Origin of the sequence: Bradyrhizobium sp. CW1 (genome assembly GCF_023100665.1) — a bacterium.
Taxonomy (GTDB): domain Bacteria; phylum Pseudomonadota; class Alphaproteobacteria; order Rhizobiales; family Xanthobacteraceae; genus Bradyrhizobium; species Bradyrhizobium canariense_D.
On record NZ_CP064684.1, the window covers coordinates 166411 to 280368 of the forward strand.

Annotated in this window: 102 protein-coding genes, 1 tRNA gene and 1 pseudogene (2 of these 104 cut by a window edge); 52 read left to right on the forward strand and 52 right to left on the reverse strand. The window is 64.7% G+C overall.

Going from position 1 to position 113958, the window contains the following annotated elements; translation table 11 throughout:
• On the forward strand, positions 1–168 hold the 3' end of the coding sequence (locus IVB54_RS00820) for a DUF1223 domain-containing protein (RefSeq protein WP_026233884.1). The gene continues 609 nt to the left of window position 1, outside the view; 168 of the gene's 777 nt are visible here — the last part of the coding sequence; its start codon lies off the left edge, out of view; the stop codon is at positions 166–168.
• A 592-nt stretch (positions 169–760) separates the two neighbouring features.
• Positions 761–1129 (forward strand): DUF2794 domain-containing protein, encoded by a 369-nt coding sequence (locus IVB54_RS00825; RefSeq protein WP_018459822.1) that lies wholly within the window; start codon positions 761–763, stop codon positions 1127–1129.
• A 92-nt stretch (positions 1130–1221) separates the two neighbouring features.
• Here IVB54_RS00825 and IVB54_RS00830 read toward each other — a convergent pair whose 3' ends face one another.
• From IVB54_RS00830 to IVB54_RS00845, 4 genes are all read right to left on the reverse strand, one after another.
• Positions 1222–1752 carry a GNAT family N-acetyltransferase gene (locus IVB54_RS00830; protein ID WP_018459823.1) on the reverse strand — a complete coding sequence of 177 codons (531 nt, stop codon included), beginning with the start codon at positions 1750–1752 and terminating at the stop codon, positions 1222–1224.
• A gap of 228 nt (positions 1753–1980) precedes the next feature.
• Positions 1981–2772, reverse strand: coding sequence for a Bax inhibitor-1/YccA family protein (locus IVB54_RS00835; RefSeq protein ID WP_247360630.1), 792 nt, complete (start codon positions 2770–2772; stop codon positions 1981–1983).
• A gap of 270 nt (positions 2773–3042) precedes the next feature.
• Positions 3043–5613 (reverse strand): FtsX-like permease family protein, encoded by a 2571-nt coding sequence (locus tag IVB54_RS00840; protein WP_018459824.1) that lies wholly within the window; start codon positions 5611–5613, stop codon positions 3043–3045.
• The gene (locus tag IVB54_RS00845) at positions 5610–6332 is read right to left on the reverse strand and encodes an ABC transporter ATP-binding protein (RefSeq protein WP_018459825.1); all 723 of its coding nucleotides are present in this window, start codon (positions 6330–6332) and stop codon (positions 5610–5612) included. The genes IVB54_RS00840 and IVB54_RS00845 overlap by 4 nt, the downstream gene beginning before the upstream one ends.
• A 55-nt stretch (positions 6333–6387) precedes the next feature.
• On the opposite strand from IVB54_RS00845, the gene IVB54_RS00850 reads away from it, so the two are divergent.
• The 12 genes from IVB54_RS00850 (at position 6388) to IVB54_RS00905 (ending at position 20465) form a co-directional block, all read left to right on the forward strand.
• A complete protein-coding gene (locus tag IVB54_RS00850; protein WP_026233885.1) occupies positions 6388–7023 on the forward strand; it encodes an arylesterase in 636 nt (211 codons plus the stop codon).
• A 174-nt stretch (positions 7024–7197) separates the two neighbouring features.
• Positions 7198–7734 (forward strand): RNA 2',3'-cyclic phosphodiesterase, encoded by a 537-nt coding sequence (gene thpR, locus IVB54_RS00855; protein WP_007598862.1) that lies wholly within the window; start codon positions 7198–7200, stop codon positions 7732–7734.
• Between the two features lie 217 nt (positions 7735–7951).
• Entirely contained in the window at positions 7952–9136 is a 1185-nt protein-coding gene (zapE, locus tag IVB54_RS00860) for a cell division protein ZapE (protein ID WP_085348694.1), read from the forward strand.
• Positions 9137–9319: 183 nt separating this feature from the next.
• Positions 9320–10288 carry a malate dehydrogenase gene (gene mdh, locus IVB54_RS00865; protein WP_007598869.1) on the forward strand — a complete coding sequence of 323 codons (969 nt, stop codon included), beginning with the start codon at positions 9320–9322 and terminating at the stop codon, positions 10286–10288.
• A 220-nt stretch (positions 10289–10508) separates the two neighbouring features.
• A complete protein-coding gene (gene sucC / locus IVB54_RS00870) occupies positions 10509–11705 on the forward strand; it encodes an ADP-forming succinate--CoA ligase subunit beta (RefSeq protein WP_247777027.1) in 1197 nt (398 codons plus the stop codon).
• Between the two features lie 4 nt (positions 11706–11709).
• Positions 11710–12189 (forward strand): DUF1579 family protein, encoded by a 480-nt coding sequence (locus IVB54_RS00875; protein ID WP_007604324.1) that lies wholly within the window; start codon positions 11710–11712, stop codon positions 12187–12189.
• Between the two features lie 34 nt (positions 12190–12223).
• Positions 12224–13108 (forward strand): succinate--CoA ligase subunit alpha, encoded by an 885-nt coding sequence (gene sucD / locus IVB54_RS00880; RefSeq protein WP_018459831.1) that lies wholly within the window; start codon positions 12224–12226, stop codon positions 13106–13108.
• Positions 13109–13245: 137 nt separating this feature from the next.
• Positions 13246–16215, forward strand: a complete 2970-nt coding sequence (locus IVB54_RS00885) for a 2-oxoglutarate dehydrogenase E1 component (RefSeq protein WP_018459832.1) — start codon at positions 13246–13248, stop codon at positions 16213–16215.
• A 179-nt stretch (positions 16216–16394) separates the two neighbouring features.
• On the forward strand, positions 16395–17630 hold the full coding sequence (odhB, locus tag IVB54_RS00890; protein ID WP_026233886.1) for a 2-oxoglutarate dehydrogenase complex dihydrolipoyllysine-residue succinyltransferase: 1236 nt from the start codon (positions 16395–16397) through the stop codon (positions 17628–17630).
• Between the two features lie 64 nt (positions 17631–17694).
• The gene (locus IVB54_RS00895; RefSeq protein ID WP_026233887.1) at positions 17695–18444 is read left to right on the forward strand and encodes an SDR family oxidoreductase; all 750 of its coding nucleotides are present in this window, start codon (positions 17695–17697) and stop codon (positions 18442–18444) included.
• A 56-nt stretch (positions 18445–18500) separates the two neighbouring features.
• Positions 18501–19901, forward strand: coding sequence for a dihydrolipoyl dehydrogenase (gene lpdA, locus IVB54_RS00900; RefSeq protein WP_018459835.1), 1401 nt, complete (start codon positions 18501–18503; stop codon positions 19899–19901).
• Positions 19902–19934: 33 nt separating this feature from the next.
• A complete protein-coding gene (locus IVB54_RS00905; protein WP_018459836.1) occupies positions 19935–20465 on the forward strand; it encodes a hypothetical protein in 531 nt (176 codons plus the stop codon).
• Between the two features lie 158 nt (positions 20466–20623).
• On the opposite strand, the gene IVB54_RS00910 is transcribed toward IVB54_RS00905, so the two are convergent.
• Positions 20624–21214 carry a DUF4337 domain-containing protein gene (locus IVB54_RS00910; RefSeq protein ID WP_026233888.1) on the reverse strand — a complete coding sequence of 197 codons (591 nt, stop codon included), beginning with the start codon at positions 21212–21214 and terminating at the stop codon, positions 20624–20626.
• Between the two features lie 117 nt (positions 21215–21331).
• On the opposite strand from IVB54_RS00910, the gene IVB54_RS00915 reads away from it, so the two are divergent.
• Complete coding sequence (locus tag IVB54_RS00915) at positions 21332–21904, forward strand: hypothetical protein (protein WP_018459838.1); 573 nt, start codon at positions 21332–21334, stop codon at positions 21902–21904.
• Between the two features lie 4 nt (positions 21905–21908).
• Here IVB54_RS00915 and IVB54_RS00920 read toward each other — a convergent pair whose 3' ends face one another.
• Positions 21909–22874, reverse strand: a complete 966-nt coding sequence (locus IVB54_RS00920; protein WP_018459839.1) for a tyrosine recombinase XerC — start codon at positions 22872–22874, stop codon at positions 21909–21911.
• A gap of 112 nt (positions 22875–22986) precedes the next feature.
• On the opposite strand from IVB54_RS00920, the gene IVB54_RS00925 reads away from it, so the two are divergent.
• Entirely contained in the window at positions 22987–25197 is a 2211-nt protein-coding gene (locus IVB54_RS00925) for a primosomal protein N' (protein ID WP_018459840.1), read from the forward strand.
• A 197-nt stretch (positions 25198–25394) separates the two neighbouring features.
• Here the strand turns inward: IVB54_RS00925 and IVB54_RS00930 are convergent, their stop codons facing one another.
• Positions 25395–25904: a septal ring lytic transglycosylase RlpA family protein gene (locus IVB54_RS00930; protein ID WP_026233889.1), complete on the reverse strand. Its 510-nt coding sequence runs from the start codon at positions 25902–25904 to the stop codon at positions 25395–25397.
• 647 nt (positions 25905–26551) lie between these two features.
• Between IVB54_RS00930 and IVB54_RS00935 the strand changes: the two genes are divergently transcribed.
• The 6 genes from IVB54_RS00935 (at position 26552) to IVB54_RS00960 (ending at position 33442) form a co-directional block, all read left to right on the forward strand.
• Positions 26552–27112 (forward strand): F0F1 ATP synthase subunit delta, encoded by a 561-nt coding sequence (locus IVB54_RS00935; RefSeq protein ID WP_026233890.1) that lies wholly within the window; start codon positions 26552–26554, stop codon positions 27110–27112.
• Positions 27112–28641 (forward strand): F0F1 ATP synthase subunit alpha, encoded by a 1530-nt coding sequence (atpA, locus tag IVB54_RS00940; protein WP_018459843.1) that lies wholly within the window; start codon positions 27112–27114, stop codon positions 28639–28641. The genes IVB54_RS00935 and atpA overlap by 1 nt, the downstream gene beginning before the upstream one ends.
• A 153-nt stretch (positions 28642–28794) precedes the next feature.
• A complete protein-coding gene (locus IVB54_RS00945) occupies positions 28795–29670 on the forward strand; it encodes a F0F1 ATP synthase subunit gamma (protein ID WP_026233891.1) in 876 nt (291 codons plus the stop codon).
• A 52-nt stretch (positions 29671–29722) separates the two neighbouring features.
• Positions 29723–31165: a F0F1 ATP synthase subunit beta gene (gene atpD / locus IVB54_RS00950; protein ID WP_007598896.1), complete on the forward strand. Its 1443-nt coding sequence runs from the start codon at positions 29723–29725 to the stop codon at positions 31163–31165.
• Positions 31166–31251: 86 nt separating this feature from the next.
• A complete protein-coding gene (locus IVB54_RS00955) occupies positions 31252–31659 on the forward strand; it encodes a F0F1 ATP synthase subunit epsilon (RefSeq protein ID WP_018459845.1) in 408 nt (135 codons plus the stop codon).
• Between the two features lie 151 nt (positions 31660–31810).
• Entirely contained in the window at positions 31811–33442 is a 1632-nt protein-coding gene (locus IVB54_RS00960; protein ID WP_018459846.1) for an adenylate/guanylate cyclase domain-containing protein, read from the forward strand.
• Between the two features lie 78 nt (positions 33443–33520).
• Here IVB54_RS00960 and IVB54_RS00965 read toward each other — a convergent pair whose 3' ends face one another.
• The 10 genes from IVB54_RS00965 to proB form a co-directional block, all read right to left on the reverse strand.
• Positions 33521–34021 carry an RNA pyrophosphohydrolase gene (locus tag IVB54_RS00965; protein WP_018459847.1) on the reverse strand — a complete coding sequence of 167 codons (501 nt, stop codon included), beginning with the start codon at positions 34019–34021 and terminating at the stop codon, positions 33521–33523.
• A 165-nt stretch (positions 34022–34186) separates the two neighbouring features.
• On the reverse strand, positions 34187–34690 hold the full coding sequence (locus IVB54_RS00970; protein WP_018459848.1) for an RNA pyrophosphohydrolase: 504 nt from the start codon (positions 34688–34690) through the stop codon (positions 34187–34189).
• 75 nt (positions 34691–34765) lie between these two features.
• A complete protein-coding gene (locus IVB54_RS00975; RefSeq protein WP_018459849.1) occupies positions 34766–35998 on the reverse strand; it encodes a divergent polysaccharide deacetylase family protein in 1233 nt (410 codons plus the stop codon).
• 145 nt (positions 35999–36143) lie between these two features.
• On the reverse strand, positions 36144–37499 hold the full coding sequence (locus tag IVB54_RS00980; RefSeq protein ID WP_018459850.1) for a S41 family peptidase: 1356 nt from the start codon (positions 37497–37499) through the stop codon (positions 36144–36146).
• Complete coding sequence (locus IVB54_RS00985) at positions 37496–38827, reverse strand: peptidoglycan DD-metalloendopeptidase family protein (protein WP_018459851.1); 1332 nt, start codon at positions 38825–38827, stop codon at positions 37496–37498. The genes IVB54_RS00980 and IVB54_RS00985 overlap by 4 nt, the downstream gene beginning before the upstream one ends.
• Before the next feature lie 33 nt (positions 38828–38860).
• Positions 38861–39343, reverse strand: coding sequence for a 23S rRNA (pseudouridine(1915)-N(3))-methyltransferase RlmH (gene rlmH, locus IVB54_RS00990; protein ID WP_018459852.1), 483 nt, complete (start codon positions 39341–39343; stop codon positions 38861–38863).
• Positions 39344–39439: 96 nt separating this feature from the next.
• Positions 39440–39796: a ribosome silencing factor gene (gene rsfS, locus IVB54_RS00995; RefSeq protein WP_007598906.1), complete on the reverse strand. Its 357-nt coding sequence runs from the start codon at positions 39794–39796 to the stop codon at positions 39440–39442.
• 238 nt (positions 39797–40034) lie between these two features.
• Complete coding sequence (locus tag IVB54_RS01000) at positions 40035–40679, reverse strand: nicotinate-nucleotide adenylyltransferase (protein WP_026233892.1); 645 nt, start codon at positions 40677–40679, stop codon at positions 40035–40037.
• A gap of 20 nt (positions 40680–40699) precedes the next feature.
• Positions 40700–41995, reverse strand: a complete 1296-nt coding sequence (locus IVB54_RS01005) for a glutamate-5-semialdehyde dehydrogenase (protein WP_018459855.1) — start codon at positions 41993–41995, stop codon at positions 40700–40702.
• A 187-nt stretch (positions 41996–42182) separates the two neighbouring features.
• Positions 42183–43304: a glutamate 5-kinase gene (gene proB / locus IVB54_RS01010; protein WP_018459856.1), complete on the reverse strand. Its 1122-nt coding sequence runs from the start codon at positions 43302–43304 to the stop codon at positions 42183–42185.
• 195 nt (positions 43305–43499) lie between these two features.
• Here proB and IVB54_RS01015 point away from each other — a divergent pair, with 195 nt between their 5' ends.
• Positions 43500–44465, forward strand: a complete 966-nt coding sequence (locus IVB54_RS01015) for a Bug family tripartite tricarboxylate transporter substrate binding protein (RefSeq protein WP_018459857.1) — start codon at positions 43500–43502, stop codon at positions 44463–44465.
• 137 nt (positions 44466–44602) lie between these two features.
• Here the strand turns inward: IVB54_RS01015 and IVB54_RS01020 are convergent, their stop codons facing one another.
• From IVB54_RS01020 to IVB54_RS01030, 3 genes are all read right to left on the reverse strand, one after another.
• Positions 44603–46237, reverse strand: coding sequence for an alkaline phosphatase family protein (locus IVB54_RS01020; RefSeq protein WP_018459858.1), 1635 nt, complete (start codon positions 46235–46237; stop codon positions 44603–44605).
• Positions 46238–46368: 131 nt separating this feature from the next.
• Positions 46369–47409 carry a GTPase ObgE gene (gene obgE, locus IVB54_RS01025; protein WP_018459859.1) on the reverse strand — a complete coding sequence of 347 codons (1041 nt, stop codon included), beginning with the start codon at positions 47407–47409 and terminating at the stop codon, positions 46369–46371.
• A gap of 84 nt (positions 47410–47493) precedes the next feature.
• On the reverse strand, positions 47494–47976 hold the full coding sequence (locus tag IVB54_RS01030) for a MaoC family dehydratase (protein WP_018459860.1): 483 nt from the start codon (positions 47974–47976) through the stop codon (positions 47494–47496).
• A 127-nt stretch (positions 47977–48103) separates the two neighbouring features.
• On the opposite strand from IVB54_RS01030, the gene IVB54_RS01035 reads away from it, so the two are divergent.
• Complete coding sequence (locus IVB54_RS01035) at positions 48104–49018, forward strand: DMT family transporter (RefSeq protein WP_018459861.1); 915 nt, start codon at positions 48104–48106, stop codon at positions 49016–49018.
• 67 nt (positions 49019–49085) lie between these two features.
• Here IVB54_RS01035 and IVB54_RS01040 read toward each other — a convergent pair whose 3' ends face one another.
• From IVB54_RS01040 to rplU, 3 genes are all read right to left on the reverse strand, one after another.
• Positions 49086–49679, reverse strand: coding sequence for a GNAT family N-acetyltransferase (locus IVB54_RS01040; RefSeq protein WP_018459862.1), 594 nt, complete (start codon positions 49677–49679; stop codon positions 49086–49088).
• Positions 49680–49832: 153 nt separating this feature from the next.
• Complete coding sequence (rpmA, locus tag IVB54_RS01045; RefSeq protein ID WP_018459863.1) at positions 49833–50102, reverse strand: 50S ribosomal protein L27; 270 nt, start codon at positions 50100–50102, stop codon at positions 49833–49835.
• 97 nt (positions 50103–50199) lie between these two features.
• A complete protein-coding gene (gene rplU, locus IVB54_RS01050; protein WP_007604396.1) occupies positions 50200–50592 on the reverse strand; it encodes a 50S ribosomal protein L21 in 393 nt (130 codons plus the stop codon).
• Positions 50593–50924: 332 nt separating this feature from the next.
• Between rplU and IVB54_RS01055 the strand changes: the two genes are divergently transcribed.
• Both IVB54_RS01055 and IVB54_RS01060 read left to right on the forward strand, forming a co-directional pair.
• Positions 50925–52064, forward strand: a complete 1140-nt coding sequence (locus IVB54_RS01055) for an ROK family protein (RefSeq protein WP_018459864.1) — start codon at positions 50925–50927, stop codon at positions 52062–52064.
• Between the two features lie 419 nt (positions 52065–52483).
• Positions 52484–52573, forward strand: a tRNA-Ser gene (locus IVB54_RS01060).
• Between the two features lie 45 nt (positions 52574–52618).
• Here the strand turns inward: IVB54_RS01060 and IVB54_RS01065 are convergent.
• Positions 52619–53530 carry a LysR family transcriptional regulator gene (locus IVB54_RS01065; protein ID WP_018459865.1) on the reverse strand — a complete coding sequence of 304 codons (912 nt, stop codon included), beginning with the start codon at positions 53528–53530 and terminating at the stop codon, positions 52619–52621.
• A 113-nt stretch (positions 53531–53643) separates the two neighbouring features.
• On the opposite strand from IVB54_RS01065, the gene IVB54_RS01070 reads away from it, so the two are divergent.
• From IVB54_RS01070 to IVB54_RS01080, 3 genes are all read left to right on the forward strand, one after another.
• The gene (locus IVB54_RS01070) at positions 53644–55284 is read left to right on the forward strand and encodes an FAD-dependent oxidoreductase (RefSeq protein ID WP_247777028.1); all 1641 of its coding nucleotides are present in this window, start codon (positions 53644–53646) and stop codon (positions 55282–55284) included.
• A 100-nt stretch (positions 55285–55384) separates the two neighbouring features.
• Positions 55385–56365, forward strand: coding sequence for a tripartite tricarboxylate transporter substrate binding protein (locus IVB54_RS01075; protein WP_247295759.1), 981 nt, complete (start codon positions 55385–55387; stop codon positions 56363–56365).
• A 248-nt stretch (positions 56366–56613) separates the two neighbouring features.
• Positions 56614–57474, forward strand: a complete 861-nt coding sequence (locus IVB54_RS01080) for a DMT family transporter (RefSeq protein WP_026233895.1) — start codon at positions 56614–56616, stop codon at positions 57472–57474.
• Positions 57475–57492: 18 nt separating this feature from the next.
• Here IVB54_RS01080 and IVB54_RS01085 read toward each other — a convergent pair whose 3' ends face one another.
• Complete coding sequence (locus IVB54_RS01085) at positions 57493–58428, reverse strand: LysR family transcriptional regulator (protein WP_247777029.1); 936 nt, start codon at positions 58426–58428, stop codon at positions 57493–57495.
• Positions 58429–58520: 92 nt separating this feature from the next.
• Between IVB54_RS01085 and IVB54_RS01090 the strand changes: the two genes are divergently transcribed.
• Entirely contained in the window at positions 58521–59375 is an 855-nt protein-coding gene (locus IVB54_RS01090) for an NAD(P)H-dependent oxidoreductase (RefSeq protein WP_039801040.1), read from the forward strand.
• A gap of 20 nt (positions 59376–59395) precedes the next feature.
• Here IVB54_RS01090 and IVB54_RS01095 read toward each other — a convergent pair whose 3' ends face one another.
• Entirely contained in the window at positions 59396–60604 is a 1209-nt protein-coding gene (locus IVB54_RS01095; protein WP_026233896.1) for an EAL domain-containing response regulator, read from the reverse strand.
• 545 nt (positions 60605–61149) lie between these two features.
• On the reverse strand, positions 61150–62313 hold the full coding sequence (locus tag IVB54_RS01100; RefSeq protein WP_018459873.1) for a hypothetical protein: 1164 nt from the start codon (positions 62311–62313) through the stop codon (positions 61150–61152).
• Positions 62314–62653: 340 nt separating this feature from the next.
• On the opposite strand from IVB54_RS01100, the gene IVB54_RS01105 reads away from it, so the two are divergent.
• Positions 62654–63277 (forward strand): helix-turn-helix transcriptional regulator, encoded by a 624-nt coding sequence (locus IVB54_RS01105; protein WP_018459874.1) that lies wholly within the window; start codon positions 62654–62656, stop codon positions 63275–63277.
• Between the two features lie 84 nt (positions 63278–63361).
• On the opposite strand, the gene IVB54_RS01110 is transcribed toward IVB54_RS01105, so the two are convergent.
• The 3 genes from IVB54_RS01110 to IVB54_RS01120 form a co-directional block, all read right to left on the reverse strand.
• Complete coding sequence (locus IVB54_RS01110; RefSeq protein WP_018459875.1) at positions 63362–63610, reverse strand: hypothetical protein; 249 nt, start codon at positions 63608–63610, stop codon at positions 63362–63364.
• Positions 63611–63732: 122 nt separating this feature from the next.
• Positions 63733–64110: an Hpt domain-containing protein gene (locus tag IVB54_RS01115; RefSeq protein WP_018459876.1), complete on the reverse strand. Its 378-nt coding sequence runs from the start codon at positions 64108–64110 to the stop codon at positions 63733–63735.
• 153 nt (positions 64111–64263) lie between these two features.
• Entirely contained in the window at positions 64264–64962 is a 699-nt protein-coding gene (locus IVB54_RS01120) for a Crp/Fnr family transcriptional regulator (protein ID WP_018459877.1), read from the reverse strand.
• A gap of 453 nt (positions 64963–65415) precedes the next feature.
• Between IVB54_RS01120 and IVB54_RS01125 the strand changes: the two are divergent.
• From IVB54_RS01125 to IVB54_RS01155, 7 genes and pseudogenes are all read left to right on the forward strand, one after another.
• Positions 65416–65837 (forward strand): annotated as a pseudogene (locus tag IVB54_RS01125) (response regulator).
• A 423-nt stretch (positions 65838–66260) separates the two neighbouring features.
• Entirely contained in the window at positions 66261–69053 is a 2793-nt protein-coding gene (locus IVB54_RS01130; RefSeq protein ID WP_247294112.1) for a hybrid sensor histidine kinase/response regulator, read from the forward strand.
• Positions 69054–69084: 31 nt separating this feature from the next.
• Positions 69085–69558: a chemotaxis protein CheW gene (locus tag IVB54_RS01135; RefSeq protein ID WP_007598954.1), complete on the forward strand. Its 474-nt coding sequence runs from the start codon at positions 69085–69087 to the stop codon at positions 69556–69558.
• Between the two features lie 31 nt (positions 69559–69589).
• Complete coding sequence (locus tag IVB54_RS01140; protein ID WP_018456638.1) at positions 69590–69976, forward strand: response regulator; 387 nt, start codon at positions 69590–69592, stop codon at positions 69974–69976.
• Positions 69977–70035: 59 nt separating this feature from the next.
• Entirely contained in the window at positions 70036–70917 is an 882-nt protein-coding gene (locus IVB54_RS01145) for a protein-glutamate O-methyltransferase CheR (RefSeq protein WP_018456637.1), read from the forward strand.
• Between the two features lie 2 nt (positions 70918–70919).
• Positions 70920–71234: a hypothetical protein gene (locus IVB54_RS01150; RefSeq protein ID WP_018456636.1), complete on the forward strand. Its 315-nt coding sequence runs from the start codon at positions 70920–70922 to the stop codon at positions 71232–71234.
• Positions 71235–71375: 141 nt separating this feature from the next.
• Positions 71376–71879: a response regulator gene (locus tag IVB54_RS01155; protein WP_018456635.1), complete on the forward strand. Its 504-nt coding sequence runs from the start codon at positions 71376–71378 to the stop codon at positions 71877–71879.
• Between the two features lie 56 nt (positions 71880–71935).
• On the opposite strand, the gene IVB54_RS01160 is transcribed toward IVB54_RS01155, so the two are convergent.
• The gene (locus IVB54_RS01160) at positions 71936–72190 is read right to left on the reverse strand and encodes a hypothetical protein (protein ID WP_018456634.1); all 255 of its coding nucleotides are present in this window, start codon (positions 72188–72190) and stop codon (positions 71936–71938) included.
• A 184-nt stretch (positions 72191–72374) separates the two neighbouring features.
• Between IVB54_RS01160 and IVB54_RS01165 the strand changes: the two genes are divergently transcribed.
• Positions 72375–73010 (forward strand): response regulator, encoded by a 636-nt coding sequence (locus IVB54_RS01165; protein ID WP_018456633.1) that lies wholly within the window; start codon positions 72375–72377, stop codon positions 73008–73010.
• Between the two features lie 117 nt (positions 73011–73127).
• On the opposite strand, the gene IVB54_RS01170 is transcribed toward IVB54_RS01165, so the two are convergent.
• From IVB54_RS01170 to IVB54_RS01180, 3 genes are all read right to left on the reverse strand, one after another.
• Positions 73128–76724 (reverse strand): PAS domain S-box protein, encoded by a 3597-nt coding sequence (locus tag IVB54_RS01170; RefSeq protein WP_026233214.1) that lies wholly within the window; start codon positions 76722–76724, stop codon positions 73128–73130.
• Entirely contained in the window at positions 76702–77130 is a 429-nt protein-coding gene (locus tag IVB54_RS01175; RefSeq protein WP_018456631.1) for a response regulator, read from the reverse strand. The genes IVB54_RS01170 and IVB54_RS01175 overlap by 23 nt, the downstream gene beginning before the upstream one ends.
• Positions 77131–77331: 201 nt before the next feature.
• The gene (locus IVB54_RS01180; protein ID WP_018456630.1) at positions 77332–78048 is read right to left on the reverse strand and encodes a GntR family transcriptional regulator; all 717 of its coding nucleotides are present in this window, start codon (positions 78046–78048) and stop codon (positions 77332–77334) included.
• Between the two features lie 94 nt (positions 78049–78142).
• Between IVB54_RS01180 and IVB54_RS01185 the strand changes: the two genes are divergently transcribed.
• The 6 genes from IVB54_RS01185 (at position 78143) to IVB54_RS01210 (ending at position 84432) form a co-directional block, all read left to right on the forward strand.
• Entirely contained in the window at positions 78143–79162 is a 1020-nt protein-coding gene (locus IVB54_RS01185; protein ID WP_018456629.1) for an ABC transporter substrate-binding protein, read from the forward strand.
• The gene (locus IVB54_RS01190) at positions 79162–79923 is read left to right on the forward strand and encodes an ABC transporter ATP-binding protein (protein WP_018456628.1); all 762 of its coding nucleotides are present in this window, start codon (positions 79162–79164) and stop codon (positions 79921–79923) included. The genes IVB54_RS01185 and IVB54_RS01190 overlap by 1 nt, the downstream gene beginning before the upstream one ends.
• Positions 79924–79934: 11 nt before the next feature.
• Positions 79935–80792: an ABC transporter permease gene (locus IVB54_RS01195; RefSeq protein ID WP_085348860.1), complete on the forward strand. Its 858-nt coding sequence runs from the start codon at positions 79935–79937 to the stop codon at positions 80790–80792.
• Positions 80789–82528 carry an L-arabinonate dehydratase gene (araD, locus tag IVB54_RS01200; RefSeq protein WP_018456626.1) on the forward strand — a complete coding sequence of 580 codons (1740 nt, stop codon included), beginning with the start codon at positions 80789–80791 and terminating at the stop codon, positions 82526–82528. Before IVB54_RS01195 ends, araD begins: the two co-directional genes overlap by 4 nt.
• Before the next feature lie 10 nt (positions 82529–82538).
• Positions 82539–83258, forward strand: a complete 720-nt coding sequence (locus IVB54_RS01205) for a ribonuclease activity regulator RraA (protein WP_018456625.1) — start codon at positions 82539–82541, stop codon at positions 83256–83258.
• 82 nt (positions 83259–83340) lie between these two features.
• Positions 83341–84432, forward strand: a complete 1092-nt coding sequence (locus IVB54_RS01210) for an SMP-30/gluconolactonase/LRE family protein (RefSeq protein WP_018456624.1) — start codon at positions 83341–83343, stop codon at positions 84430–84432.
• A gap of 110 nt (positions 84433–84542) precedes the next feature.
• Here the strand turns inward: IVB54_RS01210 and IVB54_RS01215 are convergent, their stop codons facing one another.
• Complete coding sequence (locus tag IVB54_RS01215) at positions 84543–86642, reverse strand: S9 family peptidase (RefSeq protein WP_026233212.1); 2100 nt, start codon at positions 86640–86642, stop codon at positions 84543–84545.
• A gap of 148 nt (positions 86643–86790) precedes the next feature.
• Between IVB54_RS01215 and IVB54_RS01220 the strand changes: the two genes are divergently transcribed.
• Positions 86791–88227, forward strand: coding sequence for an MBOAT family O-acyltransferase (locus IVB54_RS01220; protein WP_247777030.1), 1437 nt, complete (start codon positions 86791–86793; stop codon positions 88225–88227).
• On the forward strand, positions 88227–89333 hold the full coding sequence (locus IVB54_RS01225) for a hypothetical protein (protein WP_018456621.1): 1107 nt from the start codon (positions 88227–88229) through the stop codon (positions 89331–89333). The genes IVB54_RS01220 and IVB54_RS01225 overlap by 1 nt, the downstream gene beginning before the upstream one ends.
• A 160-nt stretch (positions 89334–89493) precedes the next feature.
• Here the strand turns inward: IVB54_RS01225 and IVB54_RS01230 are convergent, their stop codons facing one another.
• The 3 genes from IVB54_RS01230 to IVB54_RS01240 form a co-directional block, all read right to left on the reverse strand.
• Positions 89494–90681 (reverse strand): aminotransferase class V-fold PLP-dependent enzyme, encoded by a 1188-nt coding sequence (locus IVB54_RS01230; RefSeq protein ID WP_018456620.1) that lies wholly within the window; start codon positions 90679–90681, stop codon positions 89494–89496.
• A 107-nt stretch (positions 90682–90788) separates the two neighbouring features.
• Complete coding sequence (locus tag IVB54_RS01235; RefSeq protein WP_026233211.1) at positions 90789–91529, reverse strand: thermonuclease family protein; 741 nt, start codon at positions 91527–91529, stop codon at positions 90789–90791.
• A 214-nt stretch (positions 91530–91743) separates the two neighbouring features.
• Positions 91744–93471, reverse strand: coding sequence for a hypothetical protein (locus tag IVB54_RS01240; protein WP_247298153.1), 1728 nt, complete (start codon positions 93469–93471; stop codon positions 91744–91746).
• Between the two features lie 424 nt (positions 93472–93895).
• On the opposite strand from IVB54_RS01240, the gene IVB54_RS01245 reads away from it, so the two are divergent.
• The gene (locus IVB54_RS01245) at positions 93896–94744 is read left to right on the forward strand and encodes a caspase family protein (RefSeq protein WP_018456617.1); all 849 of its coding nucleotides are present in this window, start codon (positions 93896–93898) and stop codon (positions 94742–94744) included.
• A 165-nt stretch (positions 94745–94909) separates the two neighbouring features.
• Here IVB54_RS01245 and IVB54_RS01250 read toward each other — a convergent pair whose 3' ends face one another.
• The 3 genes from IVB54_RS01250 to IVB54_RS41405 form a co-directional block, all read right to left on the reverse strand.
• Positions 94910–95797, reverse strand: a complete 888-nt coding sequence (locus tag IVB54_RS01250) for an HlyD family efflux transporter periplasmic adaptor subunit (protein WP_026233210.1) — start codon at positions 95795–95797, stop codon at positions 94910–94912.
• A 282-nt stretch (positions 95798–96079) separates the two neighbouring features.
• Positions 96080–97204, reverse strand: coding sequence for a beta-propeller fold lactonase family protein (locus IVB54_RS01255; RefSeq protein ID WP_026233209.1), 1125 nt, complete (start codon positions 97202–97204; stop codon positions 96080–96082).
• Positions 97205–97324: 120 nt separating this feature from the next.
• The gene (locus IVB54_RS41405) at positions 97325–97456 is read right to left on the reverse strand and encodes a hypothetical protein (RefSeq protein WP_256465316.1); all 132 of its coding nucleotides are present in this window, start codon (positions 97454–97456) and stop codon (positions 97325–97327) included.
• Between the two features lie 138 nt (positions 97457–97594).
• On the opposite strand from IVB54_RS41405, the gene IVB54_RS01260 reads away from it, so the two are divergent.
• Both IVB54_RS01260 and IVB54_RS41410 read left to right on the forward strand, forming a co-directional pair.
• On the forward strand, positions 97595–97771 hold the full coding sequence (locus IVB54_RS01260) for a hypothetical protein (RefSeq protein ID WP_157642977.1): 177 nt from the start codon (positions 97595–97597) through the stop codon (positions 97769–97771).
• 95 nt (positions 97772–97866) lie between these two features.
• Positions 97867–97989, forward strand: a complete 123-nt coding sequence (locus tag IVB54_RS41410; RefSeq protein WP_018456612.1) for a hypothetical protein — start codon at positions 97867–97869, stop codon at positions 97987–97989.
• Positions 97990–98056: 67 nt separating this feature from the next.
• Here the strand turns inward: IVB54_RS41410 and IVB54_RS01265 are convergent, their stop codons facing one another.
• From IVB54_RS01265 to IVB54_RS01310, 10 genes are all read right to left on the reverse strand, one after another.
• Positions 98057–98416, reverse strand: coding sequence for a hypothetical protein (locus tag IVB54_RS01265; RefSeq protein WP_018456611.1), 360 nt, complete (start codon positions 98414–98416; stop codon positions 98057–98059).
• Between the two features lie 202 nt (positions 98417–98618).
• A complete protein-coding gene (locus IVB54_RS01270; RefSeq protein WP_018456610.1) occupies positions 98619–99536 on the reverse strand; it encodes an MBL fold metallo-hydrolase in 918 nt (305 codons plus the stop codon).
• Between the two features lie 128 nt (positions 99537–99664).
• A complete protein-coding gene (locus IVB54_RS01275; protein ID WP_018456609.1) occupies positions 99665–100447 on the reverse strand; it encodes a 3-hydroxybutyrate dehydrogenase in 783 nt (260 codons plus the stop codon).
• 34 nt (positions 100448–100481) lie between these two features.
• Entirely contained in the window at positions 100482–101654 is a 1173-nt protein-coding gene (locus tag IVB54_RS01280) for a patatin-like phospholipase family protein (RefSeq protein WP_018456608.1), read from the reverse strand.
• 32 nt (positions 101655–101686) lie between these two features.
• A complete protein-coding gene (locus IVB54_RS01285) occupies positions 101687–102484 on the reverse strand; it encodes an acetoacetate decarboxylase (protein ID WP_018456607.1) in 798 nt (265 codons plus the stop codon).
• A gap of 77 nt (positions 102485–102561) precedes the next feature.
• Positions 102562–103767 (reverse strand): NAD(P)/FAD-dependent oxidoreductase, encoded by a 1206-nt coding sequence (locus IVB54_RS01290; protein ID WP_018456606.1) that lies wholly within the window; start codon positions 103765–103767, stop codon positions 102562–102564.
• Positions 103768–103870: 103 nt separating this feature from the next.
• The gene (locus IVB54_RS01295) at positions 103871–104158 is read right to left on the reverse strand and encodes a hypothetical protein (protein WP_018456605.1); all 288 of its coding nucleotides are present in this window, start codon (positions 104156–104158) and stop codon (positions 103871–103873) included.
• 98 nt (positions 104159–104256) lie between these two features.
• Positions 104257–105216 carry an AraC family transcriptional regulator gene (locus IVB54_RS01300; protein WP_162496292.1) on the reverse strand — a complete coding sequence of 320 codons (960 nt, stop codon included), beginning with the start codon at positions 105214–105216 and terminating at the stop codon, positions 104257–104259.
• Between the two features lie 212 nt (positions 105217–105428).
• Positions 105429–108092, reverse strand: a complete 2664-nt coding sequence (locus IVB54_RS01305; protein WP_085384019.1) for an EAL domain-containing protein — start codon at positions 108090–108092, stop codon at positions 105429–105431.
• Between the two features lie 137 nt (positions 108093–108229).
• Positions 108230–108916, reverse strand: coding sequence for a hypothetical protein (locus IVB54_RS01310; RefSeq protein ID WP_026233205.1), 687 nt, complete (start codon positions 108914–108916; stop codon positions 108230–108232).
• Positions 108917–109102: 186 nt separating this feature from the next.
• On the opposite strand from IVB54_RS01310, the gene IVB54_RS01315 reads away from it, so the two are divergent.
• The gene (locus tag IVB54_RS01315; RefSeq protein WP_018456601.1) at positions 109103–110131 is read left to right on the forward strand and encodes a LysM peptidoglycan-binding domain-containing protein; all 1029 of its coding nucleotides are present in this window, start codon (positions 109103–109105) and stop codon (positions 110129–110131) included.
• A gap of 142 nt (positions 110132–110273) precedes the next feature.
• Complete coding sequence (locus IVB54_RS01320) at positions 110274–111563, forward strand: Spy/CpxP family protein refolding chaperone (protein ID WP_051113002.1); 1290 nt, start codon at positions 110274–110276, stop codon at positions 111561–111563.
• Between the two features lie 102 nt (positions 111564–111665).
• On the opposite strand, the gene IVB54_RS01325 is transcribed toward IVB54_RS01320, so the two are convergent.
• A protein-coding gene (locus IVB54_RS01325; RefSeq protein WP_018456599.1) for an adenylate/guanylate cyclase domain-containing protein crosses the window boundary here: on the reverse strand, positions 111666–113958 show its 3' portion. The gene runs 155 nt beyond the window's last position; 2293 of the gene's 2448 nt are visible here — the last part of the coding sequence; the start codon falls outside the window, past its right edge; its stop codon occupies positions 111666–111668.

The window sequence follows — 113958 nt, forward strand, 5'->3', positions numbered from 1 at the left end:
CGCAACCTGCTGAAGGTCGGCGACTGGACCGGCCGCCCGGAAAGCTGGACGGTGCCGATCGAGAACCTCACGCGTGACGGCGTCGACGGTGCCGTGGTCTATGTCCAGGACGGCAGCCGGGAGAGACCGGGCCCGATGCTGGGCGCGGCGTACACGTCGCTGCACTGACGCGCACTTCGAATCGTCCGACTCAAGCACACTCTCAATCCTCATGGTGAGGAGGCGCGTCAGCGCCGTCTCGAACCATGCAGGCCCTGCTGAGGCAGCTCGGCCTCGATCCTTCGAGACGCCGCTTCGCGGCTCCTCAGGATGAGGGGAAAGGGTTTTTGCTGAGATGCTGAGATATCCGTCGAGGCAGAAACATCCCGACCCAAACAATTCGACTCAAACAAAAAAGGACCAACTCGCGTTGGCCCTCCTTGTCGTGCGAACAGACCCGATCCTGACGGCCCCGGGGGGCTGGGGGCTGAGGAATCCGGAACCGAAAGGACCGGGTCAACGCACATAGGTCTTTTCGCAACGCAGGGCGGCAGTCGCTTGGCGGAAAAGCGGCGACACTATGATTCCTGCTAACGATCCCGTGACGGTTTGCCGCGACAGAGTTCCACCGCTGCGTGTGGGCGGATTGGCTCCGATTCCAAGGTCCTTCCAAGGGCCCTTGCGGTGGGGAACAGTTGGCGCAATCATGCAACCGTCATGATCCGCGGTCGAGGGACGGTCTTCGCGGACGCGGTCATGCTGATGCGACAGGAGGCGGCCTATGAGTCTGTCGGAGGATACCGATCCGAGCGAACAGCGTGCGGCGGCGCGCCCCGCCGCTTCGAATGCGCAACTGAGCCGCGTGACGTTCAACCGGCTCGAGCTGCACCGTATTCTCAATCTCTACGGCCGGATGGTTGCCGAAGGCGAGTGGCGCGACTATGCCATCGACTTCCTCAGGGATCGCGCTGTGTTCTCGGTCTTTCGCCGCGCCTCGGAAGTGCCGATCTATCGTATCGAGAAGGATCCGCGCCTCGCGCGCAAGCAGGGCATGTACAGCGTGATCTCGGCGACGGGCTTGATCCTGCGCCGCGGCCACGAACTGGAGCGCGTGCTCCTGGTGATCGATCGCAAATTGGCGGTGGTGTAGCAGGGATCCAGTAGCCCGGATGAGCGTAGCGACATCCGGGTCTTTGCTTGCAGCGTTCCCGGGTATCGCTTCGCTCACCCGGGCTACGGGCCTTACTTCCCCGGCACGCTCTTGGCGCCCTCGCCGAGGCTCCGCTGCATCATTACCGTGTCCAGCCAGCGGCCGAATTTCAGCCCGACGCTGGGATGCGTGCCGATCATTTTGAAGCCGGCCCTGGTGTGCACGCCGATCGAGCCGGCATTGGTGGAATCCCCAATTACCGCGATCATCTGACGGAAGCCGCGTGCCTCGCATTCGACGATCAGCCGCTCCAGCAGGAGCGCCCCGATGCCGCGGCGGTGGAAGGATGGATCGAGATAGATCGAGTTCTCGACCGTGAAGCGGTAGGCCGGGCGGGGCCGGTAGGCACCGGCATAGGCGTAGCCGGCGACGCGCCCGTCGAGGATGGCGACGAAATAGGGGTAGCCGCCGTCGATCAGCGTGCGGTAGCGGCGCGTCATCTCGGCAAGGTCGGGCGGCTCCAGCTCGAACGTCGCGGTGCCCTCGCGGACAGCCTGCCGATAGATGGCCGTGATGGCGGGGAGGTCGGCCTCGGTGGTGGGCCTGATATCGGGTGCGGACATGCCGCAAGATTAGAGCCTTCCCGGGGCGGCTGGAAGAGGCAACCGTGCTTCCTCATACTCCGTCCTTGCGAGGAGCCCTTGCGACGAAGCAATCCAGAAATGCACCAGCGGAGGGACTCTGGATTGCTTCGCTGCGCTCGCAATGACGGTGGGTGTTGAGAGGCTCGCCCCAAACAAAAACCCCGGCCTCTCGGCCGGGGGTTGCTGTCGTCCACTCTGGGCTGGCGCTTAGTCGCGCTGGCCGAGGAGCTGCAGGAGCAGCGTGAACAAGTTGATGAAGTTCAGGTACAGCGACAGCGCGCCGGTGATGGCCGCACGCTCTGCGATGTCATCGCCGGCCGAAGCGTAACCGTAGATGTAGTCGTTCTTCAGCCGCTGGGTATCCCAGGCGGTGAGGCCCGCGAACACCAGCACGCCGACCACCGACACGACGAACTGCAGCACCGAGCTCGCCAGGAACAGGTTCACCAGGCTCGCGATGACGATGCCGATCAGGCCCATGAACAGGAACGAACCCATTCCGCTCATGTCACGCTTGGTGGTGTAACCGTAGAGGCTGAGCGCGCCGAAAGTCGCCGCGGTGATGAAGAACACCCGGACGATCGAGGTGTGCGTGAACACCAGGAAGATCGAGGACAGCGAGACGCCCATCAGTGCCGCGAACACCCAGAACAGGATCTGGGCGGTCGAAGGAGCGAGCCGGTTGATGCCTGCCGAGATCACGAACACCATGGCGAGCGGCGCGAGCATGAACAGCCACTTCAGGGGGCTGACGAACATCGCGTAGCCGAACGGCGTCAGGAACAGCTTGCCGACCCGCACGGCTTCCGGGGTCGGAACGTCCGTCACGGCGGCCATGTAGACGCCGAGGGCGGCAAGGCCGGTGATGGCCAGGCCGATGCTCATGTAGTTGTAGATGCGCAGCATGTAGGCGCGCAGGCCGGCATCGACCGTCGCGGCGTCAACACGCCCGGCGGCCCTGCCGAAAGGAGAAGCGTAATTGCGGTCTAGGTCCGACATGGTCGAATTCCCGTTGGTTGGTCCGGTCCGGCATGAGGGTCGCCATGCCGCCGGTTCGTCAAATTCTATCTCGGATACCGATGTCTGCCGACTAAATTTTGGCTAACAATCGGGGCTCCGAACCCATTCGATATGTGGGAAACTAACACATTCGCTGCAACCGTCCACGCGCGGCTGAATGTCGCCCTTACCTGCAATCCAGACGAGCGGACGTGGTTAATCGCTGGAATCGTGCGATTTCGCTCCCGTGCCGCCGCCCGCTACCATTTGTCACAAATTCCGCAACACCGTGGCGGGCTTTTTGTTCAACGCCAGCAGGGTGCCGGCGAGCCCGAGGCCGACCGTGACGACCAAGGCAGCCGCGACCACGCCGGCTGCGCTGCCGCCCTGCCAGACGAAAGTGAGGGTCATCAGCCGGGTCACGATCATCCAGGCCGCGACGCTGCCGGCGAAAACGCCGAAGACCGCGGTGGCAAGCCCGATCAGGAGGTATTCGAGCGCATAGGCGCCGAGCAGCCGCAGCCGGGTCGCGCCCAGGGTCTTGAGGATCACCGCATCGTAGACCCGGTGGCGATGGCCGGCGGCGAGCGCGCCGCCGAGCACCAGGATCGCCGAGATCAGGGTCACCGCGCTGGCGCCGCGGATCGCCAGCGCCAGGTTGGTCACGACCGAGCCGACCGTCTCCATCACCTCGCGCACGCGCACGCTCGTCACCATCGGATAGGCGTCAGCGACCTCCTTGATGATCTTGCCGTCGCCGGCCGCATCGCCGCCGGCTTCCGTCAGCGTCGCGATGTGGGTGTGCGGCGCGCCCTTGAATGCGTTCGGCGAGAACACGAGGACGAAATTGATGCCGAGGCCCTGCCAGTCGATGCTGCGCAGATTGCTGATCTTCGCGGGGATGTCGCGGCCGAGGATATTGACCACGACCTCGTCGCCGACCTTGAGGCCGAGTCCGTCCGCGATCTTCTTCTCCATCGAAACCAGCGGCGGGCCGGAATAATCGGCGCTCCACCACTCGCCCTCGACCACCTTGGAGCCCTTCGGCAGCTCGGCGGTATAGGTCAGGCCGCGGTCGCTCTGCAGCACCCACTCGGAATCGGTGCTGGGCTTGAGCTCCTCGGCGCGGACACCACGGGCTCCGACGATCCGTCCGCGCAGCATCGGCACGTCGTCGACTTTCGCGCCAGGGGCGATCTGGCGCAGGTATGTGTCGAACTGCTCGGCCTGCGTGCTCGGAATGTCGATGAAGAAGAACGATGGCGCGTGCTCGGGCAGCGCCGCCAGGAACTGCCGGCGCAGATTGCCGTCGATCTGGGTGATGGTGACGAGCACGGCGAGCCCGAGCCCGAGCGACAGCACGACCGAGGGCGTCAGCGCGCCCGGCCGGTGGATGTTGGCAATCGCAAGTCGCAGCATCGGCCATCGCGTGCGCGGCAGCCGCCGTGCGATCGTCATCAGCAGGGCGGCAATGCCGCGGAGCAGCGCGAACACGACCACGGAGGAGGCCACGAACACCGCGGCGATGCGCTTGTCGAAGGACAGCCCGATCACGACCGCGATGAGCAGCGCGATCACGACGGCCATGAAGACGAGATAGCTCCAGCGTGGCCGATGCCATTCGGAGCTGATGGTGTCGCGGAACAGCGCCGCCACCGGCACGTCGTGCACTCGCCCGAGCGGCCACAGGCCGAAGGCAAGCGCCGTGAGCAGCCCGTAGACGAACGACAGCGCGAGCTCGTCGGCATGCACCGCCGGCACCACCGGCAGGGGCAGCAGCTTGCCGAATAGGCCGACGATCGCGAACGGCATGGCGGCGCCTAGTGCGAGGCCGATCACTGAGCCGATCGCGGCGAGCAGGAGAACCTGGGCGAGATAGATGCCGAACACGTCGCGCCCGGTGGCGCCGACGGCCTTGAAGGCCGCGATCACCTCGAGCTTGTGGTCGATATGGGCCTTGACGGCATTGGCAACGCCGACGCCGCCGACCAGCAGCGCGGCGAGGCCGACCAGCGTCAGGAACTGCGTGAAGCGGTTGATGTTGCGCTCGAGCTGCGGCGAGGCATTGGAGCGGCTGCGGACCTCCCAGCCGGCCTGCGGCGCGGCGTTGCGGGCGTCCGCGATGAAGGCGTCGGTGGCGCGCTCGTTGTTGGCGATCTCCGGCAGCTTCACACGATAGACCCAGCGCACCAGGCTGCCGGGTTGGACGAGCCCTGTCGCGCGCAGGCCCGCTTCGCTGATCAGGAAGCGCGGGCCGAAGCCGATGCCGCCTGCGAGCTTGTCGGGCTCGGCTTCGACGGCGCTGCGGATCTGGAACGTCGCAGCCCCGACGGTGACGCGATCGCCGGTCTTGAGCGACAGCCGCGCCAGCAGTGTCGGATCGGCGGCCGCGCCGAACGCGCCGTCGCGCTCCGCGAGCAACTCGGACATCGGCAGCGGCGGCGCCAGCGTCAGCTGGCCCAGCATCGGATAGGTGTCGTCGACCGCCTTCATCTCGACCAGGGCCAGCTTGCCCTCGGCCGAGCGCGCCATGCCGCGCAGTGTGGCGGCGCTCGAGACGGTGCCGCGCGAACGCAGGAAGGCGACTTCCTCCGGCTTCGCCTCGCGCTGAAACAGGACGAACGACACGTCGCCGCCGAGCAGCGTACGGCCTTCGCGGGCGAGGCCGTCGCTCAGGCTCGCCGAGACCGAGCCGACGCCAGCGATGGCCATCACGCCGAGCGCGATGCAGGCAATGAAGACGTAGAAGCCGCGCAGGCCGCCGCGCAATTCGCGCAGCGCGTAACGCAGCGACAGCGCGACGCCGTTGGGCTTCGCAAACGGTGCGGCAGCAGCACTCATGCCGGCGCCGACTGCGTGTCGATGCGCCCCGAACGGAGGCGGATCACGCGATCGCAGCGCTGCGCGAGCGAAGAATCGTGCGTGACCAGCACCAGCGTCATGCCGCGCTCGGCATGCTTGCTGAACAGGAGGTCGACGATCTGTTGTCCCGTGGCTTCGTCGAGATTGCCGGTCGGCTCGTCGGCGACGAGGATCGCTGGATCGGGTGCCAGTGCGCGGGCCAGCGCCACGCGCTGCTGCTCGCCGCCGGAGAGTTGGGTCGGATAATGATGCAGACGGTCGCCGAGCCCGACCGATTGCAGCTCCTGCGCCGCGCGCTTTGCGGCGTCGGGATTGCCCGCAAGCTCGAGCGGCACCGCGACATTCTCCAGCGCGGTCATGGTCGGGATCAAATGGAAGGACTGGAAGACGATGCCGACCTGGCGGCCGCGGAAGCGGGCCAGTGCGTCCTCGTCGAGGGCATTGAAAGGCGTGCCGTTGACCACCACCTCTCCGCTATCAGGACGCTCCAGCCCCGCCATCACCATCAGCAGCGTGGATTTGCCCGAACCTGACGGGCCGATCAGGCCGATCGTCTCGCTCCGGCCCACGCGCAAGCTGATATCCTTGAGGATGTGAACGCGTGCCGCGCCCGTACCCAATGACAGATTGACGTTGGAGATGGCGATGGTGTCGGCCGAACTGTCGGCGAGCGAAGAGGAAGAGATGCGAGTGTCCATGGTCCGGTCATATGGCAACTCCGCCCGCGCGGTCGAGAGGCGTTACGGATTGTTCATGCACATAGCCGTGTTGATGTTCGCTTTGATGACCGTCGCAAATCCGGCATGGGCTGAGGCGGCGAAACCGATCAAGCTGGTGGTTCTCGGCGATTCCCTGAGCGCGGGTCTTGGCCTCCCGGCCCAGGAAGCGTTCCCCACAAAGCTTCAAAAAGCTTTACAAGACAAAGGCATAGAGGTCGGCATGACCAATGCCGGGGTATCCGGCGACACCTCCTCGGGGGGCCGTGACCGGCTCGACTGGTCGGTCCCTGACGGAACCGACGGTGTGATCATCGAGCTCGGCGCCAATGATGCGTTGCGCGGCATCGATCCCGATTTGACCCGCACCGCGCTGACCGAGATCGTCCAGCGCCTCAAGGCGCGCAAGATCGCGGTGATGCTGTGCGGCATGCTGGCGCCGCCGAATTACGGCGCGGATTATGCTGCGCGCTTCAATTCGATTTATCCGGATCTGGCGAAAAAATTCGGCGTGCCGCTCTATCCGTTTTTTCTCGATGGTGTCGCGGCCGATGCCAAGCTCAACCAGGCCGACGGCATTCATCCGACCGCGGCCGGCGTCGATATCATCGTCAAGAATATCTTGCCTACGGTTGAGGCATTCCTTGGCACCATCGCTGAGCAACGGCGTTGAAAACCAGGCAGCGCTAACCGTAATTCCCAGGGTTTTACCGGAGTAAGGCGCGCGATGCTTCGCAGGGTCACACAACTGCGATAGGAATTAGGGTACCGGTGATTCGTCGCCGGCTCTAAAATTTGGATATGATCTTGCCCTGGGATCATGCCCAAGCATCGGGAGTGCGAAACGATGCCGCGTTTGTTCACTGGTCTGGAAATTCCGGCCGAGATTGGCCAGTCGCTTTCCAATTTGCGGGGCGGCCTTCCCGGCGCCCGCTGGATCGATCCCGAAAATTACCATGTCACCCTGCGCTTCATCGGCAATATCGATGGCATGTCCGCCAACGAAATCGCCTCGATGCTGTTTCGCGTCGACCGTAAGCCGTTCGAGGTGAAGGTGCAGGGTTTGCAGAGTTTCGGCGGACGCAAGCCGCGCGCGGTGGTCGCCACCATCGTGCCGAGCAAGCCGCTGATGGAATTGCAGGCCGAGCTCGAGCGCCTGATGCAGCGGATCGGCCTCGACCCGGAAGGCCGCAAGTTCATCCCGCATGTCACGCTGGCCCGGCTGCACGACGCCACCGACCGTGACGTCGCCGATTATCTCTCGCTGCGTGGCTATTTTCCCAGCAAGGCATTCACGGCCGAACGTTTTGTTTTGTTCTCGTCCCGCGCCTCAACCGGCGGCGGCCCGTATGTGGTCGAGGACGCCTACGAGCTGTGTGAGTAGCGAAGCTCTCGTGCCCCGGACGCTGCGCAGCGCGAAGCGGTGCGCTGCAGAGCCGGGGCCCATTACGCGGCGATAGACGAACGGTCCTGTACGAAACAGTCGGTCCCGGCTCTGCGCAGCGTCACTGCGTGCCGCAGCGCGTCCGGGACACGGAATGCATGGCGCCCCGCCCCAATTCACGGCTTGCAATTTCCGCTCATCTCTGGCGGTAAAGAGCATGCTCTCGACCCCCAGTTCCTCATTCCGCGAGGCCTATCAGGCCCAGATCGCGTCCGGCGCGATCGAGCCCGACGCTGCGCAGGCTGAAATCGCCGACGCCTATGCCGCGCTCGACCAGCGGCTCGCCGATTACAAGCCGCCGCGCAAGCAGGGCCTGCTCAGCCGCCTGTTCAGCAGCGACAAGGACGAGGCGCCGCACGGGCTCTACGTCCATGGCGAGGTCGGCCGCGGCAAGACCATGCTGATGGATCTGTTCTTCCAGCACTCGACAGTCGAGCACAAGAGGCGCGCCCATTTCCACGAATTCATGGCCGAGGTGCACGAGCGCATCTACGATTATCGCCAGGGCATCGCGCGCGGCGAGATTGGCGACGGCGACGTCATCGCGCTGACCGCGCATGCGATTTTCGAGGAGAGCTGGCTGCTCTGTTTCGACGAATTCCACGTCACCGACATCGCGGACGCGATGATCTTGGGCCGCCTGTTCGCAAAGCTGCTGGAGCTCGGCACCGTGGTGGTCGCGACCTCCAACGTCGCGCCTGACGACCTCTACAAGGGCGGCCTGAACCGTTCGCTGTTTCTGCCCTTCATCAGGCAGATCACCGACCACATGGACGTGCTGCGGCTCGACGCGCGCACCGACTTCCGGCTGGAAAAACTTCAGGGCGTACCGATGTGGCTGACGCCGGCAGACACCGAGGCGGACGCCGCGCTCGACCGCGCCTGGTCGAAGATGTCAGGCGGCGCCAAATGCAAGTCGCGCGATATTTCGATCAAGGGCCGCATCCTGCACGTGCCGTGCTCGGCCCACGGCGTGGCGCGCTTCACGTTCGCCGATCTCTGCGACAAGCCGCTCGGGGCATCCGACTATCTCAGGCTGGCGCACGACTATCACACCATCCTGGTCGACCATATTCCAGTGATGGATTTCTCCCAGCGCAACGCCGCCAAGCGTTTCATTACGTTGATCGACACGCTGTATGACAATGCCGTGAAGCTGATGGCCTCCGCCGATGCCAACCCGATCTCGCTCTATCTTGCCAATGAGGGCAACGAGGCCAACGAGTTCAAGCGCACCGCGTCGCGCCTGATCGAAATGAGCTCGGAATCCTATCTGGCGCTGCCTCACGGCCGCAAGGATTCCACCGCCAGCGGCTCGACCAAGGGCTTGGTCGAGACTTAAGTCCTATTTGCCAGCGCTGTCATTCCGGACTCGGCGCTTCCCCAAGCCCCGGAATGACAAGGTTGCGCTTGAATACGCGGCAAGCCCGACAATTGGGCAACCCGTGACTTGAACGGGGGAGGCGAAAGGGATAACCACCCGTCTCAGTTTTCCCCTCCTTACGTGTCTAAAGGACAGGCTCACATGGCGCGCGACAAGATTGCTTTGATTGGCTCCGGTCAGATCGGCGGAACGCTGGCTCATCTCATCGGCCTGAAAGAGCTGGGCGACGTGGTGATGTTCGACATCGCCGAGGGCGTGCCGCAGGGCAAGGCGCTCGACATCGCGCAGTCCTCGCCGGTCGACGGCTTTGACGCGCACTACACCGGCGCGAACTCCTACGAGGCGCTCGACAACGCAAAGGTCTGCATCGTCACCGCCGGCGTGCCGCGCAAGCCCGGCATGAGCCGCGACGACCTCCTCTCCATCAACCTCAAGGTCATGGAACAGGTCGGCGCCGGCATCAAGAAGTACGCTCCCGACGCCTTCGTCATCTGCATCACCAACCCGCTCGACGCGATGGTCTGGGCCCTGCAGAAGGCCAGCGGCCTGCCGCACAAGAAGGTCGTCGGCATGGCCGGCGTGCTGGATTCGTCGCGCTTCCGCTACTTCCTGGCCGACGAGTTCAACGTTTCGGTCGAAGACGTCACCGCCTTCGTGCTGGGCGGCCATGGCGACACCATGGTGCCGCTGGTAAAATACTCCACCGTCGCCGGCATCCCGTTGCCCGATCTCGTCAAGATGGGCTGGACCTCGCAGGCGCGCCTCGACGAGATCGTCGACCGCACCCGCAACGGCGGCGCCGAGATCGTCAATCTGCTCAAGACCGGCTCGGCCTTCTATGCTCCGGCGGCTTCCGCGATCGCGATGGCCGAGAGCTATCTGCGTGACAAGAAGCGCGTGCTGGCCTCGGCCGCCTACCTGAACGGCGAATACGGCGTGAAGGACATGTATGTCGGCGTGCCCGTCGTGATCGGCTCCAAGGGCGTCGAGCGCGTCGTCGAGATCGAGCTCGTCGGCAAGGACCGCGAAGCCTTCGACAAGTCGGTCGGCGCAGTGCAGGGTCTGGTTGACGCCTGCAAGAAGATCGCGCCCGATCTTCTGGGCCGCTAAACCCAACATTCCCCGCCGAAGATCGAAAAACCGGTCTTCGGCGGTTTCACTTCCGGGCCCCCGCTGCAACTCTTGTAGAGGACGGGGCGGGCTCCGGATCGGCAGTCCAGAGATCGATGTCAGAGAATCCGGGTTGCAGTTCCTGTGGTATATGGTATGCCAGCCACAAGACTGAGGTGGGCCTACGAGGTCACCGCCCGCGGGTTCAGGGAGCGACTAAATGAATATCCATGAATATCAGGCCAAAGCGCTGCTGAACGAGTTCGGTGTCGCGATCTCGAAGGGCGTTCCGGTCCTGAAGGCAACCGATGCGGACGCGGCGGCAAAGGCACTCCCGGGCCCGGTCTGGGTCGTGAAGAGCCAGATCCACGCCGGCGGCCGCGGCAAGGGCAAGTTCAAGGAAGCGTCGGCCGGCGACAAGGGCGGCGTCCGCATCGCCAAGTCGGCCGCGGAAGTTTCCGAATTCGCCAAGCAGATGCTCGGCGCAACGCTCGTCACCATCCAGACCGGACCCGCCGGCAAGCAGGTCAACCGCCTCTACATCGAGGACGGCTCAGACATCGACAAGGAATTCTACCTCTCGATCCTGGTCGACCGCGAGACCTCCCGCGTCTCCTTCGTGGTGTCGACTGAGGGCGGCGTCAACATCGAGGACGTCGCGCACAACACGCCTGAGAAGATCGTGACCTTCTCGATCGATCCCGCGACCGGCATCATGGGCCATCACGGCCGCACCGTCGCGAACGCGCTGAAACTCTCCGGCGATCTCGCCAAGCAGGCCGAGAAGCTCACCGCGCAGCTCTACGCGGCCTTCGTCGCGAAGGACATGTCGATGCTGGAGATCAACCCGCTCGTCGTGACCAAGCAGGGCCAGCTCCGCGTGCTCGACGCCAAGGTGTCGTTCGACGACAACGCCCTGTTTCGTCACCCCGAGGTGCTCGCGCTGCGCGACGAGACCGAGGAAGACGCCAAGGAAATCGAGGCGTCCAAATACGACCTCAACTACGTCACCCTCGACGGCAATATCGGCTGCATGGTCAACGGCGCCGGTCTCGCGATGGCGACGATGGACATCATCAAGCTCTACGGCATGGCGCCGGCGAACTTCCTCGACGTCGGCGGCAGCGCCAGCAAGGAAAAGGTCGCGGCCGCCTTCAAGATCATCACCGCGGATCCCAACGTGAAGGGCATCCTGGTCAACATCTTCGGTGGCATCATGAAGTGCGACGTGATCGCCGAGGGCGTCACGGCCGCCGTGCGTGAAGTCGGCCTCAGCGTGCCGCTGGTGGTTCGCCTCGAAGGCACCAATGTCGAGCTGGGCAAAAAGATCATTCGTGAATCCGGCCTGAACGTGGTGCCGGCCGACAATCTCGACGACGCCGCGCAGAAGATCGTGAAGGCCGTCAAGGGAGCCTGAGGCCATGACTCAGGACCATCTCGCTGCATCATCCCCGCTGCCGGAGCACGCGCGTCTTGCCGCGTTCGCCGGTGAATGGAATGGCGAAGAGGTGGTCTTTCCGTCGCGCTGGACGGAGGGTGGAACGGCGACTTCTCGCGTCGTGGCCCACATGGATCTCAATGGCTTCTATCTGATCCAGGACTCGGTCCAGACCCGCGACGGCAAGCAGAGCTTCGCCACCCACGGCATCTTCACCTTCGACCGCGAAGACCGGACCTACAAATTGTTCTGGTACGACTCGCTCGGCTACACGCCGCCTTCGCCCGCCTCCGGCGGGTGGGTCGGCAAGACCCTGACGCTGGTGCGCGGCTCGCTCCGCGGCAATGCGCGCCACGTCTATGAAATCATCGACGACGATTCCTATTCGTTGAAGATCCAGTTCTCGCCGGACGCAGAAGGCTGGGCCGACGTGCTCACCGGCGTCTACCGCCGCATCCACTGACCTCTCACTCGTTAGTTTCGCGAAAGCAGACCTCATGTCCATCCTGATCGACAAGAACACCAAGGTCATCTGCCAGGGCTTTACCGGCAAGAACGGCACCTTCCATTCGGAGGCCGCGATTGCCTATGGCACCAAGATGGTCGGCGGCACCTCGCCCGGCAAAGGCGGCGCGACGCATCTGGGGCTGCCGGTGTTCGACACCGTGCGCGAGGCGCGTGAGAAGACCGGTGCCGATGCATCGGTGATCTATGTGCCGCCGCCGGGCGCGGCCGATGCGATCTGCGAAGCCATCGACGCCGAGATCCCGCTGATCGTCTGCATCACGGAAGGTATCCCGGTCATCGACATGGTCAGGGTGAAGCGTTCGCTGGCCGGCTCCAAGTCGCGCCTGATCGGGCCGAACTGCCCGGGCGTCATGACCGCCGGCGAGTGCAAGATCGGCATCATGCCAGCCAACATCTTCAAGACCGGCAGCGTCGGCATCGTCTCCCGCTCCGGCACGCTGACCTACGAAGCCGTGTTCCAGACCACCCAGGAAGGCCTCGGCCAGACCACCGCGGTCGGCATCGGCGGCGACCCGGTCAAGGGAACCGAGTTTATCGACGTGCTGGAAATGCTGCTCGGCGACCCCAAGACCGAGTCGATCATCATGATCGGCGAGATCGGCGGTTCCGCCGAGGAGGACGCCGCCCAGTTCCTCAAGGACGAGGCCAAGCGCGGCCGCAAGAAGCCGATGGTCGGTTTCATCGCCGGTGTCACGGCCCCTCCCGGCCGTCGCATGGGCCACGCCGGTGCGATCATTTCGGGCGGCAAGGGCGACGCCGGTTCCAAGACCGACGCGATGAAATCGGCTGGAATTACAGTGTCGCCATCTCCCGCGCGCCTCGGCCACACGCTTGCCGAAAAATTGAAATCTTGATTCACACCTTCGTAATTTTCGGGGCGAAGTTTCGCAGCAAATAGGGTAAATGGTGCCTGTCGCGCTGGTCCTCTGCCGGGGAGCCCAGCGCCAGCGCCGTTTGTTATGCGCGAACCGAAATCGCCAGGAACTCAAGTATGTCTCGCCAAGACGCGAACGCAGCCTTTGCCCTCTCCTCCTTTTTGCAGGGCACCAACGCCACCTACATCGACGAAATCTACGCCCGCTACGAGAAGGACCCGTCCTCGGTGGATGCCGAGTGGCAGGACTTCTTCAAGAGCCTCAACGACCAGCCGGGTGACATCAGCAAGAACGCCCAAGGCCCGTCCTGGGAGCGCGCCAACTGGCCGCTGACCCCGCAGGATGATCTGACCTCCGCGCTCGACGGCAATTGGGCGGAAGTCGAGAAGACGGTCGGAGCCAAGATCGCTGCCAAGGCGCAGGCCAAGGGTGGCGATAAGAGCGGCGGCCTCTCCTCCGCCGACCTTCTCCAGGCCACCCGCGACTCGGTCCGGGCCCTGATGCTGATCCGGTCCTACCGCATGCGCGGTCACTTCCACGCCAAGCTCGATCCGCTCGGCATCGAAGCCCAGCGCAATCGCGAAGAGCTCGACCCGCGGACCTACGGCTTCAGCGAAGCCGATTTCGACCGCAAGATCTTCCTCGACCATGTGCTCGGTCTCGAATACGCCAGCTTGCGCGAAATCACCGCGATCTGCGAGCGCACCTACTGCCAGACGCTCGGCGTCGAGTTCATGCACATCACCAACGCGGCGCAGAAGGCGTGGATCCAGGAGCGGATCGAGGGGCCGGACAAGGAAATCTCGTTCACCCGCGAAGGTCGCCGTGCCATCCTGATGAAGTTGGTCGAAGCCGAAGGTTTCGAGAAATTCTGCGACACCAAGTTCACCGGCACCAAGCGCTTCGGCCTGGACGGTGCTGAATCGCTGATCCCCGCGCTCGAGCAGATCATCAAGCGCGGCGGCAATCTCGGCGTGAAGGAGGTCGTGCTGGGCATGCCGCACCGCGGCCGCCTCAACGTCCTGACCCAGGTGATGGGCAAGCCGCATCGCGCGCTGTTCCACGAGTTCAAGGGCGGTTCGGCCAATCCTGATGCGGTCGAAGGCTCGGGCGACGTCAAATATCACCTCGGCGCGTCTTCGGATCGCGAGTTCGACGGCAACCGCATCCATCTGTCGCTGACCGCCAACCCCTCGCATCTGGAGATCGTCGATCCCGTGGTGCTCGGAAAAGTCCGCGCCAAGCAGGATCAGCACGGCGATCCGCCGGATATGCGCATCTCGGTGATGCCGCTGCTGATGCACGGTGACGCCGCGTTCGCCGGCCAGGGCGTGGTCGCGGAATGTTTCGGCCTGTCGGACCTGAAGGGCTACCGCACCGGCGGCTCCGTGCACTTCATCGTCAACAACCAGATCGGCTTCACCACCTATCCGCGTTATTCCCGTTCGTCGCCTTACCCGTCCGACGTGGCGAAGATGATCGACGCGCCGATCTTCCACGTCAACGGCGACGATCCGGAAGCCGTCGTGTTCGCGGCCAAGGTTGCGACCGAGTTCCGGCAGAAATTCCACAAGCCCGTCGTCATCGACATGTTCTGCTACCGCAGGCATGGCCATAACGAGGGCGACGAGCCGGCTTTCACCCAGCCGGTGATGTACAAGAAGATCGCGGCCCATCCGTCGACGCTCGAACTCTACGCCCGCCGCCTCATCAGCGAAGGCGTGTTGACCGAGGGCGAGGTCGAGAAGGCCAAGGCCGACTGGCGCGCGCGGCTCGATGCCGAACTCGAAGCCGGCTCCGGCTACAAGCCCAACAAGGCCGATTGGCTCGACGGCAAATGGGCCGGCTTCAAGATCGCCGATCAGGAAGAAGATGCGCGGCGTGGCGTCACCGGCGTCGACATCGCCGCCCTGAAGGACATCGGTCGCAAGATCACCAAGGTGCCGGACGGTTTCCGCGTCCACCGCACGATCCAGCGCTTCCTAGAAAACCGCGCCAAGGCGATCGACGGCGGCACGGGCATCGACTGGGCGACCGGCGAAGCGCTGGCGTTCTGCACGCTGCTCAACGAGAACCACCATGTCCGCCTGTCCGGACAGGATTCGGAGCGCGGCACTTTCTCGCAGCGCCACTCGGTCCTGATCGACCAGGAAGACGAGAGCCGCTACACGCCGTTCAACCATCTCGGTCACGAGCAGGGCCATTACGAGGTCATCAACTCGCTGCTGTCGGAAGAAGCCGTGCTCGGCTTCGAATACGGCTATTCGCTCGCCGAGCCGAACACGCTCACCCTGTGGGAAGCGCAGTTCGGCGACTTCGCCAACGGCGCGCAGGTCGTGTTCGACCAGTTCATCTCCTCGGGTGAGCGCAAATGGCTGCGCATGTCCGGCCTCGTCTGCCTCCTGCCGCACGGCTATGAAGGCCAGGGACCGGAGCACTCCTCGGCGCGTCTGGAGCGCTATCTGCAGATGTGCGCGGAAGACAACATGCAGGTGGTCTATCCGACCACGCCGGCGAACTACTTCCACGTGCTGCGCCGGCAGCTTCATCGCGAGATCCGCAAGCCGCTGATCGTGATGACGCCGAAGTCCCTGCTGCGTCACAAGCGGGCGGTGTCGCGTCTCGAGGAGCTCGCGAAGGGAACGACCTTCCACCGCATCCTCTATGACGACGCCCAGATGCTGCCGAGCGAAGCGATCAAGCTCGTTCCCGACGAGAAGATCCGCCGCATCGTGCTCTGCTCGGGCAAGGTCTATTACGACCTCTACGAGGAGCGCGAGAAGCGCGGCATGGACGACATCTATCTGATGCGCGTCGAGCAGCTCTATCCGGTGCCGCTCAAGGCGCTGGTGGCCGAACTGTCGCGCTTCAAGAAGGCCGAAGTGGTGTGGTGCCAGGAAGAGCCGCGCAACATGGGTGCCTGGCACTTCATCGAGCCCTATCTGGAGTGGGTGCTGAACCAGGTGAACGGTGCGAGCCGGCGTCCGCGTTATGTCGGCCGCGCCGCCTCCGCTGCGACCGCCACGGGTCTGATGTCGAAGCATCAGGCGCAGCTGAAGGCGTTCCTGGACGAAGCATTGAGCTGAGAAGTTTTTACACCTCGTCATGCCCCGCCTTGTGCGCAATTGCGCACCGGGGCGGGGGATCCAGTATTCCGCGCCGCCCGTCTCTATCACGACTGTCACGGCGTACTGGATCGCCCGCATCCGCGGGCGCTGACATCTGCACCTATGTCCGCATTGGCGATCTCCTTAAGGAAAAGACCATGACTGAAATTCGTGTGCCGACCCTCGGCGAATCCGTCACCGAGGCCACCATCGGCCGCTGGTTCAAGAAGGCCGGCGATCCCGTCGCCGTCGACGAGCCCTTGGTGGAGCTCGAGACCGACAAGGTCACCATCGAAGTCCCGGCGCCCTCAGCCGGCACGCTGAGCGAGATCATCGCCGCCGATGGTGCCACCGTCGCCGTCGGCGCGCTGCTCGGCCAGATTACCGAAGGCGCCGCCGGCGCTGCCAAGCCGGCAGCTGCGCCCGCGAAGCCCGCGGCTGCCGCTCCTGCGGCCGCTGCTGCTCCCGCCGCGGCGAAGGCGCCACCGGCCGATGCGCCGCTCGCTCCCTCCGTGCGAAAGCTCTCGGCCGAGACCGGCGTCGATGCCTCGACCGTTCCCGGCTCCGGCAAGGACGGGCGCGTCACCAAGGGCGACATGCTCGCCGCGATCGAGCGTGCGGCCTCGGCGCCGACCCCCGTCAACCAGCCGGCCGCAGCGGTTCAGGTCCGCGCACCGTCGCCGGCCGATGACGCCGCCCGCGAAGAGCGCGTCAAGATGACCCGGCTGCGCCAGACCATCGCGCGCCGCCTCAAGGACGTGCAGAACACCGCCGCGATGCTCACGACCTTCAACGAGGTCGACATGACCAACGTCATGGCGCTGCGTGCCCACTACAAGGATGCGTTCGAGAAGAAGCATGGCTCGAAGCTCGGCTTCATGGGCTTCTTCACCAAGGCCGTCGTCCAGGGGCTGAAGGACATCCCGGCCGTCAACGCCGAGATCGACGGCACCGATCTGATCTACAAGAACTACTATCACATCGGCGTCGCCGTCGGCACCGACAAGGGCCTCGTCGTGCCCGTGGTGCGCGACTGCGACAACAAGTCGATCGCCGACATCGAGAAGGGCATCGCCGATTTCGGCCGCCGCGCCCGCGACGGCCAGCTCAAGATCGACGAGATGCAGGGCGGCACCTTCACCATCACCAATGGCGGCATCTACGGCTCGCTGATGTCGACCCCGATCCTGAACGCGCCGCAGTCCGGCATCCTCGGCATGCACAAGATCCAGGAGCGGCCGATGGTCGTCGGCGGCAAGATCGAGGTCCGCCCGATGATGTATCTGGCGCTGTCCTACGATCACCGCGTCATCGACGGCAAGGAAGCCGTGACCTTCCTTGTCCGCGTCAAGGAGAGCCTGGAAGATCCGGCGCGCCTGGTGCTCGATCTCTGATCGCTGATGCTCTGCGAGCGCCGTCGCCTTTCGCGACGGCGCGTGTCGAACTATGGAGGCGCGCGTGACGGATAAAGTCGTTGTCATCACCGGCGGCAGCCGCGGCATCGGCCGTGCGACCGCAATTGCCGCCGCGGCACGCGGCTTCCGGATCGTTGTCGGCTATGCCAGCAACAAGACGGCCGCCGATGAGGTGGTCGCCGAGATCGCGGCCAGCAACGGCAAGGCCATCGCGGTGAAATGCGACGTCGCCGAGGAAAGCGACATCCTGGCGCTGTTCAAGGCCGCGGACGCGTTCGGCACGCTCGGCGCGCTCGTCAACAATGGCGGTATTGTCGGGACCAGCGGCGTGCGCGTCGACGAGATGTCGGCCGAGCGCATCCAGCGTGTGATGGCGGTCAACGTCACCGGCTCCATCCTCTGCGCGCGCGAAGCCGTGAAGCGGATGTCGACCAGGCATGGCGGCCAGGGCGGCGTCATCGTCAATCTGTCGTCGGTTGCGGCCAAGCTCGGCGCGCCGAACACCTATGTCGACTATGCCGCGTCCAAGGGCGCGATCGATTCCTTCACCATCGGCCTCGGCTATGAGGTTGCCGGCGAGGGCATTCGCGTCGCGGGCATCCGCCCCGGCCTGATCGACACCGAAATCCACGCTGCCGGCGGTGAGCCCGACCGCGCCCATCGCTTGGCCCATATGGTGCCGATGAAGCGCGTCGGTACGGCCGATGAAGTCGCCAATGCCATCGTCTGGCTGATGTCGGACGATGCCTCCTACGTTACCTCAGCCATTCTCGATGTGTCCGGCGGACGCTGACGCGCCGCGCGGACGCTGACACATCCTTCAACGCTAAACTTACGGGACTTTCTCTCATGGCTACCTACGATCTCGTCGTCATCGGCACCGGACCGGGCGGTTATGTCTGCGCGGTGCGTGCAGCGCAGCTCGGCATGAAAGTCGCCGTGGTGGAAAAGAACGCGACGCTCGGCGGCACCTGCCTCAATGTCGGCTGCATGCCGTCGAAGGCGCTGCTGCATGCCTCCGAAATGTTCGAGGAGGCCGGGCATTCCTTCGCCAAGATGGGCGTCAGCGTCTCCGCGCCGAAGCTCGATTTGCCTGCGATGATGAACTTCAAGCAGCAGGGCATCGACGGCAACGTCAAGGGCGTCGAGTTCCTGATGAAGAAGAACAAGATCGACGTGCTCAAGGGCGCCGGCAAGATTCTCGGCACCGGCAAGGTCGAGATCTCCGCCGACGGCAAGTCGCAGGTCGTCGAAACCAAGAGCATCGTGATCGCCACCGGCTCGGACATCGCGCGGCTCAAGGGCATCGAGATCGACGAGACCCGCATCGTGTCGTCGACCGGTGCGCTGTCGCTGGACAAGGTCCCCGGCAAGTTGCTGATCGTCGGCGCCGGCGTGATCGGCCTCGAGCTCGGCTCGGTCTGGCACCGTCTCGGCGCCGAAGTGGTCGTCGTCGAATTCCTCGACCGCATCCTGCCCGGCATGGACGGCGAGATCGCCAAGCAATTCCAGCGCATCCTGGAGAAGCAGGGCTTTGCCTTCAAGCTCAGTGCCAAGGTCACGGGCGTGGACACCTCCGGCAAGACGCTGAAGGCGACGATCGAGCCCGCCGCGGGGGGCGCTGCCGAGACGCTGGAGGCCGACGTCGTTCTCGTCTGTATCGGCCGTGTGCCGTACACGGAGGGGCTCGGCCTGAAGGAAGCCGGTGTTGCACTCGACAATCGCGGCCGCGTGCAGATCGACCCGCATTTCGCCACCAGCGTGAAGGGCGTCTATGCCATCGGCGACGTCGTCGCGGGCCCGATGCTCGCGCACAAGGCCGAGGATGAAGGCGTCGCGGTTGCCGAGATCATCGCCGGGCAGGCCGGCCACGTGAACTACGATGTTATCCCAGGCGTCGTGTATACCACGCCGGAAGTATCCTCCGTCGGCAAGACCGAGGAGGAGCTGAAGCAGGCGGGCGTGGCTTATACGGTCGGAAAGTTTCCCTTTACCGCCAACGGGCGCTCCAAGGTCAACCAGACCACCGACGGCTTTGTGAAGATTCTCGCAGATGCGAAGACCGATCGCGTCCTCGGCGTGCACATTATCGGCCGCGAAGCCGGCGAAATGATCCATGAGGCAGCCGTTCTCATGGAGTTTGGCGGCAGCGCGGAGGATCTCGCGCGCACGTGCCACGCGCACCCGACGCGCTCCGAGGCCATCAAGGAAGCCGCGCTTGCAGTCGGCAAGCGGGCCATCCATATGTAGGTCGCGCCCAGCGCCGAATCGGGCGGGAAACACATGCTACGCCGCCTGCTTCAACCGGTCTGGGTCCTGCTTGCGATCATCTTCCTGATCGAAGCCTGGCTGTGGGACCATCTCGAACCGATCGTCGCGCGGGTTGTCGCAATCGTCCCGCTTGCGCGGTTCAAGCAATGGCTGTCGGACCGCGTCGATGCGCTGTCGCCAGCGATGACGCTGATCGTGTTCGCTGTACCGATCGTCCCGCTGTTTCCGCTCAAGCTGGTTGGCCTGTGGCTGCTCACGCACGAATACTGGACCAGCGCGGTCTTCACCATCGTGTTCGCAAAGCTGCTCGGGGTCGGCGTCACCGCCTTCGTGTTCGACGTGACGCGCGACAAGCTGATGGAGATGGCGTGGTTCGAGCGGCTCTATGATCTGGTGCTGAAGCTGCGTGCCAAGGCCGCCGAGCTGGTCGATCCGGTCAAGCGACGCATCAAGGAGCTGATCGCCGGCAACGGCGAAGGCTGGTCCTCCCGCACGCTCCGCCTGATCCAGCGCTTTCGCAAGAGCGTGCACGAAGCGCGGTGAAGCCTCACCGCAGACTCGCTGTCATCGCCCGGCTTGACCGGGCGATCCAGTATTCCAGAGACGGCAATGGCTACGGAGAAGCCGCGGCGTACTGGATGCCCCGGTCAAGCCGGGGCATGACAGCGCGCATGTCGCTGCGCTCATGCGGGCTACGAGCCTCAATGCAGATGCAGCAGATGCGGCGACCATGCGCCGAGCATGGTCATCCCAAGTCCGGCAAGCGACAGCAGGCCCGCGATCCAGGCGAGCGGCAGCATGCCGGTGATGATGGTGGCTGAGGCCAGCACGATGCCGATCTGGAAGGCGGCGGACGCCAGCTCGAAGTGATGATATTTCGCAGTCGCCTCGTCGCGCTCATGCTCGGCGTGCTTGGCCTTTTCGGCCAGCTGCTCGGTGCCTTCGCCGGTCTCCGGCTCGGAGCGGTAGCGCTGCGCGGTCTTCTGCCAGTCCTCGATCTGCTTCTGCACGGCCACCTTGTTGGCCTCGTCGCTCGCCGCGCCGAGGATGAGCTTGCCCTGGTCGGCCATGGTCTGCACCACGGTGCGGCGGATGCTCTTGGCCTGGAAGAACGCCCAGAGGTTGGAGGCCTCGACGTTCTTGCTGATCGATTCGGTCTGGGCGCCCTTGCCGAGCGTCTCGGAGATCGCCAGGAACAGCGCCAGAACCGCGATCAGGAGCGCGATCTTCTTGTTCGAGCCGGACGCGTGTTCGGCGTGCTCGGCATGCTCCATGCTTTCATGTGCGCTCATAAATCCCTCCTGCCTGTTTACCAACGATTGACCGAACTGCGCGACGGGCGCAAGTGGCAAGCCGCGATGGCCGTTGCAATTAAGGGTTTCGCGTCGGGGCTGATCTAGTCCTGTCCCATGACCACAGCGGAATTCATCGCAGCCTGCGTCTGGCCTTCCATCCTCGCATCCGCGCTTGCGCTGCTGAAGGCCCGCAACACCGCGGCCTTTCCGTTCGTCGGCAAGATTGTCCTCGCGCTTGGCCTGACCTACATCGGCCTGTTGCGGTTTTATGACAAGAGCTCGATCATCGCAGTCAACGACGTCCATGTCGGCCTCGTTGTTCTGGGCCTGATTATCGTCGGCTCGCAGCTGCGACAACCTCCGCTGTACGGCTCATGGCGTGACCAGGCGAAGGCGTTCGCCTCGATGATCCTGATCGTGCTGCTCGGCAGCGGTCTTGCATGGTATGCCGGACGAATGCTGTTTCTCGATCACCTGACGTCCCGCCTTGTGATCGAAGGCCGTGTCGATCGTGCGTGGAGGTCAGGTAGCCGCCGCAAAGCGGACTATCTCGTTCGCATCGCGGGCCAACCGGTGAAGGTCACGGCGCCGCTGTACGAGCGGCTGGAGACGTTCAGGCCGATGGTCCGCGTCGAGGTCGGGCGCGGCTCGAACTACGTCTACGATATCGAGTATCTCGCCAACTGAGCCGCTATCGGCGCGGATGCGCGCTGGCATAGACTTCCAGCAGCCGCTCGGCATCGATGCCGGTATAGATCTGCGTGGTCGAGAGCGAGGCATGGCCGAGCAATTCCTGGATCGCGCGCAAATCGCCGCCGCGTGACAACAGGTGCGTGGCGAAGGAATGCCGGAGCGCGTGCGGCGTGGCGCTGTCGGGCAGGCCGAGCGCGCCGCGCAGCCGCTCCATCGCGAGCTGGATGATGCGCGGGCTCAAGGGCCCGCCGCGTGCGCCGACGAAGATCGGCCCCTCCGCCGGCAGCGGATACGGGCACATGGAAACGTATTCTTGCACCAGTGCGAGCACGTTCTGGAGCACCGGCACCATGCGGGTCTTGTTGCCTTTGCCCGTCACGATCAGCACGTCGCCTTCACCGGGACGCGGGACCTCGCGGCGCGTCAGCCCCAGCGCTTCGGAGATGCGCAGGCCTGAGCCGTAGAGGAGAGCCATCACGGCGGCGTCGCGCGCAAGAATCCAGGTCTCGCGGTCCTCGCCGGCGCGCTCGTCGGCGTCCGCAAGACGTTTGGCCGACGCCATCGGCAGCGGCTTGGGCAGGCTCTTTGCGACTTTCGGCGCGCGGATCGCCGAGAGCGCCCCGACCTTGCCCTTGCCTTCGCGCTCGAGAAAGCGGCCGAACGAGCGCAGGCCCGCGAGCGCGCGCATCAGGCTGCGGCCGGCAATATCGTCGGCGCGGCGCATCGCCATGAAGGCTCTGATATCGGTGGCCTCCAGCGCGGCGAAACGCTTTAGCGTCACTCGCTCGCCCCAATGGCCGCAGAGGAAAATCAGGCACTGCCGCAAATCGCGGGCATAGGCTTCCAGCGTCTTCGGCGACAGCCGCCGCTCCGCGCCGAGATGCGACAGCCAGCGCGTCATCTCCCGCGCGATGTCAGGATCGGCGCTGGCGAGCTCGATTTGTGGGGCGGCCGCTTTGCTCATGCGCTCTGGACGTGGTGATTCCACTCAGTATATCGCATCACACTCGTTTATCGTTCGCTAAGGCCGCCTCAGGGCGCTAGCCTTGAAGCCCCCGGGTTCCGATTCCCCCTCCATGGATCACACGTCGCGCAGCAACGCCGTCTCCGCCAACGCGACCCGCATGGTCGACGTGCTGGTGCCGGTCGCGCTCGACCAGACCTATTCCTACAAGGTGCCGCGCGGAATGGAGCTGAAGGCGGGCGATATTATTGGCGTGCCGCTCGGCCCGCGCGAGGTGCTCGCCGTGGTCTGGGCCGAAAACGCCAATCCTGATCCGCGCCTGCACAACCGCCTCAAGGAGGTCAGCGAAAAGCTCGACATCCCGCCGTTGAAGCCCGAGCTGCGTGCGGTCGTGGACTGGATCGCCAATTACACGTTGAGCCCGCGCGGCATGGTGCTGCGCATGTGCCTGCGGATGGGCGAAAACCTCGGCCCCGAGCGGGTGCGCGCCGGCGTGCGCCTGGTCGGCGATCCGCCAAAACGTCTGACGCCGGCGCGGCAGCGCCTGATCGAGGTGCTGTCGGACCGGCTGCTGCACGGCAAGTCCGAGGCGGCCAGAGAGGCCGGGGTTTCGGCCGGCGTGATCGACGGCCTCGTCGACGAAGGAACGCTCTCGGTCGAGCCGATGCCCCCGCCTCCGCCGCCGCCGGCCCCAGATCCGGATTTCAGCCGGCCGGATTTTTCGCCGCTTCAGCGCGCCGGGGTCGATGCCATGCGCGCACTCGCCGCCAACGGCAGCTTTCACGTCGCGCTGCTCGACGGTGTCACCGGCTCGGGCAAGACCGAGGTTTACTTCGAAGCCGTCGCCGAGGCGATCCGCCGCGGAAAACAGTCGCTCATCCTGATGCCGGAGATCGCGCTCACCGGCCAGTTCCTCGATCGCTTCGCGCAGCGCTTTGGCGTGCGCCCTCTGGAATGGCATTCCGAGCTGACGCCGCGCACCCGCGCGCGCAATTGGGCGGCGATCTCCGAGGGCAGCGCGCCGGTTGTGGTCGGCGCGCGCTCGGCGCTCTTTCTGCCCTACGCCAATCTCGGCCTCATCGTGGTCGATGAAGAGCACGACCAAGCCTACAAGCAGGACGAGGGCGTGCATTATCACGCCCGTGACATGGCGGTGGTGCGCGCGCATATCGCAAAGGTTCCGATCGTGCTGGCGTCGGCGACGCCGTCGGTCGAATCCGAGGTCAATGCGCGCAAGAACCGCTATCAGCGCATCGCTCTGCCGTCGCGCTTCGGCGGCCAGCACATGCCACATATCGAGGCCATTGACATGCGCCGCGAGCCGCCGGCGCGCGGCCGCTTCATCTCGCCGCGGCTGGCGTCCGAGATCAGGACCGCGATCGAGCGGCGCGAGCAGGCGCTACTGTTCCTCAATCGCCGCGGTTATGCGCCGTTGACGCTGTGCCGCGCCTGCGGCCATCGCTTCGCCTGCACCATCTGCGATGCCTGGCTGGTCGATCACCGCTTCCGCCAGCGCCTCGTCTGTCACCATTGCGGCTTCTCGATGCCGCGCCCGCAAACCTGTCCGCATTGCGCGGCGGAGGAATCGCTGGTCGCGGTCGGGCCCGGCGTCGAGCGCTTGCAGGAGGAGGCGGCGGCGCTGTTCCCGGAGGCCCGCACCATGGTGCTGTCGAGCGATCTCATCACCTCGATCGAGACGATGCGCTCCGAGCTGAACGACATCGCGGAGGGCCGCGTCGACGTCATCATCGGCACCCAGCTCGTCGCCAAGGGCCACAATTTTCCGCGGCTCAATCTGGTGGGCGTGGTCGATGCGGATCTCGGCCTGTCCAATGGCGATCCGCGCGCCTCCGAGCGCACCTGGCAGTTGCTCAACCAGGTGATCGGCCGCGCCGGGCGCGAGCAGGGCCGTGGCATCGGTTATCTCCAGACCCACCAGCCCGATCATCCCGTGATGAAGGCGCTGATCGCCTGCGACCGCGAAGCGTTCTACGATAGCGAGATCGATTTGCGCGAACGCACGCTCTATCCGCCGTTCGGGCGGCTCGCGAGCCTGATCATTTCCGCCGGCGACCGGCCGAGCGCCGAAGGCTTTGGCCGCCACCTCGTTGCGCTCGCGCCGCGCGACGAACGCGTTGTGGTGCTGGGCCCGGCGGAAGCCCCGCTCGCGGTCATCAAGGGCCGCTACCGCTTCCGCATCCTGGTGAAATCGGCGCGCGGCTTCGACCTGTCGGATTATCTGCGCAACTGGCTTGCCGCATGCCCGAAGCCGAAGGGCAATCAAAAGCTCGAAGTCGACGTCGATCCGCAGAGCTTTTTGTAAGGAGCTGCAAAACTCCCCGTCATTGCGAGCGCAGCGACTTGTCCGCCGAAGCTTTAGCGAAGGCGGAAGCAATCCAGAATCCCTCCACGGAGGCAGTCTGGATTGCTTCGTCTCTCCGCTCCTCGCAATAACGGCGGAAGAACAAACAAAAAGCCCGCCGTCCCCCAAGACGGCGAGCTTGTTTCAGGCGTCGCGCTTTAGGAGACGACTTCGGCAGTGACGCGGCCGACGCCGGCGCCGGTGAGGCCGATGGCACGGGCAGCGCCCGTGGAGAGGTCGAGGACACGGCCGCGGATGAACGGGCCACGGTCGTTGATGGTGACGATGACGCTCGAGCCGCCATGGGTGACACGCAGCTTGGTGCCGAACGGCAGTGAACGGTGCGCCGCGGTCATGGCGTTCTGGTTGAAGCGCTGGCCGGAGGCGGTCCTGCTGCCGGACTCGTTCCCGTAAAAGGAAGCCATGCCGGAGAAGGAACGTCCGGTGCCCTGCGACGGCGTCATCGATGCATTGGCGTTACGCCAATCGGAGGTCGTGTTGGCATCGGTCTGGGCGTGGTGGCGGTGATGATGGTGGGAATAGCGATGGTGATGGCGGGATTTGGCGGAAGCTTCGGTGGCAGTTCCCCCGATGAGAAGAGTTGCGGCAACAAAGGCGATCGCCTTACGCGGCCGGGTCACTGAGCCCAGCGTCTTCAAACAAAGCATATATTGGTCCCTAAGCTAGTATTGCCACATATGTGGCAAGTGGAGCCCCCGTAAGTTTGCGAGCGGGATCGCGTTTCGATTCCTAATGAGGCGTGAATTGGGCAGTAAATCCGTTCTGTGTCGCTGTGTAATATCTTGTTACCGGCAGGGATATTCGGCCGACATTCCGTAATATTGGAATTTAGCAGTTTGTTAACCTCTATATTACTCGCGAATACTGTAAAACGAAGTCATCGCTTTCCGCATTTAGAATTCAGAAAGTATTCGGCGAGTGGAGCCGGGAGGGCTGGAATCACGCCTCAGCGATCCGTGTTCATGGCGGCTATGCGCTGAGGGCAGGAACCAATCGCCGGCCTCGGCTCAGGGTTGGGCTTAAGCGCTGTGGCAATTCCGCGGCATGGCAAGGTCGTCGTCGCGTCGTCGTGGAGTGCGACGAACTGGCGACAGAACGTCATGCCTTTAATTTGGCGTCATGTTGCACGTGCGCGCCTGCTATGTTAGCAAAGCCGCGATTTTAACGAGCCCGGCACTTCCGTGCGGGGTCGAAAATCGAAGTCCCGCTTGAATTCCAAGGGCTTGGATCGCTAGGCGCCGCTTCGTGGCGACGGTTTTTCCCTTGCGAGTTTGACAGCAAAAAGAGCACGTCTGTGGCTGCAGAAGATACGTCCGTTTCCGGTGTGTCGGGCCGTTATGCAACGGCCTTGTTTGAACTGGCCCGCGACCAGAAAGTGGTCGACGAGGTCAAAGCCGATCTCGAAAAATTCGAGGGCATGCTGAACGAAAGCGCCGATCTGAAGCGCCTCGTCCGCAGCCCCGTGTTCGCGGCCGATGCCCAGTCCAGAGCCCTCTCGGCCGTGCTGGACAAGGCCGGCATCGCCGGCATCTCCGCCAATTTCCTGAAAGTGCTGACCGCCAACCGCCGCCTGTTCGCGGTGGCTGACGTCATCCGCGCCTATCGCGCCCTGGTCGCCAAGTTCAAGGGCGAGGCGACGGCCGACGTCACCGTGGCGGAGGCGCTCTCGGACAAGAATCTCGACGCCCTCAAGGTTGCCCTGAAGTCGGTGACCGGCAAGGACGTCGCGCTCAACGTGAAGGTCGATCCCTCGATCATCGGTGGCCTCGTGGTCAAGCTTGGCAGCCGAATGGTCGATAGCTCGCTTCGCACCAAACTCAATTCGATCAAGCACGCGATGAAAGAGGCAGGCTGATGGACATCCGCGCCGCGGAAATTTCCGCGATCCTCAAGGACCAGATCAAGAATTTCGGCCAGGAAGCTGAAGTCTCCGAAGTCGGACAGGTGCTGTCCGTCGGCGACGGTATCGCTCGCGTTTTCGGTCTGGATAACGTCCAGGCCGGTGAAATGGTCGAATTCGAGAACGGCACCCGCGGCATGGCGCTGAACCTCGAAACCGACAACGTCGGTATCGTTATTTTCGGCGCTGACCGCGAGATCAAGGAAGGTCAGACCGTCAAGCGCACCCGCGCCATCGTGGACGCGCCGGTCGGCAAGGGCCTGCTCGGCCGCGTCGTCGACGCGCTCGGCAACCCCATCGACGGCAAGGGCCCGATCCAGGCCGACAAGCGCATGCGCGTCGACGTCAAGGCGCCCGGCATCATTCCGCGCAAGTCGGTGAACGAGCCGATGGCGACCGGCCTCAAGGCGATCGATGCCCTGATCCCGATCGGCCGCGGCCAGCGCGAGCTGATCATCGGCGACCGTCAGACCGGCAAGACCGCGATCGCGCTCGACACCATCCTCAACCAGAAGCCGCTCAACGCGCAGCCGGACGAGAACATCAAGCTGTATTGCGTCTACGTCGCGATCGGCCAGAAGCGCTCGACGGTTGCCCAGTTCGTGAAGGTGCTGGAAGAGCAGGGCGCGCTCGAATATTCGATCATCGTCGCCGCCACCGCGTCGGATCCGGCACCGATGCAGTACATCGCGCCGTTCACCGGCTGCACCATGGGCGAGTACTTCCGCGACAACGGCATGCACGCCGTCATCATCTATGACGATTTGTCCAAGCAGGCCGTCGCCTACCGCCAGATGTCGCTCCTGCTGCGCCGCCCGCCGGGCCGCGAAGCCTATCCGGGCGACGTATTCTATCTGCATTCCCGCCTGCTCGAGCGCGCGGCGAAGCTGAACAAGGACCAGGGTTCGGGCTCGCTGACGGCGCTGCCGGTCATCGAAACCCAGGCCAACGACGTGTCGGCCTACATTCCGACCAACGTCATCTCGATCACCGACGGCCAGATCTTCCTGGAAACCGACCTGTTCTTCCAGGGCATTCGCCCCGCGGTGAACGTCGGTCTGTCGGTGTCGCGCGTCGGCTCCTCGGCACAGACGAAGGCCACCAAGAAGGTCGCCGGCAAGATCAAGGGCGAGCTCGCGCAGTACCGCGAAATGGCGGCGTTCGCGCAGTTCGGCTCCGACCTCGACGCCTCGACCCAGCGCCTGCTCAATCGCGGCTCGCGTCTGACCGAGCTCCTGAAGCAGCCGCAGTTCGCGCCGCTGAAGATGGAAGAGCAGGTCTGCGTGATCTGGGCCGGCACCAACGGCTATCTCGACCCGCTGCCGGTCAACAAGGTGCGCGCGTTCGAGGACGGTCTGTTGTCGCTGCTGCGCGGCAAGAACGTCGAGATCCTCAACGCGATCCGCGACAGCCGCGATCTCTCCGACGACACCGCCGCCAAGCTGAAGTCGGTGGTCGAAGGTTTCGCCAAGAGCTTCGCATAAGAGAACGGTCGCAAGGCCGGGCTTCTTGTCCCGGCCTTCCGTGCCTCACTGCATGGAAACGAAGACGTGGATGCCCGGGACACGCCCGGGCATGACGACTGGGATAGGCTAGCGGCTTGATCCAAGGGGTCGAACCGCCGGGGTGAACGAAGAATGGCGTCACTTAAAGACATGCGCGTCCGCATCGCCTCCACCAAGGCGACGCAGAAGATCACCAAGGCCATGCAGATGGTCGCGGCGTCCCGGTTGCGCCGCGCCCAGCAAGCGGCCGAGGCGGCGCGGCCCTATGCCGACAAGATGAGCGCGGTGATCTCCAACATCGCCAGCGCTGCCGCCGGTTCGCCCGGCGCCCCGGTGCTGCTGGCCGGCACCGGCAAGGATCAGGTTCACCTACTGCTGGTCTGCACCGGCGAGCGTGGTCTGTCCGGCGCGTTCAACTCCTCGATCGTGCGCCTCGCGCGCGAGCGCGCCCAGGCGCTGTTGGCGCAGGGCAAGGAAGTCAAATTCTTCTGCGTCGGCCGCAAGGGCTACGAGCAGCTCCGCCGCCTGTACGACAAGCAGATCGTCGAGCATCTCGACCTGCGCGGCGTTCGTCAGCTCGGCTTCGTCAACGCGGACGACATCGCCAAGAAGGTGCTGGCCCGCTTCGATAACGGCGAATTCGACGTCTGCACGCTGTTCTACGCGCAGTTCAAGTCGGTGATCGCCCAGGTCCCGACCGCGCAGCAGATCATTCCGCTGACCGTGGAAGAAAAGGCGGCGACCGCGCCGTCGACGTCCTACGACTATGAGCCGGAGGAAGACGAACTCCTCTCCGGCCTGTTGCCGCGGAACATCGCGGTGCAGATTTTCCGTGCGCTGCTGGAAAACAACGCCTCGTTCTATGGCGCGCAGATGAGCTCCATGGACAACGCCACCCGCAACGCCGGCGAAATGATCCGCAAGCAAACCCAGATCTACAACCGAACCCGTCAAGCCCAGATCACCAAGGAGCTGATCGAGATCATCTCCGGCGCCGAGGCGGTCTGACGCACGAACCAAACGACGGTCGTTCAAGTAAAGAATTTCGAAGGAGAGCTTCATGGCTACAGCAGCTACCCAGGTCGGTCGCGTCACCCAGGTCATGGGCGCCGTCGTCGACGTTCAGTTCGAAGGCCATCTGCCGGCCATTCTGAATTCGTTGGAAACCAGGAACGGCAACATCCGCCTCGTGCTGGAAGTTGCACAGCATCTCGGTGAGTCCACCGTGCGCACGATCGCGATGGACGTGACCGAAGGTCTGGTCCGCGGCCAGGAAGTGACCGACACCGGTCAGCCGATCTCGGTTCCGGTGGGTGCAGGCACGCTCGGGCGCATCATGAACGTGATCGGCGAGCCGATCGACGAAGCCGGTCCGATCCAGTCCGAAGGCATGCGCGCCATCCACCAGGAAGCGCCGAGCTACACCGACCAGTCGACCGAAGCTGAAATTCTCGTCACCGGCATCAAGGTCGTCGACTTGCTCGCGCCCTACGCCAAGGGCGGCAAGATCGGCCTGTTCGGCGGCGCCGGCGTCGGCAAGACCGTGCTGATTCAGGAGCTGATCAACAACGTCGCGAAGGCGCACGGTGGTTACTCCGTGTTCGCCGGCGTCGGCGAGCGTACCCGCGAGGGCAACGACCTCTATCACGAGTTCATCGAGTCCAAGGTCAACGCCGATCCGCATAATCCGGATCCGAGCGTCAAGTCGAAGTGCGCGCTGGTGTTCGGCCAGATGAACGAGCCGCCCGGCGCTCGCGCCCGCGTCGGCCTCACCGGTCTGACCGTCGCCGAGCACTTCCGCGACCAGGGCCAGGACGTGCTGTTCTTCGTCGACAACATCTTCCGCTTCACCCAAGCCGGCTCTGAAGTGTCGGCGCTGCTCGGTCGTATCCCGAGCGCCGTGGGTTACCAGCCGACGCTCGCCACCGACATGGGCGCGCTGCAGGAGCGCATCACCACCACGCAGAAGGGTTCGATCACCTCGGTGCAGGCCATTTACGTTCCGGCCGACGACTTGACCGACCCGGCGCCCGCGACCTCGTTCGCGCATTTGGACGCCACCACGGTGTTGAACCGCGCGATCTCGGAAAAGGGCATCTATCCGGCGGTGGACCCGCTCGACTCGACCTCGCGCATGCTCTCGCCGCTCGTCGTCGGCCAGGAGCACTACGACACCGCGCGTCAGGTCCAGCAGGTGCTGCAGCGCTACAAGTCGCTGCAGGACATCATCGCCATTCTCGGCATGGACGAGCTTTCGGAAGAGGACAAGCTGACGGTGGCCCGCGCCCGCAAGATTGAGCGCTTCCTGTCGCAGCCGTTCCACGTCGCCGAAATCTTCACCGGCTCGCCCGGCAAGTTCGTCGACCTCGCGGACACCATCAAGGGCTTCCGCGGCCTCTGCGAAGGCAAGTACGACCACCTGCCGGAAGCCGCCTTCTACATGGTCGGCACCATCGAAGAGGCGATCGAGAAGGGCAAGAAGCTGGCGGCCGAGGCGGCCTAAGCTGCGAAGGGCGAGCAGGGAGTAGCGAATAGTCGCGCCGCTCCCGCTCCATTCGCAATTCGCTACTCACCATTCGCAGGTTTCCAATGGCCACCTTCCACTTCGATCTCGTCTCGCCGGAAAAGCTCGCCTTCTCGGGCGAGGTCGACCAGGTCGATATCCCCGGCGTCGAAGGTGACTTCGGCGTGCTGGCGGGACACGCGCCGGTCGTGGCCGCGATCCGGCCCGGCATTCTCACCGTGACCACCGGCGGCAAGCACGAGAAGATCATCGTGCTCGGCGGTATCGCCGAAGTCTCCGAGAAGGGCCTGACCGTACTCGCCGACGTCGCGACCTCGCTGGCCGAGCTCGACCGCGCGCAGTTCGCCGCGACCATCTCGGAGATGGAAGAGGGCTTGAAGGAGCACGAAGGCAACGAGCTCGATCAAGCCATCGCCCGGCTCGACCACTTCAAGAGCATCCAGCAGCAGCTCAGCAGCACGGCGATGCACTAAGCCCCGGTGCACTGCGCCGGGGCCCGAACTGAAAATTCCTGAATAAGTTCAGCGCTCGTCACGGGAGTGGCGGGCGCTGAAACTTTGTTGCACGGCGCCGCCGATAGCGCCATTCTGCGCCCGCGAACTTTGTTCCGGGGGCCGACCGCAGATGAAACGCAAGATCGCAGCGATTTTCGCGGCCGATATTGCCGGTTACTCGCGACTGGTTGCGGAAGACGAAGAGGAGACGCTGCGGCGTCTCGCCGCCTATCGCGAGGTCGTCGATGATTTCATTGCCAGGGCGGGCGGACGCATCTTCAACACCGCGGGCGATGCCGTGCTTGCGGAATTTCCAAGCGCAGTCGATGCGGTGCGCTGCGCGATCGACATTCAGGAATCCCTGCGAACCCGCAACATGGCCTATCCGCCGAGCCGGCAGATGTCGTTCCGCATCGGTATCACCATCGGTGACGTGGTCGAGCGCGACGGTGATCTGCTCGGTGACGGCGTCAATATCGCCGCCCGGCTCGAGGGCCTCGCCGAGGTCGGGGGCATCTGCGTCTCCCGCGCCGTGCACGAGCAGGTCGCCAACAAGCTGTCGGTGCAGTTCGCCGATATCGGCGCGCAGGAGGTCAAGAACATCCCGACGCCGGTGCACGCCTACATGGTGGCGATGCGGCGCGGGGACGGTAGCTACGCGACGCCGCAGATCAAGAAGGTGACGAAGGCTGAGGCCGCGCCGAACTGGATGTGGCCGCTGGTGGTCGGTGTCGTCTCCGTCGTCGCCATCGGCGTCGGCGGCTTCCTCTATTTCACCAAGCTCGAGACGACCAGGGCGCCGGCGGTTGCAGTGACCGCGCCAAGCCCAGCATCAAGTCCGATGCCCAACGCGGCTGCGGCAGCAGCGCCAAGCCCGTCATCCACCATGGCGGCGAAAGCGCCGATGCCCATGCCGGCACCATCGGCTTCACCGATGGCCGGCAAGTTTCCTGCCGACAGCGTCCCCTTCATCAACGAGCGCATCCGCAACTACCTGGCCGGCGACTATTCCGCTGCCGGCGACTACAAGGCGTTCGCACTCAATGTCGGCGGGTTCACCGGCGCGTCGTTGAATCAGCCGAACGAGGAAGCCGCGCGCAACGCCGCACTCGATCAGTGCCAGAAGCGCGCCGATGCCGCGCAGTCGCCGCGGCGTTGCGAGCTCTATGCAGTCGGCAACAATGTGGTCTACACGCACGGCAAACCGCCGATGCCGCCGCAACCGTTCGTCCGGCATGATGCCATGACCGAGCGCGCCTTCGCCTCGAAAGACTTTCCGATGGTGCGCGATCCCGCCAAGGTCCGGCTCGAGAACATGTTCGTGCCCGCGGCAAAATCCCGCGCGGTCGCGCTCGGCCCCGGCGGCCAATATTTCATGGTGATGGGCGCATCGTCCACCGACGATGCCGCGCGGCGTTCACTGGAATCGTGCGGTGCGATCGCCGGCGTCGCCTGCCTGGTCGTTGCGGTCGACGAGAATTTCGTCGTGCCGATCCCGACCCTGCTCCGGATCACCGGCTTCTTCCATGCGGCGTCGAACGCCTCGATCATCGCAGATGCGCGCGACGAGGTCGTGCGCAAGCTCGCCGACGGCATGGGCTGGAACGCCGTCGCGGTCGGCACCGCGGGCCGGCCGGGCCTCGGCCTCAAGGCCGCGGACGAGCAGACCGCCGTCAATTCCGCGCTCGCCGACTGCGCCAAGCGCGACAGCGACTGCCACCTCATCGCAATCGGCCCGTTCACGGTGGGACCGATCAACTAGGCTCACGCAAATTTCCGGGCAAAGTTCTCTAATGATTTCAACCCCGTTCTACTGTGCATGGGGTTGTTTTTCGCGTTTTTAGTTCGCGAACGGCGCAAACTGCTGCGCCACTGCGCTGTAGACGTGGCGGCGGAACGGCACCACGACATCGGGGACGCGGTCGAGCCGCTCCCAGCGCCAGGCGTCGAACTCGGCGGGCTGCCCGTTGCGCGGCGTCAGCGGATCGATCTCGTCATCCTTGCCGGTGAAGCGTAACGCGAACCATTTCTGGCGCTGGCCGCGGAATTTCGCCAGTCGATGTGTCTGCGGCCCGTCATATGGCGGGAATTCGTAAGTCAACCAGTCGGTCTCGCCGAGATAGGATGCGCTCTTGACGCTGGTCTCTTCCCAGAGCTCGCGCAGCGCGGCATCGCGCAAATCCTCGCCCTCATCGACGCCGCCCTGCGGCATCTGCCAGTCCAGACCCGGCAGGATGATCTCGGGTCCGTCGCCCTTGAAGCGGTGCCCGATCAGCACGCGGCCATCGGCATTGAACAGCGCGATTCCGACATTGGGACGGTAGGGTTTTTCAGTGCTCACGCGTGGATCTCTCGTCGTCATTTCAGGCTGTGCATTAGAGCGTTTTCGAGCGAAGTGGATACCGGTTCGCGTCAAGAAAACGCGTCAAAATAAAAAACTAGAGCCCCGTCCCGATTCTATCGGAACGGAACTGGCTCTAGCATCAACCTGGAATGGCGACTTGAACTAATCCTGCGCCAGCGCGGAAAATTCCTTCACCACGCGCTCGTAGACCGGGCGCTTGAACGGGACGATCAGCCCGGTCAGGTTCTTCATCGGCTCCCAGCGCCAGCTCACGAACTCGGCCTTGTGACCGCCGCCGGGCTTTTCGACGTTGATCTCGCTATCCTTGCCGGTGAAGCGGACCGCGAACCATTTCTGGCGCTGACCGCGGTAGCGGCCCTTCCAGGTGCGCCCGGCGACCGTGCGCGGAATGTCGTAAGTGAGCCAGTCCGGAACTTCGCCGAGCCGCTCAACCGAACGCACGCTGGTCTCCTCATAGAGCTCGCGCTTGGCGGCCTCCCAATTGTCCTCGCCGGGATCGACGCCGCCCTGCGGCATCTGCCAGACATGGGTGTCGTCGACATGCTCGATGCCGCCAGCGCGGCGGCCGATGAACACCAGTCCGTCCTTGTTGAGCAACATCACGCCGACGCAGGTCCGGTAGGGCAGATCCTCGTAACGCGCCATTCCGCCAGACCTCTCGCATGCTGTCGGTAAGGCTTAAGCAGGCCCCGCGGGCCTGTACCATACCAATCCGTTGATTTAGCTGGATTTTGATTTCAGCATCGCGGTTGTCAATGGCACCAAAAGGATACCTCGGTCGCCCAATGTCTTGGTCCAGGCGCCGATGCGCTCGATCGAGACCGGGAGGGCGGAGGCGGTGCCCACGGCCACGCCGCGCTCGCGCGCCGCCGCTTCGAGCTTGGTCAGGGCGCGGTCGATCTCGGCCGGGGTCGGCACCGCGTCAATCGCGATATCGCCCTTGCCGAACGGCATCGCCTGGCTGCCGGCCGCTTGCGGCGCGATGCTGCGCGGCGAGGAGCCGTCGTCGAAGAAGCCGAGCCCGCGCTTGGCCGCCTCGCGGATGATCGGCTGCATCGCCGGCTCCGTCGCGATGAAGCGGGCGCCCATGAAATTGGTGAGGCCGGCATAGCCCTGCATCCGGCTCAAATGCCAGTACAGGCGGTCCATGTTCTGGTCGGCACTCAGCGAGGTCAGCAGCGTCTGCGGTCCCGGATCGTTGTCGGGGAAGTCATAGGGCTCCATCGGGATCTGGAGGAAGATCTCGTGGCGCTGGGCGCGGGCGCGCTCGGCGAGTTTTCCTGGATCGGACCCATACGGCGTGAAGGCCAGCGTCACCGCCGCTGGCAACCGCATGATGGCATCGGTGGTCTTGGCGGCGCCGACGCCGAGGCCGCCGATCAGGATCGCGACCACCGGCATCTTGGCGGCCTTGGCGCGGTCGGCATCCGCCGCATAGACGTTGAACGGCTTCAGATCCCCGGAAACCGCGGGGATCATGCCATAGCGCGATTTCTCAAGAAGTTTTGGGTCGATCCCGGCCATGACGGGCGGCGGTGCGGAGGCCGCCGCCGTCTCGCTTTTGCCGGCGGCATCGCCGCCGATCACCACGTCGTGGCGCATGCCGGTGGAACCGTCGATCATGGTGACGGTCTTCTGCTCGCCCGCCTGCTTCGGTGCGTCCTTGGTCTCTTGCTTGCTTTCCTGCTTGCTGTCCTGGCCATGGCCGGCCGCGGCCGGCTTGTCGTCGCCAGCCTTGTCTGCGGCATTGGGTTCGCGGATCGCGAGCCGTGTCATTGGCTCGCCGCCGAGCGGATCCTTGTTGAAGATGGCGAAGCCGGCAAAGGTGACCAGGAACAGTCCGAGCAGGACCGCGAGCAGCTGCATGGCCGTGAACGGCAGCCGCAGCCGACGTTTCCGGCGCGGCTTGTCCCGTCCGAGCGGGGCGCTCAGATCATCGGCCGTTTCAGTCATGCGCGATCCCGAATCACTCAGCAATGACGATACCACGCCGGGGTCAAGCGGCGGCAGGCCGGGATAGGCCGGGGGATATCAGGAGTTCCAAGCAAAAAGGGCGGCTCCGGGAGCCGCCCTTTTCGTCAGATCGCGATGCGCCGACCTAGTTCGCCGCTTTGGGCTTGTCGGTCGTGGCCTTGTCGCCGCCCGGCGTGGGCGCCGCGGACGCGCTGTTCTTGATGCCGTGGAGCAGATCGTCGGCGAGCTTGAGCGCCTTGTCGTCCTTGGCGTCCGGCGGAACGTAGGACTGCGAGCCGGTCTTCTCGTCGCCGTCGTTCTTGAGATGGCCGCGCAGCGAAGCTTCGCCCTTGGTGTCGGTACGCGACTTCAGCTCGTCCGGCACGTCCTGCAGCACTTCGATGTCGGGCACGATGCCCTTGGCCTGGATCGACTTGCCCGACGGCGTGTAATAGCGCGCCGTGGTCAGACGCAGCGCGCCGTTGCCGGAGCCGAGCGGAATGATGGTCTGCACCGAGCCCTTGCCGAACGAGCGTGTGCCGACGATGGTCGCACGCTTGTGGTCCTGCAGCGCGCCGGCGACGATCTCCGACGCCGAAGCCGAGCCGCCGTTGACCAGCACGATGACCGGCTTGCCCTTGGTGAGGTCGCCCGTATGCGCGGTACGGCGCTGGGTCTCCTCGGCATTGCGGCCGCGGGTCGAGACGATCTCGCCCTTCTCCAGGAAGGAGTCGGAGACGGTGACCGCTTCCTCGAGCAGGCCGCCCGGGTTGTTGCGGAGGTCGATGACGTAGCCCTTCAGCTTGTCGCCGATCTGATTCGAGAGGTTGGCGACCTCGCGCTTCAGGCCTTCGGTGGTTTGCTCGTTGAAGGTGGTGATGCGGATATAGGCGATGTCGTCGGCCTCGACGCGGGCGCGCACCGAACGGACGCGGATGTTGTCGCGCACCAGCGTGACGTCGATCGGATTGTCCTGGCCCTTGCGGATGATCTTCAGCTTGATCTTGGTGTTGACCGGGCCGCGCATCTTCTCGACCGCCTGGTTCAGGGTCAGGCCCTGCACCGCCTCGTCGTCGAGATTGGTGATGATGTCGTTGGCCATGACACCGGCGCGCGAGGCCGGGGTGTCGTCGATCGGCGAGACCACCTTGATCAGGCCGTCTTCCATCGTGACTTCGATGCCGAGGCCGCCGAACTCACCGCGGGTCTGCACCTGCATGTCGCGGAAGCTCTTGGCGTCCATGTAGCTCGAATGCGGATCGAGACCGGTAAGCATGCCGCTGATCGCGGATTCGATCAGCTTGGTGTCGTCGGGCTTCTCGACATAGTCCGAGCGCACGCGCTCGAACACGTCGCCGAACAAATTGAGCTGGCGATAGGTGTCCGCAGTGGCGGCTCGCGCGCTGGAGCCCATGAAGACCGCGCGCGGTTGCGTCACGAACAGCGTCAGCGCCGCACCGGTGGCCGCGCTGAGGAGGATAACTGAAGTCTTGCGCATCATCCGCGAACCTTCTCGCCTTCATTTGCGGCCCACCATGGGCCTGGATCGATTGGAGTGCCGTCTTTGCGGAACTCGACATAGAGCACAGGTTGACTCGCGTTCGTGGCGAGAATGGAGGCGACTTGAGAGGTCGACCCCATGGTCGCGACAGGCTCCCCCGTGAGCACGAATTGTCCGATGTTGACCGAAATGCGCTCCATCCCGGCGATCAGCACATGATACCCGCCCCCGGCATTGAGGATCAAGAGTTGTCCATAGCTGCGGAACGGGCCGGCATAGACCACCCAGCCATCACACGGCGTCGTGACCTGGGAGCCGGGCCGCGTCGCCAGCGAAATGCCCTTCTGGACCCCGCCGAGCCCGTCCGAACCGCCGAAATCCCTGATCTTGTTACCGTTAACCGGCAGAGGCAGGAGGCCCTTGGCCGCGGCGAAGGCCATCGCAGGGGTGGTGCGGGAACGATCCTTGAATGTGCCGGGGCCGGTCTTGGCGCTGGCGGCCGCGTTTGCAGCCGCCTTGGCCTCGGCCTGCTTGGCGGCCTCAGCTGCTTTCTCGGCCGCCTTGGCGGCGCTTTGCAGATCCTGCTCCATCTTGGCGATCAGCCCCTGGAGATCGCCGACCTGTCTTGAGAGCGCAACGGCGCGCGCGTTCTCGGCGTCGAGGTCCTTTTCGCGCGACGCCTGCTGACGCTGCCGTTCGTCGACCAGAGCCGCGAGCCGGGTCTGGTCGTTGCGCACCTTGTCGCGGTCGGAGGCAAGCTGGTCGCGCTCGGTCGCGATGGTCTTGCGCAAGGCCACGAGCTCGCCGAGCTCGCCCGCGATCTTCTCGGCACGGCCGCGCAACTCCGGCACCACGGCACCGAGCAGCATCGCCGTGCGCAGCGATTGCAGGGCATCCTCGGGCCGTACCAGAAGTGCCGGCGGCGTCCGCCTTCCGGCGCGCTGCAAGGCCGCCAGCACCTCGACGATGTCGGCGCGGCGTGAATCGAGCGAGCTGCGCATCGCCTGTTCGCGGCCGTTCAGCGATCGCAGCCGCGCTTCGGCCTCGTCGATCTTGGTCTCGACGGTGCGCACATTGGCGGCGGTGTCGATCAACTGTTGATTGAGCTGGGTGCGGTCCTGGCCGAGCGAGGTGATCTCGGCCTTGAGCTTGGCCTGCGCTTCCTCAGCGCTCTTCTTGCTGGCGCGCGCGGCTTCGAGCTCCTGCTCGCGCTGCTTGATCGCATCGGGCGCTACGGCCGCAGTCTGCGGTGCAGGCGTCTGAGCTTGCGCGAGGCTTGCGCCGGCAACGCCGGCGATCAGCAGCAGGTTGAAAATCGGCGCTCGCATCGCTTTAAGCAAAGGTGCTCGTTGTGGCGCGGATCACGCGCGGTGATAGGGGTGGCCCGCCAGAATGGTGGCGGCCCGATAAAGCTGTTCCAGAAGCATGACGCGGACCATTTGATGCGGCCAGGTCGCAGAGCCGAACGCGATCACGAGCTTGGCCTTACGGCGCAATTCGGGCGAAAGTCCGTCCGCCCCTCCGATCATGAAGATAGTATGACCGGCACCCTCGTCGCGCCAGCGCCCGAGATGCCGTGCGAATACGGTCGAATCCAGATTCTGGCCGCGCTCGTCCAGCGCCACCAGCACCGACTTTTCGGGAATATGGGCGGAGATCGCCGCGGCCTCTTCGGCCATCCGCGTCGCCGTATCGCGCGCGCGGCTTTCGGGCAATTCGTGGATGGCGAGCTCGCGGAATCCGAGCTTGCGGCCGGCCTCGTCGAACCGCTCGAAATAGCGCTCGGCAAGCTCCCGTTCGGGGCCCTGCTTCAGCCGGCCCACCGCAATGACGGCTATGCGCATGATATGTTCAGGGTCGCGTTTTCTGGACCGCGCGCGATCTGCGCGCGCACGACGCTAGCATGCGCGTCAGCCGATTCGAAATCGGCCAGCAGCCTCTCAGATCGCCTTCGCCGCCCCTGGGCCCTGCGTGTACAATCTCTCGAGACTGTAGAACTCGCGGACCTCGGGTCTGAACACGTGCACGATCACATCGCCGGAATCGATCAGCACCCAGTCGCAATTGGGCAAGCCCTCGACGTGGATGTTCTTGATGCCGTTTTCCTTGAGGCCTTTGGCGACGTTCTCCGCGATCGCGCCGACGTGCCGGTTCACCCGGCCGGTGGTGACGATCATGTAGTCGGAGTAGGCCGATTTGCCGCGAAGGTCGATGGTCACAGTCTCTTCCGCCTTCATGTCGTCGAGGCGGGAGAGGATCAGGCTCAGCGTCTTGTCGGCGTCGGGTTGCGCCTTCAAGGCCGCAGCTTTGGTCGATGTTTTACGCGTCGGCTTGGCAACCTTGGGTAAAACAGACTTCGGTGAAGCCGTCTTGGGTGAGGCTGTCTTGGACAATACAGATGTGGTCAGGGACCATTCCTTTCACTGTATCGCGAACGCCGAATCCGGCGCCCACTGGTTACACTACATCATGTGGGGTTAAGGGTTTCAATATGCCAGAGAGCCCGAAGACCGCATGGCGTTCGCACAATCTGACTCACTTCGTACCTTTCCAGCTTCCGTCCGGGTTCCGTAAGCCGGTCGACGAGAGATTCAGCTTCATTCCGGTCAGGAACACCCAGGCTGGCGCGGGCCGGTCCGCGAGCAAGGCGGCCTCATTCTCCGGCATCCGATAGCGCCTGAGCGCCTGGGCGGCGGGAGAGGCGAGGGCGCGAAAACTCTGCGGCGGACGGTCGATGACCGCGATCGGCACCTGGTCGGCGATGCGCCGCCAGTGCTGCCAACGATGGAATTGAGCGAGGTTGTCGGCGCCCATGATCCAGACAAAGCGCAAGCCCGAGAGGCGGCGGCGCAAGGTGTTGATCGTATCGATGGTATAGCGCGTGCGAATGACGGATTCGAGACAGCTCACCTCGATCCTGGGATCGTCGGCCATTTCGCGCGCCGCCTGCATGCGCGCGCCGAGCTCATGCAGCGCGCCGTTCTCCTTCAGCGGATTGCCTGGCGTCACCAGCCACCACACGCGATCGAGCTGGAGTCGTTTCAGCGCGAACTGGCTGATCGCGCGATGGGCCTGGTGCGGCGGGTTGAACGAGCCGCCGAGCAGGCCGATGCGCATGCCCGAGGTATGGGTCGGTATGGCCTGCGCGAAGAAACGTGGCGCGACGAAATTGTTGCTCAATGCCCCGCGCCCTGCGTCGTCTACGGCCGCGTCTGCCCGGTGCCGTGAACGCGATATTTGAAGCTCGTCAGCTGCTCGGCGCCAACCGGGCCGCGGGCGTGGAATCTGCCGGTGGCAATGCCGATCTCGGCACCGAAGCCGAACTCGCCGCCGTCGGCGAACTGCGTCGAGGCGTTGTGCAGCACGATCGCGGAATCGACCTCACTCAGGAATTTTTTCGCAGCGGTCTCGTCGGCGCTCACGATCGCATCGGTATGGTGCGAACCGTGATTTTGGATATGCGCGATCGCGCCGTCGACGCCGTTCACCACCTTCGCTGCGATGATCGCATCGAGATATTCGGTGTCCCAATCGTCCGCGCTCGCGGGTTTGACGCGCGCATCGATCTTTTGCACGGCGTCGTCGCCACGCACTTCGCAGCCGGCCTCGATTAGCATCTCAACCAGCGGCTTGAGGTTTTTACCGGCTGCGGCGCGATCGACCAGCAGCGTCTCGGCGGCGCCGCAGACGCCGGTGCGGCGCATCTTGGCGTTGAGCACGATCGATTTCGCCATGGCGAGGTCGGCGCTGCCGTCGACGTAAATGTGGTTGACGCCTTCGAGATGCGCGAACACCGGCACGCGCGCTTCCTGCTCGACGCGCGCGACGAGGCTCTTGCCTCCGCGCGGCACGATCACGTCGATGGCGCCATTCAATCCCGACAGCATCTGGCCTACCGCCGCGCGGTCGCGCGTCGGCACCAGCGTGATGGCAGCCTCGGGAAGGCCCGCTTCGCGCAGGCCCTGCACCAGGCAGTCATGGATCGCGCGGCAGGAGCGGAAACTGTCGGAGCCGCCGCGGAGGATCACGGCATTGCCCGACTTCAGGCACAGCACACCGGCGTCCGCCGCAACGTTCGGCCGGCTCTCGAAGATCACGCCGACGACGCCGAGCGGCACGCGCACGCGCTCGATGGTCATGCCGTTCGGCCGTTGCCAGCTCTCGGTGACGATGCCGACGGGATCGGCAATGCCGCGCACGATGCCGATGCCCTCGGCCATGCCCTCCACCCGCGCCGGCGTCAGCGTCAGGCGGTCGATGAAGGACGAGGTGGCGTTGCCGGAGGCGCGGGCCTCGGTGACGTCCTCGGCATTGGCGGCGAGGATCGCGGCGGCATTGTTGCGGATCGCCCGCGCCATGGCCTCGAGCGCCCGGTTCTTCTGCTCCGGCGGCGCCAGCGCCAGCACGCGCGCGGCAGCGCGGGCACGGGTACCGAGATCGGTCATCAGCGCCTGAAGATCGGCATTGCCGTCGACGGCTTTGAGGGGGGCGGCCATGGGAGTTTCAACCTTCTGCTAAGGCAGTGTCCTAGCACGGAAATCCCGCTTTTGCGAAGGGTCGGCAGGGTATGGCAGGGCTTCACGTGCCGGACGGCAGCTCGATCAATGGCCCAGCTCCGGCGTCATGGCCGGGCTTGACCGGCCATCCACGCCTCGGCCGGCGCCTACTCGGATGCCCTAGCGGCTACCCGCCCACCACCAGATCATCCCGGTGGATCATCTCGGACCGCCCGCTGATGCCGAGGATGGCCATGACATCCGGGGAGGAGCGGCCCTTGATCCGCTCGGCATCGTCGGCGTCGTAGGCGATCAGGCCGCGGCCGACCTCGCTGGTGTCGGGGCCGCGCACGATCACGGCGTCGCCGCGGGCGAACTGGCCCTCGACCTTGATCACGCCGGCCGGCAGCAGGCTGGCGCCGGCGCGCAGGGCCGCGACCGCGCCGGCGTCGATCGTCAGCGTACCCTTCGGCTCAAGCGAGCCCGCGATCCAGCGTTTTCGCGAGGTGATGGGATTGGCCGGCGTCAGGAACCAGGTGCAGCGGCCGCCATCGGCGATCGCCTGCAACGGATGCTCGATCTTGCCCGAGGCGATCAGCATATGCGTGCCGCCGGTGGTCGCGATCTTGGCAGCTTCGACCTTGGTGCGCATGCCGCCGCGCGACAGCTCGGACTCGGCGTCGCCTGCCACAGCCTCGATCTCGGAGGAGATGCTGTCGACGACGGGAATGAGCCTGGCGTTCGGGTTGTTCTTCGGCGGGGCGTCGTAGAGCCCGTCGATGTCGGACAGCAGCACCAGCAGGTCGGCGCTGGCCATGGTGGCGACGCGCGCGGCGAGGCGGTCGTTGTCGCCGTAGCGGATCTCGTTGGTGGCGACCGTGTCGTTCTCGTTGATCACGGGGATCGCGCGCCACTCCAGCAGCTTGCCGATAGTGGAGCGCGCGTTGAGATAGCGGCGGCGCTCCTCGGTGTCCTGCAGCGTCACCAGGATCTGGCCGGCGCCGATGCCGTGGGCGCCAAGCACCTCCGACCAGATGCGGGCGAGCGCGATCTGACCGACGGCGGCGGCTGCCTGACTCTCCTCCAGCTTCAGCGGGCCGCGCGGCAATTTCAGGCGGCTGCGGCCGAGCGCGATCGAGCCGGAGGAGACGACGAGCACGTCACGCCCCTCGCGATGCAGCTTGGCCATGTCGTCGGCGAGCGCGGCAAGCCAGGACGCGCGCACCTCGCCCTTGTCGGAATCGACCAGCAGCGCGGAGCCGACCTTGACGACGATGCGGCGGAATTGACTGAGTTCGGGGCTGGCCATGTGTGCAAGTGCTGGCGCGTGTGACGGATTGCTCTGCATCGGACACGGCGGAGCGAGAGCGGCGCCGATGAGGCCCTGCTTTTGCAGCAGGACGATGGCCCGCGCAAGGCGCCGGCATGCTAAAGGATGAACGCCGGGTTGCCCCGGGCGGCCGTCCGGCTCTCATGCTGCCAACCATAACGGTGGAGGAAACCCATGGATCGCCGCAAATTCATGGTCCGGTGTCTGAGCCTGCCGCTGCTGGCGCAGGTGGGAGCGACGCGCGCACAGGCTGGGCTCACCAAGATCATCTTCCCGTTCGCGGCCGGCGCGGGCGGCGACACGCTGTGCCGGCTGATCGCGCAGGAGATGGCGCCGGCACTGCAGCGGACCATCGTGGTCGAGAACCGCACCGGCGGTGACGGCCTGATCGGCATCAAGGCGGTGAAGGGGGGAAGCCCCGACGGCAGCATGGTGCTGGTGACGACCGGACCCACGATGTACCTGCTGCCGATGGTCGAGACGATTCCGAGCTTCGATGCTGCAAAGGATTTCGTCCCGGTCTCGCTGCTGGCGCGCTTTGAATTTGCGCTGGTGATCAGCCCGGCGGTCGACGCTGTGGATTTCAAGTCGTTCGCGGCCTGGCTGAAGGCACATCCGGACAGGACCTCGTTCGGCGTACCCAGCAGCGGCACCATTCCGCATTTCATGGGCTCGAAGCTGGAGAAGGACCTCGGCATTCCCTTGAGCCGCGTGCCCTATCGCGGCAGCGCAGCTATCCTCAACGACCTCGTCGGCGGCCATGTTCCGTTCGGGATCACCACGCTGGCCGACGCGCTTGCGCAGCATCGCGCCAAGGGCGTGAAGATCATCGCGGTGAGCAGCGCGGAACGTTCGCCCTTTGCCTCAGAGGTGCCGACCTTGAAAGAGAGCGGCATCGATCTCGTCGCCGACGCCTGGTACGGCATGTGGCTTCCCGCCGGCAGCTCGCCGGAATTCGCAAGCAAGCTCGGCGCGGCCGCAAGCGCCGCGCTCGCCAAGCCCGAGGTGAAGGAGAAGCTCACCGCGATCGGTCTGATCCCGGTGGGCAGCAGCGCGGAAGGTCTGACCAAGGAGCTCGCCGCCAACACCGCGTTCTGGCAGCCGGTCGTGAAGGCGACGGGGTACAAGATCGAGAATTAGTTTCTGTTTGCGCTCCGCTCTCCGCCGTCATGGCCGGGCTTGTCCCGGCCATCCACGTGCACCGCCACCTAACGCAAGACGTGGATGCCCGGGTCAAGCCCGGGCATGACGAGCTGAGAGAGGCTCTTTCCGCTCACTCACAGCTTCGCGCGCTGCGCGATCCCGTCCTTGATCGACGCCAGCTCCGCTTCGTCCCAAACACCGATCAAAATCCCGCCCTTCACCTGGAGCTGGTTGTCGGCATAGGCGGCGATTTTCTCGCGCGGCGTCGTGATGTGGTCGTTGGGATGCAGCGCCCAGTCGAACAGCTCGGCCTGCAGTCGAGCGATGACGCCGGCGCACTCGGGATCGTCGCCGCGATCCAGAAACTCTTCCGGATCGGTTTCGAGGTCGTACAGCATCGGGAGGAAGCCTGAGGCGTGGATGTATTTCCAGCGGCCGTCGAACACCATGAACAGGCGACAGCGTTCGATCGGCTGATTCAGCTTCAGCCGCACGTCCTGCATGACATAGTCGTATTCGGAGAACGCCACCTTGCGCCAATCCGGCGGACTCTCGCCGCGCAGCAGCGGCAGCAGCGAGCGTCCCTCGAGGATATGGCCCGGCACCTTGCCGCCGAAATAGTCGACGAAGGTCGGCGCGAGATCGATGGCTTCGACCAGCGCATCGTTGCGCGTGCCACGCGTCGCATCCGCCTCCTTCGAGGGATCGATGATGATGAGCGGGATCTTCGCCGACTGCTCGTGGAACAGATCCTTCTCGCCCATCCAGTGATCGCCGAGATAGTCGCCGTGATCGGAGGTGAACACGATCATGGTGGTGTCCAGCAGGTCGCGCTCCTCCAGGAACTTCATCAGCACGCCCATCTGGGCGTCGATCTGGGTGATCAGGCCCATATAGGTCGGGATCACCTTCTCGCGGGCATCGTCGCGCGCCATGTTGCGGGAGTAGCGCATGTCCATATAGGCGCCGAACACCGGATGCGGGTTCTGCCGCTCGCGCTCGGAGCGGATCACCGGGATCATGTCCGATGTCGAATACATGCTGGCGTAGGGTTCGGGCGCGATGTAGGGCCAGTGCGGCTTGATGTAGGACAGATGCAGGCACCACGGCCTGCCGTCGGTCTCGGCCTCGCCGATGAAATCCATGGCGCGTCGCGTCATGTAGGGCGTCTCGGAATGCTCGTCCGGCACGCGCGCGGCCTTGTCGGCATGCACGAGCAGCCAGCCGTTCTGGAGCGAGCCGTCCTCGGCCGCGCCTGAATTGGCCCAATGCTCCCAGGGATTGGGCGCATCAAAGCCCTGCTGGCGCAGATATTCGTCGTATTTCGGACGCGGCCGCCCCGTGGGATGCAGGCCGTCGTCACGCTCATAGGGCTCAAACCCGCATTCGGCGACGTGCACGCCGATCATCGATTCCGGCGGGATGCCGAGCGCCTTCATGCCTTCGAGATCGGGCGCCATGTGGGTCTTGCCGACCAGCACGTAGCGCACGCCGAGCTTCTTGAGGTGATCGCCGAGGGTGGGCTCGCCGACCCGCAACGGCCAGCCGTTCCAGTGCGAGCCGTGCGAGCGCATGTAGCGCCCGGTGTAGAACGACATCCGCGAGGGGCCGCAGATCGGCGACTGCACATAGGCCTTGCTGAAGAGCACGCCGCGCTTCGCCATGGCGTCGATGTTCGGTGTCTTCAGCGTGGGATGGCCGGTGCAGCCGAGATAGTCATAGCGAAGCTGGTCGCACATGATCCAGAGAACGTTCTTCGCGCGCGCCATGCGTGATCCCTGCCGTTTCTTGATTGTGGGATGCTGCGCTATCGAGGGCGCGAAGACAAGCTATCAGCGATGCACGCGTCTGCGGCCGTACACTCCAGCGTCGTCCCGGCCTTCGCCGGGACGACGAAAAATCAAACCGACCACGGCTCCGCTTCGGCCGCGCTCTTCGCTTTCGCAGACACCGGGCTCTCGCCGATCACATCCGCAAGAGAGCGCAACGCTTCCTGCACGCCGTCACCGGTGACGGCGGAGAGCAGCAGCGGCGTCTTCTTGGCGGCGCGCTTCAGCCGCTCCTTCTGCTTCTTCAACTCGTCCGGCTCGATCGCGTCGATCTTGTTCAGCGCGACGATCTCGATCTTGTCGGTGAGCTGCCCGGCATAGGCGTCCAGCTCCGTTCGCACCGTCTTGTAGGCCTTGCCGGCGTGCTCGCAGGTCGCATCGATGAGATGCAGCAGCACGCGGCAGCGCTCGACATGGGCGAGGAAGCGGTCGCCGAGACCGACGCCTTCATGCGCGCCTTCGATCAGGCCGGGGATGTCCGCCAACACGAATTCGCGACCGTCGGCATTCACGACGCCGAGCTGCGGATGCAGCGTGGTGAAGGGATAGTCGGCGATCTTCGGCTTGGCCGCGCTGACCTTGGCAAGGAAGGTCGATTTGCCGGCATTGGGCAGGCCGACGAGGCCGGCATCCGCGATCAGCTTCAACCGCAGCCAGATCCAGCGCTCCTCCCCGGGCTGGCCGGGATTGGCATTGCGCGGCGCGCGATTGGTCGAGGTCTTGAAATGCGCGTTGCCGAAGCCGCCATTGCCGCCCTCGGCCAGCACGAACTTTTCGCCGACAGTGGTGAAATCGTGGATCATGGTCTCGCGATCTTCATCGAAGATCTGCGTGCCGATGGGGACCTTCAGCACGATCGACTTGCCATTGGCGCCGTGGCGGTCCGAGCCCGAGCCGTTCTCGCCCTTCTGGGCCTTGAAGTGCTGCTGGTAGCGATAGTCGATCAGCGTGTTCAGCCCGTCGGCGACCTCGATGATGACATTGCCGCCGCGGCCACCATTGCCGCCGGAGGGGCCGCCGAATTCAATGAATTTTTCGCGGCGGAACGCCACGCAGCCGTTTCCGCCGTCGCCGGAGCGGATATAGACCTTTGCTTCGTCTAGGAATTTCATGGGCCATAGGTAGGCCAGCCGGTCCCGCGCGGCAACCCGGATGGACCCGCAAATCGGCCGAAACCCGGCGATTTGTGGCCTTGCTTAACCAGCTGGCCGGCGCCGGATCAGGAATTTCTGCGTGCCCTCCAGCACCAGCTCCTTGCGCTGGTTGAACACGGTGCTTTTGAGCGTCACCACGCCGGTCGAGCGTCCCGGCACCAGCTCGGTGACCTCGAGCGCGGGATAGATTGTGTCGTCGGCGAAGACAGGTTTGAGGAACCGGCTGGATTGCTCGAGGAAGCCGACCAGGGAGTCCTCGACCATGAACGGAAACAGGCCGGCGCCGGGCGCGGTGTGGATCAGCGTCTGGAAACCGTGGGCGAGCAGATGCGGCATGCCGCGGCTGCGGCAATACTCCACGTCGTAATGCACCGGATGCGTGTCGCCGCTCGCGGTCTGGAACGCCGCGAACACCGCCGTCGTCTGCGTGCGGCTCGGCAGCACGAAGCGCTCGCCGACCACGAAATCCTCAAACCAGCGTTGCGCGGGGATCATGCGATGCCGGGCCGGGTCGAAGTCGGTCATGGCTAAGCTCTTTCCTGGCTCTCTTGTGAGACACCTGTCGCTACCGCGACGCGGAGAGTGCGACAATCCGTTCAATTCGTCCAACGCGGGCTTGTCGTGACGGCCTGCGTCATTACAACGGCGCTCGATGCCCCTGTTCAAGAATCTATCGGCCTATGACGAACGCTCGGCGCGCCTTGCCGGGATTGCGCTCATGGTGCTGTCGATCTTCATGTTCTCGTTTGGCGATGCCATGGGCAAGTTCCTGGTCGGGACTTATTCGGTGGGGCAGCTGCTGTTCCTGCGCGCCTGCGCGGCGCTGCTGCTGCTGTCGCCGTTGGTCTGGCGGCAGCGTCACCAGTTCCTGCATCTGGAGCGGCCGGGTCTCCAGCTCTTTCGCGTCGTGCTGTCGACGCTGGAAGTGGCGGCCTTCTTCCTTGCGACGGTCTACCTGCCGCTCGCCGACGTCATCACCTATTATCTCGCCGGGCCCATTTTCGTCACCGCGATGTCGGCGATCTTTCTCGGCGAGAAGGTCGGCTGGCGGCGCTGGACGGCGATCCTGATCGGCTTCTGCGGCGTCCTGATCGCGCTGCGGCCCTCGGCACAGACGGTGAGCCTGCCGGCGCTGATCGCGCTTGGCGGCAGTCTTTCTTTCGCAACGCTGATGTTGATCACGCGCAGCCTGCGCAAGACGCCCGATATCGTGATGGCGTCGTCGCAATTCGTCGGCACGTTCTTGCTGGGCGCTGTGCTGTCGGCGTTCCACTGGGTGCCGCCGACATCGGGCAGCCTCGTGATCTTCGCGCTGGCGGGATGCGTCTCGGTCACGGCGCTGTTCTGCGTCAACCGCTCGCTCAAGCTCGCGCCGGCCAGCGTCGTCGTGCCCTATCAATATTCGATGATCGTCTGGGCGGTGATCTTCGGCTTCGTCGTGTTCGGCGACGTGCCCGAAATCGCCACCATCGTCGGCGCCGCCATCATCATCGCCGCCGGGTTCTATATTTATCTGCGTGAGCGCGATCTCGGACGCAGGGACGCGGATGTGAATCCGCCAGCGTGATTACAGCGGAATAAATTCGAGCGTCGTCCTGGCTTTCACCAGGACGACAGTTTGAGCCGCCTCCGCCCTACCTCACCCTTCGCGCGCTGCTCCAGCTCTTCAGCGACGCCCACACGCCGCGCGAGAGACGGAAGCAGTCGACGGGCGTGGACGAGCCCAGCGCCAGGAAGCGATGCAGCTGGACGCCGCTCCACTGGAAGCCGCACTTCTCCAGCACGTTGCGCGAGGCCGGGTTGGTGACGCGCGCGCCTGCATAGAGATGATCGTCCTCGAACTCCTCGAAGAAGAAGTCGATCGCGCCGCGTGCGGCCTCGGTGGCAAAGCCCCGGCCCCAATGCTCGACGCCGAGCCAATAGCCGAGCTCGGCGTTGTCGGGCGTCGAGCGGTCGATGCCGACCATGCCGATGGGGCCGCTGTCATGCTCGATCAGGAACACCGTCTCGCTGCCGGGCAGGGCGCTGGCGCGGATGAAGGCGATGGCGTCGTCCTGCGAATAGGGATGCGGGAGGCGCCTTGTGTTTTCGGCGACGCGACGGTCGTTGGCGAGGAGGGCGATGGTCCTGACATCGGCGAGGGTCGGCCGCCGCAAGGTCAGCCGCTCGGTGGCGACGACGCTGGGTCTCGCCTCCCGCAAGGTCACGCTCGAAAAATCCTGCAACATGTCCGGCTCCGTCGAAGTCACTAAAGTGAAAAGTGAGCACGCAAACGAAAGGGGAGGCCGGTTTCCCGCCTCCCCTGGAGCCTTCGATCTGTGATCTCAAGGACTCCGCCGGTTCGGTCTGGGACCCGGCGGACTCCAAATTTGATCCACCGTCTATTCAGCCGCCTCTGCGAGCGGGAGCACCGAGATGAAGGTGCGGCCGTTGGCTTTGGCCTGGAACGTTACGCGGCCCTCGATCTTGGCGAACAAGGTGTGGTCCGTGCCCATGCCGACATTAAGGCCGGGATGCCAGGTGGTGCCGCGCTGACGCGCAATGATGTTGCCGGGAATCACAACTTCCCCGCCGAACGCCTTGATACCGAGGCGCTTGCCCTTGGAATCGCGACCGTTGCGCGATGAACCGCCTGCTTTTTTGTGAGCCATGGCTCGTCTCCGAAATTCTACGTATTTCTAGATCAATTCCTTGACGGAATCATTTCACAATTTCTCACGCATCACTTCGTGACGGCGCGTGATCAAATTATGCGGCGGCCTCTTCGGTCGTGGTCTCTGGCTTGGCGACCTTCTCCCGCTTCGGACGCGGCCCCTTGGTGGGCTTGGCGCCGTCCGTCAGGATCTCCGAGATGCGCAGCACGGTGATCTCGTCGCGATAGCCGCGCTTGCGGCGCGAATTCTTGCGGCGGCGCTTCTTGAAAGCGATGACCTTGGGACCGCGCTTGTGGTCGAGCACCTCGACCGCAACGGACGCGCCGGCGACCGTGGGCAGACCCAGGATCGGCGTGTCGCCGCCGACCAGGAGAACTTCATTGAGCTGCACGATCGAGCCGACTTCGCCTTCGATCTTGCCTACTTCCAGGACATCATCCGGAACGACGCGGTACTGCCGGCCGCCGGTTTTGATGACTGCGAACATCGTTGTTTTCCTTCGTGTTCATTCCCGGCCTCGCGACATATTGTCGGGGCCGGCTTTTTGTCAGTCGTTATGGGTTTATGCGAGTTTTGTGCGGGCGGGAGTTATCCCTTTGAAAACCCACGTAAAAACAAGCGGCGCGAGAAACGCCCCGCGCCGGTTGCGGGATTTATAGCCGCTGATCCCCCGGAGTCAAGGAAAAGCCGGCGAAAACGGCCGGATTTGAAGCATTTGGGCCCGATCCGGCCCGCAGGCGAATTTCGGACCGCGCCGCAACCAACAGGTTCCCCCGCCGTTGTCCCGGCGAATTCAGTCACACGGGCAAGGGGCTTACCATGGCAACAGACGAGCTGGTCAAGACGACGACGGGCATCGCTCATCACGGCGCGGAGCGGCTGCCGTCGGTGGATATCGACAGCTTCAACATCGAGATGAAGGACGAGGATGGCTTCATCGGCGACCGCGCCAGCAAGGGCGCGTTCCGCGAGATCCTCGAGCGCTGGCGCAAGCCGCTGCGCAAGTCCGGCGAGGACCCGTTCGGCAAGGAGCCGTCGGACGAGATCAGCAAGAAGACGCTGGACGCCATCCTGGTCGGCGACGACACCGAGGCCTGGGCGGTGGTGCATAGCGCCATCGAGGACTTCGCCCAGGAGCTCGCTTACGTCACCCGCCGCTTCCTCAAGTCCAAGGCCTGGGCCAAGACCGAGCGCATCGTGGTCGGCGGCGGTTTTCGCGATTCCCGGCTCGGCGAGCTCGCGATCGCGCGCACCGAGATTATCCTCATCGCCGAGGGCTTCAAGATCGACATGCTGCCGATCCGCCATCATCCCGACGAGGCCGGCCTGATCGGCGCGCTGCATTTGGCGCCGTCGTGGATCTTCGAGGCCCATGACAGCATCCTCGCCGTCGATATCGGCGGCACCAACATCCGCTGCGGCCTGGTTGAGACCAGCTGGAAAAAGGCAAAAGACCTGTCGAAAGCCAAGGTCGTGAAGTCCGAGCTGTGGCGTCATGCCGACGACGAGCCGACGCGCGAAGGCGCGGTGAAGCGGCTGACGAAGATGCTGAAGGGGCTGATCACCGAGGCCGAGAAGGAAGGCTACAAGCTGGCGCCGTTCATCGGCATCGCCTGTCCCGGCGTGATCAACGCGGACGGCTCCATCGAGAAAGGCGCACAGAACCTGCCGGGCAATTGGGAGAGCAGCAAGTTCAACCTGCCGGCGAGCCTGCTCGAGGGCATTCCGCAGATCGGCGAGCACGACACCGCGATCCTGATGCACAATGACGGCGTGGTTCAGGGCCTCTCCGAGGTGCCGTTCATGCAGGACGTCGATCGCTGGGGCGTGCTCACCATCGGCACCGGCCTCGGCAATGCCCGCTTCACCAACCGCCGCAAGGACAACGGCAAGGACAAAGACAAAGACCGCGATTCTACGGAGAACGGGAAGAAAAAGGCCAAGTCCGACAAGGAGTAACCTTGACTGGTTAGGTTAAGGACCGGATTGCGTTGCGGTGCACCGCCCGCACGCTACGGTCGAAACCGTCGCCTCACCTGGCCGGCGAAGCCGCCCTTCCCAGCCAGTATTTCAATGAGCGGCACCGGGACCGCCAGTGTTTACCGCGTCTGGCGGTCCCACCCCGCCTTTTGCGGGTACCAGTGATTCGGCACCGACGTGCCGCATCGGGCTCGCGCCGGGTCAGTGGCGAACGGCTCAGGCCCATTCCCGCGCAAACCGCCGCCGAAATCCGCGATCGCCCCCGATCATCACCGTGACATCGTGGGTCCAGCCGGAAAACCGGCCCGATTTTCGCCCTCGCAAGCCTTGTCTGGCCCGCCATCCTCGCCTATTAACGCCCGAACCACAGGGGCCATGCTCCTTACTTGGCGCCTTCAGGAGAGGTGGCAGAGTGGTCGAATGCACCGCACTCGAAATGCGGCATAGGTGCAAGCCTATCGGGGGTTCGAATCCCTCCCTCTCCGCCAACATCATCCGCCACAATAAAACGGCTTTCCAGAAAGCTCGGCAGATCAGTCTGATCTTGCCGGCTCTCGCTCCGCCAGCACCGTCCGCGCCGTCGCCACGAACGCCTGCGCGGCCGGCGACAGCGTCCGACCCTGGCGCTGCAGCAGCGACACCGGGCGGGTGATGGCAGGGCGTATCAGCGGCTTTGCGATCAGAGTTGGAAATTGATCGGCCGGCAGCATCGTCGCAGGAAGGATAGCAAGGCCGAGGCCCTGCGCCGTCATGGCGAGCGCGGTGTTGATCAGCGTCACTTCATAGGTCGGGTTGAGGTGCTTGCCCTGGCTCCCCAGCGCCTGATCGATCTGCATGCGTATCCGCGTCTCGCGCCGCATCGCGATCGTCGGCATCTGATCCAATTCGTCCCATGTCAGTGAGCGCCGTGCCGCGAAGTCGGGGGTGCGCCGGCCGATGGCGCTCAGGCGGCCGCGGGTCAGCGTCTCGATCGTCAGCTCCGCGAATTCTCCCTCGACGCTGCCGATCGCGAACTCCGCATCCGTCGCGATCAGACGTGGAACGAGATCGTCGGCGGCGACGTCGCGCATGTCGATTTCGATGTCGGGATAGCCTGCCCGGAATTTTGCCAGCACCGAGGGCAGCAGTGCCGATGCGGTACCGGCTGAGGCGAGAAACGCGACTCGGCCGGCGCGCGCCTGCGCGAGGTCACGCATGCGCCGCGACAGGCCCAGCGCATCGCCCAGCATCCGTTCGGCGGCATGAACTGCCTCGTCAGCGGCCCGCGTCGGCTGCACCGAACGAGTGGAGCGATCGAACAGTTTGACGCCGAGCTGCGCTTCGAGCTGTTGGATCAACAGGCTCGCCGCCGATTGCGTGATCCCCAGCTCGCGCGCAGCCCGCGTGATGCTGCGCGTACGGTACACGCCGGTGAAGGCCTGCAATTGCCGTAAGGTGACGTTCATAGGCAAAGCTCATGAATTGATGAGTTCTTTCCGGCTTATCACATAAGCGAGCATGCAATAAAATGCATGCCGTGGTCGGTGAAGCGGCGATCGCCAAGGGATTGGAAACGAACATGAGGACACAGGTGCTGGTGGTGGGCGCCGGGCCCGTCGGATTGACCGCGGCGATGGATCTGGCTTCCCGTGGGATCGACGTCGTGGTCGCGGAGATCCGCCATGCCGGCGATCCGCCCAGCGTCAAATGCAATCACGTCTCGGCGCGTTCGATGGAGATCTTCCGCCGGCTCGGCGTCGCCGCAAAGCTGCGCGACGCAGGCCTGCCCGCAGATTTCCCGAACGACTGCTCCTACCGGACCACGGCGACCGGCATCGAGCTGTGCCGCATCGACATTCCCTCGCGCGCACGCCGCTACAGCGCCACCGGCGGCCCCGACACCTGGTGGCCGACGCCGGAGCCGCCGCACCGGATCAACCAAGTCTATCTCGAGCCGATCCTGTTCAGCCATGCCGCCGCTCAGTCGCGCATCACCATTCTGGCGCGCACGGAAATCACGGACATCGAGCAGAATGACGACCATGTGGTCGCATTGGCGCGCGACCTCGACAGCGGAAGCTCGCTCCGCATCGAGGCTTCCTTTGTGATCGGTTGCGATGGCAGCCGTTCCCTGGTTCGCAGATCGATCGGCGCCAACCTGTCCGGCACGCCGGTGATCCAGCGCGTGCAATCGACCTTCATCGAAGCGCCGCAGCTCAAGGAGCGGATGGGCGCGCACAAGCCGGCCTGGATGGTGCTCTCGCTCAACCCGCGACGCTCAGGCACGACGGTGGCGATCGACGGTCAGGACCGCTGGCTGATCCATAATCACCTGAAGCCAGACGAGCCCGAATTTGATTCGGTCGATCGGGACTGGGCGATCCGCGCCATTCTCGGCGTCGACGAGCGCTTCGAATACCGCGTCCTCAGCAAGGAGGACTGGGTCGGCCGCCGGCTTGTCGCCGATCGCTTCCGCGACCGCAGAGTCTTCATCTGCGGCGACGCCGCGCATCTGTGGATGCCGTATGCGGGCTACGGCATGAATGCGGGGATTGCGGACGCCGTCGACCTGTGCTGGCAGGTGGCGGCGCATCTGAACGGGTGGGCGCCGGCTTCGATCCTGGATGCCTACGAGGCGGAGCGTCAGCCCATCACCGAACAGGTGTCGCGCTTTGCCATGGACCATGCGATGAAGATGATGGCGCAGCGTGGTGGAGTCTCCGCGGAGATCGAGGACGACACGCCGCGCGGCCACGCCGCGCGCGCAGCGCTGGCCAGGGCGGCCTACGATCTCAACGTGCAGCAATATTGCTGTGCCGGATTGAACTTCGGCTACTATTACGATGCCTCGCCGATCATCGCCTATGACGGCGAGACGCCGCCCGCTTACGCGATGGGCAGCTTCACCCCCTCCACCGTGCCGGGCGCTCGCGCGCCGCACCTGTTTCTGCGGGACGGGCGATCGCTCTACGATGCCTTCGGCGTCGGCTACACTTTGCTGCGGTTCGATCCGGCGATCGATGTAGCGCCATTGAAGTCTGCCGCAGAGCAGCGCGGCATTCCGCTCGCGCTGCTCGACATTGCGCCGGACGAAGCGAACGGCGCGTATGCCGAGAAGCTGGTGCTGGCGCGGCCCGATCAGCACATCGCCTGGCGCGGGCAGGCCGCGCCAGCGGACCCACAAGGCTTGCTGACGCGCATCACCGGCGCTTCGGCGTAAGGCGATTTGAAGCGGACGGTCTCGCGGCGAAGTCCGCCGGCAGGTGATTTACAAAGTCGTGGTTCACAAAACAAAAAAAGACTCGCACCAGGAGGGAAACGTGTTTCACGTTGCAAGCCGCCGCATTTTGGCCGTGCTGACGGCCGCGAGTTTCGCCGTGCTGCCGCTGGAGGCGGTCCGAGCGGTCTATCCCGAGCAATTGATCAAGATCATCGTGACCTTTCCGCCCGGCGGCAGCGCCGATACCGTCATCCGCGCGCTCGAACCGCTGGTCACTGCCGAGCTCAAACAGGGTCTCGTGATCGAGAACCGCGCGGGTGCTGGAGGCAACATCGGCATGGCCGCGGTCGCGCAGGGCAAGCCTGACGGCTATACGCTCGGCATTGCGCCGGCAGGCAGCCTGACGGTCAATCCGCATCTCAATTCGTCGATGCCGTTCGATCCGAAGGATCTTGCGCCGATCACCCTGCTCGCGAAAATTCCCTTCGTGCTGGTTGCGTCAGCGAACGTGCCGGCGCATACGGTCGCGGAATCGATCGCGCTCGCCAAGGCCAAGCCGGGCGCGTTGTCGATCGGGCATGGCGGCAATTCGACCGCCATGCACTTGACCGCGGCACTGTTCACGCAGAAGACCGGGATCGCCATGGAGCTGGTCCCCTATCGCGGGACCGCGCCGGCGACGGTCGATGTTCTCGCAGGCCATGTCCCCTTCGCGGTACTGGATATCCCCGCATCGAGGCAACTGATCCTCGAAGGTAAGCTCAACGCCATCGGTGTGTCGTCTGCGCAGCGTCTGTCGTCCTTGCCTGATGTGCCGACACTCGCCGAGAGCGGTATTGCGGGTTTCGAATCCGTTGGCTGGTTCGGGCTGGTTGCTCCGGCCGGCACGCCAGCCGATATCGTCGGCCGGTTGAACGAAGCCTTCGGAAAGGCCCTGAAGGATCCATCGGTGGTCGAGAAGATCCGGACGCTTGGCGCAGAGCCTGCACCGACCTCGCCGGAGGAGTTCAGCCGCTTCATCCAAAGCGAAAGCTCGAAATGGGGCAAGCTGATCAGTGAAGCGGGCATCAAGGCGAATTAAGTGTCCCACGCAGCCCTGCTGCTCGTCGGCAATCATCCCCGGCTCGCCTTCAGCGCCCGCCGCATCACGATCGCGGTCTAGAAACACGATTCCGCCCCGGCGTAAGTCATTGATCTTGCAGCTCCGGCTACTGTGCATGGGGTTGTTTTCGCGCTTTTTGTTGTTGGGCCTTGGGAGGCTTACAGGTAATCGTCGCGACACCGGCTGGCCTCGCCAGTTCGGATCACCACCGACAAGGCGAGATGGGCATGCACTCTTCCGGCAGCGGCTTGGGCAACGGGCTTCTTGGCGTCATCATCTTCAGCGCATCGCTGCCGGCGACCCGCGTGGCGGTCGGCGGGTTTTCCGCGCTGTTCCTGACCTCGGCGCGCGCGGTCATCGCGGCGCTGATCGGTGTGGCCGTGCTCGGCCTGCTCCGTCAGGCGCGGCCGCAGCGCAAGGATCTCGTCTCGCTCGCGATCGTCGCCATCGGCGTCGTGGTCGGCTTTCCCTTGCTGACGGCGCTTGCGCTCCAGCACATCACCTCGGCGCATTCGATCGTCTTCATCGGGCTCTTGCCGCTGTCGACCGCGATCTTCGGCGTGCTGCGCGGCGGCGAGCGGCCGCAGCCGATGTTCTGGCTCTTTGCAATTCTGGGCAGCGCCACTGTCGCCGGCTTTGCGCTGTCCAACGACGGCACCGCATCGCTCACCGGCGATCTCCTGATGGTCGCGGCGATCGTGCTGTGCGGGCTCGGCTATGCCGAAGGCGCCGCGCTGTCGCGCCGGCTCGGCGGCTGGCAGGTGATCTCCTGGGCGCTGCTGCTGTCGCTGCCGCTGATGGTGCCGGTCGCGATTCTAACCTGGCCGTCGACATGGAGCGGCGTCGGTGTGCCCGCCTGGATCGGGCTCGCCTACGTCTCGGTCTTCAGCATGTTCGTCGGTTTCATCTTCTGGTACCGCGGGCTTGCGATCGGCGGCATCGCCCGCGTCGGCCAGTTGCAGCAGCTCCAGCCGTTCTTCGGCCTTGCGCTTGCAGGCCTGCTCCTGCACGAACCTGTGGCCTGGAGCATGATCGTCGCGACCGCGCTGGTGGTCGCCTGCGTCTTCTTCGCACGGCGGTTTGCCTGAGGCCGAATTGATGCGGCCTTACCTCTTGCCCGGTTGCGGCTTTTCAATCCCCGGCAGCTGTGCGATTCCCTCGGCAAGAAAATCGACCAGCAGCCGTACCCGCGCGATGCCGGACCGCTCCGGCACGATCAGCATGTTGAGCGGAACGGACGGCGGCGCGTAGTCTTCAAGCACGCGCTCGAGTTGGCCGGAGGCAAGCAGGTCGTCGACGAGCCAAAGATGCGCCGGCGCAATGCCACGACCGGCCGCGAGCGCCTCGCGTGCGGCAAGCCCGTGATCCACCCGCAGCCGCCCTGCGAAGGGGACCACATGACGGCCGCCGCGGCGCCCGTGCAGCACGAGCACGTCGCTGCCGGCGATGTTCGACATCCTGACACCCTCGTGGCTGGCGAGGTCTTGCGGGCGCGCGGGCCTGCCGCGCGACGCCAGATAGTCCGGTGCGGCCACAAGCACCCGCCGCGACCGACCAAGCAGCCTGAGCTTCATCGAGCTGTCGGGGAGCGGCCCCAGACGCAAAGCGATATCGACACCTTCCCGCACGAGGTCGATCCGCTCGTCGGTCAGGCTGAGATCCACCGCCACGTCCGGATAGCGGTCCTGGAACGCGAAAACCAGACGGCTGACGTGGAGCACGCCGAAGGCGGCGGTGCAGGAGACGCGCACCGTTCCGGCAGGCGCGCCGCGCGTGCTGCGCGCCTCGTCGCCGGCGAGTTCGACCAGGCGCAGGATCTGCACGCAGTCGGCGTAATAGCGGCGCCCCTCCTCGGTCATCGTCACGCTGCGCGTGGTCCGCGTGAGCAGCGGCACGCCGACGGCCTGCTCCAGTTCCCGAAGGTGCCGCGTCACTGTCGATTGGCCGAGACCAAGCTCGCGCGCGACCGCGGACAGGCTTCCGCGCTCGGCGACCCGCACGAAGCTGCGCATGCGTTCGAGCGTCACGTCCGATTTATCCATATTTCGGCATGATCCTATCCATCGGCGACAACTACCGGATTGCAGTCGGAGGCGCTACCTGCTGCTCGCAATCGTCAACCAAGGTGCTGATCATGAAAGTGTTGATCCTCTTCGCTCACCCCGAGCCGCGCTCCCTCAATGGCTCGCTCCGCGACGTTGCCGTCAGAGAACTCGAGGCTGAGGGACACGAGGTGCGGGTGTCAGACCTTTACGCGCAGGGATGGACATCCGAGGTCGGCCGCGCCGATTTTCCGCTGCTGCCGCCGGACGGGCGGCTGGCGCCGGCCGCCGCCTCCAAGCAGGCGTTCGAGTCGGGTACACTCACCGCGGACGTCAAGGCCGAGATCGAGAAGCTGCTGTGGGCGGACGTCCTGATCCTGCAATTCCCGCTATGGTGGTTCAGCATGCCGGCCATCCTCAAGGGCTGGGTCGACCGCGTGTTCGCCTACGGTTTCGCCTATGGCGTCGGCGAGCACAGCGACAAGCGGTGGGGCGACCGTTACGGCGAAGGCAGGCTGGCGGGCAAACGCGCGATGCTGATCGTGACCGCCGGCGGCTGGCAGGAGCATTATTCGGCGCGCGGGATCAACGGGCCGATCGACGACCTGCTGTTCCCGATCAATCACGGCATCCTCTATTATCCCGGCTATGACGTGCTTCCGCCGTTCGTCGTCTACAAGGCCGACAAACTGGACGAAGCGGGTTTCCAAGCGACTGCCGAACGTTTGCGCGAGAGGATGCGAACGCTTGCGACGACATCCCCGATTCCCTACCGGCGCCAGAATGGCGGCGATTACCTGATTCCGAGCATGCGGCTCCGCGCAGGACTCGAGCATTCCGGCGCGACCAGCTTCGCGCTTCACGTCGAACAGGTCGAGGCACGCAGCCCAATGGGTGAAACGAGCTCCGTGCACTCGACGGCTGAGGGGTGCGCGGCAACAGCGTAATCCGCCGCTCGCGCAAGGACTCACCCCATCACCGTCCGCGTCAGCGTGCTCCGCGCAAACTTCTTCAGCGGCATCGGCTTGCCGAACAGAAAACCCTGCACGAGGTCGAAGCCGAGCTCGTTGGCGGCGACGAGGTCGGCGCGGCTCTCGACGCCCTCGGCGATGGCGCGCACGCCATAGCCATGCGAAAGCTCGACGATGTGGCGGCACACCGTGCGCTTGAGGCGATCAGTGCCGCTGCCGGTGACGAAGTGCCGGTCGGCCTTCAGCTTGATGAAGGGAATTTTTCCAAGGTCCATCAGCGACGGCCAGTTGGCGCCGAGATTGTCGACCGACAGGCCGATATTGTGCAGACGCAGTTCGCGGGCGACCTCGGCCAGGAGATCGAGATCGCGGATCGCCTCCTCGCTGTCGATTTCGATCGTCAGCCCGCCGAACGCCGGATGCGTCGGCATGCGCCGGCAGAGATCACGCACGGCTTGCGGCTCCTTCAGATAGGACGCCGGCAAATTGATCGCGAGATCGACCGGGCTCTGCTGCTCCAGTAGATAGTGCCAGTCCTGCATGGCGCGCTCGATCACGAATTCGGAGAGGTCGCGCATATTCGGGTCGTGCTCTTCGGGGATGAAATAGGCGGGCGGCACCACGCCCCAGGTCGGATGCCGCATCCGCACCAGCGCCTCGGCGCTATTGCGAATCAGCGTGCGCGCGTCGATCTTGGGTTGGTACCAGAGCTCGAGCCAGCCGGCGTGCAGGGCCTCGCCGACGTGCACGGCGGGGCTCGGCGCCGGCTCCTCGGGCAACAGCATCGCGACACGGTCGCGCAGCGTCTCCGCGGCAAACGGCGTCGTCAGCGGCGGCAGCATCTTGAGGCCGTATTCCTCGCCGACCTGCTGCACGGCCCTGACGATGATCGACTCGCGGGCGCCCACAGTCAGAACCCTGCCGTCGAAGGCCTCGCGCACCAGCGTCTCCAAAAATTTGCCGGGCTCGATGCCGTCGGCGGCGATGCCGAGCAGGATCAGGTCGGGCAATTCGCTTGTCAGCACGCTCTGCAGCTCCTCGGCACTGGCGCATTCGGTGGTGACGAAGCCGAGATCCTCCAGCACTTCCGCGAGAAACGCGCGAAGATGGCGCTTGCCGTCGGCCACGCAGGCGCGCGGCTTCACCTTTCGCCGTCCGAAGGTTTTCGGCCTTCGTTCGGCGAGTTCTACAATTTCGTCGTTCATCGCAAGCACTCCCGTTCCGTGCCGGTGTGTTAGCGACGTGAGCAGTTTCAAATATGGAAGGCTTCAGTCGATTGTCGAATTATCTGAGTAACGTTAAAGCGCCCATCACGTCTAAAATTATCTGGATCTCGGTCGGGAAGTTTTTACGTCTACCCGCGCGCCGGGCGCAGGGTTGCGACAATCACTGGAGATCTCGCGACGTGCAGTGCGGCTGCATGTACGCGCGCTGTCCTGCAATTGGACCAAGCCACGCGCGCCTCGCCCAATTGAATAATGGAGCGCCTCAATTGCGCGCGACGCGCGCATTTTTCCCGGTTCGCTCGTGACGGTTCTGCGACAATGCGTCGGTGCGCGCTGGCGCCAATGTGAAGCACATCACAAGCGGATTGCTGCACGTGCGCTATTGCTCTGGGCAGCCGGTGGTGGGCTGTCGAGGATCGCAGCAATGACGTCGCGGCGAATAATGTATTGGTGGTTCAGGTTCGTGCTGTCAGGGCGATTTCTCGATCGTTTCCTGTGCCTGCCGCGCGCGCATTAGCGCGGGATCAGGTTTGGCCGATCAGCTTGCGCAACGCGGCCGCGCCGTCCTCAATCGCATCGCGTCCCTTCCAGGCCAGATAGGACAGCTTGCCACCGAGCGTGTCGTGGCTGCGCAGCCGGCGCGAACCGAGAATGTGGCCGACATTGGAGGGGAAGCGGCTCACCTCGGCGGACACCAGCGCCGCGATCGCGTCCATCAATTGCTGGAGCCGAATGCCCCATTCGCAATGCTCGATGCCGTCGATCCGCACCTTGAGCGCATATTCGGTCTCGTAGATCTCGGCGAGCAGGTCGCGCGCAATCAGCACCCGGTTGTGCCGGAGCGCGATGCGCAAGGCGAGGCGCCTGTCGTCGAGCTGGTCGAGCACCATGTGAACGACGCAGGCATAGGGCGCGGCGGCGACATCGGCGGCGCCCTTGCTCGCTGCGGCCTTGGTGGCAAGACGCACCAATTGCCAGAACGTCTTCAGCCGCCTCGCCACCAGCGTCAGCGCGAACGGCAGCGCCTCGGGATGGGCCTTCTTGAAGGCGTCCAATCGGGCGGTGATCTGATCAACCGTGCCGTCGTCGAACTTCGCGATCTTCTCGGGCAGCCTGTCGTTGAACTTCGGCAGCGCGGCGCCGGCGCGCAGCACATGTTGGATCTTCTTCACGTCCTCGAAGGCGGTGTGCGATGCCGTGTATTGCGCGAGCTTGCCGCGCGCGAACTCGGTGCTCTCCGCTGATGCGAGGGTGCTTTCGAGAACCTTGACGACCTTGGTCTGGAAGGTCGATGCGATCTTCAGCACTTCCTTCTGGTTGTTGGCGGCGACCTGGTCGTTGATCGCCTTGATGTAGTCGCGTGCCATGGTCGGCAGCAGGTCGCGGCAGATCCACTCCCAGATCGGGGTGAGGGTGTTGCGCGAGATCCGCCCCATGTTGGCATGCTCGGGCGCGCCGTCGATCAGAAGCAGCTCGAGCGGCGCAAAGAAATGGCGCGAGGGACTGGTGGCGCGCGCCTGGTTCGATCCGTCCTTGCGAAATTCGGCGCGCAACCGGGACTGCAGGTCGGACGAGCCCGGCATGTCGATGCCGCACAGCTCAAGCCGTTCGAGCTCGCTGAGCAGGCAGCTGCGCGACAGCGGCGTCAGCTTCTGCAGGAAGTTCGATAGCTGGTCGATCTCGTTCATGGCACGCAATCTTCCGCAACGTTTCCAGCAGGCCTACCGACCCCATGCATGGAGGCATTTGCGCGCTCTCAATTGCGACATAGAGAAGCAAGCCGCCGTTAATATATCCGTAAAATCCAAGGCCGCAGGTAATCGGCGCGGATCTGATCGTTAAGAAGGCGTCGAGCGACCCGTCTATCAATTGGGCAGGTTCAGCAACCTAAGAATGTTGAGGGACGTTGCCACTCAAGCATAAAGTGTGCCTGTGCCGGGGTTTCAGCACAAAACTGCCAAATTCACCGTAGTCTTACGGAGCAAAAAGTTAACTACAGACCGCGTTGGGTTCCGCTAAACGAGTGACATGGGGTCACAGAATGATACGGCCACTGATTCGCGGCCGTCGGAATGGTACGAAAGCAACGCCGCTCCAACTGAAGAGCTCGATGCCGTCCGTCTGAACGCCGCCCGTGCCAAGGCGGCCGACGAAATGGCAGCCGCCATCGCCCGCGAGCTCAACGGTCCCCTCACGGCGCTCCTGCTCTACATGGGCGAGATCAAGCATCACAGCGATCAGCTCGCGCCGGTGACGGGCGACCGTGCCTATTTGCAGCGGGTCGTGGAGAATGCGCTAGTGCAGACCGAGCGGGTTTGTGGCCTCGTCAAACAGCTTGCCGGTTCTCACACGGGTGGCCTGCCGATCGCGTCCAGGGCCGAGGGCGCCGAATCGAAGTTCGCGCGCGCGCCACAGCTGCAGCGCGTGCCGAGCGCCGAAATCCTCGGCCTGTCAGGCCAGAAGCGGCTGACCAAGCGCGAGCGCGAGGTGCTGAGGCTGATCAGCGAGGGTTATTCGAACAAGCAGGGTGCGCTTCGGATGCAGATCAGCCCGCGCACCTTCGAGAGCCATCGCGCCGAGGCGATGCGGAAGCTCGGTGCGCGCAACACGGCGGACCTCGTCCGTGCGGCGCTGCTGCATTCGATCGACTGAAGGGCCTTGCGTCGGGCCGCCCGGCAGCGGGCGAGGGCCAAGCGTGAGGCATTTCTCGAAAAAGACCCGCGGCTCCGACCGTGCTCAGAAATAATCTTCGGCGAAGGGACGCGCGCGCGACGAGGGCCGCAGCGGCTTGAGCTCGTCCTTCGGCACGTTGGGAATGATCGTGATGGTCCAGCGGGGCGGCATGCTCGATTCCTGCTCCAGCACCGAACGTACGAAGCCGGTCACCGTCGCCTCGCCAGCGGCCACCGTCGCCATCCGGCCGTTGAACTGTGCGATGCGGAAGCGGCGAACTTCTTTCTGGTCCGCGGTCTCGTAGGTGAACATGGAAACCCTCCTGGTTTCCGGCGACTATCGCTGCCTATGATTAGCCATCTGTGAAAATCCCAAGCCGTAGAAGTACGGCGGGCATGCACGCGTGAGTGGTTGGAGCGTTTCGAGCGAGCGCGTCAGCCCTCCGGCTCCTGCGCGCGCGCGGCAGCGTAGGCGGCGTCCATCAGGTCCAGGAGGTCGCAAAATCCGGCGTCGCCGAGCCTCTCCGCGGTCTTCTCCAGCCGCAGCGCCAGCACCGCGAGCCTGACATAGCCGAACGTTCCGGCCGCGCCCTTCAGCGAATGCGCTTCGCGGGCGATCCTGCCGTGGTGCTGCGCGAGCGAGAGCGTGCGGAACGATTGCAGACGCGCGCAGGTTTCGCTCCAGAACACGTCGCGCACTTCGCAAGCACCATCCTCGCCGATCTCGCGCACCAGCGCCTGGTACGCGCCCGGCTCGCGCGCGGGTTCGGCATCAAGCACTGTTTGCGCAGGCGCGACGGTGACTTCGAACATGGTTTGGCCTGCCTTGATCACGGTTTGCCGCCGGCCCGTACAGGCGCGCGCGGCACATCCGTGTCTACGGCATCTGGATTTCAGTTCCGGTAGCAGGACATTCCGTGTTTGCGGGCCGGAATTAGCGGCCGGTTTACCACGCCGCAGCGCCAGTCAGCGCGGGCCGAGCAGCCGGTCATACTGCGCCTTCACGGTGGCGTAGCATTCGCACGCCGTCTGGCGCAGGCCGTCCAGGTTGAGGATCTGGATGTGTCCGCGGCTGTAGTTAATGAAATTCGCCTGCTGCAAGGTGTTGGCGACCAGCGACACGCTGTTGCGCCGAGCGCCGATCATCTGCGCCATCGCCTCCTGGGTCAGCAGCAGCCGGTAGTCGCCGGAGAGGTCATGGGTGTGGAGCAGGCAGCGCGACAGCCGTGACTCCACCGGATGAGCGGCGTTGCAGCCCGCGGTCTGCTGCACCTGCGCGTAGACCGCCAGTCCGTGACGCGTGAGCAGCGTCCGCAGGGTGCAGCTCTGGTCGGCCGCGACGCGCAGCCGGTCGAGGTCCATCATCGAGGCGGAGCCTGGAACCAGCACGATGGCCGTGTTCAGCGCGCAGGCATCGCCCATGATCGAGAGCGTTCCGAGCAGGCTGTCGCGGCCGATCATGGCGACTTGCACGTGCTCGCCCCTGGCGAGCTCCACCACCAGCGAGATGACGCCGCGATGGGGAAAGTAGGCGCGCTTGAGCGTTTCGCCGGTCGCGACCAGCACCGCGTCGTGCGGCAGATCGCCCGTCCGCAGGTGGGGGCGGATCAATTCATAATCGTCCGCCGACAGCGCGGACAGGAAACCGTTGGAGGAACGTACCATTGTTTCCAAAGTAGCCTCCCGTCTCCCGGACCAGCACGGGAAACTGCTTGTCGTTCGGCCACGTTCCATCATGTTCCCGTCGGGATATATTGGCAATTGGGACAAGACGTCCGATCGCAGTCAGTGCCGCTGCACGTCGGCCTCGCCAAGACAGATTCCCTGACCCAATTCCTACCGAGCTGGGAACCAGCAGATCCAGATGGTGCGGCTGGAGAATCGGTTTGGAGCTTGTTCGCGGTCATGGTTGATCCGGCGCGTTTCAAGGTCATCCGCGCCGCGTCGTCGTCATGGAGTTGCCTTGGCGCCGCGTGGCCGCAGATTCCGCGTCAATCGTCTTTCCGGCTCCGCCAAGGACGCTCTCAACAGTCCATTTCTCGAGCAAAGGAGCATGGCGTGCGCCACGGTTCAATTATTGAATCGCCAAATCGGGAAGCTCAAACGGGGACAGAAGATCTGCGCGATATTCTCGTCGTCGATGACGACCCGATGGTCTGCATGGCCATCGAGGTCTATCTCCAGCGCAACAATTTTCGGGTGACGATCGCCGAAGGAGGGGAAGCCGGACTTCGTGCGCTCGAACACGAACAGTTCGATCTGATGATCATCGATATCTTCATGCCGCACATGCGCGGGTTCGAATCGGTCAGAATCTTTCACGAGCGCGCGCCGGCCGTTCCGCTGATAGCGATGTCCGGCTACGCGTTCGCAATCTGAATTCGCCGGCCCCGGATTTCCTCCGGATGGCGCTGGAGCTCGGTGCGGCGCGCTGTCTGCGCAAGCCGTTCACGCCGCACGCGCTGCTCGCCGCCATCAACGATTGCCTGGCGGAGCACCGTCCCCAGGGCGAGCTTGCCCCGGCCGCGCGCCTGGGTTAGCGCGGCACCGGCCGCAGCGGACGCGGGTAACGGTTCGTTTACCGCAAATGCGGGTGATGCATATCCCGGCAAAGCACCAGGCGACGTGGCGAGACCGGCCCGGGCTGCAGGCAGCTCGATACAATTTGCGCGAAGACCGCGCATATCTCCTTCACAAGCAGGGCTTTCCCGCGCGCCGGGTCTCGCTGTTATCGGCACGTTCACCTAACGCGTCTCGCCGCTGCGGCGTGGGGCCGGTCTTGCCGAAAAACGCTGTCCCATGCAGTCGAACGGCAAACTTGTCTTCAATATCCGTATTAGCACGGAGGATGAAATTAACGGGACCGTGAAAGGGGATGTCTAACGATCCAAGGTGGGGGCTTCCGTTCATGCCAGCGCGGCTCGGGCGTCGAGGTCCAGATCCAGGTCTGTAAGGCGTAGCTCATGGATGATCTGTTGCGGGAGTTTTTGACGGAAACCAGCGAGAGCCTGGACACCGTGGACAATCAGCTGGTGAAGTTCGAGCAGGAGCCGAACAACGCCAAGATCCTGGATAACATTTTCCGGCTGGTCCACACCATCAAGGGCACGTGCGGCTTCCTCGGATTGCCGCGACTGGAAGCGCTGGCGCATGCCGGCGAGACGCTGATGGGCAAATTCCGTGACGGCATGCCGGTGACGGGGCAGGCGGTGACGGTGATCCTGTCCTCGATCGACCGCATCAAGGAAATTCTGGCCGGGCTGGAGGCGACCGAAGCCGAGCCCGAGGGCACCGACCGCGATCTCATCGACAAGCTGGAAGCGATGGTCGAGCAGGGCATGGCCGCCATGGCGGCCGGCGCTGCTGCTGCTGCCGTTGCCGAAGCGCCGCCGCTGGTGCCGGACGCGCCTGTCGCCGTCGAAGCCGCGCCGACCTCCGGCGTGCTGGCCGACCAGAGCCTGGAGCGTCCGCTGCGTCCGGGCGAAGTCTCGCTCGACGAGCTCGAGCGTGCCTTCCGCGAGACCGCGATCGAAGTGCCGGTCCCGGTTGCCAGGGCCGAAGTCAAGGCGGAGCCTCCGCCTGCCGCTGAAGCCCCGGTGCCTGTTGCCAAGGAAGCCGCGAAGGAGACCAAGGCGAAGGACAAGGCCGCGCCGAAGAAGTCGATCGCCGACGAGGGCGCCGCCGAGGGAGCCAGCATCGCCAACCAGTCGATCCGCGTCAACGTGGATACGCTGGAGCATCTGATGACCATGGTCTCGGAGCTGGTGCTGACCCGCAACCAGCTGTTGGAGATCTCCCGCCGCAACGAGGACACCGAGTTCAAGGTGCCGTTGCAGCGGCTGTCCAACGTCACCGCCGAGCTGCAGGAAGGCGTCATGAAGACGCGCATGCAGCCGATCGGCAATGCCTGGCAGAAGCTGCCCCGCATCGTTCGCGACCTCTCGAGCGAACTCGGCAAGCAGATCGAGCTGGAGATGCACGGCGCCGACACCGAGCTCGACCGCCAGGTGCTCGACCTGATCAAGGACCCGCTCACCCACATGGTGCGCAACTCCGCCGACCATGGCCTGGAGACCCCGGCCGAGCGTCTCGCAGGCGGCAAGGGCGAGCAGGGCACCATTCGCCTGTCCGCCTATCACGAGGGCGGCCACATCATCATCTGCATCGCCGACAACGGCCGTGGCCTGAACACCGACAGGATCAAGGCCAAGGCGATCTCCTCAGGTCTGGTCACCGAGGCCGAGCTCGAGAAGATGAGCGAAGCCCAGATCCACAAGTTCATCTTCGCCCCGGGCTTCTCCACTGCTGCCGCCATCACCTCGGTGTCGGGGCGCGGCGTCGGCATGGACGTGGTGCGCACCAATATCGACCAGATCGGCGGCACCATCGACATCAAGTCGGTCGCCGGTGAAGGCTCCTCCGTCACCATCAAGATCCCGCTGACGCTCGCCATCGTCTCCGCGCTGATCGTGGAAGCCGCCGGCGACCGCTTTGCGATCCCGCAGCTCTCCGTGGTCGAGCTGGTGCGGGCCCGCGCCAACTCGGAGCACCGCATCGAGCGCATCAAGGACACCGCGGTTCTCAGGCTGCGCAACAAGCTGCTGCCGCTGATCCATCTCAAGAAGCTGCTCAAGATCGACGACGGCGCCGTCTCCGATCCCGAGAACGGCTTCATCGTGGTGACGCAGGTCGGCAGCCAGACCTTCGGCATCGTCGTCGACGGCGTGTTCCACACCGAAGAAATCGTGGTCAAGCCGATGTCGACGAAGCTGCGCCACATCGACATGTTCTCGGGCAATACCATCCTGGGCGACGGCGCGGTCATCATGATCATCGACCCCAACGGCATTGCCAAGGCGCTCGGCGCCGCCGGCTCCTCGGCCCATGACATGAACAGCGAGAACGGGACGCACAGCATCGGATCGGGCGAGCAGACCACCTCGCTGCTGGTGTTCCGCGCCGGCTCGTCCCAGCCCAAGGCGGTCCCGCTCGGGCTCGTCACGCGCCTGGAAGAGCTCCCGGCCGACAAGATCGAGTTCTCGAACGGCCGCTACATGGTGCAGTACCGCGAGCAGCTGATGCCGCTCGTTGCCATGGAGAGCGTCACCATCGCGAGCCAGGGCGCCCAGCCGATCCTGGTGTTCTCCGACGACGGCCGCTCCATGGGCCTCGTCGTCGACGAGATCATCGACATCGTCGAGGAACGGCTCAACATCGAGGTCGGCGGATCCTCCTCCGGCATTCTCGGCTCGGCCGTGATCAAGGGCCAGGCCACCGAAGTGATCGACGTCGGCCACTTCCTGCCGATGGCGTTCTCCGACTGGTTCACCCGCAAGGAGATGAAGCCGTCGCTGCACTCGCAATCGGTGCTGCTGGTCGACGATTCGGCGTTCTTCCGCAACATGCTGGCCCCGGTGCTCAAGGCCGCCGGCTACCGCGTCCGCACCGCGCCGACCGCGCAGGAGGGCCTGGCGGCGCTGCGCGCGCAGAGCTTCGACGTGGTCCTGACCGACATCGAGATGCCCGACATGAACGGGTTCGAGTTTGCCGAGACCATCCGCTCCGACAGCAATCTGGGCGCGATGCCGATCATCGGGCTCTCCGCGCTGGTGTCGCCGGCGGCGATCGAGCGCGGCCGTCAGGCCGGCTTCCACGACTATGTCGCCAAGTTCGACCGTCCCGGTCTGATCGCGGCGCTGAAGGAACAGACCGCGGGCGCCGCCGGTGCCTCCGAGCTGAGCCGCGCAGCCGCCTAAACCCCAGCGGGATGGATCAGGAGATACGCACATGACCAAGAAGACCCAGTCCGGCGAAGGCGCCATGGTCGAATACGTCACCGCGATGATCGGCGGCCAGCTGTTCGGCCTGCCGATCTCCCGCGTCCAGGACGTGTTCATGCCCGAGCGCGTCACCCGCGTGCCGCTGTCCTCGCGCGAGATTGCGGGCGTGCTGAACCTGCGCGGCCGCATCGTCACCGTGGTCGACATGCGCGCCCGGCTCGGCCTGCCCAAGCCCGAGGACGGCAAGATCCCGATGGCGGTCGGCGTCGATCTGCGCGGTGAATCCTACGGCCTCCTGATCGACCAGATCGGCGAAGTGCTGCGGCTCGCCGAGGACGGCATGGAAGAAAACCCCGTCAATCTCGACCCCCGCATGGCCAAGCTCGCCGGCGGTGTCCACCGTCTCGACGGCCAGCTCATGGTCGTCCTCGACGTCGATCGCGTCCTCGAACTCAAAACCGAAGTGCAAATGGCTGCGTGAGCCCCAAAAACATCGAAGCCGGAGAACCCAAATGAAGACGTGCTTGGTGGTCGATGATTCCAGCGTCGTGCGCAAGATCGCACGCCGGATCCTGGAAGGCCTGCAATTCGAAGTCACGGAGGCCGAGGACGGCTCCAAGGCGCTCGAGGTCTGTCAGCGCAAGCTGCCCGACGCGGTGCTGCTGGACTGGAACATGCCGGTGATGGACGGCTTCGAGTTCATGGGCCACATGCGCCGCCTGCCGGGCGGCGACCAGCCCAAGGTTGTATTCTGCACCACCGAAAATAACGTGGCTCATATCGCTCAGGCGCTCAGCGGCGGCGCCAACGAGTACATCATGAAGCCCTTCGATAAAGACATCATCGCCGACAAATTCGCAGAAGTCGGCTTGATTCCGGTCGGACAAGCCATGGTCTGAGTGTCTGGCGGAGTGTTCCAGCCAGAGTGTTCCCAGTACAGCTTCCGAGAGGCCTATCCGTGACCCCGACCGAGTATGATTATCTGCGTAAGTTCCTGAGGGATCATTCCGGGCTCGATCTGTCCGCAGACAAGCAATATCTGATTGAAAGCCGGCTGTTGCCGCTGGCGCGCAAGGCCGGGATCTCCGGCATCGGCGAGCTCGTGCAGAAGCTGCAAGGCGCTGGCTCGGGCGCGCTCGTCACCAGCGTGGTCGAGGCGATGACCACCAACGAGACCTTCTTCTTTCGCGACAAGGTCCCGTTCGATCATTTCCGCGACACCATCATGCCGGAGATCATCAAGGCCCGCGCCGGCCGCCGCAGCGTCCGCATCTGGTGCGCCGCCGGCTCCACGGGGCAGGAGCCCTATTCGCTCGCGATGAGCCTAAAGGAGATGGGTGCGGCCCTAACTGGCTGGCGCGTCGAGATCATCGCGACCGACCTGTCGCAGGAGGTGCTCGAGAAGGCCAAGGCCGGCATCTACAGCCAGTTCGAAGTGCAGCGCGGACTGCCGATCCAGATGCTGATGAAATATTTCAAGCAGATCGGCGAGACCTGGCAGATCAATCCCGAGCTGCGGGCGATGATCCAGCACCGGCAGCTCAATCTGCTGCACGATTTCGCTCAGCTCGGCACCTTCGACGTCATCTTCTGCCGCAACGTGCTGATCTATTTCGATCAGGACACCAAGATCAACATCTTCAACCGGCTGGCTCGCCAGATCGAGGGAGACGGCTTCCTGGTGCTGGGCGCGGCCGAAACGGTGGTCGGACTGACCGACACGTTCAGGCCGATTCCGGAGAAGCGCGGTCTCTACAAGCCGAACGACCCGCGCGCGGCGGCCGCCAAGCCGGTTCTTGCCGGCGCAGCGCCGCGCCTAGCGGTCATGGCGGGACGATAGGCATGGCCGAGGATGGCAAAGGCGCGGAACGCGTGACGTTCAGTCGCGGCTATGATGTCTGCATCATGGCCATCGACGGCACTTGGCGCCGCGACTGCAAGCTCAACGCGATCTCCGACACCGACGCCATCCTGACGGTGGAAGGCTCGATTCAGGGCCTGAACCTCAAAGAGTTCTTCCTGCTGCTGTCGTCCACCGGCCTTGCCTACCGCCGCTGCGAATTGGTGCGCGTCAACGGCGTCGAAATGGACATTCAATTCCTGCGGGGCAAGAACCGGAAGAAGCGGGCCGTCGGTGGCCGTGACGAGGCGGCGTGATCTTCACGTGCGTCGCGTCGCCGTTTTCCGCGACGTTGGTTCGCATTTGCTGAAACATCCGACTGAATTTGCCGTCGCGGCTTTACGTCGCCTAAGCGCGAACGGTGTATCCATTGCCGGTCTCAATCTCAGGATACGGCAATGCCCAGAAGCTCTTTCTCCTCTCTCCCGTCAAACCTGCCCGACGCCGCCGAGCGGCGCGCGCTTCAGCTTCTGGTGGTCGATGACGACGGCACACAGCGCAGCCTGATCACGATCGCGGCCAAGCAGGCCGGCCACGAGGTCACCGTGGCGCCGTCCGTGGCCGAAGCGATCGAGAAACTCCGCACCGCGCGCTTCGACTGCGTGACACTCGATCTCGTGCTAGAGGATGGCGACGGCATGGACGTGCTGGGCGAGATGGCCAAGGCGAAATTTGGCGGCGCCGTGATCGTCGTCAGCGGCATGGACGGCAAGCGCCGCAGCGCCGCCCGCAGCTTCGCCCGTTCCGTCGGGATCGAGCTCCAGAGCCTGCCCAAGCCGCTGGATCTGGCCGCGTTGCGCATCAGCCTCGCCAATCTCGGCAAGACCGCGATGGGCCTGCCGGCGATCCACACCTGGGGCGGTGTCGCCACCGACGCGATCGTGGAGCGGCACCGCGCCTGATCCGCGGCCGGCCATGCGATGAAAGAATGCGGTCGCCGCGTCGCAGCGATCGCGATCTACAGCGTACCGCTGGCCTCCGACAGGCATTCCAGGGCGTGGCCAAGGCCCGCCCGGCAGGCGTCGAGCGCGGCGATCGCCCTGGCATACCGGGGTGTGACATCGTCGAGCACGAAGACGTCGGCGGAACTTTCCGGATCGCTCCCGTGTTCTTGAGCCATGGCTGTGGCGGTCCGGCGCATGCTGCTCTCGATCTGCGAGATCAGCACGCGAAGGTCGGCCGCAATCAGCTCACGGCTCTCGACTTCGGGCATTGCCACGAAAGGCGGTAGCGGCCAAAATTAGCATGGATATTCTCCGTCCTCTGCAATTAGGCGCCTCGCCGCTACTTGTGCGTCAAGTTCATGTCCCGTACAAATACGGTGGGCCGAATCCGCGCCGAACGCCATAACGGTTGGGGCGGACGCGAGTCCTTCATGCCAACCGGATGTGTGGCACATGGCCGAACAAAGCTCTCGCGGTGAAATCTTCGTGGTCGACGACGACGCTGCCGTTCGCGACACCTTGTCGATGGTGTTGAAGGCGGCGGGCTATGAGGTGATCTGTTTTGCGGACGGCGCAGCATTGCTCTCCGTCGCGCGAAGCCGCACACCTGCAGCGGTCCTGCTCGACGTGCACATTCCCGGCAAGTCCGGGCTCGATATTCTCAATGAGCTGCACGGCGAGGACTATCCGGCACCGATCTTCATGATCTCCGGACAGGGCGATATCGCGATGGCGGTCGGGGCCATCAAGAGCGGCGCGCTCGACTTCATCGAGAAGCCGTTCCGCGGCAGCGAGATCGTCGGCCGGCTCGACGAGGCGATCGACGCCTATGCCCGCAGGCAGTCGGAGAACGCAGCGCCGAAGTTCGGCTCGCTGCATTTCCCCGGGCGCGAGCCGTTGACGCGCAGGGAGCGCGAGGTGCTTGAGCAGTTCGCCGCCGGCGCTTCCAACAAGGAGGCCGGCCGCACGCTCGGCATCAGCCCGCGCACCATCGAGGACCATCGCGCCAACATCATGAAGAAGCTCGGTGCGCGCAATGCCGCCGATCTGATCCGGATCGTGATGACCGCGGCGCAGCGCGCGTCGTAAATTCCGTGGGCGACATTTCGTAGCCCGGATGAGCGAAGCGACTTCCGGGACCTGGCTCGTGGTGTTCCCGGGTATCGCTTCGCTCACCCGGGCTGCGGGCTCTCACCCGACGCGCCATCAACTGTTCAACGCCTTGCGGATGGCCCGCGCCAGATCCGATTTGCGATAGGGCTTCGCTAGCAGCAGAACGCCCGAATCCAGCCGGCCGTGATGGATGATCGCGTTCTCGGTATAGCCGGACGTGTAGAGCACCCGGAGATCGGGACGCGTTCTCTGCAGTTCGTCGGCGAGCTGCCTTCCGTTCATCTTGCCGGGCATGATGACGTCGGTGAACAGGAGGTCGAACGGTTTTCCGGCGGCGACGATTGCGAGCGCCTCCGCGGCGTTCGCAGCCTGCAAGGTGACGTAGCCGAGCGAATGCAGCTGTGCCAGCACGTAGTCGCGCACCAGCCGGTCGTCCTCGACCACAAGGATCGTCTCGTGTCCGCCCTCGATGGTCGCCGGCGTCACGCCCTCGCCGACCGCCGTCGGCGTCTTGCCGGGCGGCAGGTACATCTTGATCGTGGTGCCGTGGCCTTCCTCGCTGTAGATCTTGATATGGCCCGCCGACTGCTTGATGAAGCCGTAGACCATCGAAAGCCCGAGTCCGGTGCCCTTGCCCGGTCCCTTCGAGGTGAAGAAGGGGTCGAACACCCTGGCCAGCATGTTGGCGGGAATTCCGCTGCCGGTGTCGCTCACGGCGATCAGCACGTAGTGTCCCGGCGGGACGTCGTTGACGCTGGCATAGACCTCGTCGAGATAGGCCGCGCCCGTCTCCACGATCAGCTTGCCGCCGCCCGGCATGGCATCGCGGGCATTGAGCGCGAGGTTGAGGATCGCGGTGGTGAGCTGGCTGGGATCGACGATCGCGACGCAGTTCTCGTCCTCGAACACCGATTCGATATGGATCTGCTCGCCCAGCGTCGGCCGCAATAATTTCGCCGTGTCGATGATCAGCGCGTTGACGTCGATCTCGCGCGGCTGGAGCGGCTGCTTGCGCGCAAACGCCAGCAGGTGCTGCGTCAGCTCGGCGCCACGCCCGGCGGCCTCGTCGATCATCTTCGTGATCGCCGCGAGCTCCGGCTCGTTGGCCACCGCGTCGGCCAGGATCTCGATCGTTCCGGTGATGACGGTGAGAATGTTGTTGAAGTCGTGCGCCACGCCGCCGGTGAGCTGGCCGACCGCCTCCATTTTCTCGGCCTGGCGGATGCGCTCGTCGGCCGCGATCTTGTCGGTCAGGTCGCGGTAGAACGAATTGAAGAGAACGCCTTCGCGTCGCTGGAGCGCCGTGACGCTGAGCTCGGCCCTGAACTCCTTACCGTCGCGTCGCCGCACCAAAAGTTCGCGCCGTGGATTAGCCAGCGATTGTTGCTCGGATTCGAGAAAGAGCTTCAGTCTGGCCCTGACGCTTTCGCGCTCACTGGGGGCGACGAAAAGCTCAATCGCATTCTTGCCGATCGCCTCCTCACGGGTCCATCCGAAGAGCTTCTCGGCCTGCGAGTTCCAACTCAGGATGGCCCCGGTGTGGTCCGTCTGGGTGAAAGCATCGAGCGAGGTCTCGACGATGTTGCGCGCAAGCTGTTCGCTCTCCCGCAAGGACTCCTGTGCAAGCCTCGCTTCTGTCATGTCGCGCCCGACAAAGAAGTAGCGCTGGGCGTGGTCGGACCAGCTGCCGAGCCAGGACAGCCAGACCTCACGACCGTCCTTGTGGAAGCAGCGGGTGTCCGCGAGCTTCAGCCGCTCGCCGCGCCTGAGCGCGCGCATCTCGTCGCGCGACTGGTCGAGATGGCCGGAATGAATGAAATCGGCGCCGCTGCGGCCGATCATCTCCTCCGGCCGGTAGCCGAGAATGGCCTCGCTGCTCGGACTGATCTGCGCGATGTGGCCGCGCGCGTCCATCACCATGATCAGATCCTGGGAGGTCTCGAAGATCTGTCGCCGTTCCTCGAGCTGCTGCTGCAGCGCCCGCTCGGCCCGTCGCGCCTCGGTCAGGCTGCGCGCGGTGCCGGAGGCGCCCACGATCTCGCCCGATGGGCCCCTGATCGGCGACAGGCTGAGTGAGATTTCGACCGGCGTGCCATCCTTGCGCAGGCGCACCGTCTCGAACCGTTCCATCGGTTCACCTCCGGCGATCCGCCGCAAATAGTCCTTGCCTTGCTCGCGTCGGTCGGGTGGGACGATGATCGAGGTGGATTTCCCGATCGCCTCATTCGCCGAATAGCCGTAGAGGCGCTCGGCGGCGGCATTCCAGCCGGTGATGATGGCGTCGAGCGATTGCATCACGATCGCTTCGTCGGAGGATTCGACGGCGGCGCTGAACAAGCGCTCGCGCGCTTCATGATGGCTTCGCGCGGCCTCGGTGCGGCGATGCTCCTCGATCTCGCGTTCAAGCGCGGTCGTCTTCGCTCTCGTTTCTTCGACCATTTGCGCGAATGCCCGCGCCAGCACGCCTGTCTCTCCGCTCGCATCGACGGGAATCTCGGCGCGCCGTCCGCTGCCGATCGCTTCCACCGCCGCGGTCAGACGCCCGATCGGCCGCGTCAATGAGCGCGCCAGCAGTACCGCAAGCAAAGCTGCGGCAAGGACAGCAAGCAGGCCGACCAGTGAGGAGGCTTTTTGAATGGCCGCCGGAACGCTACTGAACACGGATGGTGGGGCCGTCTCGATGACTGCCAACCACTCCTTGCCGGCCAGCAGTGCCGGTGCGAGCGCCGCTCCACTCGGCCGGCCCGCTTGGTCGCTCGTAAGCTGCGTGGATCCTTGCGGCAGGCCGGCCCGGGCTGCAAAGAAAGGAAAGTCCCGGCGCCAATCGTTGGCGTTGCCAAGCAATGCACCGAATTCCCGCGCACGATCAGGGTGGACAAGATAGTCGCCACGCGAATTCACGACATAGATTTCTCCTCCTGCGCTCGTGGTCGAGCGGACGCGGTCGAGCGCAGGACGCATGTCGATATTGGCGATGACGATGCCGAACGGCTTGCTATCAGGCGTGAACAGCGGAGTCGCGACGCGCAACGTCGGAATGTGAGGGTCCGTGGTTCCTCCCTGCCGCGTGGCGAGATCGACGGGCGAAACATAGATGTCGCCCGGCGCCAATCGAATCGTCTCCTGGAAGTAGGTTCGGTCGCTCTTGCGTTCCAGTTCGCCGTCGGGGACGATCCGTGCTGTTCCGTTCGGGCCGGCGCGATCGACGCGGACCAACTCGCGCTGGTCGTCGTCAAGGCCGATGATTCGAAATTGCCCGTAGCTCGGTTTCGCGTCGATCTCGGCTGCGAGCCGGGCTGCGATGCGCTCGCGCCAGGTTTGCTCGGAAACGCCGTCGACATCGTCGAGGCCTCCACCGATGTGGGCACGGATCAGGCCGTTGATGGCCGCGGCGGAGCGATAACCGAGCAGATCGCCGCGCGCGCCGGCAACGTAGGATTCAAGATGGGTGGCCAGCAGGCTCGACTGGGCTTCAATCCGTTCCAGGACCCGCGGAATGACGGCCTGGGTGATATTGCGATAGCCGAGCCAGCCGACTGCGGCCACGGTGACCGCCACCAGCAGGATCATCGCGATGGCGAGCCGCGTAGCGAGTGTCATGGGGAAATCTGCACCGCTTCCTGAATGGCCGTGCCCGCGCTCGGTTGGAACAGAATGAAGGTTCTTGTCATCGGCGGCCGGTGCTGACATCCGGATTCCTCACCGATGCCGTCCGCGCCGCGTCCAGGCAGCCAGCGACCGCGGCGAGCAGCGCGTCGGCCCGGAACGGCTTCTGCAAGCTCGCCACCGCGCCGAGCTTGGTCGCCATCTTGAGGAAGTCCGGCTCCGCATGGGCGTCCGGCGTGAACGAACGGCCGGAAATGACGACGATCGGAATCGCCGGCTGCAGCGCCCGGATGTGGCGCATCGTCTCCAGGCCGTCCATGCCGGGCATGAAGATGTCGAGAAAGAGAAGGTCGAACTGGCCGGCCTCGAACAGCGCAAGTCCCTTGCGGCCGTCTCCGGCGACGGTGATTTGATGACCGGCCCTCTCCAGGAGCAGCCGAATCGTCATCTGCACGGCCGGATCGTCATCCACGATCAGGATGTTGGCCACGTCTGGTATCCTCCCGGGCCGGATGGGGTGTCCCAGCGACCGCAAATCAAACCATCAACTCTGAAATTGTTGCGCGGATTGCATCTGGCCTGCAAGCACTTCGCCATCGATCCCAAGATTGCTCGCAAAAGGCGAACTCGGTTGCGTCAATTTATGCACGGTGACGTGCACAAGCGCTCGCGACAACCGCGCGCCATATGCCTAGTCGGTCAAATATTCCGGATAGTGGCTTCGGATCGTGTCGAGCTCGCTCAACGTGCCCGACAGGTGCTTGCGCAGATGCTGTTGCGCAGCATCGGCGTCGCCGGCCTCGATCGCGCGCGTGATCAGCTTGTGGTGGCGGACGATGTTCTGGGCCTTGCCGGGTGAGGGCAGATGCATCCGGCGCAGCCGGTCGATATGTCCGCTACGGCTGCGCACCAGCGTCCAGAGTTCCTGCTTGCCGGCCGCGGCATAAAGCTGCGCGTGAAAATCATTGTCGCCAGCGATGAAGCTCTCGAAGTCTCCGGCCTTGGCGAATTGCTGCTGGAGCGCGATCGTGTGGTCGAGGCGTATGACCAGGGCTTCGCCGTGCTGCTGCGCGAGCAGCCGGACGATTTCGAGCTCCAGCGCCTGGCGCAGGAAATGGGCCTGCTCGGCCCGACCGACGTCGACGCGGCTGACGACGGTGGCGTGCTGCGGAAACACGTCGACCAGCCCTTCTTCCTCGAGCCGCATCAAGGCGTCGCGGATCGGCGTCGAGCTGACGCCGAATTGTGCGGCGAGATCCGTGCGCGACAGCGGCGAGCCCGGCGGCAATTCGAGCGCGAGAATGGCATTGCGCAGCCGCTCGAATACTTGCGGTGCGGCCTGCCGGGCCCGGTCGAGCCGCGCGCCGGGGCGGGGGGCTACGCGGGGCGCGGGTTCGGCTGGTTCCATGCGAAGCGCTCCGGCCAGCTTGCCTTTGATACACTAATGCATTAGTGCATTAGCAAGATCGCTCGTCAATGGCGGCCGGAGGAAACGAACAACAATGATCAAGCAATTTCAGTGTGGCCTCACGGCCGTCGCCCTGATCGCCGCAGCGGCGCTGACGGCTTCGCCAGCAAAGGCGCAGCAGAAGTCCGAGATCTCGCTGTCTCGCCAGCCCGGCATTTTCTACATGCCGAGCCACATCATGGAAAAGCAGAAGCTGATCGAGAAGCACGCCGCTCAGCTCGGGGTGGCCGGCGTCACCACCAAATGGGTCACCTTCTCCGGCGGCGGTGCGCAGACCGATGCGCTGCTCGCGGGCGGGGTCGACATCCTCAACACCGGCACCGGCAATCTGCTGCTGCTGTGGGACCGCACCCGCGGCGGCGTCAAGGGCATCGTCGCGACCTCGGCGCAGCCGATGACGCTGATCAGCCGCGACGCCAACATCAAGTCGATCAAGGATTTCGGCCCCAACGACAAGATCGCCGTGCCGACCGTAAAAGTCTCGACCCAGGCCATCGTGCTCCAGATCGCCGCCGCCGAAGCCTTTGGTCCCGACCAATGGTCGAAGCTGGACGTCAACACGGTGCAGCTCGGTCATCCCGACGCCTATGCGGCGCTGTCCAACGCCAAGCACGAGGTGCACACCCATTTTTCGATTCCGCCGTTCACCTTCCTCGAGCTGAAGAACGTGCCGGGCGCGCATGTCGTGCTGTCGTCGCCTGACGTGATGGGCGGCCCGCTCAGCCAGGCGCAGTTCTTCACCACCACGAAGTTCGCTGATGCCAACCCGAAAATCATCCAGGCCGTGCGCGATGCGACCAAGGAAGCTCAGGATCTGATCCGCAGCGACACCAGACAGGCGGTCGAGATCTACAAGGAGATCACCGGCGACAAGACCTCGGTGGAAGAGCTGCTCGATCTCCTCCAGGAGCCCGGCATGATGGAGTGGAATCTCGAACCGCAGGGCACGATGAAATTCGCCGCCCATCTGTTCAAGACCGGCACGCTGAAGACTCAGCCCAAGGCCTGGACTGATTATTATCTGCCCGTCGCCCACGATCTGAAGGGCAACTGATGGCGCTGCTCGACGTCAGCTCCGTGACGCTGCGCTACAAGACCTCCAGCGCCGTCGTCACGGCGACCGAACGGGTCAGCTTCACAGTCGACAGGTCCGACCGCTTCGTGCTGCTCGGGCCGTCCGGCTGCGGCAAGTCGACCCTGCTCAAGGCCGTCGGCGGCTACATGGCGCCGAGCGAAGGCCGCATGACCATCAACGACCGCGAGATTCGCGGTCCCGGCGCCGATCGCATGATGATCTTCCAAGAGTTCGACCAGCTGCTGCCTTGGAAAAGCGTGCTGGCCAACGTGATGTTTCCGCTGCTGACCGCGCGAAAATTGTCGCGCAAGGATGCCGATGCGCGGGCGCGGGCCTATATCGAGAAAGTGGGCCTCACCCGCGTGGTCGACGCTTATCCGCACACGCTCTCCGGCGGCATGAAGCAGCGCGTCGCGATCGCGCGCGGCATGGCAATGGAGCCCGACATCCTACTGATGGACGAGCCGTTCGCCGCGCTCGACGCGCTGACGCGGCGAACCTGCCAGGACGAGCTGCTCCAGCTCTGGAGCGAGACCAAATTCACCGTGCTGTTCGTGACCCACTCGATCGCGGAAGCGATCCGCATCGGCAACCGCATCCTGCTGTTGTCGCCGCATCCCGGCCGCGTCAAGGCCGAGGTGGTCGACGTCGACAAGGTCTCCAATGACGATGGCAGTGCCGGCCGGCTGGAGAAGGAGATTCACGATCTCCTGTTCGCCTCCGAAGCAACGGCGCATTGAGGGAGCCTCTCATGGGCGAAGCGAGAATAATGCTGCGTGACGCGCCGGTCGTCGGCAGCGCAGCCGAGGTCGAGCGCAAGCTGAGCGTGCCCGAGCTGTTGTGGAACGACGGCTTTGTCCGCAAGACCGTCATCATCCTGTTCCTCGCGGCGGTCTGGGAGGCCTACGGCCTCGCCCTCGACAATCCCCTGCTGTTTCCGACGCTGCACGACACGATCCTCACGCTCTACGATCGCGTCAAGGACGGCACGATTCCCATGCGGGCCTGGGCTTCGCTAAAAGTGCTGTTCATGGGCTATTCAGCCGGCATCGCGCTCGCCGCGATCTTCACCGTGCTCGCGATCTCCACCCGCATCGGCACCGATTTCCTTGAGACGGTCACGGCGATGTTCAATCCGCTGCCGGCGATCGCGCTGTTGCCGCTCGCTTTGATCTGGTTCGGTCTCGGCAACGGCAGTCTGGTGTTTGTGCTGATCCATTCGGTGCTGTGGCCGGTCGCGCTCAACACCCATTCGGGCTTCAAGAGCGTGTCCAACACGCTGCGCATGGTCGGCCGCAATTACGGCCTTCGGGGATTGCCGTACGTGGCGAAAATCCTCATCCCCGCCGCGTTCGGCTCGATCCTGACCGGCCTCAAGATCGGCTGGGCCTTTGCCTGGCGCACGCTGATCGCGGCCGAGCTGGTGTTCGGCGTGTCGTCGGGGCAGGGCGGGCTCGGCTGGTTCATCTTCGAAAACCGCAACCTGCTCGACATACCTGCGGTCTTCGCCGGCCTCTTGACGGTGATCATCATCGGGCTTTTTGTCGAAAACCTGATCTTCCGCGCCATCGAGCGGAACACCGTGCAGAAATGGGGCACCCAATCATGACCAAGAAGAAACTAACGCCCGACCAGCTCCGCAGCGCGCGCTGGTTCGCACCCGACGATCTCCGCTCGTTCGGCCATCGCTCCCGCACCATGCAGATGGGCTACGCGCCGGAGGAGTGGAAGGACCGCCCGATCATCGCGATCCTCAACACCTGGTCGGACGCGCAGCCCTGCCACATGCACTTCAAGTCGCGCGTTGACGACGTCAAGCGCGGCATCCTGATGGCCGGCGGCCTGCCGCTGGAGCTGCCGGCACTGTCGCTGTCGGAATCGCTGCTCAAGCCGACCACCATGCTCTATCGCAATCTGCTGGCGATGGACGCCGAGGAGCTGTTGCGCAGCCATCCCGTCGACGGCGTGGTGCTGATGGGCGGCTGCGACAAGACCACGCCGGCGCTGCTGCTGGGTGCGACCTCGATGAACATCCCGGCGATCTATCTGCCGGCAGGTCCGATGCTGCGCGGCAATTGGAAGGGCAAGACGCTCGGCTCGGGCTCGGACGGCTGGAAATACTGGGACGAGCGGCGCGCCGGAAAAATCTCCGACAAGGACTGGCTCGACATCGAGGCCGGCATTGCGCGCAGCTACGGCACCTGCATGACCATGGGCACGGCTTCCACCATGACCGCGATTGCAGAGGCGATCGGCATGACGCTGCCGGGCGCGTCCTCGATTCCCGCCGCTGATGCCAACCATATCCGCATGGCCTCGGAATGCGGGCGCCGTATCGTCGAGATGGTCTGGGAAGATCTGACGCCGAAGACAATCCAGACCCGCAAGGCGTTCGAGAACGCGATTGCAGTGGCGATGGCGATGGGCTGTTCGACCAACGCCATCATCCATCTGATCGCGCAGGCCCGCCGCGCCGGTCTCGACATCGGCCTCGACGATTTCGAGATTGCGAGCCGCAAGGTGCCCGTCATCGCCAATGTGCGGCCGAGCGGCGATGCCTATCTGATGGAGGACTTCTTCTATGCCGGCGGCCTGCCGGCGCTGATGGGGCAGATCAAGCCGCATCTGCATCTCGACTGCATCACCGTCACCGGCCTGACGCTGGGCGAGAATATCGCGCATGCCGAGGTCCACAATGACGATGTGATCCGCTCGATCGACAATCCCATCTACAAGGAAGGCGCCCTCGCGGTGCTCAAGGGCAATCTCGCACCCGACGGCTGCGTCATCAAGCCGTCGGCCTGCGCGCCGCGCTTCCTCAAGCACACCGGGCCGGCGCTGGTGTTCGACGACTACCCTTCGATGAAGAAGGCGGTCGACGATCCCGATCTCGACGTCACCGAAGACCACATCCTCATCCTTCGCAACGCCGGGCCGCAGGGCGGGCCGGGCATGCCGGAATGGGGCATGCTGCCGATCCCGACAAAACTCGTGAAGCAGGGCGTGCGCGACATGGTGCGAATCTCGGATGCGCGCATGAGCGGCACCAGCTACGGCGCCTGCATTCTGCACGTCGCCCCCGAATCCTATGTCGGCGGACCGCTCGCGCTGGTGCGGAACGGCGACCGCATCACGCTCGACGTCGCCACCCGCACCATCAATCTCGACGTGTCGGAAGCCGAGCTCGACAAGCGTCGCGCCGCCTGGAAGCAGCCCGAGCGCCGCTTCGAGCGCGGCTATGGCTGGATGTTCACCAAGCACATCAAGCAGGCCAATGACGGCTGCGACTTCGACTTCCTCGAGACCGATTTCGGCGCGCCGATCGGCGAGCCCTCGATTTACTAGAGAGCGTGACATGACCAAACTTGCCGAGGCCACCCGCAACAAGCTCAAATCCGTCTCCACCGCCACCGTCGCAACCGCGTTGTTCAAGCGGGGCCTGCGCATCCAGATGATCCAGGATGTGCACCCGCTCAGTGCCGACCAGCCGACCATGGTCGGTGAAGCCTTCACGCTGCGTTATATGCCGGCGCGCGAGGATCTCAACACCATCGAGGTTTTCAAGGACCGCTCCCATCCGCAGCGCAAGGCAGTCGAGGATTGCCCGGCGGGCCACGTGCTGGTGATGGACAGCCGCAAGGACGCGCGCGCCGCGTCCGCCGGTGCAATCCTGGTCACGCGCTTGATGAAGCGCGGCGTCGCCGGGGTCGTCACCGATGGCGGTTTTCGCGACTCGGCCGAGATCGCCAAGCTCGGTATCCCCGCCTACCACCACCGCCCAAGCGCGCCGACCAATCTGACGCTGCATCACGCCATCGAGATCAACGTGCCGATCGGCTGCGGGGATGCGCCGGTGTTTCCCGGCGACGTCATTCTCGGCGACAGGGACGGCGTGATCGTGATCCCTGCGCATCTCGCTGAGGAGATCGCCAACGAGACCTTCGAGATGACCGCGTTCGAGGACTTCGTCACCGAGGAAGTCAACAAGGGCCGCGGCATTTTCGGTCTCTATCCGGCAACGGACCCACAGACGCTGACCGACTTCGCCGCATGGCGGAAGGCGAACGGAAGGTAAAGGCCGCGCGCCGACACCAAGCATATCAAGAAACAGGCCGGCCGCAGCAAGCGCCGGCCTTAAATCACCCAGGGAGGACTCCATGAATTTCACGCGACGCAACCTCTTGGCCGGCGCCGGCGCTGCGGCCACCTCCGCGCTCCTCGCCCACGCCGCCGGTGCCCAGTCGTTTCCGTTCGCGCCGAACCAGCGCTACCCCGATCCCGCCGTTCAAATCCTCGATCCCAGTTTTGGAAAGTACCGGCTCTATTCCTCGACGCTCGAGCAGGTCGCAACCGGCATGCGCTGGGCGGAAGGCCCCGCCTATTTTCCCGAAGGCGGCTATCTGCTGTTCTCGGACATTCCCAACAACCGGATCATGAAGTTCGACGAGAAGACCGGGCAGACCAGCGTGTTCCGCGCCAACGCGAACTACGCCAACGGCAACGCGCGCGACCGCCAGGGTCGCCTCGTCAGCTGCGAGCACTCGGTGACCCGCCGCATCACCCGCACCGAGAAGGACGGCAAGATCACCGTGCTGGCCGAGAAGTTCGAGGGCAAGCGGCTGAACGCGCCGAACGACATCGTGGTGAAGTCCGACGACAGCATCTGGTTCACCGACCCGCTGTTCGGCATCAACGGCGAGTGGGAGGGCAAGAAGGAAAAGGCCGAGCAAGCCACCACCAACGTCTACCGCATCGCTAAGGACGGCAAGCTCAGCGCTATGCTGACCGACCTCGTCAATCCGAACGGCCTCGCCTTTTCGCCTGACGAGAAGAAGCTCTACGTGGTCGAGTGGAAAGGTACGCCCAACCGCAGCATCTGGAGCTATAGTGTCGGTGACGACGGTTCGCTCAGCGGCAAGACCAAGCTGATCGACGCGGCTGACCAGGCCTCGCTCGACGGTTTTCGCGTCGACCGCGACGGCAATCTCTGGTGCGGCTGGGGCTCCAACGGTGCGCTGCAATCCGAGCCGACCGACATCGCCGGCCGCAAGGTTTATCAGCTCAAGGCCAAGTCGGAGGATCTCGACGGCGTGATGGTGTTCAACGCAGAGGGCAAGCCGCTCGCCTTCATCAAGCTGCCCGAACGCTGCGCCAATCTCTGCTTCGGCGGGCCGAAGAACAATCGCCTGTATATGGCAAGCAGCCACTCGGTGTATGCGCTGTATGTGGAGGCGCATGGGGCCGTGTGAGGCTTCGCCTCTCTCGAGGCCGTAGCCCGGATGGAGCGCAGCGCAATCCGGGGCTGTGACGTCGTCTGCACTAATCCCGGATTTCGCTGCGCTCCATCCGGGCTACGAAGTCACGCCTCCGCCATCCCCGCCGCCCACAGCGCGAACGCATAGACGATCGCGACTTCATCGAGCCGGTTGAAGCGTCCCGATGCGCCGCCGTGGCCGGCGCCCATGTTGGTGCGGAGCAGGACCGGGCCGCCGCCGCTCATGGTCGCGCGCAGGCGCGCGATCCATTTGGCGGGCTCCCAATAGGTGACGCGCGGATCGGTCAACCCGCCCATCGCCAGGATCGCGGGATAGTCTTTCGCCGCGACATTGTCGTAGGGCGAATAGGACAGGATGGTGCGGAAATCCTTCTCGCTCTCGATCGGGTTGCCCCATTCCGGCCATTCCGGCGGCGTCAGCGGCAGCGTGTCGTCGAGCATCGTGTTGAGCACGTCGACGAACGGCACTTCGGCGACGACGCCGGCGAACAATTCGCCGGCGCGGTTCGCCACCGCGCCCATCAGCATGCCGCCGGCCGAACCGCCGTGGCCGACAATGCGCTTTGCACTGGTGTACTTCGCATCGATCAGCGCGCGTGCGCTGGCGGCAAAATCGTCGAACGAATTGGTCTTCTTCTCGCGCTTGCCGTCGAGGTACCAGCCCCAGCCCTTGTCGGCGCCGCCGCGGATATGGGCGATGGCATAGACGAAGCCACGGTCGACCAGCGACAGGCGGTTGGCGCTGAACGAAGCCGGCATCGCCATGCCGTAGGAGCCGTAGCCGTAGAGCAGCAGCGGCGCCGCGCCGTCGAGCGTGAGTCCGCGGCGATGGAGGATCGAGACCGGCACCTCGGCGCCGTCATGCGCTTTCGCCATGATGCGGGTGGTGACGTAGTCGCTCGCATTGTGGCCGGACGGGATCTCCTGCCGCTTGCGAAGGGTGCGCGTGCGCTTGACCATGTCGTAATCGTAGACTTCCGACGGCGTCGTCATCGACGAATAGGCGAAGCGCAAATTGGTCGTCTCGAATTCGTAGGAGCCCATCGTATCCAGCGAATAGGCCGCTTCGTCGAACGCGATCGCGTGCTCCTCGTTCGAGGCGAGGTCGCGGATCACGATGGACGGCAGCGCGTTGGCGCGCTCCAGCCGCACCATGTGGCCGGCATAGAGATCGAGGTCGATGATGTAGATGCCCGGGCGATACGGGATCAGATCGCGCCAGTTCTTGCGCTCGGGTGAGGCGAGCGGCGCGGTGACGATCTTGAAGTCGATGGCATGGTCGGCGTTGGTTAGGATGAAGAGTTCGTCGCCACGGTCGGCCAGCGAATATTGCACGCCTTCCTTGCGTGCCGCGACCAGGCGCGGCGGTGCGTCGGGGTGGGCGAGGTCGATCAGCCGCTGCTCGGAGGTCTCGTGGTCGCCGCCCGCGATCACGCAGAAGCGGCCACTGGTGCTCTCTTGCAGATGGGTGAACCAGCCGGAATCCTGCTCCTCGTAGACCAGCGTGTCGTCGGCTTGCCCAGTGCCGAGCTTATGCCGCCACACCTGCATCGGGCGGTGGTTGTCGTCGAGCTTCACGTAGAAGAACGACGTCGCATCCTTGCTCCAGACCACGCCGCCGTCGGTCTCCTCGACGACGTCGTCGAGGTCCTTGCCGGTCGCCCAGTCGCGCACGCGGATGGAGAAATACTCCGAGCCCTTGGTGTCGGCGCTCCAGGCCTGCAGCCTGTGGTCGTTCGAGTGCCGGCTGCCGCCGAACTTGAAGTATTCATGGTCCTTGGCGAGCGCATCGCCGTCGAGCACGATGTGGCCCTCGCCGCCGTCGCGCGGCATACGGCCGAACAGCTCGTGCTGACCGCCCTCGCGGAATTTGCGGAAATAGGCGAAAGGACCATCCGGCGACGGCACGCTGGAATCGTCCTCCTTGATCCGCCCCCGCATCTCGCGCACCAGCGTTTTCTGGAGCGCCGCGGTATGGCCGAGCAGGCTCTCGGTGTAGCCATTTTCTGCGTCGAGATATTTGCGGATGTCGGGATCGAGCACCGCGGGGTCGCGCAGCACCTCCTGCCATTTCTCGTCCTTCAACCAGGCATATTCATCCGTCACGGTGATCCCGTGTCGCGTGAAGGAATGCGGCCGGCGCGGCGCGAGGGGGGGCAGGGAAGGTGTTTTGGCTTGTGTCACTCGATCCTCATTCAGATGCGTGTTTCACCTTATATCGTCCCGCTTCCGTGAATTGCCAGCGTCGCTGCGGGCGTCGTCGCCGGGTTGTTGACGGGCCGCTTGTATGCTTTAGGGGCCGGGTCTTTAGTCCTGCCGCCGGTCCAGCCTGATGTTGTTCAATTCCTACCCGTTCATCCTGCTGTTCCTGCCGGCCGCGCTGGCTGGCTATTTCTGGCTCGGGCGGCGCAGCAATCTGGCCCCGGTGATCTGGCTGGCGGCGGCCTCGCTCACCTTCTATGCCATTGGCAACTGGCAGTTCGTGGCCCTGTTGCTGCTATCGATCGCCTTCAACTACGGCATAGGCCACCTCCTCATCGTGGCCAAGCTTACTTCGTCGCAACGAAAGGTGGCACTGGCCCTCGGCGTCGCCGGCGATCTTCTCGTACTTGGCATCTTCAAATATGCCGGCTTCGTCACCGAGAACGTCAACGCGCTGGCCGGCACGCACTTTGCGGTCCACATCCTGCTGCCGGTCGGCATCTCCTTCTACACGTTCACCCAGATCGCGTTCCTGGTTGACGCCTGGCGCGGGCAGGTCGCGGCCTACGCGCTGCCACACTATGCGCTGTTCGTGACCTACTTTCCGCATCTGATCGCGGGGCCAATCCTTCACCACAAGGACATGATCCCGCAATTCGAGCGGGAGGAAACCAAGCATCCGCATGCGCATCTGATCCTGTGCGGCCTCATCATCTTCGCAATCGGCCTGTTCAAGAAGACCTGCCTTGCCGACGGCATCCAGCCGCTGGTCGCGCTCGCCTTCGATGCGCGCGCGCCGAGTTTTCATCAGGCCTGGCTCGGTGCACTCGCCTACACGTTCCAGCTCTATTTCGACTTTTCCGGCTATTCCGACATGGCGATCGGGATATCGCTGATGTTCGGCATCTTCCTGCCGGTCAATTTCAACTCGCCCTACAAGGCCACCAGCATCGTCGAGTTCTGGCGCCGCTGGCACATGACGCTGTCGCACTTCCTGCGCGACTATCTCTACATCCCGCTCGGGGGCAACAGGCGCGGGCGCGTGCTGCGCTACATCAACTTGCTGCTCACGATGCTGCTCGGCGGGCTCTGGCATGGCGCGGCCTGGACTTTTGTCATTTGGGGCGCCCTGCATGGCGCCTATCTCTGTATCAATCACGCTTTCAACGCGCTGGTGCCGAATGTTCCGAAGTGGCTCGCGCACCCGACGCGTGTCGCCGGAGCCGTGCTGACATTCCTCGCCGTCGTTGTCGCCTGGGTCTTCTTCCGTGCCGAACGGGTCGATTGGGCAATGCGGATTGTGAATGCGATGGCCGATCCCTCCAACATCGTGTTCGGCCGCGAGGAGATTGCGGCGTCGGTGATGGTCACGATCTATGCCGCGCTGGTGTGGCTGGCGCCGAACACGCAAGGACTCATGGGGTACGACCACGCCAATCGCAGGGTCGGCGACGGCCTGATGTCCGGACGGATGCGGCCGCTGGTCCTCTATGGTGCGTCGCTGGTGCTTGCGTTCGGGATTTTGGGTATCCAGAGCCACAGCGAATTCATCTATTTCCGGTTCTGATGCGCGGCGCGTTCACAAATCCAGGGCGTCTTCTCCTCGCGAGCATCGCGTGCGTGCTGGGCGCGGCTGCGCTCACCTATGTCATCGATCCCCTGCAACTGTTTCGGCCTTCGCGTCTCGTCGCGCCGTTCTATTCCGATGACACGCGCGTGCAGAATGCCGGGCTGATCCGCAGCCAGTCGTTCGATACCGCGTTCATGGGTACCTCGCTCGCGATCCATTTCCGCCAGAGCGACATCGACCATGCCCTCGGCGTGCACTCGCTCAAGCTGGCGATGACCGGCTCCAATTCGTGTCAGCAGGGCTTTGTGCTCGAGCAGGCCATCGACCGCGGCGCGAAGCGCGTGATCTGGGCGATGGACGACTTTATCTTTGTCGATGCTGCCGACATCGAGACCGATCCTTATCTCGCTGCCGATCTCTATCGCGGGACGGCAAAGGGGATCGCGTCCTATCTGTTCAGTGCGGCGATGGCGAAGGAATCCCTGTTCGCATTGCTGCGGTCGGTTCCGCCGCTGCGGGAGCCGCTGACCCGGGCGGCGCCTTTTCTGCCCGTCAAGTTTGCGCTTGAAGACGTCGACGACATTTATGCGTTGCCGCGCGATATCGACGTCGCGCGCGCCTATAATGCGAAAAGGACGCTCGCGGCTTTCGCCTATATCACCGATCCCGTGCGCAGCCGTTTTCTCGGCGAAGGCTATCGTTACGACGCGATGGTCCGGCATTTCGAGCGTGACGCCGTCGGCCTGATCGCGCGCCATCCGGACGTGACCTTCGACATCTACTTCCCGCCCTATTCGATCCTGCAATTCGTCGCGATGCGCGACGCTTCGCCTGCGACGCTGAAAATCGTCACGGACCTCACGGCCGTCATTGCGCAGCGCCTGACGCAGCTTCCCAATGTGCATCTGTACGATTTCCGGGCGATCAAGGACGTGACGCACGACCTCGACAATTACGGCGACGTCATCCACCATTCGCCGGTGATCGATGCGAAGGTGCTGTCGTGGCTGGCGCGTGGGGAGTATCGGGTCGATCCGACGGCGCCACTTGCCTCGCTGGACGCGTTGAAGGCGCAGGTCGCGGCGTATCGGTTCCCGCGCTGACTTCCCCTCTCCCCTTGTGGGAGAGGGTGGCTCGCCGCGTTAGCGGCGAGACGGGTGAGGGGTATCTATCCGCGAGTCCGGCAGTTGCGATTGCGGAGACAACCCCTCATCCGGCGCTTCGCGCCACCTTCTCCCACAAGGGGAGAAGGAAAAAAGAGGCTTACACCGCCACCTCTTCGCCGAGATAGGCAACCGCCGCTTCGAGCCCGCCTTTGCCGTGCGGGATCTTCAGCGCGTTCAGCCCGATCTCGATCACGCCCAACGTGCCGAGCAGCATCGGGGCGTTGACGTGGCCCATATGGGCGATGCGGAAGGCTTGTCCCGAGAGATCGCCGATGCCGGTGCCGAGCACGACGCCGCACTTCTCCTTGCAATAGCGTTGCAGGATTGCCGGATCGTGGCCGTTGCTCATGGTCACCGTGGTCACGGTGTTGGAGCGTTCGCTGGCTTCGGCGACGTTGAAGCCGAGCACCTGGCCTTCCGACCACGCGCCGACCGCGCGGCGTGCGGCCTCGCCGAGCAGGCTGTGACGTCGGAAGGCGTTCTCCAGTCCTTCCTCGTGCAGCAGGTCAATGGCCTGGCGCAGCGCGAACAGCAGATGCACCGGCGCGGTGCCGGCATATTTGCGATAGTGCTCGCTGCCCTCGCGCTCGCTCCAGCTCCAATAGGGCGTGCTCATGTTGGCGGTCTTCTGCACCTCGCGCGCGCGCGCGTTGGCCGCGACGAAGCCGAGGCCGGGCGGCGTCATCAGGCCCTTTTGCGAGCCCGACATCGCGACGTCGATGCCCCATTTGTCCATCTCGAACGGCATGCAGCCGAGCGAGGCCACAGTGTCGACCATGTACAGCGCCGGATGGCCGCTGGCCTTGATCGCCTTGCCGATCGCCTCGATGTCGTTCTGCACGCCTGAGGCGGTGTCGACCTGGACGACGACGACGGCCTTGATGGTGTGCTCCTTGTCGCGGCGCAGGCGCTCCTCGACCTCGTGCGGCCGCACCGCGCGGCGCCAGTCGCCCTTGAGCACCTCGACCTCGGCACCCATCAGCGCCGCGGCATGGCCCCAGCCGATCGCGAACCGTCCGCTTTCGAGCACCAGCACCTTGTCGCCGCGCGACAGCACGTTGCTCAATGCTGCTTCCCAGGCGCCGTGACCGTTGGCGATGTAGATGTAGGACTTGCCCTTGGTGGCAAACAGTTTCGAGATGTCACTGAGCAGGCTCTCGGTCAGATCGGTCATCTGTTTGGAGTAGATGTCGATCGCCGGACGATGCATCGCCCGCAGCACCTCGTCGGGCATATTGGTGGGCCCGGGGATGGCCAGAAATTCCCGGCCCGCGCGAACGGTCATTGCTGTTGGTCCTTGTTGCCTGAGAATAGGATGGTGGGTCGCTGATTCACACTTTTACGCGGCGCCGCGGTGCAAGAAAAGGCCGGAAAACGCAGGTCTGACGTGGGTTATCTCTTAGTCTCGCGGCAGCCCGCATCCTCGGCTTCCTCCACCGAGCAGAACCAGCGCGTGCCCTTGCTGATCTTCATCTTGATCTGCGCATACCAGCGGCTGGTCGGCCGGTGATAGATGCACTCGCCGGCGCTGTTGACGTTGCCCTTGATGGTGCAGTCCGGCGAGGGCGCGACCGGGCCCGAAGCCGAAGCGAGCAGGATCGCATGTGCGCCATCGGGCGGCTTGGTGGCGCCGAGGATGGTGGTCTTCTTGTTGCGCTCGCGCCAGTCCCAAGGCGCGATGAAGGCGCCTTGCCACATGCCGGCTTTTGCCTCCCGCGCGGCGGCATCATCGGCTTCGTAGTCGCGCGAGACGCGGGTGTAGGCCAGCGCCCAGCCTGCGCGCACCAGCCATTTCTGGATATCCTCGCCGCCGACGTCGCAGCGCGCCACGGTGCGGCCGCGCCGGTCGATCGACCGCGCATGGCAGACCCAGGTCTTGCCGTCGGCGTATTTGGCGAGCTCGTCGCGGGCCGCGATGCCGCAGGTCCAGCGCTCGCCCTTGTTGTTGAGGCAGAGCTGGTCGACCGCGGGGGCGTCGATGCCGCCGAGCCTGATCCGCGTGTTGCCGATCACCACCGCGTCGCCGGCGCGGACCTTCGCTGTGCCGGTGATGTCGGCGGCCCGCGCCGGCGATGGCAAGCCGGACAAGGAGAAGCCAAGCAATGACAGCGCAATCAGGGGTTTTCGCAACATGCCGGCCCGCGTGTGATGAAAACTGCGATAGACCTCGCAATTGTGGTCGGCTTTTGTCCGCTCGGCCAGCATATGCCTGGCAATTGGGCTTTCAACTTCCTGTCATCGGGCGAAGTTTAGTAGGGGTGGGTTAGCCGAAGGCGTAACCCACCTCTTTCGTCTCCACGGCGGCAGAAGTGGTGGGTTACGCTTCGCTAACCCACCCTGCGCGACCTCATCCCCGCGCCATCGCCCGCTCGGCCACCGCCAGCGCCATCAGCACGAACGCCGACGTGACCTCCGGACCGCCCACCAGGATCCGCGTCGGCGTCTTCATCTTGTTCCACTCATAGGCGCGGAACGGGCCGCGGCGGCCGCCTTCGCCGACGCTCGCGACGATCACGTTCAGCGCCGGCGCAAAGGCGCGCGGGTCGGCGCCGAGATGGCCGAGCGCGATCAGGGCGAGCGCTGCGTCGAACACGTTCATTTCGGCGGCCATCAACTCGCCCTTGACGTAGGAGAGCACGCGGTGGCGGATGAAATCGAAATCGCCGTCGGGATCGATGATCGCCTGCGCCGCCAGCGGCAGCGCCAGGAAGGCAGCATAGCAGCGACCGAAATAGGCGCTGTAAAGCTCAGGCAAATAGTAGATATGCGAGCGCGGATTGGCGAAGGCGCCGCTCGCCGCCAGCCGCTTCTGGAAGCCGAGGATGCGATGCACGGTGGCGAGCCGCGCCGGCGTCTCCAATACTTTCCAGCGCGCGAGGTTGCGAAAGCTGACCTCGAGAATGTCGAGATTGAGCGTCGGATCGAGATCATTGCCATAGGGCCGCTCGCCCTTGAGATTGTCGATCCAGGTCGCAACCCCGCCCTCGTAATCGATATTGTCGTTGATCGGCACGGTCACGCGCGGCTCGTTGACGCCGGCGCGCACCTGATAGCCGGCATAGAAATCCAGCAGCGGCTGGTCGAGGATCGGATCGGTGCAGCCGGCCTGCGTCGCCGCGGAGATCGAGCACGCCGTGGTGTCGCAATCCGGCACGTAGACGCCGAAGCCGAGGTCCTGCTTGATCTGGGCGAAGTAGCGTGAGAAGCGCGGATGCGGTGCCGGCGCGAGCGCGGTGATGACGTTGAACCGCGCCCCGTCGATGCCCTCGACCTCTTCGCGGCTGATGTTGACGCAGAAATCGACCATATCGGCAACCGCGCGCTCCGCCGCCATCTTGTCGGAGAGCGAGGCGAGACCGGTCTCAACGTAGCTCAACAGCGCCTCGATGAAGAACGCGTCGTAATAGGCCGAGCGGTGGCGGATCTGCACCGGCTCCCACATCGGTTCGGCAACCCCTCGCCAGGGCGGATTGACGACTGCGCGCGCCGGAGATCGCGCGATGAAGACACGGGCGAGGTTGAACAGCAGCGAGGAGTTCTTGTAGCCGCGCGCGTTGAGACCCGTGAGCGCCATGGTCAGCTCTCGGCCGCGGAAATCGGGATCGCCGATCAGGTTGAACGCGGCGTAGGTCGGCAGAAAGCCATTTTTGCGGTACGAGCCCAGCAGATGCTGCGCGCAGTCGCGGATCACGCCGTCGATCTGCGATTGTTGCGGCATGGCGCCGGTGAACATGGCCGGCGGCGGCTTGGGATGATCCAGCGCGATGCTGTCGACGAGATCGGCGACGGGCTGGCCGACCGCCGCCCAATTGGGCTCGGCCTCGTCGCGGGCGCGCACTAGGGCCTGGCGCAGCCGGGCCAGTTTGCCTTCGTCGCGCAGCTCGGGCAGCCCGGCCCGGCGGAGCAGCACCCGCAATGCGGGATTGCCGAGCGCGGTCTTGTAGAACTTAGGCAGATGCGGATCGCCGCTGGCCGCAACAGACAGTACGGGATCGCAGACGTCGTAAAGCGAGGGGCCGTCCTTCCGCGCCGTCAGCGCCCGGCAGGCGGCGCCGGCAAAATATTGAAAGCTCATGAAATAACCTGGTCGCGGGAATTGGCCGGGGGGCCGGCCGGCGCGCTCCCAGCCGCGCGCCACCCCCTGCAAGTCGTTGAAAAGCTACCCGGATTCGCAGGAAATACAAATGTGATGAGGGTCACAGAAAAAGCCGGCACGAAGCCTGCATAATCAGGCTCCGGAAGGCTACGGGGACGCAAAAAAATCACACATTGGGCAGTAAAAATTAGCTCATGTTTCCAGAGACTTAGCTCAAATTTTCGGCGATCTATTGCGGGGGAGGCGATATCCGGTTAAGGCTTTGTTTGGTGCGGCGCCGCAAATTGCGCGCAATTCGGGGGCACACCCCCGGCCAATCCCTCAAACCCAAAGACGCTATCGCGCTACTCAAACAGTGTGCGCGTGTTTGGCTGGTCTTTGGCACTGACAGGAATGACGCGAGATGAATGTAACGCAGCTCGACATTTCCCGACGCACGATCGCGGTGGCCGCAGCCCTCATCGGCACGGTCTCGCTCGTGATCGGCGCCCATGCTGCCCTCAACATGCGGGCGCTCGATGCCGCCAAGGCCGTCTCGACCGACCAGGTCACCGGCTCGATCGGCCAAGCCTCGCGTCTCGCCCTCGTCATCGGCAATGGACATTACCCCGACGCCAGCGCGCCGCTGACGCAGTCGATCAACGACGCCCGCGCGCTGTCCTCGTCGCTGCGCAAGAACGGTTTTGACGTCGACATGGTGGAAGACGCGACCAAGGACGACATGGTCCGCGCCGTCAATCGCCTGAAGTCCCGGATCAAGCCCGACACCGTCGTCATGCTGTTCTTCGGCGGCTACGGCGTGCAGGCCGGCCGCGAGAGCTACATGCTGCCGGTCGATGCCGTGATCTGGAAGGAAAGCGACGTCCGCCGTCACGGCGTCTCCATCGAGGGCGTGCTCGACATGATGAAGGAGCAGGGCGCCAAGGCCAAGCTCGTCGTGGTCGACGCCTCCCGCCGCAATCCCTATGAGCGCCGCTTCCGCTCCTACAGCCACGGCCTCGCGCCGATCAGCGCGACGGACAATGCGCTGATCCTCTCCTCGGCTTCGCCGGGCAAGGTCGTCGACGACGGCAAGGGCGAGCACAGCGTGCTGGTCAGCGAGTTCCTCAACAACCTCAATACGCAGGGCAGCGCCGAGAGCGTCTTCAACAAGACCCGCCTTGCCATCTCCCGCGCCAGCGAAGGCGACCAGGTCCCGACCGTCTCCTCCTCGCTGCTCGAGGACGTCCATTTCGGCGAAGCCGGCGGCTAGTTTTTCTTAGGTTCTGCGAAGTCTCGTGCCCCGGACGCGGCGCATCATGCAATGATGCGACGCAGAGCCGGGGCCTAGTTTTTAAGCTTATCGCTTGGACGAGAGATGGGTCCGGCTCTGCGCGGCAGCGTCACACGCTGCAGCGCGTCCGGGACACGAGCAATCCTACTTCGCCGCTTCCGTGGCCATCACCGTGCGCACCGGATCTCCTTCGCGCAGCAGCGCGCCGGCGCGGGCGACGACGATATCGCCCTCGTTGAGGCCGTCGCGAATCTCGATATTGCCGCCCGACATCAGTCCGACCTCGACGCGCTTGGTCTCGACGCGGTTGCGGCGGATCACCTGCACGACGGTGCCGGCGGAGGAATACTGCACCGAGGTCAGCGGCACCGCGACGTTGCAGCTCTGGCCCGACTTGATCAGTGCGCGCCCGCTCGCATTCAGCAACAGCCGCTTCTGCGAGGAGATGCCGATATAGACCATGCCCTGCTGGATGTTCGGCTCGACCGTCGGGCCGATGCGGCGCACCTTGCCGTCGATATCGCCGGCGCCGGCGATGCGCACGGTCGCCACCTGGTTGACCGCGAGCTTGCGCATATCGCTGGTCGCGACGAGGGCGACGAGATCGTACTCGCTGCGCGCCACGATCGTGAACAGCGCCTCGCCCTTGGCGGAGGCGAGGTTGCCGATCTGCGCGGTCGACGTCGCGATCACGCCTGCCACGGGGGCGGTGACCTGAAGCGTGCCGCCCTCGGGCAGTGCCAGCCGCGCCAGCACCTGGCCTGCGGTGGTGGTGTCGCCGGCTTCCGCCAGCACCTCTGTCACCTTCAGGCCGGGCCGCTCCGGCCGCACCGAGCTTGCCTCGCGCGCGATGATGGTGCCGGTGCCCTCGACGATGTCGGAGAAACAGGATTTTGCGACCTTCAGCACCGTGACCGCCGGCCCCTTGGGCGCGTCGTCATCGGCGGCGGCAGCGGGCTGGGCCGACAGCAACAGCAGTCCGGCGAGCGCAACGAGATGTCTGGAAACAGAACGCGCAGGCAATGATCGCATGGGTCATTCCGGTTGGGGCCTTGACGGCCTCATCGTTAGCAGAAGCGATCGCTGCGAGCCAAGGGCACGTCAGGGCCGGCCGGATCAGAATGCCGCAGCAGCACGGGCGGCGCGATGCCGCCCGTTGAATTAGTCGCCGCACAAGCAAAGAGGTTCGTCGGCCGCCCAACAAACGCGTCATGCCCGGGCTTGTCCGGGCATCCACGTTCTTTGTGCCGCGTAGCTAGGCGTGGATGGCCGGGACAAGCCCGGCCATGACGACGAGGAGGTACCAGCGCCCGCTCACGGCAGGCTCAAAAACTCCACCCAGTTCGGCTTCTTGCCGGTGGCGTAGGATTTCAGCTTGGTCAGCACCCCGCTGCTCTGGTCGATGGCATAGACCGTCATGCTGTCGGAGAGCTCGCCCACGGCGGCAAGGTAGCGCCCGCCGGGATCGATATGGAAGCCGCGTGGCTGCTTCTCGGTCGGCACGCTGCCGATGGTGGTCAGCTTGCCGGTGGTTGCATCGACCTTGTAGGCGGTGAGCGTGCTGGTGGTGCGCTCGGAGGCGTAGAGGAAACGGCCGTCGGGGGTGATTTGGATGTCGGCTGCCCAGGGCTTTCCGGTAAATCCTTCGGGCAGCGCGCTGGTGCGCTGGATCTCGTCCCATGCGCCGCCCTTGGCCTCATAGGCGAACGCCGCGACGTCGCCGTTTAGCTCGTGCAGGAGATAGACGAACTTGCCGTTGGGGTGGAACACGAAATGCCGGGGTCCCGATTTCTCCGGCACCTTGTGGGCCGGCGGATCGCTCGGCGTGAGCGTGCCGGTCGTGGCATCGAACGTGAAGGCCAGGATCTGGTCGGAGCCGAGATTGGTCGCGAACGCGAAGCGGTTGTCGGGCGAGGGCAGGAAGGCGTGCGCGTTCAGCCCGGTCGGGATCACCTGCTTCGGTTCGCCTGCGACGCCGTTGGCGAGCAGCGGATTCAGCGCGACCTTGTTGCCGCCATAGGAGGCGCTGAACAGGAATTTGCCGCCGCGGTCGATGGCGATGTAGGCCATGCTGTCGGCGAGCGGGCCGTTGCCGATATGGCTGAGCTGGCCGGTCTTCGGATCGATCGCAAAGCTCACCGCGAGAAACGGCTGCGAGCGGACACCGGCGATCAGCACGCGATGGTCGGGCGTGATCGCGAGCGGCGTCGAGGAGCCGGGCTTTTCGACGCCGGTGAAGCCGGCCGTCTGCACGGGCGTCATCTCGCCGCTCTCGGCCATCTTGAACACGCTGATGTCGTTACTGTCGGCATTGCCGACATAGGCGAACGTCTCGGCCATGCCGGCGCGGACTCCAGAAATGAGAGTGAGGAAAGCAAGCGTGGTGGCGATCGCGGCGCGGGGTACGCCGGATCTGATGCGTCGGGTCGATCTCAACATGGGGTCCTCCTGGATGCCGGTGCGGCATTTGTCGTTTTGCCGGCGAGGATAGCGGCAGCCGCCCCGCCGCGCCAAACTCCAATGGGGATCGATCGATGCCGAAATGGTATCGGTGGAGGTCTACCGTATGGCCGCTGTGCGCGAGGGCAGATGGAGCCCGGGCCGGGTGTGGGGCGGCCCGAGCACGGTCCACACGGTGACCGCGAGCAGCGCGCAGGTCAGGATCGTCCAGGCGACGAGTCGTTTCCGCATCAGGCCGAATCCGTCAGTCATATGAAGAGAATGCTCCCGGGGAGCGGGCCTGGCGATCGTGCACTGCAAATCGCGGCGATCCTATGAACTCGTTCACAGGCGAACCGAACCAATGCCGCGCGAGCGCATTGAACCGGCATGCCCCGTGAAAACGATCTCGAAGGTAAGCCCGACATGGGCGGCAAGCATGGCGGTCAGGCCGGCCAGCCCAAGTCGCCGCCGCGCCCGCGTCAGGGCGAGCGCGATGAGGACGTCGTGGCAAAGCGCCACACCGGCCAAACCGATCCCAACTCCGCGCCGACCAAACCAAAATAGCATCTCGCCCGCGCTGCACTCGCACCGGGAACGGCAGCCTCGTCTTGCCGTTACCCTGATCCCGCGGCGGAGCAGATCGAAACGGAGGCTGGCACGTGTTTTGGATTTATTGGGACACCGCCTGGTCGCTCATCATCAGCGGCATCATGTTCGCCACCATCGTCGCCCATCCCGACTCCGAGTTCGTCGAGATCCACGCGGCCAAGCAGGTCAAGTGAGCCCGCGCCGGCCGGTTTGACGGCGCATCATCGCATGCTGCGCCGAGACGGGACGAAGGTTGAGACCTCAAATCATGCTGCCGGGCATGAAGCAGCGGATCATGGCGCGGCCGTTGACGTAATACGGCCAGACCATGGTGCGGCCGACGCGGTTTGGCTCGGTGATCACGGCGTCGTCGGGCACCTCGATCCAGTCGCCCAGGAGTCTCACGCGATAATGTCCGTTGCTGGTGTCCCAGTCGACATCGTCCAGCGCCGTGCCATCGGCATCGGCACAGCAGGGACCGCCGCCCTTGCTGCGCAGGCTCTCGAACCAGCCCTTGAGGGGCGAGTTCGCGTAGCGACCGTCGTCGCGGGCCTGCACGGATGGGCCGATCATGGCGGCAACCGCCACGAGAGTGATCATCCTGAATGCCGCGATCGCCATGTCGCCTCGCTCGATCTCGCGCGCGCACGAACGCAGACGAGGAGCCGCCTGCGCTGCACGCGACGCAATGCTGGCTGGCGCCGCCGACCGGTTCCAGCCGTCTCAGCGGGGCGATAACCGCGAGGGTCGATGTTTGATCCTATTTTCAAGGGCGCGGACTTGTCGAGTCCGCGCCCTGCTTCAGCTCCAACCCGGCAAGCGGTCAGTAGTCCCAGAACACCGGCACCCAACGGAAGGCGTCGCCGTCGGCTGCCACCCGGCCCACGGACGGGAACGGCAGGTGCGTGGCCACCAGCATTTCCCCGGTCTCGGCAAGCTGTCGCAACAGACGGATGCGAACGCGCGCGGCCTCCTCGGGGTCGTGTTCGAACCCGTTAAACCAGTCGGGTTGCTCGAACCCGACGGCAAACACGGCGTCGCCGGCGAATGTCAGCGCATCATCGCCGGACGCCATGCGAACCACGCTATGTCCGGGGGTGTGACCGCCGGTGCGACGGGCGATGACGCCAGGTGCAATCTCGTGCTCGTCATCGAACAGCCTCAGCTGACTGCCGTACTCCTTCAGGAAATGCTTGGCGGTCGATCGAAGCGCGTCCGGAAAGCCTTCCGGCATGGCAGTGCGGGAGAAATCCGGCTTTTCCCAGAACTTGACCTCGGCGGCCGCGACGTGGATCCGCAGGTCCTTGCGCAGCTGCTGCTTCACCCCCTCGACCAGCAGGCCGCCAATGTGGTCCATGTGCAGATGAGTCAGCACCAGATCGGTCACCGCCGAAAGATCGATGCCGGCGGCCGCCAGTCGCCTGATCAACTGCCCGGCGCGCGGCAAGTTCAGGTTCGGATCCGAACCCAGTCCGGCGTCGATGAGGATGGTCTTGCCGCCGCTGCGAACCATGACGGCGTTCAGCGCCCAGTCGAAAGCGTCCTGCGGCAGGAACATGTCGTGCAGCCAGGTCGCCCGCACCGCCGGGTCGGCGTTGTGCGCGAGCATCTTGGTCGGCAGCGGCAGCACGCCGTCGCTGACCACCAGCACGTCGATCTCGCCGATCTTCAGTGCGTAGCGCGACGGAACGAGCTCTTCAGGTCCCGATGACACGGGATATGAGGTGTTGTGCAGATTCATGTTGGTCTCCTGTTTCAAGGTTGAGGCACTTGGTTGGTGTTGACTCTGGCCGGTCCTGGTTGAGCAGGCCGCGCCGCCAGCGAGAGCGCGGCCGTCATCGCTTGGTGAGTTAGAGGCTCGTCACGCGCTCATTGCGCGGTCCAGCCGCCATCGACGGAGATCGTCGTCCCCGTGATCTGGTCGGCCGCGGCCGAGCACAAGAAGGCGACGGTGCCACCGATCTGCTTAGGGGAGGCGAAGTCCAGCGATGGCTGTTTTTCGGAGAGAAGCTCTTCGGCCGCTTGCTTCTGGCTGATGCCTTTCTCCGCCGCGATGTCGCTAATCTGTTTCTCCACGAGCGGCGTGCGCACCCAGCCGGGACAGACCGCGTTGCAAGTGACGCCGCTGCCGGCGGTTTCGAGGCCTACCACCTTGGTGAGGCCGACGAGGCCATGCTTGGCCGCGACATAGGCTGCCTTGTGGGTGGATGCGACGAGACCATGCGTGGAAGCGATGTTGACGATGCGACCCCATCGCTGCTTTTTCATCTGGGGCACGGCCGAAGCGATGCCGTGAAATGCGGCCGACAGGTTGATGTCGAGAATGGCCTTCCACTTGGCGGGCGGAAACTCCTCGACCGGTGCGGTGAACTGGATGCCGGCATTGTTGACGAGGATGTCGAGCCGTCCGAAGTTCTCGATGGCTGCCGCGATCATTCCGCGCACGGCATTGCCATCCGACATGTCGGCGCCGTCATACGCGACGCGGACGCCGTCCTCGTGTTCGATGCCGCTGCGGATCTTCTCGATCTCTCCCGGATCTCCAAAACCGTTCAGGACGATATCGGCGCCGAGCCTGGTCAGCTCTCTTGCGATCCCGAGGCCAATGCCGCTGGTCGATCCGGTGACGATCGCTACTTTGCCTTTCAACATGAAAAACTCCTTTCGATGATGGTTGCCGGCGAGGTCAATCGCGGCGGTGAATGTCGTAGGTGACGATGCCGAGTTCGGAAGGCGGCGGCTCGAGGCGCCGTCCGTCGGCCAACGTGCGGCGGATGTCGTCCCGTCCACTTTGCCAGTGCGCGCGCATCGCTTTCGGTCCGAACTCGTAATCCTTGGAGTGACCTTCGTGGAGCTTGGACTGGTAGATCAGGTGGATGATGTTGTGGGAGCGGTGACGGGCGAGCTCGGCGATGGCGCGCATTTCGGGATCGTTTCTTGCGGCGTCCGGCAATCTGTCGATCGTCCGCTGCAGCGCCTGCCGCATCTCCTGCATCCGTAGCGCCTGGTCGGTGACGGCGCGGGTACGACTGGAATACTGAATGTCCTTCTGCCGGCTCGACACCTCCATCATGTCGTGCGGCACGCGGCCCCGCGCCGACCAGAGATCGATCTGGAACGTCAGCGTGTCTTTCGCATCGCCCGACAGGACGCGAGAGAGAGGCGTGTTGGAGACCACGCCACCATCCCAGTAGTGCTCGGAGTCGATTTCGACGGCGGGAAATCCGGGCGGCAGCGCGCCCGAAGCCATGAAGTGTTTCGGACCGAGCCGCCGCTCGGCTGTGTCGAAATAGGTGAGATTGCCGGTGCGGACGTTGACCGCGCCGACGCTGACACGCACTTCGCCCGAGTTCAGCCGGTCGAAATCGACGAGCTGTTCCAGCGTCCGTTGCAACGGCGCCGTGTCATAGAAGCTGGTCGACGCGTCGCCCGAGAAGGGCGACCACAGGGGCGAGGGGAAGCGCGGCCTGAAGAAGCCGGGCTGGCCTTGGAACAGCGCGCGCATTGCGGCAAGCGTGTTGTGCAGGGAGTTGAAGTCGAACGCGAACGGTAGCGCACCGGCCAGTCCCTCGCCGGCAGGCCATTCCACCGGGGTTGCGCAGATCGTCTCCCAGAACTCGCGCAGCCGTGCCACGCGCTCGTCTTCCGGGGAGCCCGCGATGATCGCGGCGTTGAGCGCGCCGATCGAGATGCCGGCCAGCCAGTTCGGCCGGATCCCGGCCTCGTGCAAGCCTTCGTAGACGCCGGCCTGGTAGGCCCCGAGCGCGCCGCCGCCCTGCAGCACCAGCGCAACGACATCGTAGGGCAGCGGATTGATCGGTCGTGCGGAATCGATTTGTTCGCGTGTCACGTTGAACATGGTGACTACTCCTTGCAATGCGACCTGTTCGGTCAGCCCGCGTGTGTTTCGGTCAGGATTTCAGATCCGGCTCCACGCGATCGCGCCGCCGCGGACCGCTCCAGATAGTCGTGCACCACGGTGCCTAATCCGAGCGTCAGATCGGCAACGATATGCTTGGCCGAGAGCACCTGAAGAACCGGCAGCTCGGCGACCGGTGCGAGCGCGTGGGAGAAGAGATCGAGCGCGGCGGGCCCCGTCCATGCGCCCTTCACCGTCACGTCCTCGAGATGGAAGCGCACCAGTTCGCAAATGCGCGCGGTGCCGTCGACATGCGGAATGATCTTCAACAGAAAATTGGGAGCGATGAGCTTTCGTGCTTCGGTGGAAAGATCGAGGGCGCGATGCTTGTAGCCCATGGTGCCGGTGGCGATGCGCACCGAGCCGTAGTCGAGCGTGCCGACCAGGGTATCGGTCTCGACGGCCAGCTTCGGCTGGGCCAGCTTCTTGGGAAAGCCCCACAGCTCGCGGCCGCCGGCGATCGGCGGATGATCGTTGAGGAACATCTGGTGGACGAAGCTGCCGGTCTGGCCGCGGAACGACACCGGGATGATCTGGCCGCTTTCCGTGTAGTCTCCGAAGCCGGTGGAATCAGGCATGCGAATGAATTCGTAATTCACCACAGGCTCGGTCAGCTCCAGCGGCTCCGGCACGATCCGGCGCAACGCCTCCGGGTCGGTCCGGTACTGGATGATGAAATATTCGCGGTTGATGAAGCGATACGGGCCGGGCGGGAAAGCCGGATTCGTCAGCGGCATCGCGAAGGCGACGTTGCGGATCTGCTGGTTCATGCTGTGGGTTCCTGAATGGTCGGTGCTGTGGCGGGCCGCGCGCCCCGCGGGAGCGCGGCCATCATCACGTGAGGCGTCTAGACTTCGGTCACGCGTTCCGGATCGGCCGACGCGAGCGCCAGGGCGCGCTCCGCCTTCGGCGGATAGATCCAGACGGTGTTGATCTCACGCTTGGTCTTCTTGGCGACATCGCCGACCAGCTCGACCTTGCGCTCCCAGCCGCGTGTGAACAGCGCGCCGGCTTCGCCGAGGTCGAGGCAGGTGACGTAGGCCTTCTGGTGGTAGGGCCTGGTCGGAACGCCGAGCAATTCGGCCGCGGCATTGTTGCCGGCAAAGGCGCCCATCCGCGTGGCGTGCTGGCACGACATCAGTGCGTAATTGCCCTCGTCGTCGCAGGCGGCGCGTGCCGCGTCGCCGGCCGCGAAGACACCCTGCACGCTTGGCACCTGCAAGCAGCGATCGACCAGCAACCGTCCGAAATTGTCGCGCTCGGCGGGAATCTGCGCGGTCAGCGGCGCTGCACGAATGCCCGCCGCCCAAATCACCGTCTCGGTTTCAATGTGCTCACCGCTGGACAAGGTGACGCCGGTGTCGTCAAGCGCGGCGACGCCGGCGCCGAGCCGTGTCTCTACGCCAACCTTGCGCAAGGCTTCCTCGATGACGGGGCGGGCGCCTGCACCCATGTCGGGTGCGATCGCAGTGTTGCGATCGACGATGACGACGCGAGTCTTGGCATCGGGGCCCAGGATTTCGCGCAGCCGCGTCGGCATTTCGGTGGCCGCCTCGATCCCGGTGAAGCCGCCGCCAGCGACGACGACCGTGTCGCGTCCGTTCGCGGCGGGCCGCTCCGCGAGGCCATGCAGATGCTTGTCGAGCGCTACGGCATCGTCGAGCGAATCGACGCTGAAGCCGTGCTCGGCGAGGCCCGGAATGTTCGGACGGAATAGCCGGCTGCCGGTGGTCACGACGAGGCGGTCGTAGGACAGCGTCTTTCGCGGGCCCTTCGCGGGCGTGATCTGCACCGTTCTGGCCTCGGTGTTGATCGTCTCGGCGCTGCCCTGGATGTAGTCGACGTCGATCGCCTCGAGGACGTCGACCAGCGGGGCCGTCACGGTTTCCGGCTTCGACTCGTAGAGCCGCGGACGGACCACCAGCGTCGGCTCCGGTGAAACGAGCGCGATCTGCAGATCTTGCGGCGAGGCGCCCCGGATGTCGCGCAGCCGGGCTGCGGAAAGCGCGGCGTACATGCCGGCGAAGCCGGCCCCGATGATGACGAGTCGCATGGGTTTTCTCCTTGGTTGCTGTTCGAAAGACCGCGCGCGACCGCGCTGCTGCGTTGAGAACAGCGTCCGGCGTCGGCGCGTGGGGTGGGTTGGATCGCTGGCCTCAGGGCGCGATGCAGCGTGCCTGCAGATTCGGCGGCCGGCCGTAACCTAAGACGACGGGCTGAAGCTCACTTCGACTCCAGTCCTGATAGGGAAGGCCGGCGCCATTTCGGATCATGATGGAAACGGGCGGTTGTGCCGGGTGCATGGTGTAAGCCGGAATTTCCACTTCCTCGCCCGTCGCCGACGTGAAGCGAACGGCCAGCGAGAGTCCGTACAGGGTTGCGGTCGCGAGGCTTCGGCGGCGTGAGGCAATCAGCCGTCGGCTGACGAAGTTTTTCCAGGTCATCTTTGGTCTCCCTCGATTGGTCTGGACATGGAGATGATGTAGCTGACCCGATTTGCCGTTGCCCCAGCGCGATTGCCGTCGCTGTCGAGAGATTGCTGCTAACGCATACGCCTGCGCCAATCGCTCGGCGTCTCGCCCGTCAGCTTCTTGAATGCTGCGGCGAAGGCCGTTTGCGAGGAGTAACCAAGCGCCGCGGCGACCGAGACGATCGATTCGTCGCTCTCCCGCAAGATGTTCATGGCCTGCTCGAGCCGGTGCTGACGCAGCCAGGCATGCGGCGATAGCCCGGTGCTCTCCTTGAAGGACCGGCAGAAATGGAAGCGCGACAGTCCGGCATCGGACGCCAGCGCATCGAGCGAGACATCCGCTTCGCTATCGCAGCGCAATCGTTCGATCGCACGGAGCAGGACCTTCGGCGCCAGCCCGCCCATGGTCGGCTGGAACGTGGTTGGCGAGCCTGCATGCGCAGCCAAAAGGCGCGTGGCCAGAAGATCCGTGAGCTGATGCCGGAACAGCGCATCAAGGACGCCATGGCCCCCCAGCGAATCCGCGGCGCTCAGGAGCAGTCGGGACGTGATGGTGTCGGGATGCGCCGTTCGCTCAATCAATTCGGCGGTCCCGGCGGTCCCGGCCTCGCCAGCGACGCGCTGCAGCGTTGCGTCGGGAAGGTAAAGCTGCACGACGTCGACGGGCTTCGGAATGTCCCATCGGGAGCTCGACCCTTCCGGAACGATGTTCACGACCCCCGGACGAAACGTGCCGATCGCGATCGATTTTCCCGAGCGCCGCTCCATGCGCTGCATCACGCCTTTATGCGCCATGATCACGTGGTGGCGCATGGGCTCGACGACGTCGTGCAGCGCATCATGTTTCCAATGCGCGATCCCCGCGCCGGAGGAGTCCAAGGCCATGCGAAACGGCTCGGTTCTGAGCACGCGCGCCATCTCCGCGTCGGCGGCGCGCCGCTCGGACGTCGAGCGATCGTCAGGCTGTACGTCGGGTGCGGGCGGCAAGCCCTTGTGCGAGGGATTGCGCATGAGTGCAGTGTTCCCGGTCATGATGTGGCTCCTGCTGATCAGCTCGGGCTTTCGATCAGTCGTCCGTATTTGTACGGAACGGCGCGTGTTCTAGGCGCCGTGGCTGCCGGGCGTATTTCCTGAACCCGCCATGTTTTGTCCGATCCTGCTCCAAGCCGGCCGGCGCTTTCGCGAACGCACGGCGGGCGGGAGTGGACAGAGATGTTGATGACAAAGCGTGCGGCAGTGCGCCGCTAGGCCGCGGCCGCCTGCGCCGACAACAGCTGCTTCAGTTTCGCGGCCGGCACGGCCGGGCTGAACAGCCAGCCCTGCATCTGGCTGCATCCGAGCTGGAGCAGCACCGCGCGCTGCGCTTCGGTCTCGACGCCTTCCGCGGTCGTCGCCATGTGACGGGCGGCGGCCATGTGCACCACCGCCTGCACGATCGGCGAGGAATCTTCCGACTGACCGATGTCGCTGATGAAGCTGCGGTCGATCTTGATCTTGTCGAACGGGAAACGATGCAAATAGCTCAGCGACGAATAACCAGTGCCGAAATCGTCGAGCGCGATGCGCACGCCGAGCTCGCGCAGCTGCTGCAGGATCGTCAGCGCCTCCTGGTCGTCGCGGATCAGGACCGTCTCGGTGATCTCGAGCTCGAGCCGTCCGGGCGCGAGACCCGACTCGGCGAGTGCGGCTGCGACCTTCAGCGCCAGCGTCCGCGAGCGGAACTGCACCGGTGAGACGTTGACCGCGATGTGGATGTCGCCGGGCCAGGAGGCCGCCTCGAGGCAGGCCTGCCTCAGCACCCATTCGCCGATCTCGCCGATCAATCCGGTCTCTTCCGCAACCGGGATGAAGTCGGCGGGCGAGACCATGCCGCGTTCCGGATGGTGCCAGCGCAGCAGCGCTTCGCAGCCGGTGACGACATTGGCCGCGAGATCGACCAGCGGCTGGTAGTGCACCTCGAACTCGCCGCGGGCCAGCGCCTGCCGCAGATCGAACTCGAGCTGGCGGCGCAGCCGCGCCTTGGCGTCGTGTTCGGGCGCGAAGATACGGAACGTGCGGCGGCCCTCGGATTTCGCCGCATACATCGCGAGATCGGCGCGCTTGAGCAGATCGTCGAGATTGTCGCCGTGGTCGGGGGCGATCGCGATGCCGATGCTGGCATCGGTCGGGATTTCCTGGCCGTTGCAGTCCACGGGGGCGCGCAGCGCCTTCAGGATCTGCTCGGCGAGGGCGGTCAGTTCGGCCTCGTCGCGGCTGCCGGCCTTGACGATGGCGAATTCGTCGCCGCCCAGCCGTGCGACCATGTCGCTGCCGCTGACGCAGGCGCGCAGGCGGTTCGCGACCTGGCGCAGCAGCTCGTCGCCGACCTCGTGGCCCAGCGAATCGTTGACGCCCTTGAACTCGTCGACGTCGATATAGAGGATCGCGAACGGCTTGCCCTGGGCAAGCTCGGCGACGCGCCGCTCCAGATGGCCGCGCATCAGCACGCGGTTGGGCAGGTCGGTGAGGGCGTCGTAATGCGCCATATGCGCGATGCGCTCGTCGGCGCGGATGCGCTCGGTGACGTCGTCATGGGTCGCGAGCCAGCCGCCGCCGGCGCCGGGCTGGTTCTTGATCTCGATCAGGCGGCCATCGGAGGTCTCGACTATCGCGCTGTGGGTCTGGCCGACGCTGCCCAGAATGCCGTCGCAATAGGAATCGACGTCGCCGTCGAACGAGCCGGTGTCATGGCGATGCTGAATCACGTCGCGGAAATACGCGCCGGGCTTCACCAATTCGGCCGACAGCCCGTACATCTCGATGTAGCGGCGGTTGCAGACGATCAGCCGCTGGTCCTGGTCGAACATCAGCAAGCCCTGCGTCATCGTGTTCATCGCGGTGTCGAGCTGCTGCTTCTCCACGGCGAGCCGGCGCGTCATCTGGCGGAAGATGGAATAAAGCGTCAGCACGAGCAGGCCGATCGACAGCACGGCGACGGTCACGAAGAATTTGGTCTGCGTGTGCCATGTTGCCAGCGTCGCATCCAGCGACTTGGTCGCAACCACCACCAGCGGCTCGCCGGTCAGGAGGCGTGCGGCGACGATGCGATCCTTGCCGTCGATCGGGCTTGCGAGCTGGGTCGTGACGAAGGTGCGCTCGAACACCGCCATCTGCTCGCGCGTGCCGTTGCGGAAATTCTGCCCGATCATCGCCTCCACATGCGGAATGCGCGCCAGCAGCTGGCCGTTCTGGTGGTGCATCGCGATCGAGGAATCCTCGCCGAGCCCGCTCGAGGCGAAGAAGGATTCGAGCTGGTCGGGCGTGATCGCGCGCGAGACCAGCCCAAGGAATTCGCCGTGGGGACCGGAGACGCGGCGCGCGAACACGATCGCCGGTCCGCTGCCCAACCGTCCCGGCACGACCTCGATCTCTTCCTGCGACGCCGGATCGTTCTTGAGGCGATTGAAATAGCCGCGGTCGGCAACTGAAACATCGGCGACCGGCCAGCGCCGCGACGAGTTGATCAGCACGCCCTTGGCGTCGAACACGTTGGCGCCGGCGACGTCCGACCAGCCGCTGGCTTTGGCGCGCAGCGCCTCGTGCACAGCGAGCGTGCCCATCTCGCTGCGGAAGACGTCGGCGGAGTCGATACCATGGCTTTCGAGCTCGGCGATGATGCTCTTCTGCAGCACCGCGAAGTCCTCGAACTCGCGGTCGAAATGGCGCGCGAGCAACCGGACCGCGCTCTCCACGCTGTCGCGGCCGCTTTCGATCGCATTCTGCCGGAAGCGGTCGACGGTGAGCGCGGTGCCGATCGCCATTGCGGCCATCAGCACGAAGCCCCCTGCGATCAGCCATGTCAGCGGCGCGCCGCGCCAACGGCGCAGCAACGCGCGCATGCGCGCGCTCCATCGGATCGATGTGCCCATGCAGCCCTCCCGTGGGATGCAAGATGCGGCAAAACCGACAAGACCACGTTACCAGTGAGGGTTAGGAAAACATGAATCGGAATGGAATCAGAGGGTTGGTTCCATCGCTTGTCTGAAGGTGCGGGGCCATGGTTCCCTCAGCGTCGGATTTCCCATCGCAACGCTTCCGCATTGGTCTTGGCGAACATCGCCGGCACGTCGAAGGTCCCGGTCTTGAGATCATAGCGGCAGCGCCAGTCGGCCAATCCCTTCACGGCGACGTTCTTCGGGTGCTTGTCCATTTCGCCCGAGATCACAAGGTAACGGTTGTCCGGCCAGTGCACGCCAAGCCCGCGATAGGCCTCTTCGGTGCCTTTCACGAGATTGGCCGAGATGTGGTAGTCGAGCTTCATCTTCCCCGTGTCCGGCCGGCTGTGGAAATAGGCCCAGGCCAGATCGCTGAACGAGGTCTTCGTCACGCTGACGAAGGCGCCTTTGTCGACATGGTAGAGATAGAGGTCCTGCTCGCCGGAGCCGGTCTTCTGCATCCGCACCAGCCATTGCGAGTCGGGGGTGAAGCGGAAGCCGGCGCCGTAGCCCTGCTCGGGCTTCAGCTCCGTCATCTGGTCGCCACGCCTCGCCCAGGCCTGCCATTTGACGTCGAAATCTCCGCTGTCCTTCATGTACTGCTCGATCTTGGTGGCTTTGTCGGGCGAGGTGAAGGCTAGATCGGCATCGTCAGTGAGAGCGAAGCCAGACGGCGGGCCGGAAGCGGCGAGCGCCGGAGTTGCGGCCAGGATGAGGGCAACCACCAGCCATTGTGCGGGACGGCAAAATGCGGTCACGGAAAAAATTCCTCAAGAAAAATGCCGCGATGCGGCCTCGATCATTTGACGCCGGCGGGGGTGCGCCGGTTCATCCCGGCGTGCCGGCGCATCATCCCATCGACCGTCTTGCTGCCGTGGCCAAAACGGCGCACCTTGCCGGCTCGATTGATTTGCTAGGTTCTTCCTGATCAAGGTTCGTTTCCGATGGTGACCGCGACCAAGGCCTTCATTGCATTCTGTCTGCTCGCGGTGGGCGGCACCGTGCTGGTGATCGGCCCCACCGAGCTGCGTCGCATGCTGCCGATCGGGGCCAAGACCGATTCCGTGGTCGCCGCCAAGCCGGAGGCCAAGGTCGAACAGAAGGTCGAACCCAAGCCGGAACTCAAGCCGGAACTCAAGCCGGAAGAGCCCAAGCTGGCCGCAAGCGCGCCGCCGGTGCCGGCCGCGTCCCCCGCTGAAACGAAGGCGGGTGCGCTGGCCGAGACGCAAAAGCAGGTCACGGCCGCGCTTGCCGATCTTGCACCGGTCAAGCCGCCGCCGGCGATTGCGGATACCGGCCCCCGCTTCGACGTTGCACGCGTCGACGATCACGGCGAGGCGGCGGTGATCGCGGGCCGGGCGACGCCGGGTGCCAAGGTCGAGCTGCTGCGCGACGGCAAGCCGATCGACACAGTCGTGGCGGATGCGTCGGGCCAATTCGTGATGACGCCGCCGCAGCTTCCCGCCGGTTCCTACGAGCTGACCTTGCGGGCGAAATCGCCTGACGGCACCGTCACGCAATCCGGCCGCAGCATGCCGGTCGTCATCGCCGAAGCCGCACCGCCGCCCGCTCGCCCTGCACCGGTCGCGCGGCAAGAGGCGAAACAAGAGGCGAAGGCCGAGAAGCCCGACGACAAGTCGGATGTCGTGGCATCGGTGTCGGACAGGCCCGCAGCCCGGCCGAGATTGATGGGCGCACCGAAACCGAAGGGCGGATCGGGGGTCATGGCGCGGGCGCCCGCGGCCACGACCGTTGCATCGGCCTCGCCGGCGGACGCCGTCAGCGGAGCAGCGGCGGAAACAGGCGGCAGCCGGGTGATCTCTCGCGGCGACAGCCTGTGGGCGCTCAGCCGGCTCGCTTACGGCGACGGCGCCCGCTTTGCGGTGATCTACAACGCCAACCGCGCCAAGATCCACAATCCCAATTTGATCTATCCCGGCCAAACCTTCGTGCTGCCGCAAAAGGCGGAGTAACACCGCATCGGCTCTGCCGGGGCGCGTTGCGACGCTTTGCCCTGTACGCTTCCGGAACATTTGGTTCCCTCGCGCGTCATGGTGATGCGACGCGATGTGCGCTTGGCGCCGGAGGAGGGCCAAGGTGGACAGGTCAGTGGTCATGTCGAGATCACGCTTGGCACTCAGGCCAAGGCTGGGGCTGGCGCTATCAGGCGTAACCCTCGTGATTCTGGCCGTGCTGTTGCCAGGTCGCGCCGAGGCGCAGTTCGGCTTCCGCGGCGGCCCGCTCGGTGTTGCGCGCTTTGCCGTCGGCCACATGATCGGCATGTCTCGCTTGCGCCATGCCCGCATGGCGGTGCGGGGCAGCCGATACCGCTCCGCAGCGTTGAGGTCGCAAGATCCTCGCGGCGCAGAGCGCGGCCAGCCTGCGAATCCATACGTGCTCCGTGCGGCGATGACCGCGCAAGCTGCGCTGTCGGGCTGGCGTGGCGGCCGTCGTCCGCAGGGCTGGTGGCGCCATCCCGACGGCAGCTACGGCTGGGTCGGCCCGGTGTTCTGGCCATTCGCGCATGACGATCTCACCACCGCGATCATCCTCGGCGATACGACCAGCCTCTCGCTCTACGGCTATGGCGACATCTATGCCGCGATCTTCGCGCCCTATGCGGCCACCGAGCTTGCGGCCTACACCACGCCGCAGGGCCGGCGCGGACGGCGGGTCCCGACCGCAGAGACTGTCTGCGATGCCAGCGACACCGGCGGCCTGCCGGTCGATCGCATCGCCGCTGCCGTGCAGCCGAATGAATTGCAGCGCACAGCGCTCGACGAGCTCGCCACCGCGTGGGCATCCGCGCGCGACACCATCCGCGCCGCCTGTCCGACGCAGGTCCCCGCGATGGCCATCGAGCGCCTCGGCCTGATGCGCGAGCGCATCGAGGCCATGATCAAGGCAACGGACGCCGTCGCACCTTCGCTCGCAAAATTCCTCGACCTCCTCGACGACGACCAGAAGGCCAAGCTCGATGGCCTGGCCAAGGAGCGCCGCGCCGCGCTCGCGTCGATCCAGCAAAAGAATCCCGAGGCGGCGTCGGCCTGCCAGGCGGACAGCGATCCCCGCTACGACGAGAAGCTGCAGCGCCAATACGAGCAGCTCGTGCAGCAGCAATGGCCCGCGGCCGAGATCGCCTCCACGCTCAAGCTCGACGACACCGCCCGCGCCCGCCTCGACGTGCTCCAGGACACCACACTGCGCACCATGGAAACGCTCAGCGCCTGTCCGTCACAGGCCCCACCGACACCACAGGCACGCCTCACCGCCGTGAAGGCGCGGCTGCAGACGATGCTGCAAGCGGTGAACGGCGTCAGTGACGCGCTCGACGATTTCGAAGCTGACTTAAGCGACGAGCAGAAGGCCGGCTTCGAGGCGATCGGGCCGAAGCGCGGGGTGTGATCAACCGCACCGCCTCCAGCCAATTCCGTGCCCGCGTAAGTCATTGATCTTGCAGGCCCCTGCTACTGTGCATGGGGTTGTTTTCGCAGTTTTTTGTTGTGGCTACCCTCTTCGCCTTGCCGCGGCGGCATCCACCACGCTCTCCACCTCCTCGCGCCACGACAGGATCTCCATCGCGAGCACGGGGTGGTTGAAGCCCTTGAGCACGAGATCGTCGAGCGCGCGGGCTTCGACCCAAGGCTCGACCATGCCGTAGACGCGGCGGCTGACGACGACCTGGCCGGCCTTGGCTTCGTCGCAGAGGCGGGAGGAGAGATTGGTGACGCTGCCGATCGCGGCATATTCCAGCCGCTGCTCGAAGCCGATCTGGCCGAGCGTGGCGTAGCCCATGGCGACGCCGACGCCGAAGCCGAGCGAGTGGCCGCGGTTCTTCCATTTCTCGGTCAGCTTGCCGATCGTGTCGCGCATCTCGACCGCCATCTTCACGGCGCGCTTGGTATGGTCGGCGAACTGAATCGGCGCATTGAACAGGATCATCACGCCGTCGCCGGCAAAGCGGTCGAGCGTGCCTTCATAGCGGTGGATCAGCTCGCCGAGCGCGGCGTGATATTCGCGCAGCACGTTCATCGCCTCTTCCGGCTCGGTCGCCTCGGTGAACGAGGTGAAGCCGCGCAAATCGCAGAACACGACGGTGACCTCGCGGCGATGGCTGTCGAGCAGCGCATCGTGGCCGTCGGACGAGGCGATCAGTTGCGCGACTTGCGGCGCGAGGAAACGTTCGAGCCGCTTGATGCGGCCGATCTCCCCCAACTGCTTCTCGACCCGCTCTTCCAGCGAGCGATTCCAGTTGCGCAGCTGCTCGGTCTGCTCCTGGAGCTTTGCGGCCTGCTGCTGCACGGTTTCGTGCGCAGCCGCGAGTTCGCGGCCCTTGTGGTCGACCTCGGTGAACAGCCGCGCATTGCGCATCGCCAGCACGGCCTGGTTGGCGAACGTGCGCATCAGGCCGATGATGCTGGCGGCGAACTCGCCGCTGGCGCGGCGCAGCACCACCAGCGAGCCGAGCGTGCCCTGCTGGTCCACCAGCGGCACCACCAGCACCGAATGGAAGCCGGCCTCGACCGCGACGTCGCGCAGCGGCTGCTCGGAGGCCTGGTCGAGATCGGCGATCGCGATCGGTTCGCCGCTCCCGGCCGCATCGCTCAGGATATCCTGGCCTTCGTCGATGGTGACATGGGCGCCGTCGGCGGATTTGTCGATGCCGTTGGCCTCGACCAGATTGAAGCGGCGCATCTCAGCGTCATAGCCGTAGATCAGCACCGCATCGGCATGGGTGATCTCGATCGCGCGCGCCGCGATCGTCGGCAGCACGGCGTTGAGATCGAGCGAGGCGGCGACCGCGCGGCCGACCTCTTCCAGCACCTTGAGCTCGTTGATCGACTGCGCGAGATCGCGGGTGCGCTCCTCGACCTTGGTCTCCAGGTCCGAATAGGTCTCCTGGATCTGGTCGGCCATGCGGTTGAACTGGCCGGCGAGATCTTCCAGCTCGTCCGCGGTGTGCACCTCGATGCGATGGCTGAAATCGCCTTCGCCGAGCTTGTGCGCGCCGTCGCGCAGCGCCGTGATCGGAATGATCATGCGGCGCGCCAGAAGCGTGCCGGCAAGGATTGCGACCAGCAGGCCCATGCCGATCAAAAGCGCAATGCGCACCAGCTGGTCGCGGATCGGCATCAAGGCCTGCGTGGCCGGCTGCTCGAACATCACGCTCCAGCCGAGCTTCGGCACGGTGCTCGCGGCGCTCATCACCGCATGGCCGTTGAAGTCGGTGCCCGAATTGTCGGGCTCGTGGCCCGGTGCGACCGCGGCCGCAACCTGCGGCAGCTTCGACAAATCCTTACCGATCTCGGGGCCTTTCGAGGACGTCGCCAGCACGCGGCCGCGCGGATCAACCACATAGGCGAAGGCGGCTTTGCCGACCTGGGCGTCGATGAGGTACTCGGAGAGAAAGCTGAGGTCGAGCTCGGCCACGGTGACGCCGGCGTTGAAACCGGAATGCGCCACCGAGATCGACATGAACGGCGTCCGGTCGGAGAACCAGGCCGGCGCGTAGCTGACGCCGCGGGCGACGGTGTCGGTGAAGCGCATGTCGCGGGAGAGGTCGGCATTGCTGCCGGTCGTGGTCGACTGGCGCGAGACGCGCAGCACCTCGCGGCCGTCGCCGTTGAGCTGGAACAGCTGAGTGACGACCGAGACCTGGTGCAGCAGTTGGGCGTAGTCGGCGCGGCGCTTCTCGAGTGTGTCCTGGCTCGCCCGCGTCACCCAGCTGATCTGGCGCTCGAGTTCCGAGATCGACTGCTCGATCCGCCGCGCGGCAGCCTGCGCCTTGTCCTCGAGACCG

Excerpts from the sequence above, each read along its gene's own strand:
- IVB54_RS01095 (WP_026233896.1), bottom strand. The coding sequence starts at position 60,604 with ATGAACGACGAAATTGTAGAACTCGCCGAACGAAGGCCGAAAACCTTC.
- IVB54_RS01015 (WP_018459857.1), top strand. The coding sequence starts at position 43,500 with ATGGATCGCCGCAAATTCATGGTCCGGTGTCTGAGCCTGCCGCTGCTG.
- IVB54_RS01285 (WP_018456607.1), bottom strand. The coding sequence starts at position 102,484 with ATGAACCAGCAGATCCGCAACGTCGCCTTCGCGATGCCGCTGACGAAT.
- IVB54_RS01190 (WP_018456628.1), top strand. The coding sequence starts at position 79,162 with ATGGCGCTGCTCGACGTCAGCTCCGTGACGCTGCGCTACAAGACCTCC.
- IVB54_RS01185 (WP_018456629.1), top strand. The coding sequence starts at position 78,143 with ATGATCAAGCAATTTCAGTGTGGCCTCACGGCCGTCGCCCTGATCGCC.
- rpmA (WP_018459863.1), bottom strand. The coding sequence starts at position 50,102 with ATGGCTCACAAAAAAGCAGGCGGTTCATCGCGCAACGGTCGCGATTCC.
- mdh (WP_007598869.1), top strand. The coding sequence starts at position 9,320 with ATGGCGCGCGACAAGATTGCTTTGATTGGCTCCGGTCAGATCGGCGGA.
- IVB54_RS00930 (WP_026233889.1), bottom strand. The coding sequence starts at position 25,904 with ATGCTTTGTTTGAAGACGCTGGGCTCAGTGACCCGGCCGCGTAAGGCG.
- IVB54_RS00845 (WP_018459825.1), bottom strand. The coding sequence starts at position 6,332 with ATGGACACTCGCATCTCTTCCTCTTCGCTCGCCGACAGTTCGGCCGAC.
- lpdA (WP_018459835.1), top strand. The coding sequence starts at position 18,501 with ATGGCTACCTACGATCTCGTCGTCATCGGCACCGGACCGGGCGGTTAT.
- IVB54_RS01105 (WP_018459874.1), top strand. The coding sequence starts at position 62,654 with ATGGGGTCACAGAATGATACGGCCACTGATTCGCGGCCGTCGGAATGG.
- odhB (WP_026233886.1), top strand. The coding sequence starts at position 16,395 with ATGACTGAAATTCGTGTGCCGACCCTCGGCGAATCCGTCACCGAGGCC.
- IVB54_RS00840 (WP_018459824.1), bottom strand. The coding sequence starts at position 5,613 with ATGAGTGCTGCTGCCGCACCGTTTGCGAAGCCCAACGGCGTCGCGCTG.
- IVB54_RS00825 (WP_018459822.1), top strand. The coding sequence starts at position 761 with ATGAGTCTGTCGGAGGATACCGATCCGAGCGAACAGCGTGCGGCGGCG.
- IVB54_RS01140 (WP_018456638.1), top strand. The coding sequence starts at position 69,590 with ATGAAGACGTGCTTGGTGGTCGATGATTCCAGCGTCGTGCGCAAGATC.
- araD (WP_018456626.1), top strand. The coding sequence starts at position 80,789 with ATGACCAAGAAGAAACTAACGCCCGACCAGCTCCGCAGCGCGCGCTGG.
- IVB54_RS00955 (WP_018459845.1), top strand. The coding sequence starts at position 31,252 with ATGGCCACCTTCCACTTCGATCTCGTCTCGCCGGAAAAGCTCGCCTTC.
- atpD (WP_007598896.1), top strand. The coding sequence starts at position 29,723 with ATGGCTACAGCAGCTACCCAGGTCGGTCGCGTCACCCAGGTCATGGGC.
- IVB54_RS01165 (WP_018456633.1), top strand. The coding sequence starts at position 72,375 with ATGGCCGAACAAAGCTCTCGCGGTGAAATCTTCGTGGTCGACGACGAC.
- IVB54_RS00985 (WP_018459851.1), bottom strand. The coding sequence starts at position 38,827 with ATGCGAGCGCCGATTTTCAACCTGCTGCTGATCGCCGGCGTTGCCGGC.
- IVB54_RS41405 (WP_256465316.1), bottom strand. The coding sequence starts at position 97,456 with ATGCGGAAACGACTCGTCGCCTGGACGATCCTGACCTGCGCGCTGCTC.
- IVB54_RS00925 (WP_018459840.1), top strand. The coding sequence starts at position 22,987 with ATGGATCACACGTCGCGCAGCAACGCCGTCTCCGCCAACGCGACCCGC.
- zapE (WP_085348694.1), top strand. The coding sequence starts at position 7,952 with ATGCTCTCGACCCCCAGTTCCTCATTCCGCGAGGCCTATCAGGCCCAG.
- IVB54_RS01155 (WP_018456635.1), top strand. The coding sequence starts at position 71,376 with ATGCCCAGAAGCTCTTTCTCCTCTCTCCCGTCAAACCTGCCCGACGCC.
- atpA (WP_018459843.1), top strand. The coding sequence starts at position 27,112 with ATGGACATCCGCGCCGCGGAAATTTCCGCGATCCTCAAGGACCAGATC.
- IVB54_RS01240 (WP_247298153.1), bottom strand. The coding sequence starts at position 93,471 with ATGAGCTTTCAATATTTTGCCGGCGCCGCCTGCCGGGCGCTGACGGCG.
- IVB54_RS01170 (WP_026233214.1), bottom strand. The coding sequence starts at position 76,724 with ATGTCAGCACCGGCCGCCGATGACAAGAACCTTCATTCTGTTCCAACC.
- IVB54_RS01065 (WP_018459865.1), bottom strand. The coding sequence starts at position 53,530 with ATGAACGTCACCTTACGGCAATTGCAGGCCTTCACCGGCGTGTACCGT.
- IVB54_RS01100 (WP_018459873.1), bottom strand. The coding sequence starts at position 62,313 with ATGAACGAGATCGACCAGCTATCGAACTTCCTGCAGAAGCTGACGCCG.
- IVB54_RS01005 (WP_018459855.1), bottom strand. The coding sequence starts at position 41,995 with ATGGCCGCCCCCCTCAAAGCCGTCGACGGCAATGCCGATCTTCAGGCG.
- IVB54_RS01230 (WP_018456620.1), bottom strand. The coding sequence starts at position 90,681 with ATGACCGTTCGCGCGGGCCGGGAATTTCTGGCCATCCCCGGGCCCACC.
- IVB54_RS01115 (WP_018459876.1), bottom strand. The coding sequence starts at position 64,110 with ATGTTCGAAGTCACCGTCGCGCCTGCGCAAACAGTGCTTGATGCCGAA.
- IVB54_RS01245 (WP_018456617.1), top strand. The coding sequence starts at position 93,896 with ATGAATGTAACGCAGCTCGACATTTCCCGACGCACGATCGCGGTGGCC.
- IVB54_RS01035 (WP_018459861.1), top strand. The coding sequence starts at position 48,104 with ATGCCCCTGTTCAAGAATCTATCGGCCTATGACGAACGCTCGGCGCGC.
- IVB54_RS01235 (WP_026233211.1), bottom strand. The coding sequence starts at position 91,529 with ATGTTGCGAAAACCCCTGATTGCGCTGTCATTGCTTGGCTTCTCCTTG.
- IVB54_RS01080 (WP_026233895.1), top strand. The coding sequence starts at position 56,614 with ATGCACTCTTCCGGCAGCGGCTTGGGCAACGGGCTTCTTGGCGTCATC.
- obgE (WP_018459859.1), bottom strand. The coding sequence starts at position 47,409 with ATGAAATTCCTAGACGAAGCAAAGGTCTATATCCGCTCCGGCGACGGC.
- IVB54_RS00920 (WP_018459839.1), bottom strand. The coding sequence starts at position 22,874 with ATGAGCAAAGCGGCCGCCCCACAAATCGAGCTCGCCAGCGCCGATCCT.
- IVB54_RS01070 (WP_247777028.1), top strand. The coding sequence starts at position 53,644 with ATGAGGACACAGGTGCTGGTGGTGGGCGCCGGGCCCGTCGGATTGACC.
- IVB54_RS00970 (WP_018459848.1), bottom strand. The coding sequence starts at position 34,690 with ATGGCGCGTTACGAGGATCTGCCCTACCGGACCTGCGTCGGCGTGATG.
- IVB54_RS00905 (WP_018459836.1), top strand. The coding sequence starts at position 19,935 with ATGCTACGCCGCCTGCTTCAACCGGTCTGGGTCCTGCTTGCGATCATC.
- IVB54_RS01130 (WP_247294112.1), top strand. The coding sequence starts at position 66,261 with ATGGATGATCTGTTGCGGGAGTTTTTGACGGAAACCAGCGAGAGCCTG.
- IVB54_RS01120 (WP_018459877.1), bottom strand. The coding sequence starts at position 64,962 with ATGGTACGTTCCTCCAACGGTTTCCTGTCCGCGCTGTCGGCGGACGAT.
- IVB54_RS01220 (WP_247777030.1), top strand. The coding sequence starts at position 86,791 with ATGTTGTTCAATTCCTACCCGTTCATCCTGCTGTTCCTGCCGGCCGCG.
- IVB54_RS00885 (WP_018459832.1), top strand. The coding sequence starts at position 13,246 with ATGTCTCGCCAAGACGCGAACGCAGCCTTTGCCCTCTCCTCCTTTTTG.
- thpR (WP_007598862.1), top strand. The coding sequence starts at position 7,198 with ATGCCGCGTTTGTTCACTGGTCTGGAAATTCCGGCCGAGATTGGCCAG.
- IVB54_RS01255 (WP_026233209.1), bottom strand. The coding sequence starts at position 97,204 with ATGTTGAGATCGACCCGACGCATCAGATCCGGCGTACCCCGCGCCGCG.
- IVB54_RS01110 (WP_018459875.1), bottom strand. The coding sequence starts at position 63,610 with ATGTTCACCTACGAGACCGCGGACCAGAAAGAAGTTCGCCGCTTCCGC.
- rlmH (WP_018459852.1), bottom strand. The coding sequence starts at position 39,343 with ATGCGCATAGCCGTCATTGCGGTGGGCCGGCTGAAGCAGGGCCCCGAA.
- proB (WP_018459856.1), bottom strand. The coding sequence starts at position 43,304 with ATGGCCAGCCCCGAACTCAGTCAATTCCGCCGCATCGTCGTCAAGGTC.
- IVB54_RS01275 (WP_018456609.1), bottom strand. The coding sequence starts at position 100,447 with ATGTTGAAAGGCAAAGTAGCGATCGTCACCGGATCGACCAGCGGCATT.
- IVB54_RS01205 (WP_018456625.1), top strand. The coding sequence starts at position 82,539 with ATGACCAAACTTGCCGAGGCCACCCGCAACAAGCTCAAATCCGTCTCC.
- IVB54_RS00915 (WP_018459838.1), top strand. The coding sequence starts at position 21,332 with ATGACCACAGCGGAATTCATCGCAGCCTGCGTCTGGCCTTCCATCCTC.
- IVB54_RS01135 (WP_007598954.1), top strand. The coding sequence starts at position 69,085 with ATGACCAAGAAGACCCAGTCCGGCGAAGGCGCCATGGTCGAATACGTC.
- IVB54_RS01195 (WP_085348860.1), top strand. The coding sequence starts at position 79,935 with ATGGGCGAAGCGAGAATAATGCTGCGTGACGCGCCGGTCGTCGGCAGC.
- IVB54_RS01250 (WP_026233210.1), bottom strand. The coding sequence starts at position 95,797 with ATGCGATCATTGCCTGCGCGTTCTGTTTCCAGACATCTCGTTGCGCTC.
- IVB54_RS01090 (WP_039801040.1), top strand. The coding sequence starts at position 58,521 with ATGAAAGTGTTGATCCTCTTCGCTCACCCCGAGCCGCGCTCCCTCAAT.
- IVB54_RS00830 (WP_018459823.1), bottom strand. The coding sequence starts at position 1,752 with ATGTCCGCACCCGATATCAGGCCCACCACCGAGGCCGACCTCCCCGCC.
- IVB54_RS01300 (WP_162496292.1), bottom strand. The coding sequence starts at position 105,216 with ATGACCGGGAACACTGCACTCATGCGCAATCCCTCGCACAAGGGCTTG.
- IVB54_RS00975 (WP_018459849.1), bottom strand. The coding sequence starts at position 35,998 with ATGACTGAAACGGCCGATGATCTGAGCGCCCCGCTCGGACGGGACAAG.
- IVB54_RS00980 (WP_018459850.1), bottom strand. The coding sequence starts at position 37,499 with ATGATGCGCAAGACTTCAGTTATCCTCCTCAGCGCGGCCACCGGTGCG.
- sucD (WP_018459831.1), top strand. The coding sequence starts at position 12,224 with ATGTCCATCCTGATCGACAAGAACACCAAGGTCATCTGCCAGGGCTTT.
- IVB54_RS01055 (WP_018459864.1), top strand. The coding sequence starts at position 50,925 with ATGGCAACAGACGAGCTGGTCAAGACGACGACGGGCATCGCTCATCAC.
- IVB54_RS01280 (WP_018456608.1), bottom strand. The coding sequence starts at position 101,654 with ATGTTCAACGTGACACGCGAACAAATCGATTCCGCACGACCGATCAAT.
- IVB54_RS00850 (WP_026233885.1), top strand. The coding sequence starts at position 6,388 with ATGCACATAGCCGTGTTGATGTTCGCTTTGATGACCGTCGCAAATCCG.
- IVB54_RS01030 (WP_018459860.1), bottom strand. The coding sequence starts at position 47,976 with ATGACCGACTTCGACCCGGCCCGGCATCGCATGATCCCCGCGCAACGC.
- IVB54_RS01290 (WP_018456606.1), bottom strand. The coding sequence starts at position 103,767 with ATGCGACTCGTCATCATCGGGGCCGGCTTCGCCGGCATGTACGCCGCG.
- IVB54_RS01260 (WP_157642977.1), top strand. The coding sequence starts at position 97,595 with ATGCCCCGTGAAAACGATCTCGAAGGTAAGCCCGACATGGGCGGCAAG.
- IVB54_RS01040 (WP_018459862.1), bottom strand. The coding sequence starts at position 49,679 with ATGTTGCAGGATTTTTCGAGCGTGACCTTGCGGGAGGCGAGACCCAGC.
- IVB54_RS01020 (WP_018459858.1), bottom strand. The coding sequence starts at position 46,237 with ATGGCGCGCGCGAAGAACGTTCTCTGGATCATGTGCGACCAGCTTCGC.
- IVB54_RS00960 (WP_018459846.1), top strand. The coding sequence starts at position 31,811 with ATGAAACGCAAGATCGCAGCGATTTTCGCGGCCGATATTGCCGGTTAC.
- IVB54_RS00835 (WP_247360630.1), bottom strand. The coding sequence starts at position 2,772 with ATGTCGGACCTAGACCGCAATTACGCTTCTCCTTTCGGCAGGGCCGCC.
- IVB54_RS01270 (WP_018456610.1), bottom strand. The coding sequence starts at position 99,536 with ATGAATCTGCACAACACCTCATATCCCGTGTCATCGGGACCTGAAGAG.
- IVB54_RS01150 (WP_018456636.1), top strand. The coding sequence starts at position 70,920 with ATGGCCGAGGATGGCAAAGGCGCGGAACGCGTGACGTTCAGTCGCGGC.
- IVB54_RS01225 (WP_018456621.1), top strand. The coding sequence starts at position 88,227 with ATGCGCGGCGCGTTCACAAATCCAGGGCGTCTTCTCCTCGCGAGCATC.
- rplU (WP_007604396.1), bottom strand. The coding sequence starts at position 50,592 with ATGTTCGCAGTCATCAAAACCGGCGGCCGGCAGTACCGCGTCGTTCCG.
- IVB54_RS01265 (WP_018456611.1), bottom strand. The coding sequence starts at position 98,416 with ATGGCGATCGCGGCATTCAGGATGATCACTCTCGTGGCGGTTGCCGCC.
- IVB54_RS01085 (WP_247777029.1), bottom strand. The coding sequence starts at position 58,428 with ATGGATAAATCGGACGTGACGCTCGAACGCATGCGCAGCTTCGTGCGG.
- IVB54_RS01210 (WP_018456624.1), top strand. The coding sequence starts at position 83,341 with ATGAATTTCACGCGACGCAACCTCTTGGCCGGCGCCGGCGCTGCGGCC.
- IVB54_RS00875 (WP_007604324.1), top strand. The coding sequence starts at position 11,710 with ATGACTCAGGACCATCTCGCTGCATCATCCCCGCTGCCGGAGCACGCG.
- IVB54_RS01305 (WP_085384019.1), bottom strand. The coding sequence starts at position 108,092 with ATGGGCACATCGATCCGATGGAGCGCGCGCATGCGCGCGTTGCTGCGC.
- sucC (WP_247777027.1), top strand. The coding sequence starts at position 10,509 with ATGAATATCCATGAATATCAGGCCAAAGCGCTGCTGAACGAGTTCGGT.
- IVB54_RS01315 (WP_018456601.1), top strand. The coding sequence starts at position 109,103 with ATGGTGACCGCGACCAAGGCCTTCATTGCATTCTGTCTGCTCGCGGTG.
- IVB54_RS01180 (WP_018456630.1), bottom strand. The coding sequence starts at position 78,048 with ATGGAACCAGCCGAACCCGCGCCCCGCGTAGCCCCCCGCCCCGGCGCG.
- IVB54_RS01160 (WP_018456634.1), bottom strand. The coding sequence starts at position 72,190 with ATGCCCGAAGTCGAGAGCCGTGAGCTGATTGCGGCCGACCTTCGCGTG.
- IVB54_RS00945 (WP_026233891.1), top strand. The coding sequence starts at position 28,795 with ATGGCGTCACTTAAAGACATGCGCGTCCGCATCGCCTCCACCAAGGCG.
- IVB54_RS01295 (WP_018456605.1), bottom strand. The coding sequence starts at position 104,158 with ATGACCTGGAAAAACTTCGTCAGCCGACGGCTGATTGCCTCACGCCGC.
- IVB54_RS01320 (WP_051113002.1), top strand. The coding sequence starts at position 110,274 with ATGTCGAGATCACGCTTGGCACTCAGGCCAAGGCTGGGGCTGGCGCTA.
- IVB54_RS00910 (WP_026233888.1), bottom strand. The coding sequence starts at position 21,214 with ATGAGCGCACATGAAAGCATGGAGCATGCCGAGCACGCCGAACACGCG.